The 115343-nt window shown below is 38.6% G+C and carries 111 protein-coding genes, 5 pseudogenes and 1 riboswitch (1 of these 117 running past the window's edge); of the genes and pseudogenes, 17 read left to right on the top strand and 99 right to left on the bottom strand.

Going from position 1 to position 115343, the window contains the following annotated elements; genetic code table 11:
* The first annotated feature begins 154 nt into the window (after nucleotides 1–154).
* Together queA and ANG_RS08035 are read left to right on the top strand one after the other, a co-directional pair.
* Nucleotides 155–1183 carry a tRNA preQ1(34) S-adenosylmethionine ribosyltransferase-isomerase QueA gene (queA, locus tag ANG_RS08030; RefSeq protein ID WP_003037509.1) on the top strand — a complete coding sequence of 343 codons (1029 nt, stop codon included), beginning with the start codon at nucleotides 155–157 and terminating at the stop codon, nucleotides 1181–1183.
* Between the two features lie 10 nt (nucleotides 1184–1193).
* Nucleotides 1194–1667 (top strand): arginine repressor, encoded by a 474-nt coding sequence (locus tag ANG_RS08035; RefSeq protein ID WP_003037450.1) that lies wholly within the window; start codon nucleotides 1194–1196, stop codon nucleotides 1665–1667.
* Between the two features lie 214 nt (nucleotides 1668–1881).
* On the opposite strand, the gene ANG_RS08040 is transcribed toward ANG_RS08035, so the two are convergent.
* Nucleotides 1882–3591, bottom strand: a complete 1710-nt coding sequence (locus ANG_RS08040; RefSeq protein ID WP_025271898.1) for a C69 family dipeptidase — start codon at nucleotides 3589–3591, stop codon at nucleotides 1882–1884.
* A 396-nt stretch (nucleotides 3592–3987) separates the two neighbouring features.
* Here ANG_RS08040 and ANG_RS11500 point away from each other — a divergent pair.
* Nucleotides 3988–4378 (top strand): annotated as a pseudogene (locus ANG_RS11500) (ISL3 family transposase); the annotation flags it as partial.
* Between the two features lie 149 nt (nucleotides 4379–4527).
* Here the strand turns inward: ANG_RS11500 and ANG_RS08045 are convergent.
* The 18 genes and pseudogenes from ANG_RS08045 to ANG_RS11505 all read right to left on the bottom strand — a co-directional run.
* Nucleotides 4528–5862, bottom strand: coding sequence for a dipeptidase (locus tag ANG_RS08045; protein ID WP_025271899.1), 1335 nt, complete (start codon nucleotides 5860–5862; stop codon nucleotides 4528–4530).
* A 24-nt stretch (nucleotides 5863–5886) separates the two neighbouring features.
* Complete coding sequence (locus ANG_RS08050; protein ID WP_003037354.1) at nucleotides 5887–7389, bottom strand: YfcC family protein; 1503 nt, start codon at nucleotides 7387–7389, stop codon at nucleotides 5887–5889.
* Between the two features lie 237 nt (nucleotides 7390–7626).
* Complete coding sequence (gene arcC, locus ANG_RS08055; RefSeq protein ID WP_003037454.1) at nucleotides 7627–8574, bottom strand: carbamate kinase; 948 nt, start codon at nucleotides 8572–8574, stop codon at nucleotides 7627–7629.
* Nucleotides 8575–8863: 289 nt separating this feature from the next.
* Entirely contained in the window at nucleotides 8864–9880 is a 1017-nt protein-coding gene (argF, locus tag ANG_RS08060) for an ornithine carbamoyltransferase (protein WP_025271900.1), read from the bottom strand.
* A gap of 23 nt (nucleotides 9881–9903) precedes the next feature.
* Nucleotides 9904–11133 (bottom strand): arginine deiminase, encoded by a 1230-nt coding sequence (arcA, locus tag ANG_RS08065; protein WP_025271901.1) that lies wholly within the window; start codon nucleotides 11131–11133, stop codon nucleotides 9904–9906.
* 319 nt (nucleotides 11134–11452) lie between these two features.
* Nucleotides 11453–12139 (bottom strand): Crp/Fnr family transcriptional regulator, encoded by a 687-nt coding sequence (locus ANG_RS08070; protein ID WP_025271902.1) that lies wholly within the window; start codon nucleotides 12137–12139, stop codon nucleotides 11453–11455.
* Between the two features lie 135 nt (nucleotides 12140–12274).
* A complete protein-coding gene (locus tag ANG_RS08075) occupies nucleotides 12275–13330 on the bottom strand; it encodes a serine hydrolase (protein WP_025271903.1) in 1056 nt (351 codons plus the stop codon).
* A 104-nt stretch (nucleotides 13331–13434) separates the two neighbouring features.
* A complete protein-coding gene (locus ANG_RS08080) occupies nucleotides 13435–14481 on the bottom strand; it encodes a thioredoxin domain-containing protein (protein ID WP_003037467.1) in 1047 nt (348 codons plus the stop codon).
* 452 nt (nucleotides 14482–14933) lie between these two features.
* Nucleotides 14934–15164 carry a bacteriocin class II family protein gene (locus ANG_RS08085; protein ID WP_003037481.1) on the bottom strand — a complete coding sequence of 77 codons (231 nt, stop codon included), beginning with the start codon at nucleotides 15162–15164 and terminating at the stop codon, nucleotides 14934–14936.
* A gap of 229 nt (nucleotides 15165–15393) precedes the next feature.
* Nucleotides 15394–15714, bottom strand: a complete 321-nt coding sequence (locus tag ANG_RS08090) for a hypothetical protein (RefSeq protein ID WP_025271904.1) — start codon at nucleotides 15712–15714, stop codon at nucleotides 15394–15396.
* Between the two features lie 151 nt (nucleotides 15715–15865).
* Nucleotides 15866–16156, bottom strand: a complete 291-nt coding sequence (locus ANG_RS08095) for a bacteriocin immunity protein (RefSeq protein ID WP_003025419.1) — start codon at nucleotides 16154–16156, stop codon at nucleotides 15866–15868.
* Between the two features lie 51 nt (nucleotides 16157–16207).
* The gene (locus ANG_RS08100; RefSeq protein ID WP_003025420.1) at nucleotides 16208–16441 is read right to left on the bottom strand and encodes a garvicin Q family class II bacteriocin; all 234 of its coding nucleotides are present in this window, start codon (nucleotides 16439–16441) and stop codon (nucleotides 16208–16210) included.
* Between the two features lie 7 nt (nucleotides 16442–16448).
* Nucleotides 16449–16769 (bottom strand): hypothetical protein, encoded by a 321-nt coding sequence (locus tag ANG_RS08105; protein WP_003037365.1) that lies wholly within the window; start codon nucleotides 16767–16769, stop codon nucleotides 16449–16451.
* 397 nt (nucleotides 16770–17166) lie between these two features.
* Entirely contained in the window at nucleotides 17167–17418 is a 252-nt protein-coding gene (locus ANG_RS08110; protein WP_020998893.1) for a hypothetical protein, read from the bottom strand.
* Nucleotides 17419–17732: 314 nt separating this feature from the next.
* Nucleotides 17733–17954, bottom strand: a complete 222-nt coding sequence (locus tag ANG_RS08115; protein ID WP_003025422.1) for a Blp family class II bacteriocin — start codon at nucleotides 17952–17954, stop codon at nucleotides 17733–17735.
* Nucleotides 17955–17961: 7 nt separating this feature from the next.
* Nucleotides 17962–18282 (bottom strand): hypothetical protein, encoded by a 321-nt coding sequence (locus ANG_RS08120; protein ID WP_003037422.1) that lies wholly within the window; start codon nucleotides 18280–18282, stop codon nucleotides 17962–17964.
* An 87-nt stretch (nucleotides 18283–18369) separates the two neighbouring features.
* Nucleotides 18370–18495: a hypothetical protein gene (locus ANG_RS11575; RefSeq protein ID WP_003037205.1), complete on the bottom strand. Its 126-nt coding sequence runs from the start codon at nucleotides 18493–18495 to the stop codon at nucleotides 18370–18372.
* Between the two features lie 29 nt (nucleotides 18496–18524).
* Nucleotides 18525–18593: pseudogene (locus ANG_RS11505) on the bottom strand (bacteriocin class II family protein); the annotation flags it as partial.
* Nucleotides 18594–18824: 231 nt separating this feature from the next.
* Between ANG_RS11505 and ANG_RS08130 the strand changes: the two are divergent.
* The 3 genes from ANG_RS08130 (at nucleotide 18825) to ANG_RS11510 (ending at nucleotide 21765) form a co-directional block, all read left to right on the top strand.
* On the top strand, nucleotides 18825–19538 hold the full coding sequence (locus tag ANG_RS08130; RefSeq protein ID WP_003037434.1) for a CPBP family intramembrane glutamic endopeptidase: 714 nt from the start codon (nucleotides 18825–18827) through the stop codon (nucleotides 19536–19538).
* A 168-nt stretch (nucleotides 19539–19706) separates the two neighbouring features.
* Nucleotides 19707–20453, top strand: coding sequence for a response regulator transcription factor (locus ANG_RS08135; RefSeq protein WP_025271905.1), 747 nt, complete (start codon nucleotides 19707–19709; stop codon nucleotides 20451–20453).
* Nucleotides 20454–20943: 490 nt separating this feature from the next.
* Nucleotides 20944–21765: a sensor histidine kinase gene (locus ANG_RS11510; RefSeq protein WP_231847271.1), complete on the top strand. Its 822-nt coding sequence runs from the start codon at nucleotides 20944–20946 to the stop codon at nucleotides 21763–21765.
* 44 nt (nucleotides 21766–21809) lie between these two features.
* Here the strand turns inward: ANG_RS11510 and ANG_RS08145 are convergent, their stop codons facing one another.
* The 3 genes from ANG_RS08145 to ANG_RS08155 all read right to left on the bottom strand — a co-directional run bounded on the left by ANG_RS08145 (nucleotide 21810) and on the right by ANG_RS08155 (nucleotide 25578).
* A complete protein-coding gene (locus ANG_RS08145) occupies nucleotides 21810–21959 on the bottom strand; it encodes a ComC/BlpC family leader-containing pheromone/bacteriocin (RefSeq protein ID WP_003037249.1) in 150 nt (49 codons plus the stop codon).
* A 96-nt stretch (nucleotides 21960–22055) separates the two neighbouring features.
* The gene (locus ANG_RS08150; protein ID WP_003037280.1) at nucleotides 22056–23417 is read right to left on the bottom strand and encodes a bacteriocin secretion accessory protein; all 1362 of its coding nucleotides are present in this window, start codon (nucleotides 23415–23417) and stop codon (nucleotides 22056–22058) included.
* 10 nt (nucleotides 23418–23427) lie between these two features.
* Nucleotides 23428–25578, bottom strand: coding sequence for a peptide cleavage/export ABC transporter (locus ANG_RS08155; RefSeq protein ID WP_025271907.1), 2151 nt, complete (start codon nucleotides 25576–25578; stop codon nucleotides 23428–23430).
* Between the two features lie 480 nt (nucleotides 25579–26058).
* Between ANG_RS08155 and ANG_RS08160 the strand changes: the two genes are divergently transcribed.
* The gene (locus ANG_RS08160) at nucleotides 26059–26433 is read left to right on the top strand and encodes a hypothetical protein (protein WP_003037526.1); all 375 of its coding nucleotides are present in this window, start codon (nucleotides 26059–26061) and stop codon (nucleotides 26431–26433) included.
* 70 nt (nucleotides 26434–26503) lie between these two features.
* Here the strand turns inward: ANG_RS08160 and ANG_RS11010 are convergent.
* The 11 genes from ANG_RS11010 to rplK all read right to left on the bottom strand — a co-directional run bounded on the left by ANG_RS11010 (nucleotide 26504) and on the right by rplK (nucleotide 38880).
* Nucleotides 26504–27855 (bottom strand): IS3 family transposase gene (locus ANG_RS11010; RefSeq protein ID WP_148290573.1). Its coding sequence is split into 2 segments (ribosomal slippage): nucleotides 26504–27393 and nucleotides 27393–27855, totalling 1353 coding nucleotides; the frame shifts between segments, so codons are not numbered across the junction.
* Between the two features lie 92 nt (nucleotides 27856–27947).
* Complete coding sequence (locus ANG_RS08175) at nucleotides 27948–28553, bottom strand: superoxide dismutase (RefSeq protein ID WP_003034324.1); 606 nt, start codon at nucleotides 28551–28553, stop codon at nucleotides 27948–27950.
* Between the two features lie 70 nt (nucleotides 28554–28623).
* Nucleotides 28624–29661: a DNA polymerase III subunit delta gene (gene holA, locus ANG_RS08180; RefSeq protein ID WP_003034316.1), complete on the bottom strand. Its 1038-nt coding sequence runs from the start codon at nucleotides 29659–29661 to the stop codon at nucleotides 28624–28626.
* An 81-nt stretch (nucleotides 29662–29742) separates the two neighbouring features.
* Nucleotides 29743–30597, bottom strand: coding sequence for an RNA-binding virulence regulatory protein CvfB (gene cvfB / locus ANG_RS08185; RefSeq protein ID WP_003034237.1), 855 nt, complete (start codon nucleotides 30595–30597; stop codon nucleotides 29743–29745).
* Between the two features lie 347 nt (nucleotides 30598–30944).
* Entirely contained in the window at nucleotides 30945–31502 is a 558-nt protein-coding gene (gene frr / locus ANG_RS08190; RefSeq protein WP_003034284.1) for a ribosome recycling factor, read from the bottom strand.
* A gap of 3 nt (nucleotides 31503–31505) precedes the next feature.
* On the bottom strand, nucleotides 31506–32246 hold the full coding sequence (gene pyrH, locus ANG_RS08195; RefSeq protein WP_003034339.1) for a UMP kinase: 741 nt from the start codon (nucleotides 32244–32246) through the stop codon (nucleotides 31506–31508).
* A 223-nt stretch (nucleotides 32247–32469) separates the two neighbouring features.
* On the bottom strand, nucleotides 32470–33657 hold the full coding sequence (gene icd, locus ANG_RS08200; protein WP_003034331.1) for an NADP-dependent isocitrate dehydrogenase: 1188 nt from the start codon (nucleotides 33655–33657) through the stop codon (nucleotides 32470–32472).
* A 1-nt stretch (nucleotide 33658) separates the two neighbouring features.
* A complete protein-coding gene (locus ANG_RS08205) occupies nucleotides 33659–34777 on the bottom strand; it encodes a citrate synthase (RefSeq protein WP_003034276.1) in 1119 nt (372 codons plus the stop codon).
* Nucleotides 34774–37443, bottom strand: a complete 2670-nt coding sequence (gene acnA / locus ANG_RS08210; protein ID WP_003034296.1) for an aconitate hydratase AcnA — start codon at nucleotides 37441–37443, stop codon at nucleotides 34774–34776. Before acnA ends, ANG_RS08205 begins: the two co-directional genes overlap by 4 nt.
* Nucleotides 37444–37675: 232 nt before the next feature.
* Entirely contained in the window at nucleotides 37676–38365 is a 690-nt protein-coding gene (rplA, locus tag ANG_RS08215) for a 50S ribosomal protein L1 (protein WP_003034269.1), read from the bottom strand.
* Between the two features lie 89 nt (nucleotides 38366–38454).
* Entirely contained in the window at nucleotides 38455–38880 is a 426-nt protein-coding gene (gene rplK, locus ANG_RS08220) for a 50S ribosomal protein L11 (protein ID WP_003025466.1), read from the bottom strand.
* Nucleotides 38881–39042: 162 nt separating this feature from the next.
* Here rplK and ANG_RS08225 point away from each other — a divergent pair, with 162 nt between their 5' ends.
* Entirely contained in the window at nucleotides 39043–39396 is a 354-nt protein-coding gene (locus ANG_RS08225; protein WP_003034264.1) for a DUF3397 family protein, read from the top strand.
* Between the two features lie 44 nt (nucleotides 39397–39440).
* Here the strand turns inward: ANG_RS08225 and ANG_RS08230 are convergent, their stop codons facing one another.
* From ANG_RS08230 to ANG_RS11630, 5 genes are all read right to left on the bottom strand, one after another.
* Nucleotides 39441–41792 (bottom strand): HAD-IC family P-type ATPase, encoded by a 2352-nt coding sequence (locus tag ANG_RS08230; RefSeq protein ID WP_003034301.1) that lies wholly within the window; start codon nucleotides 41790–41792, stop codon nucleotides 39441–39443.
* Between the two features lie 196 nt (nucleotides 41793–41988).
* The gene (locus tag ANG_RS08235) at nucleotides 41989–44286 is read right to left on the bottom strand and encodes a DNA translocase FtsK (protein ID WP_025271909.1); all 2298 of its coding nucleotides are present in this window, start codon (nucleotides 44284–44286) and stop codon (nucleotides 41989–41991) included.
* Between the two features lie 86 nt (nucleotides 44287–44372).
* The gene (locus tag ANG_RS08240; RefSeq protein WP_003034293.1) at nucleotides 44373–44582 is read right to left on the bottom strand and encodes a PspC domain-containing protein; all 210 of its coding nucleotides are present in this window, start codon (nucleotides 44580–44582) and stop codon (nucleotides 44373–44375) included.
* A 108-nt stretch (nucleotides 44583–44690) separates the two neighbouring features.
* Nucleotides 44691–44876: a DUF2798 domain-containing protein gene (locus ANG_RS11625; protein ID WP_038677320.1), complete on the bottom strand. Its 186-nt coding sequence runs from the start codon at nucleotides 44874–44876 to the stop codon at nucleotides 44691–44693.
* A 24-nt stretch (nucleotides 44877–44900) separates the two neighbouring features.
* Nucleotides 44901–45134, bottom strand: coding sequence for a hypothetical protein (locus ANG_RS11630; RefSeq protein WP_003034328.1), 234 nt, complete (start codon nucleotides 45132–45134; stop codon nucleotides 44901–44903).
* Between the two features lie 154 nt (nucleotides 45135–45288).
* Here ANG_RS11630 and ANG_RS08255 point away from each other — a divergent pair, with 154 nt between their 5' ends.
* Nucleotides 45289–46092, top strand: coding sequence for a peptidylprolyl isomerase (locus ANG_RS08255; protein WP_003034311.1), 804 nt, complete (start codon nucleotides 45289–45291; stop codon nucleotides 46090–46092).
* A 273-nt stretch (nucleotides 46093–46365) separates the two neighbouring features.
* Here ANG_RS08255 and ANG_RS08260 read toward each other — a convergent pair whose 3' ends face one another.
* From ANG_RS08260 to ANG_RS08305, 11 genes and pseudogenes are all read right to left on the bottom strand, one after another.
* Entirely contained in the window at nucleotides 46366–47907 is a 1542-nt protein-coding gene (locus ANG_RS08260; RefSeq protein ID WP_003034314.1) for an ABC-F family ATP-binding cassette domain-containing protein, read from the bottom strand.
* 112 nt (nucleotides 47908–48019) lie between these two features.
* Entirely contained in the window at nucleotides 48020–48328 is a 309-nt protein-coding gene (locus ANG_RS08265) for a DUF898 family protein (protein WP_003034295.1), read from the bottom strand.
* Between the two features lie 14 nt (nucleotides 48329–48342).
* A complete protein-coding gene (locus tag ANG_RS08270) occupies nucleotides 48343–49035 on the bottom strand; it encodes a 5'-methylthioadenosine/adenosylhomocysteine nucleosidase (RefSeq protein ID WP_003034289.1) in 693 nt (230 codons plus the stop codon).
* A gap of 51 nt (nucleotides 49036–49086) precedes the next feature.
* Nucleotides 49087–49395 (bottom strand): cell wall synthase accessory phosphoprotein MacP, encoded by a 309-nt coding sequence (gene macP / locus ANG_RS08275; protein WP_003034247.1) that lies wholly within the window; start codon nucleotides 49393–49395, stop codon nucleotides 49087–49089.
* A 10-nt stretch (nucleotides 49396–49405) separates the two neighbouring features.
* Nucleotides 49406–49957, bottom strand: a complete 552-nt coding sequence (locus ANG_RS08280; protein ID WP_003034235.1) for an NUDIX hydrolase — start codon at nucleotides 49955–49957, stop codon at nucleotides 49406–49408.
* An 8-nt stretch (nucleotides 49958–49965) separates the two neighbouring features.
* On the bottom strand, nucleotides 49966–51345 hold the full coding sequence (gene glmU / locus ANG_RS08285; RefSeq protein ID WP_003034249.1) for a bifunctional UDP-N-acetylglucosamine diphosphorylase/glucosamine-1-phosphate N-acetyltransferase GlmU: 1380 nt from the start codon (nucleotides 51343–51345) through the stop codon (nucleotides 49966–49968).
* 93 nt (nucleotides 51346–51438) lie between these two features.
* Nucleotides 51439–51879 carry an ASCH domain-containing protein gene (locus ANG_RS11515; RefSeq protein ID WP_025271910.1) on the bottom strand — a complete coding sequence of 147 codons (441 nt, stop codon included), beginning with the start codon at nucleotides 51877–51879 and terminating at the stop codon, nucleotides 51439–51441.
* A 39-nt stretch (nucleotides 51880–51918) separates the two neighbouring features.
* Nucleotides 51919–52641: pseudogene (locus tag ANG_RS11520) on the bottom strand (GNAT family N-acetyltransferase); the annotation flags it as partial.
* Between the two features lie 13 nt (nucleotides 52642–52654).
* Nucleotides 52655–53353: a 3-oxoacyl-ACP reductase gene (locus tag ANG_RS08295; RefSeq protein ID WP_003034306.1), complete on the bottom strand. Its 699-nt coding sequence runs from the start codon at nucleotides 53351–53353 to the stop codon at nucleotides 52655–52657.
* Nucleotides 53346–53582 (bottom strand): DUF2829 domain-containing protein, encoded by a 237-nt coding sequence (locus ANG_RS08300; RefSeq protein WP_003034272.1) that lies wholly within the window; start codon nucleotides 53580–53582, stop codon nucleotides 53346–53348. The genes ANG_RS08295 and ANG_RS08300 overlap by 8 nt, the downstream gene beginning before the upstream one ends.
* A gap of 65 nt (nucleotides 53583–53647) precedes the next feature.
* The gene (locus tag ANG_RS08305) at nucleotides 53648–54469 is read right to left on the bottom strand and encodes a hypothetical protein (RefSeq protein WP_020999506.1); all 822 of its coding nucleotides are present in this window, start codon (nucleotides 54467–54469) and stop codon (nucleotides 53648–53650) included.
* A gap of 271 nt (nucleotides 54470–54740) precedes the next feature.
* Here ANG_RS08305 and ANG_RS08310 point away from each other — a divergent pair, with 271 nt between their 5' ends.
* The gene (locus ANG_RS08310; protein WP_025271911.1) at nucleotides 54741–54944 is read left to right on the top strand and encodes a cold-shock protein; all 204 of its coding nucleotides are present in this window, start codon (nucleotides 54741–54743) and stop codon (nucleotides 54942–54944) included.
* Between the two features lie 350 nt (nucleotides 54945–55294).
* Here ANG_RS08310 and ANG_RS08315 read toward each other — a convergent pair whose 3' ends face one another.
* The 10 genes from ANG_RS08315 to ANG_RS08360 form a co-directional block, all read right to left on the bottom strand.
* Complete coding sequence (locus tag ANG_RS08315) at nucleotides 55295–55960, bottom strand: RpiB/LacA/LacB family sugar-phosphate isomerase (protein ID WP_025271912.1); 666 nt, start codon at nucleotides 55958–55960, stop codon at nucleotides 55295–55297.
* On the bottom strand, nucleotides 55957–56418 hold the full coding sequence (locus ANG_RS08320) for a GNAT family N-acetyltransferase (RefSeq protein ID WP_006267324.1): 462 nt from the start codon (nucleotides 56416–56418) through the stop codon (nucleotides 55957–55959). The genes ANG_RS08315 and ANG_RS08320 overlap by 4 nt, the downstream gene beginning before the upstream one ends.
* A 12-nt stretch (nucleotides 56419–56430) precedes the next feature.
* Nucleotides 56431–56859 (bottom strand): GNAT family N-acetyltransferase, encoded by a 429-nt coding sequence (locus tag ANG_RS08325; RefSeq protein WP_025271913.1) that lies wholly within the window; start codon nucleotides 56857–56859, stop codon nucleotides 56431–56433.
* Nucleotides 56860–56918: 59 nt separating this feature from the next.
* On the bottom strand, nucleotides 56919–57866 hold the full coding sequence (locus ANG_RS08330) for a S41 family peptidase (RefSeq protein ID WP_003034350.1): 948 nt from the start codon (nucleotides 57864–57866) through the stop codon (nucleotides 56919–56921).
* Between the two features lie 269 nt (nucleotides 57867–58135).
* The gene (locus ANG_RS08335; protein WP_003034240.1) at nucleotides 58136–59524 is read right to left on the bottom strand and encodes an APC family permease; all 1389 of its coding nucleotides are present in this window, start codon (nucleotides 59522–59524) and stop codon (nucleotides 58136–58138) included.
* Nucleotides 59525–59670: 146 nt separating this feature from the next.
* Nucleotides 59671–61659, bottom strand: a complete 1989-nt coding sequence (locus ANG_RS08340) for an ABC transporter permease (protein ID WP_003034352.1) — start codon at nucleotides 61657–61659, stop codon at nucleotides 59671–59673.
* Nucleotides 61652–62419, bottom strand: a complete 768-nt coding sequence (locus tag ANG_RS08345; RefSeq protein WP_003034280.1) for an ABC transporter ATP-binding protein — start codon at nucleotides 62417–62419, stop codon at nucleotides 61652–61654. Before ANG_RS08345 ends, ANG_RS08340 begins: the two co-directional genes overlap by 8 nt.
* Before the next feature lie 203 nt (nucleotides 62420–62622).
* Entirely contained in the window at nucleotides 62623–63381 is a 759-nt protein-coding gene (locus ANG_RS08350; protein ID WP_025271914.1) for a TraX family protein, read from the bottom strand.
* A gap of 122 nt (nucleotides 63382–63503) precedes the next feature.
* Nucleotides 63504–64484, bottom strand: coding sequence for a sensor histidine kinase (locus ANG_RS08355; protein ID WP_003034278.1), 981 nt, complete (start codon nucleotides 64482–64484; stop codon nucleotides 63504–63506).
* The gene (locus ANG_RS08360) at nucleotides 64468–65154 is read right to left on the bottom strand and encodes a response regulator transcription factor (RefSeq protein WP_003034274.1); all 687 of its coding nucleotides are present in this window, start codon (nucleotides 65152–65154) and stop codon (nucleotides 64468–64470) included. Before ANG_RS08360 ends, ANG_RS08355 begins: the two co-directional genes overlap by 17 nt.
* Nucleotides 65155–65245: 91 nt before the next feature.
* Here ANG_RS08360 and ANG_RS08365 point away from each other — a divergent pair, with 91 nt between their 5' ends.
* Complete coding sequence (locus tag ANG_RS08365) at nucleotides 65246–66427, top strand: DUF2974 domain-containing protein (protein WP_003034356.1); 1182 nt, start codon at nucleotides 65246–65248, stop codon at nucleotides 66425–66427.
* A gap of 519 nt (nucleotides 66428–66946) precedes the next feature.
* Here ANG_RS08365 and metG read toward each other — a convergent pair.
* Nucleotides 66947–68944: a methionine--tRNA ligase gene (gene metG, locus ANG_RS08370; protein ID WP_038677323.1), complete on the bottom strand. Its 1998-nt coding sequence runs from the start codon at nucleotides 68942–68944 to the stop codon at nucleotides 66947–66949.
* Nucleotides 68945–69189: 245 nt separating this feature from the next.
* Between metG and ANG_RS08375 the strand changes: the two genes are divergently transcribed.
* A complete protein-coding gene (locus ANG_RS08375) occupies nucleotides 69190–69450 on the top strand; it encodes a SemiSWEET family transporter (RefSeq protein ID WP_003034285.1) in 261 nt (86 codons plus the stop codon).
* 365 nt (nucleotides 69451–69815) lie between these two features.
* Here ANG_RS08375 and ANG_RS08380 read toward each other — a convergent pair whose 3' ends face one another.
* The 7 genes and pseudogenes from ANG_RS08380 to ANG_RS08410 all read right to left on the bottom strand — a co-directional run bounded on the left by ANG_RS08380 (nucleotide 69816) and on the right by ANG_RS08410 (nucleotide 75178).
* The gene (locus ANG_RS08380) at nucleotides 69816–70448 is read right to left on the bottom strand and encodes a DUF421 domain-containing protein (protein ID WP_003034245.1); all 633 of its coding nucleotides are present in this window, start codon (nucleotides 70446–70448) and stop codon (nucleotides 69816–69818) included.
* The gene (locus tag ANG_RS08385; RefSeq protein ID WP_003034322.1) at nucleotides 70445–70900 is read right to left on the bottom strand and encodes a DUF3290 family protein; all 456 of its coding nucleotides are present in this window, start codon (nucleotides 70898–70900) and stop codon (nucleotides 70445–70447) included. The genes ANG_RS08380 and ANG_RS08385 overlap by 4 nt, the downstream gene beginning before the upstream one ends.
* 189 nt (nucleotides 70901–71089) lie before the next feature.
* Nucleotides 71090–71725 (bottom strand): SdpI family protein, encoded by a 636-nt coding sequence (locus tag ANG_RS08390; protein WP_003034355.1) that lies wholly within the window; start codon nucleotides 71723–71725, stop codon nucleotides 71090–71092.
* The gene (locus ANG_RS08395; RefSeq protein WP_003031490.1) at nucleotides 71715–71993 is read right to left on the bottom strand and encodes an autorepressor SdpR family transcription factor; all 279 of its coding nucleotides are present in this window, start codon (nucleotides 71991–71993) and stop codon (nucleotides 71715–71717) included. Before ANG_RS08395 ends, ANG_RS08390 begins: the two co-directional genes overlap by 11 nt.
* On the bottom strand, nucleotides 71980–72879 hold the full coding sequence (locus tag ANG_RS08400) for a CPBP family intramembrane glutamic endopeptidase (RefSeq protein ID WP_020999502.1): 900 nt from the start codon (nucleotides 72877–72879) through the stop codon (nucleotides 71980–71982). The genes ANG_RS08395 and ANG_RS08400 overlap by 14 nt, the downstream gene beginning before the upstream one ends.
* 139 nt (nucleotides 72880–73018) lie before the next feature.
* Nucleotides 73019–74538, bottom strand: a pseudogene (locus ANG_RS08405) (IS1182 family transposase).
* A gap of 406 nt (nucleotides 74539–74944) precedes the next feature.
* Entirely contained in the window at nucleotides 74945–75178 is a 234-nt protein-coding gene (locus ANG_RS08410; protein WP_003031487.1) for a hypothetical protein, read from the bottom strand.
* 115 nt (nucleotides 75179–75293) lie between these two features.
* On the opposite strand from ANG_RS08410, the gene ANG_RS08415 reads away from it, so the two are divergent.
* Nucleotides 75294–76121: an exodeoxyribonuclease III gene (locus tag ANG_RS08415; protein WP_003034343.1), complete on the top strand. Its 828-nt coding sequence runs from the start codon at nucleotides 75294–75296 to the stop codon at nucleotides 76119–76121.
* A 25-nt stretch (nucleotides 76122–76146) separates the two neighbouring features.
* Here ANG_RS08415 and nth read toward each other — a convergent pair whose 3' ends face one another.
* The 7 genes from nth to tmk all read right to left on the bottom strand — a co-directional run bounded on the left by nth (nucleotide 76147) and on the right by tmk (nucleotide 80725).
* Nucleotides 76147–76770: an endonuclease III gene (gene nth, locus ANG_RS08420; protein ID WP_025271916.1), complete on the bottom strand. Its 624-nt coding sequence runs from the start codon at nucleotides 76768–76770 to the stop codon at nucleotides 76147–76149.
* 323 nt (nucleotides 76771–77093) lie between these two features.
* Nucleotides 77094–77447, bottom strand: coding sequence for an arsenate reductase family protein (locus ANG_RS08425; protein ID WP_025271917.1), 354 nt, complete (start codon nucleotides 77445–77447; stop codon nucleotides 77094–77096).
* A gap of 19 nt (nucleotides 77448–77466) precedes the next feature.
* On the bottom strand, nucleotides 77467–77973 hold the full coding sequence (locus ANG_RS08430; RefSeq protein ID WP_025271918.1) for a methylated-DNA--[protein]-cysteine S-methyltransferase: 507 nt from the start codon (nucleotides 77971–77973) through the stop codon (nucleotides 77467–77469).
* Between the two features lie 2 nt (nucleotides 77974–77975).
* A complete protein-coding gene (rsmI, locus tag ANG_RS08435; protein WP_025271919.1) occupies nucleotides 77976–78842 on the bottom strand; it encodes a 16S rRNA (cytidine(1402)-2'-O)-methyltransferase in 867 nt (288 codons plus the stop codon).
* A 2-nt stretch (nucleotides 78843–78844) separates the two neighbouring features.
* Nucleotides 78845–79162 (bottom strand): DNA replication initiation control protein YabA, encoded by a 318-nt coding sequence (yabA, locus tag ANG_RS08440; RefSeq protein WP_025271920.1) that lies wholly within the window; start codon nucleotides 79160–79162, stop codon nucleotides 78845–78847.
* Between the two features lie 34 nt (nucleotides 79163–79196).
* The gene (locus ANG_RS08445; RefSeq protein WP_003034303.1) at nucleotides 79197–80090 is read right to left on the bottom strand and encodes a DNA polymerase III subunit delta'; all 894 of its coding nucleotides are present in this window, start codon (nucleotides 80088–80090) and stop codon (nucleotides 79197–79199) included.
* The gene (gene tmk, locus ANG_RS08450; RefSeq protein WP_003034335.1) at nucleotides 80087–80725 is read right to left on the bottom strand and encodes a dTMP kinase; all 639 of its coding nucleotides are present in this window, start codon (nucleotides 80723–80725) and stop codon (nucleotides 80087–80089) included. Before tmk ends, ANG_RS08445 begins: the two co-directional genes overlap by 4 nt.
* A 152-nt stretch (nucleotides 80726–80877) precedes the next feature.
* On the opposite strand from tmk, the gene ANG_RS08455 reads away from it, so the two are divergent.
* Nucleotides 80878–81741 (top strand): YitT family protein, encoded by an 864-nt coding sequence (locus ANG_RS08455; RefSeq protein WP_003034252.1) that lies wholly within the window; start codon nucleotides 80878–80880, stop codon nucleotides 81739–81741.
* Nucleotides 81742–81810: 69 nt separating this feature from the next.
* On the opposite strand, the gene ANG_RS08460 is transcribed toward ANG_RS08455, so the two are convergent.
* The 6 genes from ANG_RS08460 to ANG_RS08485 form a co-directional block, all read right to left on the bottom strand.
* Nucleotides 81811–82467: a CBS domain-containing protein gene (locus ANG_RS08460; protein WP_003034318.1), complete on the bottom strand. Its 657-nt coding sequence runs from the start codon at nucleotides 82465–82467 to the stop codon at nucleotides 81811–81813.
* A 146-nt stretch (nucleotides 82468–82613) separates the two neighbouring features.
* Nucleotides 82614–83324, bottom strand: coding sequence for an ABC transporter ATP-binding protein (locus tag ANG_RS08465; RefSeq protein ID WP_003034327.1), 711 nt, complete (start codon nucleotides 83322–83324; stop codon nucleotides 82614–82616).
* Nucleotides 83324–84088 (bottom strand): ABC transporter ATP-binding protein, encoded by a 765-nt coding sequence (locus ANG_RS08470; protein ID WP_003034299.1) that lies wholly within the window; start codon nucleotides 84086–84088, stop codon nucleotides 83324–83326. Before ANG_RS08470 ends, ANG_RS08465 begins: the two co-directional genes overlap by 1 nt.
* Nucleotides 84088–85038 carry a branched-chain amino acid ABC transporter permease gene (locus tag ANG_RS08475; protein ID WP_025271921.1) on the bottom strand — a complete coding sequence of 317 codons (951 nt, stop codon included), beginning with the start codon at nucleotides 85036–85038 and terminating at the stop codon, nucleotides 84088–84090. Before ANG_RS08475 ends, ANG_RS08470 begins: the two co-directional genes overlap by 1 nt.
* Before the next feature lie 3 nt (nucleotides 85039–85041).
* Nucleotides 85042–85911 (bottom strand): branched-chain amino acid ABC transporter permease, encoded by an 870-nt coding sequence (locus ANG_RS08480; RefSeq protein WP_018543650.1) that lies wholly within the window; start codon nucleotides 85909–85911, stop codon nucleotides 85042–85044.
* 391 nt (nucleotides 85912–86302) lie between these two features.
* Nucleotides 86303–87466 (bottom strand): ABC transporter substrate-binding protein, encoded by a 1164-nt coding sequence (locus tag ANG_RS08485; RefSeq protein ID WP_003034337.1) that lies wholly within the window; start codon nucleotides 87464–87466, stop codon nucleotides 86303–86305.
* Between the two features lie 183 nt (nucleotides 87467–87649).
* Here ANG_RS08485 and ANG_RS08490 point away from each other — a divergent pair, with 183 nt between their 5' ends.
* The gene (locus ANG_RS08490; protein WP_020999450.1) at nucleotides 87650–88585 is read left to right on the top strand and encodes an IS30 family transposase; all 936 of its coding nucleotides are present in this window, start codon (nucleotides 87650–87652) and stop codon (nucleotides 88583–88585) included.
* A gap of 25 nt (nucleotides 88586–88610) precedes the next feature.
* Here ANG_RS08490 and ANG_RS08495 read toward each other — a convergent pair whose 3' ends face one another.
* The 7 genes from ANG_RS08495 to ANG_RS08525 all read right to left on the bottom strand — a co-directional run bounded on the left by ANG_RS08495 (nucleotide 88611) and on the right by ANG_RS08525 (nucleotide 97662).
* Complete coding sequence (locus tag ANG_RS08495) at nucleotides 88611–88880, bottom strand: YlbG family protein (RefSeq protein ID WP_003033867.1); 270 nt, start codon at nucleotides 88878–88880, stop codon at nucleotides 88611–88613.
* A 90-nt stretch (nucleotides 88881–88970) separates the two neighbouring features.
* Nucleotides 88971–89585, bottom strand: coding sequence for an ATP-dependent Clp protease proteolytic subunit (locus ANG_RS08500; RefSeq protein WP_223349572.1), 615 nt, complete (start codon nucleotides 89583–89585; stop codon nucleotides 88971–88973).
* A gap of 87 nt (nucleotides 89586–89672) precedes the next feature.
* On the bottom strand, nucleotides 89673–90302 hold the full coding sequence (gene upp / locus ANG_RS08505; RefSeq protein ID WP_020999498.1) for a uracil phosphoribosyltransferase: 630 nt from the start codon (nucleotides 90300–90302) through the stop codon (nucleotides 89673–89675).
* Between the two features lie 97 nt (nucleotides 90303–90399).
* Nucleotides 90400–93054 carry a magnesium-translocating P-type ATPase gene (mgtA, locus tag ANG_RS08510; protein ID WP_003033895.1) on the bottom strand — a complete coding sequence of 885 codons (2655 nt, stop codon included), beginning with the start codon at nucleotides 93052–93054 and terminating at the stop codon, nucleotides 90400–90402.
* A gap of 261 nt (nucleotides 93055–93315) precedes the next feature.
* Nucleotides 93316–93468, bottom strand: a riboswitch (M-box (ykoK) riboswitch).
* A gap of 69 nt (nucleotides 93469–93537) precedes the next feature.
* Nucleotides 93538–94704 (bottom strand): MalY/PatB family protein, encoded by a 1167-nt coding sequence (locus tag ANG_RS08515; RefSeq protein WP_020999497.1) that lies wholly within the window; start codon nucleotides 94702–94704, stop codon nucleotides 93538–93540.
* Between the two features lies 1 nt (nucleotide 94705).
* On the bottom strand, nucleotides 94706–95800 hold the full coding sequence (locus tag ANG_RS08520; protein WP_025271922.1) for a cystathionine gamma-synthase: 1095 nt from the start codon (nucleotides 95798–95800) through the stop codon (nucleotides 94706–94708).
* 233 nt (nucleotides 95801–96033) lie between these two features.
* Entirely contained in the window at nucleotides 96034–97662 is a 1629-nt protein-coding gene (locus ANG_RS08525) for a putative polysaccharide biosynthesis protein (RefSeq protein ID WP_025271923.1), read from the bottom strand.
* A gap of 85 nt (nucleotides 97663–97747) precedes the next feature.
* Between ANG_RS08525 and ANG_RS08530 the strand changes: the two genes are divergently transcribed.
* A complete protein-coding gene (locus ANG_RS08530) occupies nucleotides 97748–99193 on the top strand; it encodes a UDP-N-acetylmuramoyl-L-alanyl-D-glutamate--L-lysine ligase (RefSeq protein WP_025271924.1) in 1446 nt (481 codons plus the stop codon).
* Nucleotides 99194–99312: 119 nt separating this feature from the next.
* Here the strand turns inward: ANG_RS08530 and ANG_RS08535 are convergent, their stop codons facing one another.
* The 8 genes from ANG_RS08535 to treP form a co-directional block, all read right to left on the bottom strand.
* A complete protein-coding gene (locus ANG_RS08535) occupies nucleotides 99313–100071 on the bottom strand; it encodes a CPBP family intramembrane glutamic endopeptidase (RefSeq protein ID WP_025271925.1) in 759 nt (252 codons plus the stop codon).
* Between the two features lie 106 nt (nucleotides 100072–100177).
* A complete protein-coding gene (locus tag ANG_RS08540) occupies nucleotides 100178–100849 on the bottom strand; it encodes a DUF1803 domain-containing protein (protein ID WP_003033870.1) in 672 nt (223 codons plus the stop codon).
* Complete coding sequence (locus ANG_RS08545; protein WP_003033902.1) at nucleotides 100842–101354, bottom strand: YiiX/YebB-like N1pC/P60 family cysteine hydrolase; 513 nt, start codon at nucleotides 101352–101354, stop codon at nucleotides 100842–100844. The genes ANG_RS08540 and ANG_RS08545 overlap by 8 nt, the downstream gene beginning before the upstream one ends.
* A 49-nt stretch (nucleotides 101355–101403) precedes the next feature.
* Complete coding sequence (locus ANG_RS08550; RefSeq protein WP_025271926.1) at nucleotides 101404–102339, bottom strand: manganese-dependent inorganic pyrophosphatase; 936 nt, start codon at nucleotides 102337–102339, stop codon at nucleotides 101404–101406.
* Nucleotides 102340–102483: 144 nt separating this feature from the next.
* On the bottom strand, nucleotides 102484–103281 hold the full coding sequence (gene pflA / locus ANG_RS08555) for a pyruvate formate-lyase-activating protein (protein WP_003025666.1): 798 nt from the start codon (nucleotides 103279–103281) through the stop codon (nucleotides 102484–102486).
* A gap of 166 nt (nucleotides 103282–103447) precedes the next feature.
* On the bottom strand, nucleotides 103448–105658 hold the full coding sequence (locus ANG_RS08560; RefSeq protein ID WP_025271927.1) for an endonuclease/exonuclease/phosphatase family protein: 2211 nt from the start codon (nucleotides 105656–105658) through the stop codon (nucleotides 103448–103450).
* A gap of 159 nt (nucleotides 105659–105817) precedes the next feature.
* Nucleotides 105818–107449: an alpha,alpha-phosphotrehalase gene (gene treC / locus ANG_RS08565; protein WP_003033969.1), complete on the bottom strand. Its 1632-nt coding sequence runs from the start codon at nucleotides 107447–107449 to the stop codon at nucleotides 105818–105820.
* A 205-nt stretch (nucleotides 107450–107654) separates the two neighbouring features.
* On the bottom strand, nucleotides 107655–109667 hold the full coding sequence (gene treP, locus ANG_RS08570; RefSeq protein ID WP_003033943.1) for a PTS system trehalose-specific EIIBC component: 2013 nt from the start codon (nucleotides 109665–109667) through the stop codon (nucleotides 107655–107657).
* Between the two features lie 179 nt (nucleotides 109668–109846).
* Here treP and treR point away from each other — a divergent pair, with 179 nt between their 5' ends.
* Nucleotides 109847–110557, top strand: coding sequence for a trehalose operon repressor (gene treR, locus ANG_RS08575; protein WP_025271928.1), 711 nt, complete (start codon nucleotides 109847–109849; stop codon nucleotides 110555–110557).
* A 158-nt stretch (nucleotides 110558–110715) separates the two neighbouring features.
* Here the strand turns inward: treR and ANG_RS08580 are convergent, their stop codons facing one another.
* The 4 genes and pseudogenes from ANG_RS08580 to ANG_RS08595 all read right to left on the bottom strand — a co-directional run.
* Complete coding sequence (locus ANG_RS08580) at nucleotides 110716–112056, bottom strand: hemolysin family protein (protein ID WP_003033925.1); 1341 nt, start codon at nucleotides 112054–112056, stop codon at nucleotides 110716–110718.
* 116 nt (nucleotides 112057–112172) lie between these two features.
* Nucleotides 112173–113822 (bottom strand): phosphoenolpyruvate carboxykinase (ATP), encoded by a 1650-nt coding sequence (locus ANG_RS08585; RefSeq protein ID WP_025271929.1) that lies wholly within the window; start codon nucleotides 113820–113822, stop codon nucleotides 112173–112175.
* A 223-nt stretch (nucleotides 113823–114045) separates the two neighbouring features.
* Entirely contained in the window at nucleotides 114046–115170 is a 1125-nt protein-coding gene (locus ANG_RS08590) for an AI-2E family transporter (RefSeq protein ID WP_003033878.1), read from the bottom strand.
* 124 nt (nucleotides 115171–115294) lie between these two features.
* Nucleotides 115295–115343: pseudogene (locus tag ANG_RS08595) on the bottom strand (GNAT family N-acetyltransferase) (it continues 389 nt past the right edge of the window).

Raw genomic sequence — 115343 nt, forward strand, 5'->3', positions numbered from 1 at the left:
GTTAGGAGTTGCTTTTGTCATAACTGCACTTCTTCTCAAAACCAAGCGAATGTGGCATTATACCCTATTGATTTTAGGCATTTTACTCATGTGCCTGCCACTTGTTGCTTCTTGTTATTCATTATGGATTTTATTTACAGCCTAAGGAGAATATATGAATACTGCTGATTTTGACTTTCATTTACCAGAAGAGTTAATCGCGCAAACACCTTTAGAAAAGCGAGATGCTTCCCGCCTTTTAGTCGTCAATCACGAAACTGGTCAACTGGAAGATACTCACTTCGATGCGATTATTGATCAATTACATCCTGGAGATGCTTTGGTCATGAACGATACGCGCGTCTTACCTGCACGCCTTCACGGTGAAAAACCTGAAACAGGCGGGCATGTTGAATTGCTACTCTTAAAAAACATCGCAGGTGATAATTGGGAAGTACTGGCTAAGCCCGCCAAACGGTTAAAAGTCGGAGTGGCTATTTCTTTTGGCGACGGACGCTTGACAGCAACTGTCTTAGAAGAATTAGAACACGGTGGACGAATTGTACGTTTCCATTACCAAGGCATTTTCTTAGAAGTGCTTGAAAGTCTGGGCGAAATGCCCTTGCCGCCTTATATCCACGAAAAGCTAAAAGACCGTGAACGCTACCAGACTGTCTATGCCAAAGAAAATGGCTCAGCAGCTGCTCCTACTGCCGGGCTTCATTTTACCAAAGAGCTGCTGGCTCAGATTGAAGCCAAAGGTGTGAAATTAGTCTATCTGACGCTTCATGTTGGTCTAGGAACCTTCCGTCCTGTTTCTGTAGACAATGTAGACAAGCATGAGATGCATTCAGAATTCTATACATTGTCTGAAGAAGCAGCTAACACGCTTCGACAAGTCAAAGCCAGCGGAAAACGTGTTATAGCGGTCGGAACAACTTCTATCCGTACACTAGAGACAATCGGTTCAAAATTTAATGGGGAAATCAAAGCAGACTCCGGTTGGACCAACATCTTTATTAAACCTGGCTACGATTGGAAAATCGTAGATGCTTTTTCTACCAATTTCCACCTTCCAAAGTCCACTCTCGTCATGCTCGTTTCAGCCTTTGCAGGTCGAGAATTAGTGCTCTCTGCTTATCAGCATGCCATTGATGAAAAATACCGCTTTTTCAGCTTTGGAGATGCTATGTTTATAAAATAATAGGTGAAATATGAATAAAATTGAAAGCCGTCATCGACTCATTCGCTCACTTGTCCTAGAGAAAAAAATTCACACACAACAAGAATTACAAGATTTGCTTTCAGCAAATGGCGTTACAGTGACGCAATCCACACTTTCTCGAGACATTAAAGCTTTGAACTTGGTAAAAGTACACGAAGCAGATATTTCTTATTATATTATCAATAGCATGGCACCTTCACGCTGGGAAAAACGCCTGCGTCTCTATATGGAAGATGCCTTGATTATGTTGCGTCCTGTTCAACATCAAGTTGTCATGAAAACTCTTCCTGGATTGGCACAATCATTCGGTTCTATCTTAGATGCTCTAGAATTTTCCGAAATTGTCGCAACGGTCTGCGGGGATGATGTCTGCTTGATTATCTGCGAGGACAATCAAAAAGCGCAAGACTGTTTTAACAAATTAAAACAATTTGCACCCCCGTTCTTCTTTAGTAAAGATTAAAAGGCTAAGGCTGGAATTTTGTAGTTCTATAATTTCTGTAGTGGGTGAACTCTGCTTCAGAGATTATAGAGTTATTCTTTTGGCTTTCGGAGCTTTGACAACTTTAAGAAACGCATTCTCATCACCTTAAACATCAAAAAAGAGAAGACCAAGCTAGTCTTCTCTAGGTGTCAGGTTAGGTCAATCCACTACAGTTGACATTGTGCCCTGCTTTTTAATCTTCTTTTTTCTTATTAAATCGTCTGAAAGCGATAAATCCAGGAATAATCACAACTAATGCTATGATTAGCATGAAACCAAGTTGATTGGAATCCGTCTTCTTCGATTCTGATTTTGCTGTTCCAGCATCTTTTTTATTTTTTTCATATTTTGCCAGCAGGTTTGCTTTATTATAACCAGTGTAAACCAGATCAGCATCTTTGCCTTTTTTCTCTTTAATTTTTTCTTCCATTTCCTTTTCAACGGATTTGATTTCTTTAAAGATTTTTTCAGAGCGCTCAAGGGCTTCTTTTGTCACTTCAGGTCCAGCAGCTTTAGCTTGTTCAGCTGTATACGCCTCATATTTTGCATCCCTTTCAGCTTGATCTTTAACCCACTGATCTTCCATTGTTTTCCATTTTTCTTGGATGCTAGTGCCAAAGATTTCCGGATACTTCATCACCATTTGGTCAATATGCCAAACAGACCAATACCAAGATTTACCATCATATTTATCTGTTCGTGGCTTAAAGGCTTCATAGGTATCTTCAACATTACCATAGAATGGCACATACGGTGTATTACGGCTTTGGGCAAGACCTAACCAAACAATACCCCCAAATTCACTCGGAAGCTTAGATTTAATTTGATAAATATGGGCATCAATAACATTTTCGTTACCTAGGGCATATTTGTAAACGTTTTCATCTTTTTTCTTGCCAACTTCTACCAAATCATCTGCCTTAAATTGAGGTAGGTGTTCAAAACGATTCCGTTGTTCCCCAATAACATCCTGAACAGTGTATTTTTTACTTGGATTACTTGGAGTACGAAGTAAATCATAGGTTTCATCTTTATAAGTAACTGGAGAATCTGGATCCATCCATTTGATACCAGCAAAAGTCCGAGAACGGTTACGTTCTGCATATTCATCAGGTCCATAAGATTTAGCAATATGGAATTTACCGTCTTTATCCGTCTTATAATGATCTGCTTTTTTCGCTACTTCCTCCACTCCTTTAGAGGCAATGACGTTTTCCGTATCATTAAAATCAACATTGCCAAGATAGTAAGTATTTGCGAAAACAGCATATTTGTCTTCTGGGAATTTAATAGCAACATATTGATGACCAGATAGTATCTCCATATACCACAGCTCTTTTTGGTCAGCAACCATGATGATATTGCCTTCAGCAGAGCCTTTTTGTTCGATAGCCTTAGCGACAATTTCAATTCCTTCCCGAGCTGTTTTAGCACGAGGTAAAACTAAATCAATCATCGATGCTTCAGGCAGTCCGTCTTTCACAAGCGGGTCAGCCTTCAAGACCTTGTCATTTGGTGTCGCAGAAACAGTTCCTGTCATTGATACACCAACTTCATTAAAACCATGAGCTCCAAAATTACCGTTACTACCATCTCCACGCGCTGCATCATAGGTTGCTGTATATTTCATCTCATTGGCCAAATGTGGATAAGTAAATCCATTTGACTCATCTTCGATCTTATCGCCTTCTTTATAAGTTGCAGCTGGCACAACAACATAGTTCTGATTATGTTTACCTCCATCTGGCGGATAAGGATAATCTTCCGTACGACCATAGAGAGTAGAACCATCTGCGGTTAGTCCCTTACCTACAATGAAACCGGAGCAGGCCTGTGCTACCTGAATAGGTAATAAGGACAGCAACATAACACCGAACATCAGTTTTAGTAAAATTTTCTTCATAGTCTATCTCCTTTTTGACTATAAACAGAACTAAGAATATCTTAGCACAAGCAAATTGAACCGTAATACCAACATTTCGCCTTAAGTATATCCTTTCAACACAGAAATTGCAAGCGATTACACAACGTTTACAAAAAATCTTTTTTATGTAGAATATGTATGCTGAAAGACCAAAAGCATAAGAAATATCTATAGATTATATGAAAAAAAATAAAGTTCTATAATTTCTGTAGGGGTCACTCTACTTCAGAAATTATGGAGCTTTTTTAAACACAAAAAAATGTCCTATATGACCTATCATGAAAGAAACTAAACTGACAATAAAAAGCATCTTAGGTATAGTCCCTGCCTAAGTAGCCATTTCCTTGCGCTTTCATCATTCTGAATTGTTTCTAAATTATCCAGCAGGACAGTCGGAAATCTTAATCATAAACGGTGTTATCGCCTCGCTTTTCGAATGTATAAATCCTCAACAAATTACTCTGCTATTCTGATGAATTCAGACAGCTCTATGAGCTTTATTCAGCTCCTGCTCTTTCATTTCCAGAAGAAACAAGCCAAGCATTTCTTCGAGCTCGTTGAAGAGATTCTTTCAGACAGTTTTGAAAAATAGAATCAAGATTATCAACGCTCTTACCTTGTCCTACTCCAATTTCCAACAACCTCATCAAGGTTATGCAGCTAAACGCATTTAGTTTCAAGAATTTTGAAGGCTTCCCCTCTTCTCATCGCTTTCAACATCAAAAAAGAGAGAACGAAGACGTCCTCTCTTTTTGCTAGCAGAATCACCCCCCACTACAATGACATTGAACCACTTTTGTTCAATCGCAGCTTTTCGCTATCAAAACCACATTGACGCAATGATTGATTGCTAGTTAGGTGGAAAATAAACTCTTGTGCAATTTACAAGTTCTTCTCATTCCCACTTTCTTCTAACTATTTTCCAGCTAAGCGATAAATCGTTTCAGCATAGATGTCCATGGCTTTATACAGATCGTCAATCACAGTTCGTTCATTCGCTTGATGTTCTGTTTGCAAAGCACCAGGGAAAAGTGCACCAAAAGCTACACAATTTGGCATAGTACGAGCAAATGTAGCACCGCCAGAAGACACAGCAGGGCTATCATCATTGGTTTTTTCTTTATAGACAGCCATTAAGGTGCTGACCAATTCACTATCAAGTGGCACATATAACGGTGCAAGATAGTCAAATTCTTCATAACGTAATTGATATTTTTCAGCAAGTTGGCTTAATTCCTGTACTAATTTATCTTTGTCTGCAAGAACTGGAATCCGCATGTCAATCCGAATTTCAGACTTGTCCTGATCTAGGCTTAATCCAGAAACATTGAATGACAAAGTTCCTGAAGGCTCATCTGAAATTTCACCAAACAAGCGGCTGCCTGTAGCATCTTCCCTAACTGCTTCAGCGATAAATTGAATGGCAGAGTGTTGAATAAGCGGATTTAGTCCTGTTGCCAAACGTACAATAGCATTCACGCCCTCAGCTGCATCTTTTGAATGCTTAGGGACACCAATGACTGTTACTGTATCTGCAGTTCGTTCGTATTCAAAAACCTGTTTTTTCAATTCAACTTCTAATGAATCTGCTAAATTTCCCGTATAGCTTGCTTTTGCAGGTACAACATTAAAGGCTTCTCCTGCTTCAATAGCAAGTTCTTGCGAACCTGAACCATGTAACTTAATCTGCAGTAAACCTTTTTCAGCATAAGTCAGCGGGAAAGAAGAATCCGGTGCAAAACCAAGCGTCGCTGTTTCCTCCAGCTCATTGTAACGAGCCATACAGCGCCACAGAGTTTCTTCGTCTGTACCATAGATGAAACGAATCCGCTTGTTAAATGTCACACCTGCATCCATCAATGCTTTAACAGCATAAAGTGCAGCTAGGGACGGACCTTTATCATCTTGCACCCCACGTCCATGTATCCAACCATATTTTATAGTTGCTTCAAATGGAGGAGTTTCCCAATCGGACAAATCTCCCGCTGGAACAACGTCTAAATGGCAGAGAACGGCCAGGAGTTCTTCTCCCTGACCGATTTCTGCATATCCATAATAGCCTTTAGGATCAATGTAAGTTTTAAAACCTAAACTCCTAGTGATCTCTAGCATTTTTTCTAAGACGTTTTGAATAGATTGTCCGAAAGGTGTTCCATTTTCCCCTTCATTAAGAACTGACGGGTAGGAAACGATCGTTTTCAGCGATTCTAAATAATCAGACTTAATTTTTTCGGTTAAAAATTGTTTCATAGAGAACACCTCATTAATCTCTTATTATAAGAAAGTTCCTAAAATTAGAAGTAGAATACTTACTACAAATATTACAGCAACTAATTTTCCAACAAACTTCCACCAAGTACCTAAATCAATACGTCCAAGAGCAAGTGCCCCCATAACGATACCAGATGTTGGAGTAACAAGGTTCAAAAGCCCTGAAGCAGATTGGTAAGCAGTGATAATCAAGCTTGCTGGAACGTTGACGAATTTTCCAAGAGGTGCCATGATACCCATTGTTGCACTGGCAAGACCAGATGTTGATGGGATAAGGAATGACATTGGCAGATAGAAAATGTAAGTCAATACGATAAATACTTGAGATGATAGACCTTTCAGTCCTACTTCACCCCAGTGAAGGATTGTAGCTGTAATCATACCGTCGTTCATGATAACTTGAATACCACGAGCAACAGCTACGATAAGCGCAACACTTAGAAGATCAGCCGCACCATTGATAAAGACAGTGATAAAGCGGCTTTCTTTCATGCGGTAAACAAAACCAATGATGATACCCATTACCATAAAGAGCATTGCCCCTTCTGGGAAGTACCAGGTACCCAAAGCAGATGTTGAACTACCAACAATCTTACCAATGAACGGAAGTCCAACCAACCATTTATTGAAACTTTCAAAAATAGTTACCTTCAAGTCTGTCCATGGAATGAAACTCATAATCATGAGAACAAAGGTCAAGACAAAGAGTACCAACACTTGTTTTTGTTTCTTGCTAAGAGTGGATTCTACATTAGCAACTGCATCTACATTAAAGTGCTTCAAATCTTCTTCACGATGACTGTAAACCAAAGATTTTGTAGGATCTTTTTGAATCTTATCTGCATAACGATATACGAAATAAGTACCCAAAGCTGTCATCACAACAAAGAAGATTAACCGAAGAACGATACCGTCACCAGTACCTACACCTGCTGTCGCAGAAGCTATACCTGTAGCAAATGGATTCAGAGTAGAAGCCAAACATCCAATTTGAGAACCAAGAAGGATAATAGCCACCGCAATCAAACTATCAAATCCTACTGCCATCATAACTGGCACAAGAAGTGGATAGAAAGCCATGGTTTCTTCACCCATACCATAAGTTGATCCACCAAGAGCAAACAAAGGCATCAAGACTAAAATCAACATCTTTTCACGACCCTTGTACTTCTTGACGATAGAAGCAATCCCTACATCAAGGGCACCTGTTTCATTCACTACTCCAAGGAAACCACCAACCATCAAGATAAAGAAGGCGACATCAATCGCTGCTGAAGTTGGTTCTTTCCCAAGCATAGCACGAATCGGAGCCATTAAGACATCCCAAATCCCTTGCGGATTTTGAGCAACAGTCTTATAGGTTCCTGTAATTAGATTACCAGACTTATCAGCATCATATTGACCAGCTGGAATAATCCAGGTCAATACTGCCATAATGGCAATGATAATCATCAAAACGGTATAAGATGACGGCATCTTAAACCCTTTTTTTGCTTTTTCACTCATTTGTTTTCCTCCTAAATGTAACAAATTGTAAAAATTTAACCGAATCCCATTTTCAGAAAGCGCTTCCTTTGACTATATTTTAACATATTCAAATGAAGAATACTAGTCATTTTCAAAAAAATTATCATTTTACAACAGTAAAATAGACCTAAAGAAAGCAAATCTAAAAATAGGAAACACCGACATTGTTTTAAAAAGTTTTATTACAGTCTTAAACTTATAAATGATAACACTCTGTTATCCTTTTTCAATAATCGTTCCGCTTTCAGACTCAATTAAAGCACCTAAGTTTTCAAGAGAAGTAATGACAGCTTCGCCTTCTGGTCGATCATTTACAAAGGCAATAGCTGCTTGCACTTTAGGTAACATACTTCCTGGTGCAAACTGTTCTTGCTTGATGTATTCTTCAAGCTGAGCTACATTAACACGCTCTAACTTAGCTTGATCTGGTTTATTGTAGTTCACATAAACATAGTCAACACCTGTCAAGACAATGAAAAGATCTGCTTCGACCAATTCAGCCAGACATTGTGAAGCAAAGTCTTTGTCAATTACTGCTTCTACGCCGGCAAGATGACCATTGTCTTCCTTGATCACAGGAATGCCGCCACCACCAGCAGCCACAACGACATGTCCTGCATTGATGAGTGTACGAATAGTTTCAATTTCTTTGATTCCAACCGGTTTTGGTGAAGCAACTACTTTTCTCCAGCCACGTCCAGCATCTTCTTTGAAAGTAGCTCCGCTCTTTTCAGCTTCTGCTTTTGCTTCTTCTTCTGTGTAGAATGGTCCGATTGGTTTGCTCAAATTTGTGAAAGCTGGGTCGTTTTTGTCAACCACGACTTGTGTCACAACAGAAGCAACTTCTTTTTCAATTCCTTCTTCATGAAGTGCATTTTGTAGAGCATTTTGCAACCAATAGCCGATACTTCCTTCTGTCATTGCAACGAGCGAATCAAGCGGGAATGCTGGATTTTTTTCAGAATCTGCTGCTAAATGTTGCAATAAAAGATTTCCAACTTGCGGTCCATTTCCATGAGTGATAATCAAGTCATCACCATTTTTAATCAATTTTACAAGATGACTTGCTGTTTCTGCTAATGCTTCTTGTTGTGCTTTAGCTGATGGATCAGATGAAAGGATGGCATTTCCTCCCAAAGCCACAACGATTTTCCGATTTGCCATAAATAATTAGCCTCCTTAGAGTTTTCTCATTATAGTGTTTCAATTTCATTTTAGTAGTCCAAGATAGAATCCAGCTGCAACAAACGTAGGAACGAGGTTAGAATAATAATGTCTCAAACTACATTTCTTTAAGGGTGATTGCATCGGCAATCATAGTTGTTTGTCTTATCGCCTTTTTTCCCTATTTAAATCATACTAAAATTGAAACGAGCACTATCAAAAATGAGGACTGGACTAAAGCTATTAGTCGCAGCCCTCATAGCTGTTGGTAAACGGTTTTAGTTTTAAATTATACTTTTGGAATATAAAGGTTTCCAAGAGTTGCTGCCATAACTGCTTTAATAGTATGCATACGGTTTTCAGCTTGGTCAAATTGGCGAGCGTATTTGCTGCGGAATACTTCGTCAGTTACTTCCATTTCTTCAACGCCGAATTTTTCAGCAACATCTTTACCATAGACAGTATTTGTATCATGGAAAGCTGGTAAGCAGTGTAAGAAAATTAAATCTTCATTATCCGCTTTCTTGATCAAGTCCATATTTACTTGATAAGGTTTCAACAGTGCGACACGTTCTGCAAATTTGTCTTCTTCACCCATAGAGACCCAAACGTCTGTGTAAAGGACATCCGCACCTTTAACAGCTTCATCTGCATTGTCAGTAATTAAGACATGTGCGCCACTTTCTTTCGCATATCCTTCTGCCAATTTCACAATATCTTCAGCTGGGAAGAGTTCTTTTGGAGAGAAGATGTGCACATTCACACCGAGGATAGCACCTGTTACAAGAAGACTGTTAGCAACGTTATTACGTCCGTCACCACAGTAGACAAGAGTCAAGCCTTCCAAACGACCAAAGTTTTCTTGAACTGTCAAATAGTCAGCTAACATTTGAGTTGGATGCCATTCGTCTGTCAAACCATTCCATATAGGAACACCTGAGAATTCTGCTAATTCTTCTACCATGCGTTGGCTGAATCCGCGGAATTCAATCCCGTCAAACATACGTCCCAATACTTTAGCCGTATCTTCAGTAGATTCTTTCTTGCCAAGTTGGATGTCATTAGCTCCTAGGTATTCTGGATGAGCACCAAGGTCAATCGCTGCTGTTGTGAAAGCTGCACGAGTACGAGTTGAAGTTTTTTCAAACAAGAGAGCAATATTTTTACCTGCTAAGTAGTGATGTTCAATATTGCGTTTCTTCAAATCTTTCAAGTGAGCTGCTAAACCAATAAGGTATTCTAATTCTGCACGTGTAAAATCTTTTTCTGCCAAGAAGCTGCGTCCTTGGAACACTGAGTTTGTCATTCTATTATTTCCTCTTTCTAATCTTAAAGTTCTTCACGTTCAAATGGCATTGACATACAACGAGGTCCACCACGACCGCGAACCAATTCACTTCCGCGAATCTTAATCAAACGAAGTCCATATTCTTCAAGAATCTTATTTGTAACAACGTTACGGTCATATACCACTACCACGCCTGGTGCGATTGTAAGGGTGTTTGAACCGTCGTTCCATTGTTCACGAGCAGCTGCAACAGCATTTCCGCCACCGCAACGGATCAAATGAACTTTATCAATACCAAGATTCTTAGCAAGCAATTCTGCTAAATCACCTTTTTCTTCTGCAATATGAAGTTTTTCATTTTCATAAGTAACAGAGTAAACGCGAAGATCGCCTTCAATTTCTGGGTGAATCGTGAATTTGTCATAGTCAACCATTGTGAAGACTGTATCTAAGTGCATGAATTTACGATTATTAGCAAATTCAAATGCAATCACTTTCTTAAAGCCAACATTCTTCTTGAAGATATTAACCAAAAGTTTTTCAATAGATGCTGCGTCTGTCCGTTGTGAAATACCTACTGCAAGGACATCTTTAGAAAGAACGAGTTCATCTCCACCTTCGATACGAGTTGTTTCTTCACGGTTATAAACCAAGTCAACATTACCACCATATACTGGGTGATATTTGAAAATGTATTTACCATAAAGTGTCTCACGATTACGTGTATCTGAGTACATGTGGTTCAATGACACCGCATTACCAATTGTTGCAAATGGGTCACGAGTGAAGTAAAGGTTTGGCATTGGATCAATGGCAAATGGATAGTCAGATTCTACCAAATCCGTCAAACCTTTGGCGTCTGCTGGAATTTCTGGCAGTTCAGCTTTTTGGAAACCAGCCATTGTCTTTTCAACCAACTCAAGGTTGTCTTCTATACCATGAAGAATGTCGCGAATAGCAACTTTTGTTTGTGCTCCGCGGATATTTGCTTCGTCAAGATATTCTTCAATAAATTCGTTACGAATTTCTGGAGAAGTCAATGATTCAGCAGTCAATTTTTCGAGGTAAAGAACTTCAATACCTTCTTTACGTAGAGCGTCTGCGAATGCATCGTGTTCTTTTTGAGCATCTTCCAAGAATGGAATATCGTCAAAAAGTAGACGTTCCAAATGGTCTGGCATCAAGTTTTCCAACTCTTTACCAGGACGATGTAGCATAACTTTTTTCAGTTTTCCTATTTCTGAGAAAACATGAATAGGATGTGTAGACATCTTATGTCCTCCTCTTTTTTTCTTTGTGACTTAAGTTTCCTTAAGTTCTATTTACATGTCATATTGTAATATCTTTTGTTTGCGCTTTCACAATCAATTATACATTTAAAATGCCAAATCCTTTGCTTTCTTTAAAAGAAATTCTAATATTATTTCAAAATAAATCGCTTTCTATAAATATTTTATGCATTTTATTGGTTTTATGAATAATTATTTTTTAGAAACAAATGAAGTTTTTGAGTATATTTTAAATGTTTAGGTTTCTAAATTAAAAAAGGACCAAAAATTGCTTTTTTGACTGCAATTCTGTCCTTCTTTTCTACATATCTTCAAAATACTTTAAAAAGTATTCTTTATTCAAAAAGACAAGTTTCTTACGATGATATTGAATAATGTTTTCTTCTGTTAATTTTTTCAATACATGATTAACTGTTTCACGAGTTGTTGCACCTAGTTTAGCTAGCTCTTTCATACTAAGGGCAAAAGGAATATCATCTCTATCTTGACAAAAATCAATGCATAAAATTGAAATCGCTTGAATGACTCGCTCTGTCGCACTAGCTAAAGCAGAATTTCGCAAACGCAACTCATGAAAACGTAAAATATTTGACAACTTGTGTGTGATGAATAACATCTGCTCTATCGTTTGTTTGGAATAGTATTCATACAAGTCAACAGGAATCGAAAAATATTCCAAATCTGTCACAGATACGCCAGAATAGTGGTAAGTCTCATCTTCAAAAATTCCTCCATAAGGAAACATAGTATTTTCTTTCACATAGTCAATGTAATTAAACGAATCTGTCTGGTCATACTGTTCAATCCGAACATAGCCCTTATAAATCAAAAAAAGTCGCTCTCGTTTGTCTCCAGAAAAGAAAATAATTTGCTCTTTTGGTACTTTACGAAATTGAATCTCAACCGCTATTTTATCAAAATGTTCAACTGGTAAATTTTCAAAAGCAGGATGTTCCCTAATGTAACGATAATGCTCTTTGTTAATCATGATATCCTTGTGGTCCTTTTTTACATTCTGCTCTTATTATAACACAAAAGGGCTTCAATCTTAAAGAGAACCCTTACATTTTTCTGAAATTTGTTCTTTTTACAACGTGTCCTTCGCCACATAAATATATGTGTCTTAATTCATATTCACTCGGTGCCATTCATTGATGACGTAGGCCAATTGTCCAACTTGCGTAATACCAACACCGCTGATTTCATCACTCTCTGAAGTCGTTCCTCCCAGTCCTGCTGTATAAAGGGCAATCAAATAAGGTTTTTCCTCACACACAACTGCGTCTACATTTAATGCCTCTGCAACATAACCTGGCTTTTGGTAGATTGGAATGTCTCTTACATATCGTTTATAGTATTCATTTGGAAAAGATTCACCGATATAATACAAAATATCTTTATATTTTTCCTGATGTTTCCAAAGATAATCCAATACCTGAATATAATAATCTGTCGTTGTTTGATTCTGTTGGTTGATTGTCTTAATCTCGCCCTTTCCTTTTCCATAGCGCTGATACATCGTATAGGCTTTATCCAAGCCACCTAAGCGTTCCGCTAAAGCATAAGCAGGTGTATTTTCAGAATAGAGAAGAGAGTATTCCTGCATCTCAGGAATGTTCATTGTCCCATTAAATGCCGCTACGTAATTATTGTGTTCACCGATATATTCATAGCGAGTATGTGTAATATCAAACCGCTCGGTCAGTGATAAATTTCCCTTTTCTACCTCATCAACGACCAACATATTTAATGGCAATTTGTAAGTTGATCCTGCTGTCATTGGCTGTGTTTCATTCATAGCATAGGTTTGTCCACTCGTTAAATCCTTATAAGAAAATGCAACCTGCGAATGCTCTATTCCCATCTCATCTAGATAAGCCTTTACAACTTGAACCAAATTTAGATTAGCATAATCATAATACAAACCATAGGCTTCCATTACAGGCAAATCAGATTCCATGACTTTCTGCTTTTCTTCTATACTCTTTGACGAAACACGAGTGACTAATTTAGACTCTTTTGACGAATTTTTTGGCTTTTCTTGACTGGTAGGATAATTTGCAGCTACTTTCGTAGGATGTGCCTTTCTAGCTTGGCCAAAGTATACAGCACTTGATACTAATACACCACACATTATAAAGCAACCAATCAAACAAAGAATCATTGTCTTTCTACTCACGCACTCCTCCTAACTTATATACCTCATTATATAGGAAGAATGAACATTTGACAAGATGGAGTGCACAGAATCATCATCCGTTTTTAATTCTTACTAATGATGATTCAATAGCATTTTCTATCATTCAATCCTTTTCTCATCCCTAGATAAAATGATAATGTAAGAAGAGCCATTGCCAACCCAAATCGGAATAATCCTTTACTCTTTTTGATGCCAGTTTTGGGTAATTGCATGTTATTTTGAGTATATTTAATTTGCCTATTTGTTAATGGCGTTAAATTTTGATTCCTAGCATCTTCTTTATTTGACTCTGAACTGACACTAACGTCTTTTGGTAAGGATTCCTCATTGTTTTTTAAGTCAATAGAAGCTGGTGCTTGGCTTTGTTTAACTTTTTTATCATTTTTATTCTCTTGATGTTGAGGGTTATCTTCTTGCTTTTTGCCTGCCGGTGCTTTATGAAAATACAGATAATCATAGAGTTCTTGAGCAGTGATACCTCCACCGACCCAACCGGAAGTTAATGTACCATTTTTAAGATAGAGTATCGTTGGGGTACCAGGAATACCAACTGTATTAAATAAAAATTCTTTTGCATGTTCATCAAAATCTTCACCATCTGTATTATAGTATTCTAATTTTCTACCTGTTAATTGATTAAACTTTTTTAGTTCAGGAGAAAATTGTCGACAAAAATAACAAGTTTCTCGTCCTACATAAATCGTATGTTCTTTATTATCCGAAGTAAAAGCTGAATAAACATCTTTTATCGTAGCCTTAGGAAGTTCAGCTATATTCTCACGATAAGTAGCAACATCAACCTCTTTTGATTCTTGAGAATTTGGAACGCCATTTGCTGCAGAGGTTTTATCTGAAGTCGAAGCAGATTTATTCTTTGTCAAGTTTTCCTTTTCTACAACTGTATCTTCCTTTGACTCTGGCATGCTTACGGGTTTCGTATCTGTTACAATTGAATCTTGATTTGCGTCATTTTTAACAACAGCTGCTGTCGAAGCTTCAGACACTATTTCAGTTGTATCTGGGCGTTGCTCCTCCCTATGAACTCCATCAGCAAAAACCATGTCGTTTCTAAAAGCAAGCAATAGCACCGAACTAAATAAAAGTGATTTTAGCAATTGTTTTTTCATCATTTTAAACTCCTTTACGTTCTATTTACAGTATAAGAAAACTATCTCGGTTGCATTTTCAAAAATCCTAAAAGGTAGCTCTGATAGCCTGAATGGTAAAAAGTAAGAAACAGGAAAACAAACGAGCTGTCTTCCTGTCGATAATTTTCAATATCAAATGATAAATTTTCTTAAATATTTAAAATATGAACGAAAATATACCACAAATAGGATACTGATAGAAATGAAAGAATGATAATAAATTTCTTATGTGAAGTTACAAAATATATTATCAAGAGAACCAGTAAATATAATAAACTAATTAGTAAAAATTTTATCATCATCTTATTTTTTTGAGATTTTCTTACATTTATCCAGAAAGTAAATAATTGGTTTATCTAACCAAGTTAATATCATCATAGTGATAAAACCTAGTGCGAAACTTTTTATATCAAACATTTATTCCCCCATTTCACTTACCACCAACAAGTAGCTCCATAACCAACTCCACCAATAATAGCTCCCCCAACAGCTCCTGCAACTACTCCTTGCCATGTTCTGGTCTTGATTCCTAATCTCAATCCATTACCTGCACCACCAGCAATACCCGATTTTGCAAAATCACCCCAATTACAACCTCCCCCTTCAACACGTGCCAGCATTTCAGAGTTCAGTACTTCAAATTTTTCCAATGTTTTTGTTTTCATGATGAATACCTGTTTTTTATTTTAATAATTTCAACCTGTTGCAACTTAATAAACTTAGTATAGCACACGACATATTTTATAAATCTGCAAATCCTGAATGGTACTTCTGACGTCTTGAATAGTGATTGTTCCAAATTGGTCTGCTAAAAATCAAAGACTCTAAGTGAATTATAACTTAGAGCCTTTTTAGAAATGCTATAAAAGTGGTCAGAAAAATCAATTTATTTATCTACAAACTCTCTAGAATACGGTATTCTTTTTCAAATGTTTTTTGAGAAACTACCCGATGATTGCTTATATCCAAATAATCACCAATATAGCCAAACACATACATACCATAACCTGCAAATCCACCGCCTATTGTTCCAACTGTACCAATTTTTAAATTCTCCACAGTAGAAGGATTCAGACCAGCCATTAAAATCCGAAGATGATCATCCAACCAATACAAGTAATTTTTAGCAAACGCTTCTTTCACCCAATCAGGTTGTTCAGCTTCTCTGCTAATTTTCCAAACATCAGCTATTTTATTTTTATAAATCGCTTTCATTTACACCCTCCCAGATGTTATCGAAAATCTTTCTTGATATGCTACTATCCTATTTTCCACACAATTTTGTGTCCACTTTTATTATACCATGTCCAGTACCAATCTTTTCAGTGGTCTTATATAGAAGCTAATTATCAATCCACACAAATACCTAGATTATTCTAATATGAGACAAAGCCCTCAGCTCCTTTAACTGACTTGATTCAGTACTTGACAGTCGTATATTATTGTTTAAAAGTACTTTAGAAATATCAATATTCATACGATTCAATATATAAGGTGTAGATGTTCCATCAAACTTCAATTCTGTTCGATAAGAATCCAGCACTTGATATAGTGGATTCGCGTTTTTACTATCAAATTCAGAAAACATTTGGTTGATAAGAAAAATTGCTCGTTCTCTTCTTTCCTGCCCACCAGCAAACCATCTTAAAGTTCCCATAATATTACTCCTAAAACAATCTAATTTTTATATTCGCTTTTAAAAGACTTGTTAATGTCTTGGAATCCACGGACCATATTCTGCCCAGCCTTTAACAATAACATCTGTAGTTGCTTGAAATATTCCTTTAGTAACTTTATAATCCCATCGGCCATTACTATAGCGACATGCATAACCGTTTGCTCCTACCATAACAGGCTTACAATATCCTGAACCTCCACCACTAATTTCAGAAAGCTGAACATCTGATAGCTCATTTACAACTTCACCTTTTAGATTTAACATAAAATTCTCACTCTCTTTCATTTTTTAATATATTATTATTTAAATACAAAATATAACCAACAGTATAAAATACAACAATAATATGACAATAGAAAAAGGACAAAATATTAGGAATATCTGAGAAGAAAATTTTATAACCAACAAATGTAATTATAACAATAAACATCAGCAATGTTTTTTTAACAAACTTTTTGTATAAATCAAAAGTTTTTGATAAAGTAATTTCAGGTCTATTCTGTTTGTATGCAAAATAATGAATTAATATTTCTAATATCAAACTAGAGAAGCTAAGGTTTAGTATGTTAATCGCTTTAATTTTAAAATACATTCCTACTATAGTAATTAATATAATAGATATCAGCATTGTTATTATTGCTCTCTGTGTATTCTTCATATTTATCCCCTTTTAACCTCCTTAACAAATAAATTGTTTCCCTAATAACTAGCTCTACCAAATTTGCAAGAATTTCAGAATTCAACACTTCAAATTTTTCTAATATTTTTATATTCATCATAATACCTATTTTTTAGCTCACTTTGTTCTATTTCAATCTAATAAACTTGATATAACATTTTTATCTTTGTAGCCGTCCAAATCTTGAATGGTATAAATCTTAAAATAGTCTACCAAAAAACCAAAGGTTCTAAATAACGAATCACTTAGAACCTTTTTTCTGAAAAACCGTGCCTATTTTTTGATAAAATATTACATAAAATTCAATTTGTCACATGGTAAACCGAGGTAAAACATGTAGACAAGCAAGCATCACTATAGCTGACAAAGTAATAGCAGATATCAAAGTAACTTTATTATTAAGTTTTAATATTTTTATACAGATAAAAGTATAGACTGAACTCACTGCATAAGTTACAACAATCGCATAAAGCTGCTTCAAATCATGTGAGTAATAATCTAACAGCAAAGCTCCTATCAAGCCACACAAAATGCATAATTGTAATTTTTTTAAATAGGTCATTATGTCCATCCTTTAATACGTGCTAGTATTTTAGAGTTTAATACGTCAAATTTTTCGAGTGATTTTATATTTATTATGAATACCTCTTTTTATTATAAATATCATACTCTTCATACCAATAAAATTTATTTTTTAAATAGCAATTTAATATCTTAATACAAAATTTCCTACTTTTATTATAAGGTACAATCAATCTCTAATCTAACATGAATTTGTGTCAGTTTTTACCCTAATGATTATTGAGAAAAGGGAATATGGATAACAAAATCAAGTCCAAAGAAATCACCTTTTTAAAGTTATTCTCATTTGTAAAATTAATGAGGAAACACTATACCTGCTATAGCTCCAGCTCCTGCACACGCTACATAAACAGCAGGAGGTACAAAGACTCCAGCTTGGGCACAAAACATTACACCTTCTGCTGCTCCTGCAGCACCAGCTAAAAAGGTGTTTGCACCACTTTTTCCTCCACCACTAATTTCAGAAAGCTGAACATCTGATAGCTCATTTACAACTTCACCTTTTAGATTTAACATAAAATTCTCACTCTCTTTCATTTTTTAATATATTATTATTTAAACACAAAATATAACCAACGGTATAAAATACAACAATAATATGACAATAGAAAAAGGACAAAATATTAGGAATATCTGAGAAGAAAATTTTATAACCAACAAATGTAATTATAACAATAGACATCGGTAATGTTTTTTTAACAAACTTTTTGTATAAATCAAAAGTTTTTGATAAAGTAATTTGAGGTCTATTCTGTTTGTATGCAAAATAATGAATTAATATTTCTAATACCAAACTAGAAAGACTAAGCTTTAGTATGTTAATCGCTCTAATCTTAAAATACATTCCTACTATAGTAATTAATATAATAGATATCAGCATTGTTATTATTACTCTCTGTGTATTCTTCATATTTGTTCCTTTTTAACCTCCTTAATGAGCTCGAATAATTGCCCAAGCTCCTGTACAATACTGTGCCCCTAAAATAGCACCTACAGCAGTTCCAACTCCAGGAAAAACACTACCTATCGTTCCACCTGCTACTGTGCAAACAGCCAATGCCTGTGCTGCTTCCCCAGCTCCTATTTTCCCCCTTCAACACTTGCCAGCATTTCAGAGTTCAGTACTTCAAATTTTTCGAGTGATTTTGTATTCATGATGAATACCTCCTTTTTATTTTCATATTTTTGTCCTGTTGCAACCTGACGAATCTAGTATAGCATATAATATATTTTATAAATTTATAAATCCTGAATGGTACTTCTGACATCCTGAATCGTATTTTTAACCATTTAGGACACCAAAGCTATCATTTGGGATTTCAATGAAATCTTTTATAAAAATTTTGTAGAATAAGAATATAAGGTTACCTCAAAATAGGAGATACGATGAAGAAATTAGCATTTTCACTCATTTTTATAATACTTTTTACTATTTTACTGGCAGGTTTTCCAGAAACTTTAGCCCTTCATATTGCTATTTTGTTTCAGTGGAATTTGGCAGCAGTTGGTGTTATGGTGTTGATTCAAGAGATATTAATGCTGTTCTTCATTCTTTATCTCTTGAAACGAGCAAATTTACACTCTATTTTTAAAAGGAAGAAAATCCATAAACGCGACATTGTAGCTTTTCTTGCTTTACTGTTCATCTTTTTCTTATTGGCAGACATAAGGAAAGACTTGATGCAATATATGGCGCGAACGACTATGAATACCAAACTTTACAGTAAGGTTGGTATCTGGAGTGGAGGAAAAATTTTTGATATTTGTAGTATTCTCATAACGGTATTGATTAGTCCAATTATAGAAGAACTTTTTTATCGAGGATATGTCATGTCTCGGTTCTTTACCAATTCAAACTATTATTTAGACGTCTTGCTTTCTGCTAGTCTATTTACGTTAGGACACATGATCTTACTTCAGAGAGACTGGGGCAATCTCAGTTTTTACTTTTTAAGTGGATTGGCATTATCTCTATTTTACCGTTATAGTCAAAACATCCGACTTCAGATTCTCTTTCATGTATCGTGGAATTTATATACTTTCATAGCCTCTATCTGGTATATCATTTATAATTGGATTTATTTTCATTTCTTTTTTTAGTAAGCAAAAACAAACTGATAGCTATAAAGTGTTATCAGTTTGTTTATTTTTTGAATCTATAGAATATTTTTATATTTTGTTCTTGTTAACTTCCAATCCTTTTTATATAATAAATACTAGAATTACACATAATTCTTACATATTTTATCAATCGGGAACATTATGAAAATGAATATTTTTATTTTAGAAGATGATCTTACTCAACAATATTATATGGAGACTATTGTTGAAGAAATTATCGAAAAACATCATCTTCAATATCATCATTTTGAAGTTGTTGGAAAACCTAAACAATTACTAGAAGCCATATCTGAGAAAGGAAGCCATCAGATTTTCTTTTTAGACATTGAAATCAAAACCGAGGAAGAAAAGGGCTTAGACGTTGCTAAAAAGATACGCGAGATAGATCCTTATGCCATCATTGTCTTTGTAACCAGTCATTCTGAATTGATGCCGACAGCGTTTAAGCTACAAGTGGGTGCCCTTGATTATCTTGACAAATCGTTATCAAAAGAAGTCTTTAAAAAACGGATCGAAACTGCACTGCTACATACTGAAAGCCTAACAGGTAAAGGGCTGGCAGACGATGCTCTTCTCTTTGAAACACCTCATACACAAATACAAGTGCCATTTAAAGATATTCTTTATATTGAAACTTCCTCTCGTCCTCACCGCTTAGTTCTTTACACACATAGAGGACGTACGGAATTTACTGCTAATCTTTCAGATATTTTAAAAAAAGAAAAACGGTTCTACCAATGTCATCGCTCCTTTGTTGTTAATCCAGCTAATGTCCATCAAGTGGATAAAGTAAATCATATCCTTCACTTCCAGAATGGTGCTACTTGTCTTATTTCCAGAGCAAAAATAAAAGGGTTAACAGAAGCCATTGCAGCCCTGCACCGGAGGGAATGATATTATGGTGCAATTATCATTGATTATCATAGACATGTTTTTATTGTTGTTTCTTTTTTCCTACATTAGTAGACAAAAATTAACAACTAGAACATATCTGATAGCAATTCTAACCAATTTACTTTATAGTATAATTTTTTCTTTTATTCCAAATAGTTTATTTTCTTATCTGATAGGTCCAACTTATTTTTTAATTTTTTCTTGGATTGTTGGAAAATCTTACAACAAAACGTTAAAAATTTTTTACGGACTTTTTCCAATCACACTATGGAATTTAATTCAACGCTTGATTATTTTTTTCATATCTCCTTTATTTAGTTTTAGTGTAGAAAGCCTCAATAAAAGTTTTTTTGGTCCGATTGTCACCTCAATTATGGCGACGCTGATAGTATTACTTTTTTTGCGTTTAATTCAATATAATTTTAAGACATTAAAATCTCAAAAAATTAATCACAACGATAAGAAAATTATCATTTTTGTAAATATCAGCATGATTATTTATCATCTTATTGTTCAAGTTCTATCTTATTTAGAAAATGAGAATAACTTACAGACACTAAATTTTAGAGAAAGTTTAGTAGTTCTTTATCTTATCCTTTTTGTGAGTGTTGCCAATTATTTAGACCGTCATTTACGAGAGAGAATCCAAAATGATTTAATGCTTCAAAAAGATTTACAGTTAAAAAATATGGAAAACTACAGTCATCACATTGAGGAATTGTACACAGAAGTTCGGAGCTTTCGGCATGATTACGCTAATATTTTAACAACCTTGAAATTAGGAATTGAGCAAAATGATATAGGCATTGTAAAAAATGTCTATCATTCTGTTTTGAAAGATTCCAATAAGCGTTTTCGCAATCCCAAGTATGATATTGGACGGTTAGTCCATATCAAAAACGATGCCTTAAAAAGCCTGCTAGCTGCTAAATTTGCACAAGCTCAAGAGCATAATGTATCCGTTTCATTGGAGGTTCCAGAAGATATTTGTCCACAAGGAATGGAATTAGTTGACTTTATCACCATTGTCTCCATTTTGTGTGATAATGCGATTGAAGCTACCACTCCAACTATGACGATTGCTTATGTTTTGTCAGAAAACAAGCAGGTATTCTCCATTGAAAATGCTATAAAAGAAGAGCATATAGACATGTCTTATATTTTTGATGCGGGAGTTAGTTCTAAAGGATCTGGGCGAGGAATTGGATTATCAAATGTCTTAGCAATTCTGGATCGATATCCAAATGTTTCTCTTACTAGCGCTAGTCAAAATTATCGTTTCCAGCATGTCCTTGAGATTCATCTGAATTAAAGAAAACCATTGCTGTAATATCAAGTACAGTAATGGTTTTTATGTTATCCTAAATCAGGTTGTCCAAGTTTGCCTAATTTATACTTTTTTAAATAAGGGCTAAATAAGTCTTCCAACCAGCCGCCACCGACGACTTGTTCAAGTTCTTGACTTGTGAGTGTACGAAAATGATCCAATGTTTGTTTTTTGTCCATAATAGAACCTCCTTTTTGATACATTTATTATTATAACCAGACTTGTTAAATAATCAATTGTTAAATCTTAAATGGTAGTGATTTTGTCCTAAATGGTCATTCGATATTATTCAACAATTTATCTTTATAGTAATTAAAGAATGATTTTTTCGCAATGACAATGGTGACTCTTCCTTGCAGGCCATACTTGATAACTGGTCCATTGGACTTAGAAATTTTAGCTTTGGCAGTTACTTTAAAAAGGTTTCCTTGTTTTGTTTCAGTAGCGGAAGTATCAATTTTATTGATATTTCCGATAATGGTGATGGACTGCTTTCCAATTTTTTCTAAAGTTAGACGTGTAGTTTGTCCTTTTTTTAGATTGGTCATATAGGCTGAAGGTACATAATAAGTGATAAGAACTTCGTTTGTTTTGGTGATATCTGGATAGATTTGGGCAATTTCAGTTCCTTTAGGTAATAAGTTGTTCCCTCTTAACTTTTCACTAATATGCAGAACACCTGTTTCAGGAGCGACTAATCTATTGTTTTGAAGCTGTACATTTGCTTGATTCAATTGATTTTGTAAATCAGTGATTTGAGTTATGAGGGTTGCTAACTGTTGGTCAGCCGTTTGGATAAATTGTGTGCGGAGTACTTCGATTTTCGTAGAAAGACTATTGTCATAAGTCGCCGCAGTTCCAGTACCAGCTTTTTGAATCTTTAGATTAGCAATGGAAGATTTTAGGTCGGATATATTCGTATTAATCTGAGATAGGTATTGATTTGTAGTTGACGGATTAGGTTTGACGTTATATTCATTTTTATATAGATTAAAGGTTGCTTGATGCGGATTGCTTTTTGGCAAATTTGAAGCGTTGCTAGAAATGGCATGATATAGTTCATGATAGTCATTCATTTGTTTTGTTAATTCGTTCATTTGCTCATCAATAGCAGCAATCGTATGGTTGGTTAAAGAAGCTTGTTTACTAACTTCGGAATTATTTTTTGAAATGCCGATAGTTAAATCTTCTGATTGTTTGATAAAATTGTTAAATGTGTTGGTATAGCCAAACTCATCTTTATCTGTAAAAAGATTTGTTCCCTGCTGTAAACTGTTTTTTAATGTTTCTAATTCTGCTTTTTGCCGTTGATAGCTGGCAAGCTGCGTTTCAATGGCTGTTTGTTGGGAAGCTTCCATATTTTTTGTATATTGAACCAACAACTCTCCTTTGGTGACGGTCTTATTTTCAGCTAAATGATTGGTCAGAACCGTATTGTCACTGGTTGACTGAATCATGGCAATGACTTTCATCGGTGTGATTTCGCCAATGGATTTGACAGTCACCTCTTTTTGCCCGATAAAGGAAAAAAGAACAAGAAATAGAACGAAGAATACCAAAGGCAGAATGAGAACGGTCGCAAAGTTGTGGTATCTTCGATGATAAAATTCTGCACTTTTAAACAGATTGGGATTCATAATTTACTCCTTATTTATTAAATAGATGATAATAAAAACCTTTTCTTTCTATCAATTCAGTATGAGAACCCGTTTCAATCACTTTTCCTTGGTCAAGGACGATAATCTGATTTGTACGCTTTGAAATGCTGAGACGATGAGCAACAAAAATAATGGTTTTGTCGGGTAATTTCATGAGATTATCAATGACTTTTTTCTCTGTTAGAACATCTAATCCACTCGTTGCTTCATCTAAAATGAGAATGGGAGATTTCGTCAGGAGAGCGCGTGCAAGTGCGATTCGCTGTTTTTGCCCACCAGATAATCCAGCTCCGTCAGACAATTCTGTCTGGTATCCCATGGGCATTTGTTCGATATCTGAACGAATTTCTGCAATTTCACAGGCACGAAGAATATCTGATTGAGAAACTGTTTGATCGGCTCCTAATGTGAGGTTGTCTAGAATGGAACCACTAAATATGTAAGCTTGCTGAGGTAAGTAGTTGATATATTGCCGAAGAACTTTCTTATCAATTGTCTTGAGGTCATTTCCATTGAGGCGAATTTGTCCTTGATAAGGCTCATAAAAATGAACAATCATCTTAGCAAGTGTTGTTTTTCCCGAACCGCTAATACCGAAAAGACTGATTTTATCTCCCTTCTTGATAGTTAAACTAATATCTGATAAAGTATCTCGTCCAAAGCCATATTTATAGGAGACGTTATGAAAAGTAATATCACCAGCTAAGAAATTTTTCTCCGTAAGGACTTGTTTGGTTTTGAATTCAGATTCTACCAGATAAATTTCATTCAGTCGATGATTGGCAACTTTAGCTGATTGCAGTTTGGTTTGAAGATTGATGATACTTTCAAGCGGACTAGTAAAGTATGAAAGGAGAGCATTGAAAGTAATCAGTTGACCAATTGAAATCTTTTGAGACATGACTAAGGACGCTCCAACCCAGAGAATAACCACATTCAAAACAAATTGTGCTCCTTGTTTGAGAGCGGTCTGCACAATGGAATATTTACTTAATTTGAAAGTTTTATCCAGATAATCAACAAACTCGCTATCAATCTTTTGGTAACGACTTTCTTCGCTAGTTAAAGATTTAATGGTTTCAATTCCATTGATATCTTCGATAATAGCAGAATTCACCATAGCATTGCTTTGCATAACATCGTTGTTCATTTTTTCAAAAGGCTTCATAAAAGCAAAAATAATGAGAGCGTAGATAGGAATTGCAAGCAAAGTGAGTAGAAAGAGATTGGCATTTTGCAGTAAAAGAACACTGCCGACAATTATCAAAATGGACAAATCAAGAAGGAGGGATAGAATTGTTGACGCTAGAGCATCAATAATAGAGTTGGCATCTGTAAAACGAGAAATAATCTCTCCAGTGCGTCTCGTAGCAAAAAAAGACATCGGTAATTCAAAAATGTGTCGAATATATGATAAAATCACATCAATGGTCAGCCGCTGACTAAGTACAATCAATAAGTAATCTCTGGAAAAACTCATCATTTGCTGCAAGATGTAAGTAATGATAAGCCCAATTGAAACGATTCCAAGAGTTGATTTCATCTGATTTGGGATGTATTCGTCCAAAACGCTTTGCAGATAATAGGAGCCAACAATGTTGATGAGGGTCACGAGCAAACTAGCTAAGACAATATAAAAAATCAAAGAACGCTGTTTAAAGATGAGTGGTAAAAAGCTAGCAAGTCCATTTTTCTTATCCTTATGAGGTTTATAGCTAGGTTTTGGTGCGAGAAAGATAGCAACACCTGTCCATTCTTTAGTAAATTGTTCTTTGCTAATCTTAGTTATTTTTACACTTGGATCAGGATCTCCAACTAGCAGACCTTTTTTCGTATTTTTATAGATAACATAATAATGTGGGAGTTTACCTTTTTTCTGAACATGAACGATAAAAGGATAGGGAATAGCTTCCATATCAAACAAAGACATATCCCCTTGAATCGGTCGTGTCTCAAAACCTATTTCTTGCGCTGCTTGAACAATTCCAAGAGCCGTTGTCCCTTCTTTACTTGTCTTAGCAAGTTCTCTCAGATGTGCAAGAGAGTAGTCTGAACCATAGTATTTTGCAATGGAAGCAAGCGCAGCGACACCGCAATCTCTTGCATCTATTTGAGGAACAAATGTTTTCTTAACATTCACAACAATGATTTCCTTTCTAAAATAAACTCGGATTATTTTTTACGTAGGTAATAGTAGACGCGTAATTTGAGATAAACATCTATTAAAACATAACTTATCATCATACTAAAAGCAAAGCCGGTTAGTAGAATACTTAATATGGGAATAGAATGGATAAATAAATAGCTGAGTGATAAAAAAAGAATAAACAGTGCTGTGGCATTGCTATCTCCCCAATTTTGAATTTTTTCTAGTCTTAATAGCACTGTGGCTGACGGACTGAAAAATTTATCTAAAATAATCATCTGATAGAATAAGCCCTTTCATCGTTATAATATGATTATCCAAAAATATTTTTAAATAAATTACAAAAATCTTAAACGGTATCTATAATGGCCTGAATGGTTCAAAAATGCTGTTCAGGACATTATACATACCGTTCAGGATTTGCTCAGTTATCTTTCATTTGATATGGTAGGATATAAGCTAGGAGGAAAAATAATGATTCAAATTCAACCTTATTCTTTTATTAGCTCTATTTCTCTCTATTTTACGGCTCTCTATCTTCGAACAATCCATCAATTCTTTAAAATAAAGTTGCGATTGACGCATCCTGCGCAACGAACTTTTCGCCCGACTACTTATTTTGTAGTACAATCCAAATTTTTCTCATTTGAAGATGCCACCAAAAGAATTGAAACAATCCGGAAATATGATAAAAGAGGGAAAATTGTCCTTATTGGAGAACATATTGATTATGAACTGCTGTTTAGAAATCACTATCTTGTTTTCGGTGTCATTGATCGAACCAATGATCATTCTCTAAAATTTCTCAAGGAACAAATCTGGTTTTATTTGGCTGGAATTTATAAGTAATTCTTATGATATATGACAACAGAAAAAGACGGCAATTCTGAACTGCCCCCAAAAAGTTAGACAAAAAATATTAGTGAAAGGATTTAGTTCTGTACTGCACAGGACTAAGTCCTTTTAGTTTAGTTTTGCTCCGTTTATTGTTGTAATAAACAATATAAGTTGCAATAGCTTTCTCCAGCTCCTCAAGCGATTGATAACTCTTCTCATAACCGTAGAACATCTCCGATTTGAGGATGCCAAAGAAGGACTCCATCATCCCATTGTCTGGACTATTGCCCTTGCGAGACATAGATGGGACAATTCCTTTCGCTTCTAAGAATTGATGATAAGACTGGTGCTGATACTGCCAGCCTTGGTCACTGTGGAGAATGGTTCCCTTGTAGGTTTCAGCAGGAAAAGCCTTGGCTAACATTGTTCTGACCTGGTTCAAGTCAGGTGAACGTGACAAGGTAAAGGCAATGATTTCACTATTATACCCATCTAAAATAGGAGACAGGTAGAGCTTTCCATTGACGTTTGGTAAGGCAAATTCGGTTACATCTGTATAGCACTTCTCATAAGGCTTAGAAGCTTGAAATTGACGCTGAATGAGATTCTCAGCTTTCTTACCAATCTCCCCCTTGTAAGAAGAATACTTCCGTTGACGACGAATTCGAGCTTGTAGTCCCATCACTTGCATCAATCGCTGAACTTTCTTATGATTAACGTGAAAGCCACGATTTTTCAGTTCAAGATGAATCCGACGATAACCATAGTTTCCCTTGTGCTCATCATAAATCAATTGAATTTCAGCTTTTAACTCTTGATTCTTGTCTGGTTTGTCCAGCTGTTTTAGCTGGTAATAGTAAGTTGCACGAGAGAGTTTAGCTATGGCTAGTAGGAAACTTAATCGGAATCCTCCCTTGACCATCTCTCTAATTGTCTCTGCTTTTCGTGCTGTAAGGTTTTGTCCCTTAAGCGTAACTCCCTCAACTTTTTTAGATAGGCATTCTCCGTTCTAAGACGCTCGTTCTCTTCTTGAAGTCGCTCTAGTTCCGTCATTTCTTCCCAAGTTTTCTTTTTCTTACGTCCCATCTTTGGTGGTCTCCCTCTTTGTTTCTCAACAATAGTATAGCCGTTTTTCTTATATTGTGCCAGCCAATTTGGGAGAGTCCCCCTGTTAGGAAGGGCAAAATCGAGAGAGACTGACAATTGAGAACGCCCTTCAAGAAGAACTTGATGAAGGATTTTTTGCTTTAGTTCAGGAGAATAATAAGTCTTCTTACCTCTCTTGACAATGCCTACTCCATGCCTATCAATCAGCCGAATCAGATATTCGATCCCTGACTGATTGAAGTTAAACTGTTTTGATAATGACTTGAGAGTTGCGCCGCTTTTTCGCAAGTAATAGATTTGAACCTTGTCTTCATAACTTAATTTCATAAAAATAACACCCTAAAAGTTAGAGTTTTCTTGTCTAACTTTTGGGGTGCAGTTCAGAAAATGATTCGTCTTTTTCTATTTCGCTTTATATTTTATTTCACTGCTTTGTACAATTCATCGACCTTATTCCAGTTGATGACTGAGAAGAAGGCCTTGATATAATCTGGGCGAACATTACGGTATTTCACATAGTAGGCATGTTCCCAAACATCAATTCCCAAAATTGGTGTTTTTCCTTCAGAGATTGGTGTATCTTGGTTAGCAGTTGACATAACCTCCAATTTGCCGTCTGGATTGACCACTAGCCAAGCCCAACCTGAACCAAAGCGACTTGTCGCAGCTGTTGTAAATGATGCTTTGAAATCCTCAAATGAACCAAATGTTGCTTCAAGGTCTGCTGCTAATGCTGTTGATGGCTCTGTCTTTTCTGGTGTCATCAATTCCCAGAAAAGAGCATGATTGAGATGACCACCACCGTTATTGATAACAGCTTGCCGAATATCCGCTGGAATGATTTCTACATCTAACAAAAGTTGCTCCAAATCCTCACCGATTTCAGGGTGTTTTGCCAGAGCCGCATTTACATTATTGACATAAGTATTGTGGTGTTTGTCATGATGCAAGTGCATCGTTTCTTCATCAATATATGGCTCCAAAGCGTCGTAAGCATAAGGTAAATCAGGTAAAATAATTGCCATTGGTTTGTTCCCCTTTTTCATTTTATATGAAAATGATAACGTAGACCAACAAAATTTTCAACTTATTTGCTTATAAGTTGTGGGTAGCAATCTTTAATAAAGCCAAGTCAAAGAGGTAACCTTTCTCATAAACTCCAGACTTGATTTGGTAATCTGTTTCAATCAAGCAAGATAGAGACTTTTTCAAAAATTCTAAAGATAATGAGCGCATATCACGTAAGGCATATTTGATTTGAAAAGGATTCACCTTTCGTCCTAAATAACTGGACAAGTCTGCTACAATCTGACTTTCGTTACGTCCATTTTCAAAGAGGATTTTCACTTGCGTAAATATGCGGAACTGTCCCAGCATAATCGCAATCAACTTGATTTCGTCTTCACCTTGCAATGTCAAGTCTCGCACCAGGCTTCTTGCCGCATCTACCTTTTGATGCAAAATCATCTGGGTAAGATCAAAAATATTATCCTGTAAAGTTTTTGGAATTGCTTCAGCAATGTCATCGCTTGTAATGATGCCATCTTTTTTATAATCCTTTAAAAAAGCTAAGTTTTTACTAATTTCACTAAAATCAAAGCCGGATTTGACAAACAATTCCTCGAAAACTGGTGAACTAAATTCTAATCCTTGTTCCTGAGCCAACTTACTAAAGTATGCCCGCAGCTCCTGCTCTTTTGGCTCACTTGCTTCAAAAATTTTACCATCTCGCTTGAGAAGTTTCACAATTCGACGTTTGCTCTCAAGCTTTCCTTCTGCAAAAATGACTAATTTCGTTGTATCTGCAGGATTTTCCAAATATTGCTCAAAAGATTTTAATTCCTCATCTGTCAAATAGCGCTTTTTAGCCGTTGTTATGTCCAGAAGATGATCCAAAATAACGATTTTCTCTTCGGAAAAGAAGGGCAAACTCATTAAATCGATCTCCACATCTGGATAAACGTCTTCTTTCATATCAAAATAAGCCATATTTAAATCTGCCGCATTATATCGAATTTGGCGTAAAAATTGTGATTTCATTGCTTCAAATTGTCCTGTATCATCACCAGTTAAAATCGTCAGATTAGGTAAATTTGTCACATTTACTGTTTTGATCTCTTCAATCGCTAACACAATGACCTCCTTTTATGAGGTTTCTTTTCTAACATACTTTTTATTCTATCAAAAATCTTAAAAAGAAGATAGATTAGTATCTCAAATCAACTCCGTCCCAGTCGCGGTCTGTTTAATCTTACCAGCCTTCATGAGGCCACCCAAGGCTTTTTTAAACTGTCCCTTGGAAATGCCGAAAGTCGCCCTAATATCCTCTGGAGCTGACTTATCATTCAAGGTCATGAAGCCACCGTTAGTCTCCAGATAAGTCAGGATCATCTGAGCATCATTTTCCAGCATTTCAAAAGAGCGTGGTTTGAGCGAAAGGTTCAAAGTCCTATCCACCTCACGAAAACCAATGACACGCACATCCAATACCTGGCCCAGACGCGGCTCAGCATAGCGCTCGCTGGGATGGATAAAGCCCAGCATGTTATTTTCAGGCAGATAGACAAAGGTTCCAGATAACTTCAAACGATAAACAATAGCCGGCCAATTTTGATTTTGCATATTATTATAAGCTGGACGAGCTAATTTCTGGAAATCTTCTTGGTAGGCTAAAAGTCCCCAAATGCGGTCTTTTTTATCCACATCCAGACGGATATAGAGGCGATCGCCTTTTTTAGGCCAAAGTTCTTTTATTTCTGGCAAAATGTCGAGGGACACTACAATTTGCTTATCTGGAAGTCCTGTGTCAACAAAAACACCTAAGTCCTTGCGAACATCCGTCACTGTTCCCCAGCCAAAAATCGTCTGGGTCGCTGTTACATCAAGAGTCGTCAAGCGAAGTTTCTGTTTCATGTCGCTGTAGGCAAAGCCCTTGACCGATTCGCCCAGTTGATGCTCCCCCTCTTCTTTAGCTAAAGCATATGTCTGCCCATCTTTTTGAACAAAGTAAAAACGATTATTTTCATCAGTTACAAGACCTGTTATAAATGTTGCAAGATTTGTATTCATTTTTCATCTTTCTATCGTTCGAAGCGGATATGAAACTTTCTTCCTACTTCAAAAGAAGAAGCTGGAACAAAAGTGTTCAGCTTCCTTTGTTTATATAGTTATCATTCTAAGACGTAGTGATTTGGAGAAACTACGTTGACTTTAGTCAATTAGAGTTTCTCATACACAATTATTTGGCACTTTAGTGCCTAATCAATCACTGCTGAGTGGGCTCTAACTCGTTGATAAATCAACTTTTACAGCCCTACTCAACTTTGCGGAAGTGGGACGAAATCAAGTTTCTAGGAAACGACTGATTTCGTCCCACCCTCCTTGCTTTCTATTTTTTACTACATACAGAGAAAAGCTTACACTTCAATCAATTCTTTTTCCTTGCTGGCAGTCATATCATCAATATGCTTAACAGCCTCATCTGTCACTTTTTGAATATCTTTTTCAAGTGTCTTCAATTCATCTTCAGTAATTTCTTTTGCTTTTTCTTGCTTTTTAGCTTCATCCATAGCGTCACGGCGAATATTACGAATAGCAATTTTAGCATTTTCGCCGACTTTCTTCACTTCCTTAGCAAGATCACGGCGAGTTTCTTCTGTCAAAGCTGGAATGACCAAACGAATAACCGTACCATCGCTTGCAGGGGTAATACCAAGATCAGAAGCGTTGAGTGCGCGCTCAATATCTTTGATAGAAGATTTGTCAAACGGCGTCACCAAAAGGACACGCGCTTCAGGAATCGTGATAGACGCGATTTGATTGAGTGGAGTTTCTACTCCATAATACTCAACTGAAATCCGGTCCAAAAGGCTGGCATTGGCACGACCAGCACGAATGCTACCAAATTCACGCGCCAAACTTTGGTGTGATTGTGTCATTCTTTCTTTCGCTTTTTCTACAATTGCATTTGCCATAACTTATTCCTCTTCTTTTTCTACATTATTTGAAACGGTTGTTCCGATTTGCTCACCAAAGACAACACGTTTGATATTACCAGGCTCATTCATATTAAAGACAACAAGGTCAATGTCATTGTCCATTGAAAGAGTAGAAGCCGTTGAATCCATAATCCGCAATCCTTTGTTAATCACATCGCGGTGAGTCAATTCATCAAACTTCACAGCTGTCTTATCTTTCTTTGGATCTGCATTATAGACCCCATCAACACCGTTTTTCGCCATAAGAATCGCATCAGCTTCAATCTCAGCTGCACGAAGGGCAGCTGTTGTATCTGTTGAGAAGTAGGGAGAACCAACTCCAGCACCGAAAATAACGATACGTCCTTTTTCCAAGTGTCGCAGAGCGCGTCCACGAATATAAGGTTCTGCCACTTGCTGCATTGCAATCGCAGTTTGTACACGAGTATCCACACCTACTTGTTGCAATGAATCAGCCATCACCAATGCATTCATAACGGTCCCAAGCATTCCAGTATAGTCAGCCTGCACACGATCCATTCCTGCTTCTGCCGCAGGCTCTCCACGCCAGAGATTCCCACCACCGATAACAAGGGCGATTTCAATACCCAAATCATGCACTTCCTTGATTTCCTCTGCCATTTTTTGAACGGTTGAAATGTTAATTCCTATCCCTTTCTCACCAGCAAGAGCTTCACCTGATAACTTGATTAAAATACGTTTATATTTCGGGACTACCATTTTTACTCTCCTTACTTTACCTGTACTATTTTACCATATTTTGAGATTTTTATATAGTCAAATTCTTTAAAAAATAAAAATTTCGAGAAAAAGGAGAAGATAGTTTGCTATGCTATTTGAGCAACCAGCTATGGTGTCGTTCATTTATTATGCAATGAATATTGAAATCAGAAACTTTTGTCTCAGCTTCTTTGCCGTTTGTTTAATGTGTAAAAATCAGAATCTAAGCTAGAAAATCTAATAAAACCTGAGTGAAATCACTCGTTGAAAGCGCAGGAACACCTTCTATCTGACTAGCAAAATCATCTGTCATCTTTTGAAGTGCTAACGCTTTTTCAATCGCTTTTATAATAACTTGCGCAGCTTCGGACCATCCAATGTAATCAAACATCATGCAGGCAGACAATAAAAGTGAACAAGGATTTGCTTTATTTTGATCTGCGATATCAGGAGCCGTTCCATGCGTTGCTTCAAAAATAGCATGACCTGTTTCATAATTGATATTAGCTCCAGGAGCAATACCAATGCTGCCGACTTGAGCAGCCAGAGCATCACTAACATAATCCCCATTCAAATTTGTCAAAGCTACTACTTGAAATTTTTCAGGATTTAATAGAATTTGTTGTAAAAAATTATCTGCAATCACATCTGTCACAATCAATTGCCCAGCTGCTAATTCCTTTGCAAACTCCTTCTCGGCAAGCTCATAGCCCCATTTTCTGAAACCACCTTCTGTAAATTTTTGGATATTCCCTTTATGAACCAGAGTTACGTTTTTTTCATTGGCAGATAGAGCATAATGAATCGCTGCACGAATCAACCGTTCACTTCCTTGGCGTGAAATTGGTTTAATGCCAATAGCACTCGTCTTCGGAAAACGAATTTTATCAATTCCCATTTTCTCTTGCAAAAATTGTATCACTTGTTGAGCCTCATCAGACTCACTTTCCCATTCGATTCCTGCATAAATATCTTCGATATTTTCACGGAAAATGGTCATATCCGTCTTTTCAGGATGTCGTAGTGGGCTAGGAACGCCCGCAAAATACCGTACGGGACGTACACAAGCGTAGAGATCTAGTTCTTGACGCAAGGCAACATTTAAAGAACGAATGCCACCACCAACAGGAGTTGTAAGAGGACCTTTAATCGCAACTAAATGATGCTGAATTGTCGTTAAAGTCTCTTCTGGCAACCATTCTCCTGTCAAACGAAAGGCTTTTTCTCCCGCCAATATCTCTTTCCAAAAAATCTTTCTACTGCTTCCATAAGCTATCTCCACCGCTTTATCCAAGACAAGCTGTGCATTTTTCCAAATGTCATGCCCAATTCCATCACCTTCGATATAAGGGATAATGGGATTATCAGGAACGAGCAACTTCTTATTCACAAGACGAATTCTTTCTGCCATTTCATCTCCTCCCAATAGGAATATAATGTAAATTTTGAGCGCCAACATAATGAGAGCGAGGTCTAATCAACTTATTATTTTTGCGTTGCTCTTGAATGTGAGCAATCCAGCCAGATACCCGACTCATTGCAAAAATCAATGTATAGATACTACTGTCAATACCTAAAACATGATAAACCGTTGCTGAGTAAAAATCTACATTCGGTATTAAATGCTTGGTGTGCTTCATATAACGTTCGATTTCTTCTGAAATCTGGTACCAAATTTCTTTTTCTGTTCCCTTTGTCAATTCCTCTGCCATTTCTCGCAAATATTTTTCACGAGGATCCTGTGTTTTATAAACACGATGACCAAAGCCCATGATTTTTTCATGTGAGGCTAATTTTCGATCCAAATATGCATTCGTATCGCCCTCTGCTTTAATTTCCTTTAACATGTCAAAGACGCATTCATTGGCTCCTCCATGAAGTGCCCCTTTTAACGCGCCGATTGCCGCCGTCACACAAGAATAAATATCGGTTAAAGTGGAAGCACAGACCCGCGCTGCAAAAGTGGAAGCATTCAGCTCGTGATCTGCATGCAGAACCAAAGCACGATTGAAAGCTCGAATTTCTAATTCTGTTGGTTCCTGCCCATTTAACATATATAAAAAGTTCGCTGCAAATCCTAAATCTTTTCTCGGTTCAATCGGAGTTTGCCCCGATCTCAACCTTGTAAATGTTGCAATAATCGTTGGAATCTTAGCCATCAATTGAATACTTTGTTCATAAGTTGCTTCTGGAGACGTCTCTTCAGCATGGATATTATAGACTCCTAAAAGACTAACTGTAGAACGTAATACACTCATTGGATGCAGATGCTTGCGCGACTGGATGAGAATACATTGTTCCACCGCATCACTAATGACATAGTTGGCACGTAAATCGTTCACAAAATTTTTCAATTCAATCTGAGTTGGCAAATGCAAATTCCAAAGTAGGTAAATGACTTCTTCAAAACTTGCATTATTCTCCATCAATTCTGAAATATTATAGCCTGCATAAGAAAGAGTATCATCTATAATCTGACTGATACGAGTCTCACAGGCAATCGTATCTTTTAAACCATTGCTTTGTGTCATTGTTTTACCTCTTGCAATTTCTTTCTAACCACCATTGGTAAAATTCCCCCATTTTCATAATAACGAATATCCGCGTCTGCATCAAAACGAAGACGTGCTTTAAATCGTGTGATTCGATCGCCTTCTTTTGCAATAACCGTTATGACTTGTCCTACCTGTGGCTCTTTCGGCAATTGAATATCAAACGTTTCTTTTCCAGTTAATCCAAGATTTTGAGCATTTTCGCCGTCCAAATATTGAAGAGGAAGAATGCCCATCATGACTAAATTGGAGCGATGAATTCTTTCAAAACTTTCAGCTAAAACCACTTTAACACCCAAAAGATTTGCTCCTTTAGCTGCCCAATCACGACTAGAACCCATACCATAATCGCGACCTGCCAAAATAATCGTATCCACTTTTTCTTTCTTATAACACATAGCAGCTTCATAAATCGGCATCAGTTCACCCTTATACTTTGTATAACCACCAAGTTTTCCAGCTGCTAGTTCATTTTTTATCCGAATATTGGCAAAGGTGCCTCTCATCATCACTTCATGATTCCCGCGACGACTACCATAAGAATTAAAGTCTTGATAGCTTACACCATGTTCCTCTAGATATGATGCTGCTGGACTATTTCTAGCAATATTTCCTGCTGGAGAAATATGGTCTGTCGTAATCGTATCTCCAAACTTTGCTAAAACAGCTAGACTTTTCAACGGTTGAATGCTTGTATCATCTTCCAAGTCATCAAAATAAGGAGGATTTTGTATATAAGTAGAAGCTTGATTCCAGTGATAGATTTTCGACTTTGTTGTTGGAATTTGATTCCATTTTTCACTATCAGTAAAAACATGCTCATACTCTTTTTTAAACAAACTACTGGTAACGTATTTTTGTACATAGTCTGCTACCAAATCATGATTTGGCATAAGATCCATGAAGTAAACAGGTAGTCCATTCCTATCATATCCAAGCGGTTCACTTGTTAAATCAATATTTGTATTCCCAGCTAAAGCATAAGCGACCACCAGTGGCGGACTAGCTAAAAAATTTGCTTTAACCAAAGGATTGATTCGTCCTTCAAAATTCCGATTACCTGATAGGACAGCGCTAGCAAGTAAATCCGTATCCGTAATTGCTTTTGCCACTTCTGGTAACAAATTTCCAGAATTGCCAATGCAAGTGGTACAGCCATATCCAACAACATTAAAACCTAATTTGTCCAGATAGACTTGGAGACCACTCTCCTTCAAATAAGCCGTAACAACCTTACTGCCTGGTGCAAGTGACGTTTTGACTGTTTTTGAAACACGCAATCCTTTTTCCACAGCACGTTTAGCTACTAAGCCTGCCGCCATTAAGACATATGGGTTGGAGGTATTAGTACAACTAGTAATTGCTGCAATAGCGACATGACCCGTTTTAATCTCTTCTTCATAATCATCAAACAATACCGTCGCTGTTTTCCTCAATTCCTCTCTTGGCAAACCAAAACCTCGAACACCCGCTTCTCGGATAAGACTCGCTTGAAATTCTTGCTTAGCATTTGTCAATTCAATTAAATCCTGTGGCCGTTTGGGACCAGAAATACTTGGAACAATGGTGGACAAATCAATCTCAACAATTTTTGAATAAATTGGCTCCACTTTTTCATCATAAAATAGATGATTCTTTTGAGCATAGAGCCTCGTTAACGCAATATGTTCTTCTTTCCGATTTGTTAATCGCATATAACGAAGGGTCTCTTCATCAATAGGAAAGTAACCGCAAGTTGCTCCATATTCTGGCGCCATATTTGAAACTGTTGCGCGGTCTGCCAAACTAAGTGTTGCTAGTCCTTCCCCAAAGTATTCTACAAATTTTCCAACTACATTTTCTTGTCGTAATCGTTGCGTTACTTTTAAAGCTAAGTCAGTTGCCGTTGTAATCTTGGGCAATTCCCCAACTAAGCGTACACCAATCACTTCTGGAACTGGAAAATAAGAAGCTTCTCCCAACATAGCAGCCTCTGCTTCAATTCCTCCAACTCCCCAGCCAAGAACCCCTATTCCATTGATCATTGTTGTATGACTGTCTGTTCCAAACATTGAATCTGGATAAAGCATGCCGTCTTTTTCAATAACAACATCACTAAGGAATTCAATATTAACTTGGTGAATAATCCCAGTTGCTGGTGGAACTGCACGATAATTATCAAAAGATTGTTCAGCCCATTTCAAAAATTCATATCGCTCATTATTACGTGAAAATTCTTTTGTTATATTTTCTTCCAAAGCAGTCTCACAGCCATAACAATCAACTTGCACACTATGGTCAATGACTAAATCCACAGGAATTTCAGGATTGATAAGCTCTGGGTCTCCTCCATTTGTTACAACTGCATCGCGCATACTTGCCAAGTCAACAACAACTGGTACTCCCGTAAAGTCCTGTAAAATAACACGACTTGGTTTAAAGGGCACTTCACCTTTCGGTTTAACAGCTTGATAGTGCATTAGATTTTCTATGTGATGTTTTCTTACAGCATTACCATCTTCTTTTCGCAACAGACTTTCTAATAACATGCGAATAGAATAAGGAAGACTGTCTAAGTTTCCACCCATATCTAATGCCGCTTTTTCGAGATCAATATAGCTATATTCTTGATTTCCTTGATATAATATAGATTTGTATCTTACCATGAGAAACCTCCCGCTAGGAATAATTATTTTATATTATACAATTTTACGAAAATTCATGCAATAGTTTTTATAAAAATATGTAATAAAATATAACATCGAAAGATTTTGCTTTAAATATGTATCCCCCTGCAAATTTTATTCCAAATATAAAAAGCGATGAATTCATCAATCCAACGCTTTTGATTTTAGTAAAAGAAAAACTCCATCCGAAGATAGAGTTTTATATTCTAAATTAAAGTGAGTTAACATCAACCTTAATACCCACACCTTGAGTAGTGGTGATAGTAAGATTTGTCATGTAAGTTCCTTTTACTGTAGCCGGTTTAGCTTTTGCAATCACATCGTGGAATGCTTTGAAGTTTTCAACCAACTTATCAGCATCAAATGAAACTTTACCAATGATAGCTTGTACGTTCCCTGCACGATCAGCACGGTAAGTAATTTTACCACCTTTAGACTCTTCAACTGCTTTTGCAACATCCATTGTTACAGTACCAGTTTTAGGGTTTGGCATCAAGTTACGTGGTCCAAGGATACGTCCAAGACGTCCAACAAGTGCCATCATATCAGGTGTAGCAATTACGACATCAAAGTCAAGCCAGCCACCGTTGATTTTTGCAACGAGGTCATCTTCACCAACAAAGTCTGCACCAGCAGCTTTTGCTTCTTCTGCTTTTGCACCACGTGCGAAAGCAAGCACACGTTGAGTTTTACCAGTTCCGTTTGGAAGAACCATTGCACCACGGATTTGTTGATCCGCTTTTTTCACATCAATGTTCAAGTTATAAGCAACTTCTACAGTTGCGTCAAATTTTGCAAAGTTTGTTTCTTTTGCAAGTGCTACAGCTTCTTCTACACTGTATGCTTTTGTGCTGTCGATTTTTTCAAGAGCAGCACGAAGTTGTTTGCTTTTTTTAGCCATTTTCTATTCTCCTTGTAAGTGGTTCAATCGATTTTCATCTCCCACGTCCTTCTCGTCTGATGAAGTCTTGCGGGTTTGGGTGTTATTGATTAGTCAACAACAGTGAATCCCATAGAACGAGCAGTACCTTCGATCATACGCATTGCAGACTCAAGGTTTGCAGCGTTCAAATCTGGCATCTTAGTTTCAGCAATTTCTTGTACTTGTGCACGAGTAACTGTTGCAACTTTTGTTTTGTTTGGTGTACCTGATCCTTTTTCAACACCTGCAGCTTTTTTCAAAAGAACAGCAGCTGGTGGTGTCTTTGTTACGAAAGTAAATGATTTGTCTTCATATACTGAGATAACAACTGGGATAATCATACCAGCTTGATCAGCCGTACGAGCGTTGAACTCTTTCGTGAATCCCATGATGTTGATACCGGCTTGACCAAGCGCAGGACCAACTGGTGGAGCTGGAGTAGCTTTACCAGCAGGGATTTGCAATTTTACAAGTTTTTCGACTTTTTTAGCCATTTTTAAATCCTCCTTTGTGGTTTTGGCGGTAATATAAGATTCTTACCTCCCACAAGTATGCTTCTTGCATACCTTTCTATTATACACTAAAATGACTAAATTGCAAGAAAAAATACTAAAAAAGTTCTCTATCTTTCTCGATTTTTGTGGTAAAATATGTGTATGACATTATTAAAAATCGCATCTATTTTATTTATCTTTTTAACCATTATTTTAACCATTATTATCACTAAATTATTTCGCCTGAAACGGTTTGGCTTGAATTTTGCGGATCTGGCTTTTCCACTTTTTGTGTTGGAATTCTATATCATCTCTGATAGAGCTTTCTATCACAGTCTCTTGCCAGAATTAGCATTAGCCCTTTCTGCCTTAGCAATTGCCATTACTGTCTACTTTCTTCGAGTTAAACGCAGTTTTTACTATCCTAAGTTCTTTAAATTTTTCTGGCGAGCTGGTTTTATTTTGACCTTCTTTCTCTACCTCGCCATGGTGATTGGCTTATTTTTAACAAAATAATAAAAAATATCGGACAGACTCATCTGCTTCCGATATTTTTATATTTAATATTTTGTTGAGAACTTATCAAATAGAGCAAATAACTTATTTGTTATGAATTGGAACAATCTCATAAGTGATTCTAACATCAAGGAGAGAATGACTGTGAGGATAATGGTAATCGGTGAGATTTTAGATAACAAAAAGATAGAGTGAAATAACAAGCCCGAAATCACTAAGCCGATGATGTTAAAGAGTACGACAATGGTTTTCATTCGATTGATCGGTTGAATAAGTTTGATGATGATAATGAAACCAACTACTGCTAATAAGATAACAGACGATGTCGCAACTTCTTGCGTGGATAATCGAAAAATCCGACCACAAGCCATGACAATCAAAACGGCTAGTAAATCAACAAAAGCTGCTGGTATGGCATTCTGTAAAACCGTTCTGATAAAACGCCCTCGAATGCGCTGCTTATTAGGCTCCAAAGCTAACATAAATCCGGGTATACCAATAGTGAACGCACTAATCAAGGAAACTTGTGATGCCTGCAAAGGATAGGTAAAAGCAAACAAACTAGATAAGATAGCAAGGGAAATAGAAAAAATATTTTTCACAAGAAATAAACTAGCGGAACGCTGAATGTTATTGACAACCCTACGTCCTTCTGTCACAATATGCGGCATATGCGAAAAGTCAGAATCCAGCAAAACAACTTGTGCAATCTGCTTGGTAGCATTGTTGCCAGACTCCATAGCAATGCTGCAATCTGCAGTCTTCATTGCTAAAATATCATTTACACCATCCCCTGTCATGGCGACTTTGTGCTGATTAGCTTGAAGTGCTTGGACTAATTTTTGTTTCTGTTGAGGGGTCACTCGACCAAAGACCGTATATTTTTCAACTGCTTGAGTGATTTTTTCATCAGTATCCAAGTTTTGCGCGTCTACATAATTTTCTGCATGAGGAATCTCTGCTTTGGCAGCCACTGCAGCAACTGTGACAGGATTATCTCCTGAGATAACTTTGACTTCCACACCTTGAACATCAAAATAGGAAAAGGTTTCAGCTGCATTTTCTCGAATTGGATTTTCTAATAAGATGAAAAGTAAGGGCTCTACCGTTTGAATCAAAGTGCCTGTAATTAACGGCTCTTTTGATTCAGCAAAAACAAGAACGCGTGAGCCGCTTTCTGCATATTGTTGAAAATAGCTGCGATATTCTTCCAACTTGTCTTTTAATACAAACTCTGGAGCACCTAAAATAAAATTGCCCTCTTTGAAAGAAATAGCACCAAACTTGCTCTTTGAGCTAAACGGAAAGGTCTTCACTACAGTCCAAGCCTTTTCTACTACTTCTGAAGCAAAAAAATCTCGAATCGCTGCAATCGTTTCATTTTCATCTGGACTTGCTGCCAAATATTGTTTAAGAGCTTCCTGCGAGGCATTCTTGTCTTGCTGAACAGAGAGTACTTGTACAACTTTCATCGTATTTTCCGTAATAGTTCCTGTCTTATCTACACACAAAACATCTACACGAGAAAGAGACTCAATCCCCTTCATACTGTTTAATAAAACCTGCTGTCTTGCTAGACTAGCTGCTCCCAAAGCCAGCGCTAGAGTCATCAAAAGATAAAGCCCTTCTGGAATCATCCCAATAATAGCTCCTACCGTAGAGACAATACTAACTTGAAAACTTTCGTGATTGGTCACATAACTTTGGAAAAATAGAAGAAGCCCTAAAGGAATAATCAAAAATCCAATCACTTTAACCAGATTATTGACCGAACATACCATTTCAGATTCTTCTTTTCCAGAGACTTCTTTTGCTTTCAATGTCAGTTGATTGATGTAGGATTCATCGCCTACTTTTTCCAAGCGAGCATAGGCTTTGCCAGATACAACAAAACTGCCTGACATGACAGTATCATCTATTTGCTTTGCGATTTCATCCGCTTCTCCTGTTAACTGTGATTCATTGACTTTCAATTCACCTGATACAATCTTAGCGTCTGCATAGATTTGGTCTCCTGTCGAGAAAAGAACGATATCATCTTGTACTAAATCTTTTGTCTCTAGTTGGATTTCTTTACCATCTCGCACTGCAATCGCTGTGTAGTGATGAAGCAACTGCATGTTGCTCAATATTTTGCGCGCTCTAAGCTCTTGAACAATTCCAATCAAAGAATTGATAATAACAATAGGCAAAAAGAGTAGATTGTTCCACGATTGTACAATTATCAACAATAGAGCAAGAACAAAAAAGATGAAATTAAAGTAAGTAAAAACATTGGATTGAATGATTTGCCAAGTTGTCTTTTCCGTGCTAACCGTTACTTTATTGACTAAGCCTTTTTGAATTCGTTCTTCAACCTCTTGTTGGCTAAGCCCTGTGTATATCTGTTCTGACATATAGCCTCCATTCACAAATCATATTAGTATTCTATCAAAAAGTCCGGTTTAAGTCATAGAAAAGTCATAAAACTGGAAAACATGAGATTTTTCATACCTTTTCTACAAAACTTTAAAATAGAACAGCTACAAAAAAATCCCAACAGAAATTTGTTGGGAAAGGATGTTATATTTTTTAAACCACACCTATTTAGTTTTAGTTATTCAATAAAACTTTTCTTGGCTTGGTGCCTTCTGCTGGACCGATGACACCCGCAGCTTCTAGCTCTTCCATGAGCCGAGTCGCACGATTAAACCCGACAGACAATCGACGTTGGAGCATTGAAGCACTCGCTTTTTGCGTCTCGATGACTAAAGCCTTGGCTTCCTCAAAGAGTGGATCTCCTTGTTCACTCTCACTACCTGAATCCATGTCATTCTCAGATACTTCGCCTGGGTCAAAATTATCATCATAATCTGCTTCGGCTTGATTCTTAACAAAAGTGACAATGCGCTCTACATCTTCATCGGAAATAAATGATCCTTGCAGACGGACAGGATGATTTTCATCAATCGGCTTAAAGAGCATATCCCCACGTCCCAAGAGTTTCTCGGCACCATTTTCATCTAGAATCGTTCGGCTATCAGTTCCGCTAGAGACAGCAAAAGCAATCCGCGAAGGAACATTTGCCTTGATGAGCCCAGATATAACATCAACAGACGGTCGCTGAGTGGCCAAAATCATGTGAATACCAGCCGCTCGAGCTTTTTGTCCCAAGCGAATAATAGCGTCTTCCACTTCTTTGCTGGCTACCATCATAAGGTCTGCCAACTCATCCACAATGACCACAATCAAGGAAAGAGAAATTTGTTTATATTCTGGTTGACTGGCATTGTACTCGGCTACTTTGGCATTGTAACCTGCAATATTGCGAGCACCGACCTTAGAAAATAGCTCATAGCGATTTTCCATTTCATCTACCACTTTTTGCAAAGCTCGGCTCGCCTTGCGCGGATTAGTCACAACAGGGATCAGCAAGTGAGGAATATCATTATAGACAGACAATTCAACCATTTTTGGATCAACCATCATGAACTTGACTTCATCTGGTCGTGCTTTCATGAGAATACTAGCAATAATGCCGTTGACTGCAACGGATTTTCCAGAACCAGTCGATCCTGCTACTAGCAAGTGAGGCATTTTTGCCAGATCAAACGTCCGAACAGATCCATTGACGGCTTTTCCTAGAGGAATTTCGAGTAATTTCTTATCATCTGTCTTAGACTGCTCCCAGAGCTCACGGAAAGTAACCGTCGCAATCTCGGAATTCGGAACTTCAATTCCGACTAAAGATTTGCCCGGAATAGGTGCCTCAATTCGCACATCTTTGGCAGCCAAAGCCAGAGCTAAATCGTCAGCCAGATTGGAAATGCGATTGACCCGCACTCCGACAGCTGGCTTGACCTCGTACTTAGTCACAGACGGTCCGATTTCAGCACGTTCAACGCTAGCACGAATGCCAAAGCTAGCAAATGTTTCTTCCAAAATCTTGATATTTTCGCGGACAATTTTCTTTTCTTTGGATTGATTTTTAGGCTTGTCTGGCGCAAACAAATTGATTGTTGGAAGTTTGTAATCTAAACTTTCTTTGGGGGTAAAATTAACTTCAACATATTCATCTGTGTCATCTTGCTGCTCTTCTTTATGTTGTTTCTCAGACAAACTCTCATCATAATCATAGATTCCTGGATCTGCCTCTTCAAACTGAATCGGAGTGTACGCCAAAACATCATCATCTAAAATTTCTCCCGTTTCAGAATCAATTTGTGGCTCGTCTTGCTCTACCTGAATAGCATTCATCGCTGCTTGCGCAGCTTTTTCTTCTTTTTCGATAAAACGTTGCTGACGCTTTGCTTCTCGCTTCTCACTCCAAGCATGATAGGTTTCACTTAATTTTTCAAAAATATCATAAATCGAATATGGACTGATGAGTAGCGCCCCTAGCAATATTAAGAGGAGTCCGATAAAGTAGGTGCCAATATTTGAAAATAAAAAGGCTATAGGAGTATAGAGTGTCGCTCCTAATAAACCGCCACCAGCAAAAGCACTGACTTTAACAGCTGTCAAATCCGTTAAAATCCGTGACAAGGTTGTACTTAGAACCTGTCCTTTTAAATTTAAAACATTTACAAAATAAGCTTGAAATATGAGTAGCAAGCCAATAAAAATACTGAAAAAGCCTGATTTATAGCCTTCATGCTTATTGACCCACTTAAAAAAGAAAAGATAAATGAGACTGGCTACAATAGCCATATAGGCTAAACTTCCTACTAACAATCGAATAAGGTTATATAGAGTGATTCCAACGGCACCCCATTTTAATGCTGCAAAAAGAAGCAAAAAAGCGATACCGAAAGTTGCGAGCATCCTCCGAATGGCTTTCCGCCGCTCTATTTCTGCTTTTGTAGGTCGTCTCGTTGTCCGACCTTTTTTACTATTTTTCTTACTTGCCATAAATTTTATTATACCACAAATTGAACACTAATCCAATGCAAGAAAAAAGCAGAAGCTCCATACTTCCACTTTTGAAACAACATTGTTTACTTCCAAATCACATCATCGTCTCCGTCATCTTCTGGCAAGACAAACCACAAAATCAAGTAAGGGATCAGACCGATTCCATATACAAAAAATGCTACTCCCCAAATTAGTCGTACAATGGTAGGATCAATGTCAAAATAATTTGCTATACCTGCACAGACACCCGCAATTTTCTTATTTCGCACATCTCTTGTCAATCGTTTAGCCATTCTCTGTCCCTCCTTTATAAATCTATTATAACATAAATTTTTTAACATTAAATAAATATCATAAAGAATTTCCATGAACCAATTGTCAAACGTTCATCGTCAGCAAGATTAAAAAAGTTGCTGTTGCAGTTGACCTAAAATAAAGCGAGAAATTGGTCCAACAATCAGAAAATTCAAGGGAAAAGCTACAATAAAATTGGTCAACCAAGCTCCAAGGTAATTGGTTACTGAAAGCGGCACGCCGTTAAAAAGCATATCATAAAGAGACATCAATGAAACCATAATCAGAACCATACCACCTGAAACAACGAGGATCTTCTACCAAGGTTTATGGCGTTCTGTTAAAAATTTAAAAGCAATTCCCTTCACAACTGGTCCTGCCACAAGAAGGTCTAAGAGAAAAGCGGTAATCAATCCAGGAACATATCCCATTGCTAGATGAGCCCATGAAAAATATCCTACAACGGACAGGTTCCAAATGCTCATTCCAAATACCATCATGATACACATAAGGGCTGTAAAAAATAATAATTCCTTAAAATTCTTCGGCATAAAAACTCCATTTCTTTGTTGATAAACGCTGTTTTAGTACAAAAAAAGAGCCCGATAGTGCCTTTTAGTTAGTATAGATAACCTCTCAAAAGATTTGAAAAAGGCTTTTACTTATAGTAAAATGTGAATAGTTCAACATTCAGAAAGGAAATCTATGAAAAAATTACTTATCTTAGGACTGGCTGCTGGTTTATTTTTGACAGGTTGTACCAATTTACAAAGAGCTATCAGAGGAAATGACTATGTAGATTCAAGTCTTACTTCCGAATCCAGCTCAAAAGCAGCTGAAAAACAAAAAGAAGAGCAAAAAGCTGCTTTGACCGATAAAAATGCTCATTTCCCACAGTTGTCTGACAAGGTCGCTGACGATGAAGCGGAAGTGAAAATAACCACAACTGAAGGTATTATCTCGTTGAAGCTCTTTCCAAAATATGCTCCACTTGCAGTTGAAAATTTCTTAACGCACTCTAAAGAAGGGTATTATAACGGCGTGACTTTCCATCGTGTCATTAAGGATTTTATGATTCAAACAGGAGACCCTAAGGGAGACGGTACTGGTGGTGAATCCATTTGGAAAGGAAAGAATGAAAAGATTGATTCTGGAAGCGGATTTAAAACAGAGATTTCGTCTTATCTCTACAATATCCGTGGTGCATTAGCCATGGCTCGTTCTTCCAATCCAAATTCCAACGGTAGTCAATTTTTCATCAACCAAAACACCAAGGACAGTTCGAGTCAACTCTCTAACACAACTTATCCTGAAAAAATTATTGAAGCCTATAAAAAAGGTGGAAATCCAAGTTTAGACGGGAATTATACTGTCTTTGGGCAAGTCGTTTCTGGCATGGATGTCGTGGATAAAATCGCTGCGATTGAGACAGGCGAAAACGACAAACCCAAAAAAGAAATCAAAATCGAGAAAATTGAAGTCATTAAGGACTATACATTTAAGAAATAATCACAAAACGAAGAGGCTGGGACAAAAGTCCGACATCAAATATAAAAAGCGAACAAAACTAGTTTTCTGGTAATCAGAATTCTGCTTTGTTCGCTTTTCGCATTTAATTATAGATTTGAAGGGCTTAATAATTAAGATTTTTAAAAATTGAAATCTTTTTGTCCCAAACTCTCGTTTACTTTCTAGAATAAAACTCAATACGCAGTAGTTGAGCGCTCTATAATGCACTGATGCTATCAGCTTTTACAGACTTACTCCTCATTTTCTTTATTCTCACATTAATTGATTAAAATCCCAAATCTGATCTACCCATCCTTCATAGAAATCAGGCTCATGGCAGACCATGAGGATGCTGCCCTTGTATTCTTTCAGAGCCCGTTTTAGTTCTTCCTTAGCATCGACATCTAGGTGATTGGTCGGCTCATCCAGCACCAGAACATTATTTTCTCGGTTCATGAGGAGACAAAGGCGGACCTTGACCTGCTCCCCACCTGAAAGAACCTGGATCTGGCTCTCGATATGCTTGGAAGTCAGACCACATCTAGCTAGAGCTGCCCGAACTTCTGCTTGGTTAAGGGCCGGAAATGCATTCCAAACTGCTTCAAGCGGTGTCTGACGATTGCCACCTTCGACTTCCTGTTCGAAATAACCCAGCTCCAGATACTCCCCACGCTCGACTTGACCCGCAATAGGCGAGATAATACCCAGCAGGCTCTTGAGCAGGGTCGTTTTCCCAATTCCATTTGCTCCGATAATCGCTACCTTTTGATTGCGTTCAAAAGTCAGGTTAAGGGGCTGGGTCAGCGGACGGTCGTAACCAATCTGCAAATCCTTGGTTTGAAAGATAAAGCGGCTAGGTGTACGAGCAGACTTGAAATCAAAGGATGGCTTGGGCTTCTCACTCTGCAGCTCAATAATGTCCATCTTATCCAACTTTTTCTGGCGAGACATAGCCATATTACGGGTCGCCACACGGGCTTTATTGCGAGCTACAAAGTCCTTGAGGTCTGCAATTTCCTTCTGCTGACGCTCATAAGCTGCTTCCAGCTGAGATTTTTTCATCTCGTAGACTTCTAAGAATTGATAATAATCCCCAGAATAGCGGGTCAACTGCTGATTTTCCACATGGTAGACGATATTGATCACATCATTCAAGAAAGGAATATCGTGCGAGATCAGAACAAAGGCATTTTCATAGTTTTGTAGGTAGCGTTTAAGCCAGTCAATGTGCTCAGCATCCAGATAGTTGGTTGGCTCGTCCAAGAGCAGGATATCTGGTTTTTCCAGAAGAAGCTTGGCTAAGAGAACCTTGGTGCGCTGCCCACCAGATAGCTCTGTCACATCACTCTCCATGCCGTAGTCCATAACACCCAAAGCCCGTGCGACTTCATCAATCTTGGCATCCAGAGTATAGAAATCCCGACTCTCTAAGCGATCCTGCAGCTCGCCCACTTCTTCCATAAGGACATCAACATCTGCCCCTTCCTCAGCCATACTCATATAAATTTCATTGATACGGGCCTCAGTTTTGAAAAGCTCGTCAAAAGCTGTGCGCAAGACATCGCGGACAGACTGGCCTTGCTCCAACACAACATGCTGATCCAGATAGCCAGCAGTCACATATTTAGACCACTCAACCTTACCCTCGTCCGGTAGCATTTTCCCTGTCACAATGCTCATAAAGGTTGACTTCCCCTCACCATTAGCACCAACCAAGCCGATATGCTCACCCTTGAGTAGACGGAAGGATACATCCTCAAAAATAGCCCTGTCACCAAAACCGTGGCTGAGATTTTTTACTTCTAAAATACTCATCTTTTCTCCTCTATCATTGATTGCAGTTCCTTGATTATACCATCAAAAGAGATTTTTTGGCAAGACAGAAGAAAAGGAAAAGCGAGACTGCTTCATTCTCGCTTGCTTTCATCTAATTCAAATGATGGGTGTGTTTGGTAATCCACTGGGTTAGCTTGATATTAAGCCAAAAACCATAAATGCCAAAAGTAATGATCGTCAAGAGCCACCACTTCACCCAATTTCCAAAAAGCTGCATCGCAGTACCATCAAAATAGAGACGGTGTCCATCAATGACTGTGTGCTTAATCTTCCAATTATACAGGATACACATGCCCCAAGGAGCACAGATACCTAGCGTCAAAACTGTAATCAAGATAGTTAAAATAGCATGACCAATGTAAGAAAAGAGGCCGCCGTCGAAATAAGATTCTTTATACACTATATTCTCCTTGTCTAAACTAATTCTTTCAGAAATTGAATCAGAGTGTCTGCTGAGCGCTTGCCAGCTTCAAGAATGAACTCATCAAAAGTGACATTGGCATCATGGCTAGCTGTGTCGCTCATAGCCCGAATAACCATAAAAGGTAGCCCAATCGAATGCGTAGCCTGAGCGACGGCTGCGCCCTCCATCTCAACCGCTAGAACATCTGGAACGTGTCCTTTGATACGGTCAATCTTGTCCTGACTGGCAATAAAGCTATCCCCTGTTGCAATCAAGCCAACGCGACTTGTCTGATGTGTCTTTTCTAAAATCTTTTTCATCTCAGAAACCAAATAACGGCTCGCTTCAAAATAAAGTGGCTGGCGTGCCATTTGTCCGTATTCATAGCCAAAAGCTGTTACATCTACATCATGGTACACTAGCCGGTCAGCCACTACAATATCGCCGATTTGCAAGCCCTCAGCTACCGCACCAGCAGAACCTGTATTGATGACAGCCGTCACTTTAAACTCATTGACCAAAACAGCCACGCTCATAGCAGACATGACCTTTCCAATCCCGCTTTCTACCAGCACAACTTCATGACGACCGATACTTCCCGTATGATAAACATGCCCCAAACGTAAGTGCTTTTCGGCATTTTCCAAGTTTTCCACTAAGATTTTTAGTTCCTCAGGCATGGCCGCAATAATTCCGATTTTCATTATTTCCTCTCATTCTATCACAAAAAAAGCGAAAGTCGAGCTTATCGCTTTTTATAGCCAAATAATAGCAGCAATCAAAGCCATCAAAAGCAGGACAATCCAAAATAGAATTTTGTTTAATTTTGCTTGAAATACTCCACGTTTTGCATTTTCAATGCGTCGGCTTTTGGTTACCGTTGGTTCCACATCAATTTGCAGCGTATCTTGATTGAAGCCACTATTTTGAGAGGAATAACCAAACTGGCTTCTAGTCGTTTTTAAAATTTTGGTTTCTTCCTCATCATGCAAAGGTGGACCTGAAATATCTTCACCACGATTTGCCCGTTCAATCATTTCATCTGTTAATAAAGGTCTTCCCATGAGCGTCCCCCTATCTTCGATTCATTTTCATTTCCCAATATTGAAGTGCAATAATGGTTTTTGCATCACAAATATCACCACTAGCAAGGAGAGCTTTCGCTTCTTCCAAGGTCACTTCATGGAGTTCTAAGGTCTCGTCCTCATCTTGTGGACGAGGATTTTCAACTTTTATCAAATGGCTAGCGCTATAAAGTTTGATTCGCTCATTGCAAAAGCCAATCGCTGAATAGAAATCATAGAGCAGTTCCAATTCACCTGTATAGCCGGTCTCTTCTTCCAATTCACGCAAAGCAGCAGCTTTAGGATCCGCATTTTCACCGACTTCTAACTTGCCTGCCGGAATTTCATAAGAGGTTGCTTCAATAGCTTTGCGGTACTGCCTGACCAAAATCATTTTGTCTTCTGGGGTTAACGCAATAACTGCTACAGCACCATTATGGAAAATCAAATCACGATAAGCAGTCCCTTTCCCAGCTGGTAGCTGAACTTTATCCTTGACAAGGTTAAAAATAGGACCTTGATAAATTTCTGTTCGTTTTAGCGTTTTTTCTTCAAAATCCATAGCCGTTCCTACTTATTATCTGGATGATGTGGCAAGCGTTTTGCGTATTCATCTTTGTTAATCTGACGTCCACGTCCGATGGCAATAGCGTCTGCTGGTACATCCTTAGTAATGGTTGAGCCTGCACCCACAAGAGAATTGTCCCCAAGTTCTACCGGCGCAATAATGGTCGAATTAGAACCTACAAAGACATTGTTCCCAATGACGGTCTTAAACTTGTGCTGTCCGTCATAATTAACTGTAATTGTTCCAGCGCCAAAATTGACATTCGCACCCACTTCAGAATTACCAATGTAAGTCAGATGCCCAGCTTTGGTATTTTCACCGATAGAAGAACCTTTCACTTCAACGAAATTACCAACATGTACATTTTTAGCAAGGCTTGAATCTGGGCGAACATGAGCGTAAGGTCCCACCGTTACACCGTCTGCAACCGTAGACTCTTCAATCATCGAATTGGTAATAACCGTTTGTTCACCGATAGCAGAGTCAACAATATACGTACCATTTGTCAGAATACTGCCTGCGCCAATTTTCGTTTGCCCTTTCAAGCTAACATTAGCTTCAATTTGTACTTCTGGTTCAATCTGTACATCTACATCGATATAAGTCGCTTCTGGATTTACAAAGCTAACCCCATTCACCATATGAGCTTGATTGATTCGGCGACGCATAATACTTTCTGCCGTTGCCAATGCCACGCGGTCATTGACACCAAGACTTTCATCAAAATCTTTCAAAGTATAAGCGCCGACTTTTTCGCCATTCTCACGGAAAATGCCGATTACATCTGTGATGTAGTATTCTCCTTGCGCATTATTGGTATTGATATTTTTCAAGGCTTCAAAAAGACGGGCGTTATCAAAAACATACGTTCCTGTATTGATTTCTTTGATTTGCTTTTCAAAATCCGAAGCATCTTTTTGCTCCACAATTTTGATCACTTCTTCCTGCTGATTACGGACAATCCGCCCATAACCAAATGGATTTTCCGCTTCAGCTGTCAAAATCGTTGCAACATTTTTGTGGTTGACATGAAAGTTAATCAAATTTTTCAGGCTTTCTCCTGTGATTAAAGGAGTGTCTCCTGCAATGACTAATGTTTGCCCTGCCAAACCTTCCAGCACAGGCTCTGCCATCATCACAGCATGACCAGTTCCTAATTGCTCCGTTTGACGAACAAACTCTGTCTGCCCCGCCAATACTTGCTCCACCAACTCTGCCTTGTGTCCGACCACTGTCACAGTCTTTTCAGGCGCAATAGCTCCAACACTTCTAAATACATGTTCTAACATTGAAATTCCAGCAACTTTGTGAAGCACTTTTGGTAAATCTGACTTCATGCGAGTGCCTTTTCCAGCTGCTAAAATAATTGCATAGTTTATCATAATAGTTCCTTTTATCAAAATAAATTTATTTTATTATAGCATTTTTTATATCATTTGTTAAGATTCTCTCTGTAATGCTTTAATCCGCATCTTTTATAGCGGATAAACCTTGTGAAATTCTTCTAAGACAACACCGCTTTCTTGCGAAAATTCCAAACCGACTTCTGCCAACCACTCTGTAAAAAGTTCCTGATGGACTTGCTGCCAATAAGTCAATGATTTGTCTCCCTCTCCTTCTTTAAAAGCGTGCTCTGCAGACACTTGATTGAAAGGGACAACCGTTACTTTGGTCACTTTAATAATACAGACAGCTTGACCCTGACCGTCTAAAATCACATCAAAGGTTCCTGCTTGAGGAATCGGCTCACCATCTATCTGATACAAATCGTAGGCAGAAGCTGTCGCAGTCTTTTCTCCTTTCAAAACTAAATCCGCCAGCTGATCTGGTTCTGCACCAAATGCCCAGGCGTCTATTTTGTCGCCGATTGCGGGGTTGATTGTTTTGTATTCATTCCATAATTGTTCTGGGGTCATGGTTTCTCCTATCTGTAATTTTAACTCATAAGCTGGGTAAGCTCCTAAGCATTGATAACCTAGCTTCTCAGCTATTTTCTTTGAGGCTTCATTGTGGGCGTCCCAGAGCGGAAAAACGCTACGCTGCAGGGATTCCAAAATCATCTTCGCCCCAAGTACAGCAGCTAAGCCCTGCTGTTGATAAGCCGGTTTCGTTGCAATCTCGATTTCAATGGCTTTTTGGTAAACAAGTGCTGTCGAGACCCCAGCAACGATTTCCTGACCCTTTCGGATCACAAAGCCAAAAGCTCCGCCTTCTTGAAAATCTTTAAAAGTTGCAAAATTCCCCTGCAAATCCTGAGACCATTCTTCCTGAGCCAGTTTTTGATAGGTTTTTGGGTCGATTACCTCAATAACGAGCTGCTCCGATAACTGCTCCACGATGTTTTTCAAAACCTTGTCATCAAAATCTGCCTCATCTTTAAAAGCATAACGGGTAAAAGGAGATAAGGTTGGACAAGAGGATAAGCAGCCTTGCCAAGAAGCCTCTTCAGATATGAGAATGCGGTAGTCTGGCTTACAAAAGTCCCTATAATCCGCCAGTAATGCCATATCTGCCTGCCCAGCCAAAAAGAGAAAATCTCCTTGTTCATACAAAACGGCAGTCTCGTCTTCATTTGTATAAAACTGCCCCAGCTCAGCTTTCAAACCATATCTCACCATGTTCTTTTGCCAATGCTGGAAAGATTTCTGCAGTCTTGGCTCAATGGTCATTGCTTTCATTCTACTTGTTACCTCACTTCAAACTCCAGCCACCGTCAATCTTGACAATCTCGCCCTGCATGGATTTGGCTTTTCCTGAGGCTAGAAAGAGAGTCAGCTCGGCGACTTCTTCTGGTTCTATCCAGCGCTTAATAGGAGTTTCGCCTGCTACCCACTGGGCTAAGCCTCCCGGCTCAAAATCCGCAGCAGTCATACTTGTTTTAACTGCACCCGGTGCAATCCCAAAAACCTGCACTCCCTGCTCCGCATAGTCTAGTGCCAACTGCTTGGTAAATCCTGCTAGAGCATGCTTGGAAGAAGTGTAAGCATGACCGCCACCGCCAGCTAAGCTAGATGCAATTGAGCACATATTGATGATGATGCCTGATTGTTTCTTCAACATCTGCGTCAGATAATAACGAGTTAGCTCTACTGGTGTTACATAGTTAATCTCGAAAATTTCTTGGATCTCCTGAGCGGATTGCTCAAGAAGTGGCTTGTAATCATCCAGCACTCCAGCTGTATTGCAAAGGACATCTACCTGTGGACACCAAGCAAAAACTGGTTGAAGTCCTAACGTCAAATCTTGTTGAAGAAAATAAAAATCCCCTGTCAAACTTGGCTTTTCAGACCGGTCTACACCGTATACGCGCCAGCCATTTTCCAAAAAAAGCTGCGCCTGAGCCAGACCAATCCCTGAGCTAACACCTGTCACCAAAACCGTCCTAGTCATGGACTTCCACCCAGTCATCTGCTAATACGTCACAAGGCGTCGGACTCCACATGGAAAAGCCTTCTCCCTCGCCTGATACATTGATGAGAAAATATGGCGTCACTTCAAGCGCCACTCCGTTCTGCTCAATGCTGTCAAAAAGCTGGATATAATTCTCAGCACCGCCCCAGCCTATGCGGACATATTTCTTCTTGGCTTTGAGACCTGGTAAAATTTCTTCGAATGTCATTTTCGTTTTCTCCTTTTAGCTATAAATATCGTGATTCGTTTTTTAGTTAGATTTTAAGTTGATGTTTATTTCAGCTCAATCAGTTTTTGATAGATTTTTTCAGTGAGTTCTTTCTGTTGAGTCCCAGTTAAATAGCGAGAAGTTCGAATTACAAGTGTACCGTATACATAGTGAGAACCAGGATTTAAAAATCCATTCCCATCAAAAGCCGATAGGTAGATATTTCTCTTTTCCGCATCCTCTTTCGTAGGATAAACTTCGATATCGCCACCTGCATCTGTCCCTTTTTCTGCAATATCTGTACCATCAACAGCTTCGGTGACTTGGCTATCGCTAAAATAAATCGAAGCAGTATAGCCACCCTGTTTATTCAATTGTCCATTAGGGTCGTGAGTTTCTGTTACCGATTGCACTCCAGTGATTGTCTCAATCTCTCTCAATCGCTCCTCAACAAAAGCATTGGTCGGATTTGTAATTTGTTTCAGCTGTGTGACACTCTGTTGATACTGATTCATTTTTTCAGAGAGATTTTTCTGACTGGCTGCATAATCTACTGGCTCAGTAAGTTCTTTAACTTGCTTTTCAATATCTTCTGTCTTACTTTCCATTTTAGGAGCTTTCCGAATCTCCTTATCAGTGTCAGATATGGCTGTTTTTAAATCCTCTAATGTAGCTGGTTCTAGTGGTTCAGCATTTGTTTTAACAAGTTTTTCAGCATCTGAGACTAGACTCTCAATGTCTTTATTACTATCTTTCAAGGCTATGACAGCTTTTTCATAACTAGCTACCGCCCTTTGATGAGGGGCGTAAATGAAGAAATAATACCCTGTCACAAGTAATAGCAAAACTACTACAACACTCATAATCCCTACATTTTTCTTTTTCATATCTCTTTACCCTTTTTCTATCATCAAGTAATCCTAGTTGAACATATACAACTAGAGTTTCTGAACTTGCTTTTGAAAGATGATTTTACGCCTTTCTTCATTTTATACTAGTATAGCATAAAATGAAGTGGCAATCGCTGTTTTTTCTTGCTTTTTACTGCTACTTCTGTTAGACTAGCAAGAGTAAATGAATTTTGAGTGAGTATTTTTGTTTTTCATCTTTACTTTTTCTATTTTTTACGCAACATTTTAGAGAAAGGAAGTAAGATGTATGGCACAAGGTACAGTAAAATGGTTCAATGCTGAAAAAGGCTTCGGCTTTATTTCACAAGAAAACGGATCAGACGTATTTGCTCACTTTTCAGCGATTCAATCCGACGGATTCAAATTACTGAATGAAGGCGAAAAAGTAACTTTTGACATTGAAGAAGGTCAACGTGGTCTTCAAGCAGTCAATATTACAAAATTAGCATAAGACAAGAAAAGGCTGGGCAAAAAGTGTCCCAGCTTCTATCATATTTATTAATAAACGAATAACGTAGCTTCAACATTCAGTGAATTGTTGAAGGCGGGAAATCAGCCTTGCACAGCAAACTACCGTGATTGGACTCTTCATTCGCTTTTCAAGCTCGGAAGAGCACCTTTGACGAAAACTTCGTTTTCTTCATCTGCAACCTTAAACAGCTTGATAACTGTTTAAGCACCCTTGCAGGGGTGGGACTACGAACTAAAAATTTTTTATTTTTAGTTCTGTCCCACTCCCTTTTTTTCTCAAATAACGATAACTGCAACAGAAGTCAATCTCATACTTTCCCTATTTGATTGTCAAACTTTATTCCACTTTCTATCTGCGTCCATTTTATCTGCTTTCGCTTTCAGCAAACGGATGAGCTCTCTATTGCTTCCCTTATTTATAATAGCATTCATGACTATCTTTCTTTGTAATAACTTGTCGAGACTATCTTTTGGAATTTGGTCTAATAATTCTTCCCAATTGCGTTTCGTTAAACGGTTCAAATTCTTTAAGGCACTTGCTTCCGCTCTTTTTCTTGCGGCTTCATGTTTAGGATAGCCAATACCAAACTCACCATCAAATAATTTATCCAATGTATATTGCAGGTTCAATTGACCTTGCCAACCAAAATTTAAGCCTAATGGCAGGGAAGCGACATTTCCTCCATTGATGCGTCCAAAGAGGAATGCGTCTTGAGGATTTTCTATATAGCCACACAAAAGACCTGGCAAACTATTACAGGCCAGCGTCATCCCTTGACCTGAGGAGCATCCTGTTACAACAAAATCGACTGCTTCACTTTCTATTAAGAGACTAATCAACATTGCTATTTCGACATAAGAATACTGCTCATCCTCGTCTTCAAAAATTCCAAAATTCAGCACTTCATCAGACGATTGGACTGCTTTTTTTACAGATTCAAATAGCAGAGCATTCATATTTTTCCGACTAGTTCCTTGGATAACTGCAACTCTCATTTCAACTCCTTTTCCATTTTGACAAAAAGGTAAATATCTCCGTTACTTTCCTGTGGCTGCCGTCCAATCACGTTGAAACCACAATTGAGATAAAGCCTTTGAGCTCTTTGATTAAAATCAGCAACTGAGAGAGTCAGGATTTTTGCTGAAAGATTTTCCTCGATAAAAAGCAAAATGATTTGTAAAAACTCTTTGCCTTGACCTTTGCCACAATACTCTGGCTTCATGCCTAAACCTAGCTCCTGCTTGTCCTTGTCAACTGGAAAAAGGCAAAAAAAGCCATATAATTCATCATTTTTGAGAACCTGATAATAGTGATCACCACGCGCTTCAGGAGATAAAATTTCTTCATAATCCTCAGGATCTGCTTGCATATCATAAAAGCTATAAATTCCTTCATAATGCCAATTATTAGCAATTTCTTCTGCATTACTTTGCCTTAATGGTTCAATCTTCATAGATGTCCTTTCTCAAAATTCCCAATAAAAACGTTTCTGATCAGCTTTTTCCTCACAACCCAATTTTCGATAAAACTCATGAGCCTTCATTCGTGAAATACCAGAGTTTATTCGAATACCTGTGTAACCAGCTGCCACGCCCTCTTCACGAATGGCCTGCATCAAAGCTTTGCCATATCCCTGACCTTGAAAATCTTTGTCAACTGCTAGTGCCAACAGGTTGAGCAAAGATGAAAAGTAAAGGCAGTCATAACGACAAGCGTGGGCATAACCGACAAGTTGACCTGCTGCATTTTCTGCCACCAAGATAAAATGATCTGACCTATCCAACAGCTCTGATAGTTTCTGACGAGTTTCTATCAAGCCAAAATCATAGCCGAGAGCAGTTGCATTGATTTCCTGAATAGCTGCTGCGTCTGAAAGTTCTGCTGGTCGTATCATATTCGCACCTCTTTTTCTTTCTATTATAACAAAAAACAGCGGTAATCGCTGTTTAGAGATTATTTCGATATTTGCTCTAGTAACCAAGTTCTAGCATCATTCAATGGTGTGGTTGCAGCAATATCTGGCTCGATTGGAGTATTTTCATAACGATTACCCTTTCGGTCAATAACCCGAGAGACCGTCAGCTGAATTGTTGCCCCGTCATAAAGAGAATAAACCATATTTCCTGTTGTATAGCCAGCTGTTGGCTTGCCAAAAGTTTTAACGTTTGGTAAGCTTTTGAAAGCTAATGTCGTCATTTCACCAGAGCTAGCTGTATTACCATTAACTAGAATTGCTATAGGAATTGTTTTGGAACTGCTATTTGAATTTTCTTCTGTCTGCTTGCTTGCCAATATTTGTGATAAAGTAGTACCTATTTTTTGACCATTTGCATATTCAAATTGAAAGAGAGTATCATTAGGCAAAATAGCAGCTAATCCACCAATCATAGGATACATATTGCCGCCGCTATTATTCTCCAAATCCACAATTACTCCCTTGTAAGTTTCCTTAGTTAGTGCTCGATTTAGGATCGTTTGATAAGCCTTAGCTTCTTTCTCGTTTCCCATAAAAGGAGGTAATTTCAAGTAAAGAATGCCATTCTCATTTTTTACAACAGGAAGCTGACTTTCTTCCTTTTGTGAAGTTTTAAATTCCTTCGGTGTATAAAAATAAGAATGTTTTCCTCCCGATAGTTTTGTCATTTTCTTTAGAACTGGATAGGTATCTGCATAAGTTTTGGCAGATTTGACTTCTTTTAATGCTTTTTCCTTTTCTTGTGACCAATTTTCATCAATATAAAGAGCAGAATTCATCTTATTTAGAGCAGATTTTGCGTATTGCTCAGGACTAGGTGGTAAAAGATAGATATCATCATTAGGACCGAAATATAACACTGCTCCCAATACCGCTAAAAGCAATACTCCTAGCACACCTAGACAACCAATACATCCTTTTTTCATTTTTTCCTCCATCACTTACTTTATTATCACTATTATATGGAAAAATGAGAGTGGGACAGAAATCAATAATCCGAAGAATTTGATTTCGTCGTCCCACCTCCGCACAATTGGTTAGGATAGCCGATATTACCGGTATAACAAGAGATAAGGATATCCAACCAACCACTGCGTCTTACAACCCAAACTATAAAATGCATGAAGCTGGGACTTTCCCCTAACCTCATCTTACAATTTACAATTATTTCTTACATTTTTGTAAGGTAAACTCATCAATTAATTTCCGAATGTTGGTAGCCATAGATAAAATAGATAATTGTTCCGACTAGTAAGGCAAGCCCGAATGCCAGCCATGTGTCAAAGCCATATTGGGTCATGAAAGACAGACAGATAATAATGGATAAGATTGGCGTCATAGGCACCAGAGGAGTTTTAAATTCCCCTGCTTGAGGAAGTCCTTTATCCTTGCGCAACTTCAAAATAGCTACTGCTAACAAAATCAGATAAGCCAAGGTGCAGATATTTAGAAAGGATGCGATACTTGCTAGCGGAAAAATACCAGCACAAATAGCCGCTACAATTCCTACCAAAACCGTAGCATTTTTCGGTACCCGACTAGTGGCAGTTAATTTTCTAAAAGATTTTGGTAACAAACCGTCACGTGCAATGCTGTAAATCATGCGCGACAGAGCATAAGTCATGGAAATGCAAACGGTAATCAAAGTCAAAATCGCCACCACTGACACATAATTAGCCACCCAGCTAAGTCCAGCACTGCGAAGCGCAAACGCGACAGCATCTGCCACATCTAGCTTGCTGTAGTGAACAATCCCTGTCAGAACCAGTGTCACCAATATATAAAGTACCGTTACAATGGACAAAGATAGCACAATCCCTCGTGGAACATTCTTTTGTGGCTCCTTAATCTCGTCCACCGCCATAGAAATAGACTCGAAACCTAGAAAAGCAAAGAACATCAGAGAAGCACCAGCCATAATTCCAACATTGCCACCATATAATTTTCCAAAGCCAAATGGGGCAAAATGAGACCAATTTTCAGGTTTAATAAAGAAAATACCTACAAAGATAAAAAGGGCAAGCGCCGAAAACTTCAAGACAACCAAAGCAGAATTAAATCGCAGAGCTGCTTTAGAATTTAATAAAACCACACCTGTTACAAATACCAAAACAAGAATCGGCAGTAAGTCTACATAGGTTCCCGCTTGCGGATTAAAGGTTCCATTGAGCGCTCTTGGCATACTCAAACCAAATCCATTCAGCAAGCCTTTCAAATAGGAAGCCCAACCAGAGGCAACACTAGATACCGCCGTCATAAATTCCATAATGGTCAGCCAACCTGCTATCCAAGCTGGAAATTCTCCAAAAACAGCATAGAGATAGCTATAAGCACCTCCATTTGCAGGAATTCTTGACGCAAATTCTGCATAAAAGAAAGCAGAAATACTCACGCAAAGAGCAGAAATAATAATCGAAACCACCAAAGCTGGACCAGCTAGAGTTGCAGCCGCCGTTCCGGTAATCGTGAAAATACCCGTTCCCACCATAGCGCCAATCCCTAACAAAATCAAATCAAGCAATCGTAAATGACGACGCATGCCAGTCCGATCTCGACTGACATCTTTTTTACGAAAAATATTCATCCTAAACTCCAATTTATTAGATTGAATTATTCTACCATAAAAGCAATCAAAAAGGAATCAAACGTCCCTCTTTTTTGTTAAATAAATTGAAAAAGGAGCAAGAATAGCCCTACTCCTTTTCACTATTATCCGTACCTATCGCTAACTCACATCGACACAATTCTACGATAACTGCGTGATGTGATGAGAAAGACAAGTACATAGATGATAAAGAAAACAGCACAAACGCCAAGCGTAACTTCCAACATCAATGCAGCATTTAAGACCCCCAGAACTTTTAACATGAGACTCAGCATATGATAAGCAAATGCCAGATGCACAAAAGCGAAAGCAAGCGGTAAGAAGAACACAGTCAAAATTTGTTTGCGAATGGTGCGCTTGGTTTGCTTTTCATCTAATCCTACCTTTTGTAAAATTACAAAGCGGTCTCGGTCTTCATACCCTTCTGAAATCTGTTTGTAGTAGATTACCAAAACCGTTCCCAGCATAAAGACAATTGAAAGGAAAATACCAATAAAGAAAACGCCACCTAACATACTCATAATTTCCTGCACACCTTGGATTCTTGTATAACCATACACACCGGCATTATCGGGGAGCGTCGTATTGAACTGTTTCAGCTTCTTCTGGTAAGCTGTATCCAAATCGCCCTTTTTCTTATTAGAAGCCCTGATATTCAAGCCGCCATATAACTCTGTATTAATCGTGTAATGTTGCTTTTGGGAATCCACCAATTTTTGTGGGTCATTAACCACCATAAAAAGTGACTGAGGGATAATGATATTATACTGATCTGTAATGTTTCCAAGAACAAAGTCCTCTTTTAAAAGTTCTTTAACTATCAATTCTTGCCCGTTCAGCTTAAGAGGCTGAGTTTGCCTGATAGAGATTCCTTTTGCAAAGATTACTGTCTCATTATCTTTTAAATTCAATGTTTTGCCCGTCATTTTCCGATAATCATCAGCTGAAAACAGCAGAATATAGGCCTGTGGAGAAACTCGTGTTTCACCTTTTGGATAAATATCAAGCTGAATGCCCTTTTGATTTTTAATTCCCATCGAATAATATTGATAAGCATTTTTCTTAGTGACTGTTAAATGATTCTCTTTTGCAAATTCTGTCAATGCCTGATCCAATTGAACAGCTGACACTGCCTTCCCCTTTATCGTATAATCTTGGGGGTACATCACTGTTTTCAGATAATCAGCACCAGCGTAGATGTTAATACCACCAGCTAAGGTGACTAAGACCATGGTTGACAAAATCGAAATCGTTGCTAAGCCAACCGCATTTTTCTTCATCCGAAAAATCAAATTGGACACAGAAATCATATTGTTTGGTTGATAGTAATATCGTTTATTTTTCTGGAGCAACTGCAAAAATACCGTAACTCCTGCATTGAACAGCAGATAAGTCCCTAAAATAACAAAGAGAACAGCTATAAAAAATATACCAATTGCTGTCAATGGATTTTTGACACTCAGAGCTAGGTAATAAGCATAGCCTAAAGAAATCGATCCAATAATCGTTTGAATCAGAAGAAATCGTCCTTTTCTTTCACCGCTATTCTTTTCCTTGGCCAATTGCAAAGCATTAAAACGTAGAATCCTCAAACCGTTGACAAGCACCAAGCCCGCAAAAATAACGCCATAGATGACAACAACTGAAATAAGAACTAACCATTGAAACGTGGATACTAGAACAACTTTTAACCCCATCAATTTCAGTAAAAAGGCATAAATCAATTTATCAAATACAATACCAAATCCAAGACCAATCGTGACAGTCGTCGCTCCTAAAATCAATAACTCAATAAACACCATGGTAAAGAGATGACGTTTATTAAGTCCTAGCATTCCATACAGCCCCAGTTCTTTCGAGCGATTTTTCATGACGAAGCTATTAGCATAAAAAACGATAATCGCTGCAGCAATCGTCACAATAATCACTCCAAGAGCCAAGACAAATGAAATAGAACTTGCCCCCTGCATTTTTTGTAAATGAGGATTAAACGTTAAAGAATTAAAAATATATGAAATAGCGACGACTAAACAAGTTGCCAACGTAAATGGATAGTATAATCTACGATTTTTCACTAGGTTAGAAACCGCTAATTTTCCCGCTAATCTAAGCACCTTGATTCACCTCGCTTGCCATAACCGTTAAGGTATCAGAAATCTCTTGGAACATCTGGCGCTCGGTCTTATCTCCTCGGAAGATTTGATTGTACAAAATTCCGTCCTTTATGAACAGTACGCGCTTAGCACGGCTTGCCGCAGAAGTCGAGTGCGTTACCATAAGAATCGTCTGTCCGCGGTCATTGATGTCATCAAACACATCTAAAAGCGCCGCAGAAGACTTAGAATCGAGCGCCCCTGTTGGTTCATCCGCCAGCAGAATTTCCGGATTGGTGATAATAGCACGCGCCACCGCCACCCGTTGTTTTTGACCACCGGAAATTTCATAGGGGAATTTTTCCTGCAATTGGTTAATCCCCAGTTCATTACAAGTAGTAACCAACTTTTGCATCATTTCTGTAATCGGACGGCGTGACAAAACGAGCGGCAAAAGAATATTGTCCTTGACCGAGAGCGTGTCTAACAGGTTGAAATCTTGAAAAACGAAACCTAATTTTTCCCGACGGAAGCTCGAAGCTTGACTGTTTTTAATCGTCGCTGTATCCGTGCCATTGAGAAAGACGCGTCCTTCGGTTGGCTTGTCTAGCATGGCAAGAATGTTGAGCAGAGTGGATTTCCCAGAACCCGACTCGCCCATGATAGCGACATAATCACCTTCATCTACTGTAAAATGAATGTCTTTCAATGCTTCTACTTGGTTGCCTTGAAAGCGAGTTTTGTAAATTTTCTTCACATGTTGTACGTCTAATAGTGTCATCATTTTCTCCTTTTTTAAAATCTAAAATATAACTGTTGCGCTGATTGACTCACTTCATAGCCAAATTGCGCTTTTTCAATATCTTTTACGTTTGGCTGAAGCAATTGCCTGTCTTGTTTCAATAAAATTTTACCATATTCAGCTTGTTCTCCTTTTTTGATACTACTTTGCAGCGAATTGCTCGCCGCAAGACTATAATTTACTCATTTTTGAACGAGGTAAGCAATGCAAGTAATCAACCATAAGTGAGCTGGATAAAAGATATAAAAGAAATACTTGCTCCACTTGGTCACAGGACCGCGCTCGCCATTATAGAGTGAAATAAAAGGCAGTACTGTGATAAAAAGCCAATCGGAATTATAAAACATCATTAACAGTGTGTCGCTCCATGTCGGGTAAATCTGAATACTCATACAAAATAGTACAACTGCTAAAATACCATATAGAAGATTGCGGAGGTTTTTCTTTCCCCTGCAAGTATAGGTAATCAACATAAATGGAATAATGACCATGCCACCCTCTGTCACAAAACCAGCCAGCAAGCAAACAACAATGCCTAAGATAAAGCGAATGGGCTGGCGTTTAATATCAACTGGCTTGCTCGTTTGGTTTATGCCAAAAAAGATATTGAGGACAAGTACACCGCAAGCCAAAGTTAAGAAAATATTATTATATATCTGAACTCCTTTAGACTGAAACAGCAAATTGAGAATCGTATTTCCAGCAAACATGATAGCTGACCAAAAAAAGAGACGCATGTTGTAAAGCAGACGACTTCGAGTATATAAGAAGCCTTCTACCGCTGCAAATGCAAACCAAACTGCTACACAGCGTGTTAAAGCATGAAAAATGCTCGCCCATTCACCTGACAGTAAGCCTGGTATTTTTTCAAGATGATCAAAGACCATTAAAACAGCCATTAAGAGCTTGAGCTGAAAAGCGTTCAATCCTTTTGTTTTCATAACTGCCTCCTCTATTAAACATCATTCATTTTCTAACCTTATGATACAAAAAAAGAAAGGCTGCTACCATAACATAACCTTTCATTTTTAGAGGCGAACCTTACAATTTTGTAAGATTGCATTTATTCAAACAATAATTTCTTTTCTTTAAAAGTAATCATAACGGTTGTGCCTTCTCCGACCACCGACTGCAAATGCAATTCATGCCCCAGTTCATCCGCAATTTTCTTAGATAAATAGAGCCCCAATCCTGATGACTGATGCGTTAGGCGCCCGTTGTAGCCAGAAAAGCCTCGCTCAAACACGCGCAGAAGATCGGCATCTTGAATCCCCAAACCAGTATCCTTCATATACAAGGTATCTTCCTTAAAGAAAATCTCAATGCCTCCTTGCTTCGTATATTTAAGACTATTAGAAAGCACTTGCTCTAAAATAACAAGAAACCACTTTTTATCTGTGATAATGGTGTGATTCAAATCATGCAAATTTAGACTCAATCCTTGCTGAATAAAGAAAATGGCATACTTTTTGACAACATCTTTGACCAAGTCTTCTATATTTTCTTTTTTCACGACTAAATCATCATGAAAACTTTCCAACCGCAGATATTGCAGGACTAAGTTGGTATAAGAGTCGATCTTAAACAACTCCTGCTCCAATTGATTTTTGAGCGTCTGCTCTTGTAAATCCTCCACTAAGAGCTTGCTAGCAGCAATCGGCGTCTTGATCTGGTGCACCCAGAGCGTGTAGTAATCCAGCAAATCATTTTGCTTTATTTGCTCTTGCAATTTTAACTCTTTTTTATCATTTTTTAACGTTTCAATTTTGGAAAATAGCAGAGCTTCTATCGGTGTCTGTGCCTGACCTTCCCCATAAAAGACAAGATGACGAAAATTTTGGTACTGCTTTACGATATCCAACAGGAAACCCGCCAGACTAATCAGCAATAAAATCAATAAGACATACTGTAAGACTGCTCGTTCATCTTCAAAAAGATAACAAAAGGAAAATAATAGTGTATAAAAAATAAGTAATAGTAAAAATAAAAACTGGCGCGAGCGAAAATAATAGCTAAGAAACAAACGCTTATTCTGATAATCCATTGGTCAATCCGTAGCCTATACCTTTCTTTGTTTCAATGAAATTCTTGAGCCCTGCTTCTTCTAATTTCTTACGCAGTCGTGCCACATTGACTGACAAGGTATTGTCATCAATAAAGAAATCACTATTCCAGAGCTCTTTCATCAGATCATCGCGGGCGACAATGCTGCCTGAATGCTCAAACAACACGCGCAAAATCTGAAATTCATTTTTTGTCAGTGTAATCACTTTTCCCTCATACATCATATCCATAGATTTTAGATTGAGAATCACGCCATGGTATTCCAGCAGACTTTGATCCGTACCAAACTCGTAAGACCGCCGCAACAGCCCTTGCACTTTAGCGAGAAGAACATTGTTATCAAACGGTTTCGTGACAAAATCATCTCCGCCCATATTGATTGCCATAACGATATCCATTGCTTGGTCTTTTGATGACAAAAACATAATGGGCACTTTAGAAATCTTGCGAATTTCTTGGCACCAATGATAACCATTAAAAAGTGGGAGACCAATATCCATTAGCACTAGATGTGGTTCTTCCTTGGCAAAAATCGTCAAAACCTGCATGAAATCCTCTACTGCAACCACTTCAAATCCCCATTGCTCCAGCATTTTTTTGACTTGTTGGCGAATGACGGCATTGTCTTCTACTAATAATATCTTGTGCATTCTATCCCTCATTTCCGCTTTCTTTCTCTATTATAACAAAGACTTGGGAAAATATGCTATACTAACAGTAGATTTACGAAAGAGAATGACTATGGGAAATATTTTTAACTACTTAGAAGATGTACAATACGATAGTATCTACGACCAGCCCTTTACAGCGCTGGATATGCTACTCTTGACTGAAATGACCTATCTGAACTTTGATGACATTGTTACAGATAGTTTGACCTTACAACAAGCCCATCGCTTAGTTGATATACCACAATACATGACCCAAGAAATTTCCATGATGAATACCAAACACCGCTTGGCACTCTTGCAGCAGGCAGCAAGTGTCAAACGCTATAAGAACATCAAACTCTTGGGTTATGTGAATGATATTGATTTAGATGTGCAAAAACAATTTGCTGCTATGACTTATAAGATTGATTTGGATACCTTTGTCATCACTTTTCGCGGAACAGATGATTCTATTATTGGCTGGAAAGAAGATTTTCACATGACTTATATGGAGCATGTCCCTGCGCAGCAAACTGCTATACGCTACGTTCAAAAGGTCATGCAGGCTTTTCCAACAGCGACCTTTATTTTGACAGGACATTCCAAAGGTGGCAATCTAGCGACTTACGCTGGCAGCCAAGTGAAGCCTGCCTTGCAAGCAAGAATTTCTCAAATCTATAGTTTTGACGCTCCGGGACTGAATCATACAGTGATTGAAACAGACGGCTATCAGGAAATGGATCCAAAAATCAAACGTTACATTCCGCAAGGCTCTATTGTCGGGATGATGCTGGAAACACCTAAGCAAGCGCACATTGTAAAGAGTGTGGCTATTGGTGGTATTGCCCAGCACGATACCTTCTCTTGGCAAATCGAAAATGAGCACTTTGTCTTACTTGACACGCTCAACCCAGACAGCATTCAGACAGACAAAACTCTCAAAGAATGGGTGGAGACGGTTCCCGATGACGAACTTAAAGATTTCTTTGATGTCTTTTTCAGCCTCATTTTAGACGCTCAAATTACGTCCATTGATGAATTTTTCCAACCCAACAGTATCAAGAAATTGCTGACTATCGTCCAAAATGCCCAAGCCCTTACCGAGCAAGAAAAAGAAATGCTGAACCGCTTAACACGACTTCTCATTTCTATCCGTTACCAAGCTTGGATTGACGATTTCAAAACACCTAGTCCAATGACCTTTATGACCGATGTACGAGAAAGCTGGACTAGTCTGGCGGAGAGGTTTTCGTTTTTAAATAAAGATGAATAGTGCATCATCATGTTTTATACTACAAAAGGGAGTCCTGTCTCACTCCCTTTTTTTAACTACTACTCAAATAGGTCGTCCGAGCCTCGGACAGAGTGAACCATTTTTCAGGTAGGTCGTCCGACCCTCGGATGAAGTAAATCTATTTTCGTGAAGGTCGTCCGAGCCTCAGACGGAGCAAACTTCTTTTCAGGCAGGCTATCCGAGCCTCAGACGAAGTAAACCACTTTTCAGGCAGACTATCCGACTCTCGGACGAAGTGAACTACTTTTTAGGCAGGCTATCTGACCCTCGGACGGAGCGAATTACTTTTTAGGAAGACTATCCGACCCTCGAACGAAGTGAACTACTTTTTAGGAAAATTATCCGACCCTCAGACGTGGGGAAACAATTCTTAGATAAGCCGTCGATGTAAGTAATAGACTACCAATTTCTTTTATTCCATTGACCGGAACGATAAACAAAGCGAGGCTGAGACATTATTGTCTCAGCCTCATTTTTAATTCTAATCTTCCTGTGGGCTCACCCAATCAAGCTACCATTTGGTACATTTTGATCTACTGTGAGCAGAGTTAGTTGATTACCATATTCTGCTGAGAGGATCATGCCTTGGCTGATACGTCCCATCATCTTGCGTGGTTTGAGGTTCGCTACGATTTGGACTTTCTTGCCAACCAATTCTTGCTCGTTTGGATAGTATTTAGCAATCCCAGACAGAATTTGACGATCTTCGCCGTCTCCCGCATCCAAGCGGAATTGGAGCAATTTATCAGAACCTTCGACTTTAGCAACTTCTTTAACTTCTGCGACACGGATTTCTACCTTGTCAAAATCGTCAAATTTGATTTCCTTACGGTTGAGTGTGAGCTCGACTTCTTCTGGTTTCCATTCCTTCTCAACAACTGGTTTGCCTACTTCCATTTGGTCCTTGATGTAGGCAATCTCTACGTCCATATCTAGGCGTGGGAAGATTGGTGTTCCTTTTTTAACCACAGTCAAGCCTGCTGGCAATTCTGCCAAGTCAAGATTTTCCAGAGAAGTTGCTTCTGGCAAACCAAGCTGGAGCAAAATGGCATCACTGGTTGTCATCATGAATGGCTTGATCAAATGTGCCACCACACGCAGACTGGCTGCCAAGTGGCTCATAACTGCACCCAGTTCAGCTTTCTTAGTTTCATCTTTAGCCAGTACCCAAGGAGCTGTCTCATCAATGTACTTATTGGTTCTGGAAATGATGTTCCAGACAGCCTCTAGCGCCCGCGGGTAATCCACGGCATCCATCTGTTTGTGGTAGATTGCGATATTTTCTGCTACCACTGCTGCCAAGTCCGCATCAAATTCTGTCACATTCTCTTTATAAATCGGCACTTGACCGTCAAAGTACTTGTTAATCATCGCAACCGTACGGTTGAGGAGATTTCCAAGGTCATTTGCCAGCTCGTAGTTGATACGTCCTACGTAGTCTTCTGGCGTGAAAGTGCCGTCAGAACCAACTGGAAGACTACGCATGAGGTAATAACGAAGCGGATCCAGCCCATAACGCTCTACCAGCATTTCTGGATAGACGACATTGCCCTTAGACTTAGACATCTTGCCGTCCTTCATGACAAACCAACCGTGAGCAATCAAGCGATCTGGCAATTTCATATCCAGCATCATGAGCATGATTGGCCAGTAGATAGAGTGGAAACGCAAGATATCCTTTCCAACCATGTGGAAGACTGTTCCATTATTCCAGAATTTTTCAAAGTTGGCATCTGCATCTTGACCATAGCCCAGAGCTGTCGCATAATTGAGCAGAGCATCAATCCAGACATACACCACGTGTTTTGGATTGGACGGTACAGGCACTCCCCAAGTGAAAGAAGTCCGTGATACTGCCAAATCTTCCAAGCCTGGCTCGATAAAGTTTTTGATGATTTCATTCATCCGACCATCCGGCTGGATAAAGTTAGGATGGGCTTTGAAGAAGGCTACCAAGCGATCGGCATATTTGTTGAGACGGAGGAAATAAGACTCCTCAGAGACCCACTCCACCTCGTGACCTGACGGAGCGATTCCTCCTGTTACTGTGCCGTTTTCATCACGGAAGACCTCTTCTAATTGGCTTTCTGTAAAGAATTCCTCATCCGAAACAGAATACCAACCAGAATACTCACCCAAGTAAATATCATCCTGAGCCAAGAGACGTTCAAAAACATCTGCTACTACTTTTTCATGGTAATCATCCGTCGTACGGATAAATTTATCGTAAGAAATATCAAGGAGTTCCCAAAGTTCCTTAACACCAACTGCCATGCTGTCAACATAGGCTTGCGGTGTAATACCTGCTTCTTCCGCTTTCTGCTGAATCTTTTGACCGTGCTCATCAAGCCCTGTCAAATAAAAAACATCATAACCCATGAGACGTTTGTAACGAGCAAGGACATCGCAAGCAATGGTCGTATAAGCACTCCCAATATGGAGCTTACCGCTTGGATAGTAGATTGGTGTTGTAATATAAAAATTCTTTTCAGTCATAGTTTTTCCTTTCAAGGCAAATGAAACCTTTTTTAGTAACACTTTATTATAACATATTACACAGCTTTTTAAATGAAAAATAGAGTTGACTTACGTTGTACTCATAATCATTAGTATATTATTCTTGCTTAAATCTTATGCTTAGTATAAAATAATAATATTGAATGAGGCTTGTTTTATATGAACTTAGTATGTTATAAATGAGTTTTCGTTCTCTACACCACGTTTTATGAGGAGTTATGGAAATGAACGAAAAACGAATGAAAATAATAGGTTGGGTAGCGACATTCATGTCTATTATGATGTATGTATCTTATATCCCACAAATTATGGACAATTTAGCTGGACATAAGGGAAACTTTATCCAACCTCTGGTAGCTGCAATTAACTGTAGCCTTTGGGTTTATTATGGTTTATTTAAAAAAGAGCGTGATTTGCCACTCGCTGCCGCAAACGCTCCAGGTATTGTCTTTGGGCTTATTACTGTGCTAACAGCAATATTCTAATCCTGATTTAATTGTCTTACTTTCCTATCTGACAGTAAGGATTTTTGTTGACAGTTCTTACAATAATAGAATTACAAACAAAAACTCTGATTTACTCAAAAACAAAAGCTCTATCTGAATGGACTAGTCAGATAGAGCTCTATTTTTTATATTTGTGCCGTTTTAGAAAATGATTTTTTAATATTCCTTTACTATTTTTAATACTATCTGTTTTTAAACTATAATGTCAACAGCAGCTTCATTTTTCATCTTTTTATCTCAAATAAGCTTCGCAGCATCTTTATCCTGATTTCATTTTTCTGCGGAACTCCTAGCAAGCTCTTCTTCTCTCTTTTGCTTTTATCTATTCAAAAAGGAAAATAGTCTTAATACGTCACAACGCTCAAGTTACCACTTTCATATTCTGCGATGAAGATATTAGAAATATCAGTATAGCCTTCCTTAGCAAGCCTCTCGATTAACCATTCTTCTGTTTTGTCAATAGAATCTAAAATATCAATCTGGACAACACCGTCTGTGATAATGGGGTATTTCGGATTTTCCTCACCTGCCTGTACGACAATAAGCTGACCGTTTTGTTCCATGACTGCTCGCTTAACCTGCTTTAGTTGAAAAATTCCTTGGCTACGCAACTTCAGAGCCACATCAGCCGCTGAAAGGCCAACGGAACGGCAGGCTTCAGGGCTCAACTTCCCGTGCTGAATCAGGGTAGTCGGTTTACCATCAATCAAATGCTTGACTGTCCGAATATTGTTATTGAGCCATTTTAGAGTCAAGACCAAGATCGTCCACATAATGAGGATGATCGCATACTGGAGAATGTTAATAGAACTATTGTAAATCACCCCACCAATAATACCACCTAGAACATAATTTTGAATCTGGTCGATTGCGGAATTAGGTGCCAGATTTCCTTTTCCTGTCACATTGATAACAAACACGAGTGAAAACAGTCCCAACGCTAGTTTAATCAGGATTTCAAGAAAATTCAATGTCATTTTTTAAGCTCCACTAATTTGATATCCGTTGTCTTATGTAATTTAATTTTTTCCAGTAAATACTTATCTGGCTCACTGCCACTCATAGCTCGATAAAAATCTTTTCCAACTTTTAAAATCGCTCCATCCGTCGCAGCTGAAGTGTTGACATAAACCTCTGACTTATCTACTCCCAAATCTTTTGAAATAACTTCAATAAAATGAAGAGAAGTTTGGAACTGGTTATTAGAGGCTTGATTGGTCTGAAAAGTACTAATCCCAATCAGAACGATAGCAATCAAAGACAAAATGGAGATAATCGCCAATTCACGAAATTTCGAATCGCGCTTATTTCGATAGGCTTTAAAAGCAAGAAAACCTGTCACAAGTAACAACAAAATAGAAAGTCCAATCGTCACCCAGTTTTGCTGGCTGATTTGACTCAAAACATAATCATAAGAATAAAATTTCATTTTTTCTCCCTCTATTTTCTCGGCCTATTATAGAAAATTTTTCAATATTTTTCAATATTTCTAGAAATCGTATTTTAACAAGATAATAGGAGCGAAACAAAAATCAGTAACTCAAAGAGTTCAATTTTGTCGTCCCGCTCCCACAACGATAATTAGACTAAAAAAGTTTCAAGCTAAACAGCAAATAAATCAATGTATCCTTTTAGATAACCAGTAAGAATAAATCATTGGCACTACAATCATAATGATTAGAGTAAAAACAAGCACAAACGTAACTGCAATCTGAACGAAACCATTAAAGAAAATGATAATACCACCAATCACCCAAATTTTACCAGCCAGACGATGTGTCTTTATCCAATTATCATCATTATCCAAAGTCCATGGGAAACGTATACCAACCGTATAATTGCGACGAGTTTTTGGCATGTAATTCCCAATAGCAATAAATAGAACTCCTAAAAACATACCATTCATCAGAGCATGATTAACTGCATAACCCAAGGCTTGCGCGTAAATAGTTGTCATGACTAAACAAGATGTCAAAGGAATAATCCAATAAACCAGATGCCACATTTTCAAGCTAATATTCTTAGATTTAGGATCCTTGCTAGTCACAAATAAACAAAACCAATGTAGAAGCAGCAGAAAACTAGGAATACCAAAAACTGTAAACCCTCGACTACTGAATCCATTTACTTGATTCGAAAAATCAAAATGCGTTGCGACTGTTTGGGGCAACTGTTGCCAGAAAAAGCAGCCTATCAACATAGGCACCAAAATACTAGCACTTGTTAGTATCAATAGTTTTTTATCAATCTTCATTAGCCTTATCTCCTTTCAATTCAGCTAACCAAACTACAATGTCTTCCAAGACTGAAGTATTGAGTTCATAATAGATATAATTTTTCTGGCGCGTCTCCAAAATCAAATCTGCTTTTTTTAAAATATTAAGATGGTGCGAAATGGTAGCTCCCGTCAGCTCAAAATGTTCCGCTATTTCCCCAGCAGACAGACTGCCCATTTTTAACAAATCTAAAATCGCTCTTCTCACAGGATGAGATAAGGCCTTAAAGGTATTAGCGAAACTCATGAGTTTCCCTCTTTTCTTTTTGTAAAATGGCTAGCGCTAAACACAAGAAAGGTAAAACTGCCAGAAGTCCTGTGGGTGTCGGACCTAGAATACGCAAGGCTAATGCTTTTTCTGTTGGCAATTGAAATAAAAGACCCACGCCAACAATGGCATTAACAGCACCGTGCAAGAGTGCTGGAGCCCAGATAGAATTCGTCTTTTCCATCACCCAACTTAATAAAACGCCTAAACTAAAACAAAAAACAAACATTGCAAGCACTCCCAGCCAAGGATATGCAAAATAAGTTAGTCCATAATTATATCCCTGCAAATTAATCGGCAGATGCCAAATACTCCAGATAAGTCCAACTAATAAGTGCGCTTGAACTATTGAAAAACGCTTGCGTAGTGCTGGATAAAGATAACCACGCCACCCAATTTCCTCACCAATAGCAAACAGACTATTAAGAAAAGGCGCATACGTCAAAGCTGAAAATAGTTGTGCAAAAATAACGATCTGTATGGGAAGATTTATTTGAGGACTACCTGTTCTTCCCAGCATTTCTCGCAACGTCTCAAAACCAAGACTAAACTGTTTGCTAAAGACGATGTAATATAGTCCTGCTCCTAAAAAACTCAATACCGCAGGCAACCAAAGCGCTAATAAATAATAGCGCCAACATCCTTTGAGATTTGTTGAAAATTGAGCCTGTAATTTCATGTTTGCTGATCTCCTTTTCTTTAAGATAAAAAAAGCAAAAGCTGGCATCCACATGGCAAGAATAGTTCCAGCCTGAGCGATAGGCTCGCCAAGCTTGACATCAGCTAACCATAGCCCAATCCAAATCAACCAAGCTAAGCTATAAGATAAAAAAATAAAAGTAAGCATATCCGTTTTCTTCGACATTTAAGTTACACTTTCTATTTAGATAATCTTCTAAATAGAATTATACTCTTTCTTTTAAAAAACACAAGACGAGTTTGAGACAATAGTGTTTTAACTCACTCTAACAATCAGAGTTCCGTTCGCTAATAGTCTCTGCTTTTTAGTTTTGAGTGCTTCGTTTGTTATATTTCAGTAGGTTATTGGCCATGAGAACCAAGCCCATGTCAATTTTAACCTGACGTCTGCCTCTGAGATTACATCGTTTGTACCCCAAACAAGCCTTTATCTGACCAAAGACAGGTTCCACATCAACTTTACTTGGGCAAAGATGTGACTGCCTTCGTCAGATAAAAGCGCTTGGCTTTCTTTTCGTTTTAAGACTTGATATCGCTCATTGACGTAAAGTCCCTTTTGCGGAGCCAAGTCAGGTTGTTCTGCCTTATAAACCCTAATTTCCTGCTTGAAACCTGTCGTGGTATGGCTGTGTTTGAGGTGGTCAAATTGGTATACCCAACCCTCTGGATGGGTGTAGGAATCAGCTGTTCCATCATAAGTCTAGTTATCCAAATTCCTATTAGATTCTTTGTGTTTTTTCTTCTGTTCCTTGTCAAAAAGACCATATTTAATCAAGTGGTCAACGCTCATCCTATCCAAGGTGAGAAGATTCTCTTCGCTGCCATAGCCCGCATCGGCGACAACCCTTTTTAACTCATGTGGATAAGTTTCAAGTAATGGCAGGAGAGTCTTGGTATCTGTCGGATTTGAAAAGACATCATAGTGAAGAACAAATTGGTTTTCAGTAGCGATTTGAAGATTATAACCAGCTTTGAGCTGACCATTCTTCATGTGGTCTTCTTTCATCCGCATAAAAGTGGCATCTGTATCTGTTTTAGAAAAGCTGTTACGCCCGTCAAATGTCTCTTGATAGCTCTCATATTTTTCAGCGCGTACTGAAAAATCATCCTTGACTTTACGCAGGACTTTCTTGAGTTTACGACGTTGAGTTTTACGTTCATCCTTTCCTTTAACGGGTGTCTCCTCAATGTCTTGGCTCAGTTTTGCCAATTCTTCTTCAAGGACTTGAGCAAACTCGGTCAACTGTTCTGAGGTAATCGGTTCTTTTTCATCCAGCGCAATTGCTTGATGGATAAGGGGTGTGATTTCTTCTTGGAAATAGACCTGCATCTGTTCTTGAAGTTTAGCGGAGAATTTCTCTGTCGCTTTCTTCCAAACGAAGCTGTACTTATTGACGTTGGCCTCAATCTTAGTGCCATCAATGTAGAGACCATCAAGTGTTACCAACTTTTCCATTTTCAACTGAAGATTGAGCTCGATAAAGAGTTCTCGCAGCAGATTTTCCATCCCGGTAGCTACACGGAAACGGTTGATGGTCCGGTAGTTGACAACCAACTGCCCTGTCAAGTATTGCATGGCTAGATTTTCTGCTATCATCTTTTCAATCTTACAACCAGAGAAACTTCCTTGGGAATAAGCAAAGAGGAGGGCGGCTAAAAGCATTTTAGGGTGATAAGACGGGCGACCAAAGGCATGATAGAAGGCGTGGAAGTGATGATCCTCCAAGGCATTCACCACTTTTTCAATAGTAAAGACGAGATGGTCTTGAGGTAAAATGCAAGCAAGTTCTAGTGGTAAAGTCGTTTGATTTGTGTTATAGTGAATATGCATGAGATAGCCTTTCTAAATGGTTTATTAAGCAATTCTATTTTACCAAGACTATCGCAACCATGAAAAAAGCAACGGCAAAACCGTTGCTTTTTTGATAGAATCGAGACACTATTGTCCCAGGCTTTTTTAAAAAATAAAGAGGGTAGGACAAAATCAATAACTTAAAGAGTTGGATTTTATCATTCCGCTCCGCAGCAGCAATGATTAGCTCCAGTAGTCTGAGGAGCTGTTGAAGGTTACAAATACAGCTAACGAGATCAGCGTCAATAAACTTGATTAAAACTTTGTTATTGCTTTCTACGAAAGATCTATTTATCGCCTGCTATATTTTTTTGAGCAAACCACACTAAACTGCGTTTTACAAACAATATTATTATAAAAACATTTTCACAAATCTCTTTTACAAAATCAAAGATACTATCAAAACAAGAAGAACAGTAAGAATAGAAAGTGTCACAGCCAGACTTACCCAAAAACCAGCTGTGTTCCTTGGATTTATCCCAATTCCCACACCGATTTCTTTAGGTATCCAAAATGGTTCAGTAGAAGATTGCTTCCCCTTCAAACGAAGTAACCTAATCAGATACCAAATAAAGAATATGAATAAAACAATATATAACAATTGTCCTCCCATTATATCTCCTTTCACTAGTATTATACACTTTACTCTCCTTTTTACAACCTCAAATTCGCCGAGTCAGTTATTTTTTGATACAATAGAAAAAAATGAATCTAGAAAAGGTATCTATATGAAACTCATTTCTTGGAATATTGACTCTCTCAACGCAGCTTTGACCAGCGACTCTGCACGCGCGCAATTGTCACAAGCTGTTTTACAGACTTTAGTAGGATTAGACGCTGATGTTATCGCCATTCAGGAAACTAAATTATCTGCTAACGGACCAACTAAAAAACATCTAAAAGTTTTAGATGAATTATTCCCACATTATGAAACTACATGGCGCTCTTCTATAGAACCTGCACGTAAAGGTTATGCCGGAACTATGTTTTTATACAAAGAGAATCTATCTCCAAAAATAACCTTCCCAGAAATCGGTGCACCTTCTACTATGGATGCCGAAGGGCGTATTATTACCCTTGAGTTTGAAAAATTCTTTGTCACACAAGTCTACACTCCCAATGCAGGTGATGGTTTAAAACGTTTAGAAGAACGACAAATCTGGGACAAAAAATATGCTGACTATCTAACAGCTTTAGACATAGAAAAACCTGTCCTTGCGACAGGGGACTACAATGTAGCCCACAATGAGATTGACCTCGCTCATCCTTCTAGCAACCGTCGATCACCTGGATTTACAGATGAAGAACGATCCGGATTTACCAATCTGTTAAATCGTGGTTTTACTGATACTTTCCGTTACATTCACGGCGATATTCCAAATGTTTATAGCTGGTGGGCACAACGCAGCAAGACCAGCAAAATCAATAACAGTGGCTGGAGAATTGATTACTGGCTGACCAGCAATCGAATTGCAGATAAAGTAAGCAAGTCAGAAATGATTGACTCAGGTACAAGGCAAGACCACACACCAATTGTATTGGAAATTGAGTTATAAAAAAAGAGGTTTCTCCTCTTTTTTTTCAATCAAAATGATACAGTTGTGGATACTGGTCACATTCAGGATTTCTTGGGTGGCAGATTTCACGACCAAAGCAAATCATAGCTTGATGAGCTGGAAGCCATTCATTTTGGGGCAGAACTTCCATCACGCGTTGTTCAACTTCAAGCGGTGTAGCTGACTTTTTGACAATATCATGGTGTTTGCAGATTCGCTCCACATGGGTATCCACTGCAAAAGCTGGAATACCAAAACCGACACTCATAACTACATTTGCTGTTTTGCGCCCTACACCAGCCAAACTTTCTAATTCTTCACGTGCATGAGGTACCTGACCGTCAAAGTTATCCAGCAATTGCTGCGCACATTTTTTCAAAAACTTAGCCTTATTGCGATAAAGCCCCAGACGAGCAATATACTTGGCAATCTCGCTTTCTGAAGCCGCCGCCATTTCCCGTGGAGTTGGATAGGCTTTAAAAAGGGCTGGTGTGACTGTGTTGACTGCTGCATCGGTCGTTTGAGCCGACAGCATGACCGCTACCAGCAATTCAAAATGATTGGTAAAATTCAAGCTAGGTTTTGCATCTGGAAATAGGGCGATGATTTCCTCAATCACCTTTCGCGCACGTTTTTTTGATAAAACCATTTTTTCTCTTTTCGTTCTTTACTAATATTCAATGAAAATCAAACAGTCTCACAGACTGTTTAGCAACCTTGCAAGGTGAGACTATACAAAATATCTGACGGAATATGTTGTATCGGATGATTAAATCAAAAGAGCGACGATTAACATTTTCAAATTTTAGTTCTATCTCACTCCCAAGCTAACAAGGTTTGAAGAAATTTTCTCAGTGTATAAAAACATTATAACACGAACAGCAATTATACCAAAATAGAGAGCTTAAAAAGAAGTGAGGCAGCAATTGCGATTTTAAAGAAATCCATTTTGTCGTCTCACTTCTTTTTTATTTACAAATCTAATATTGCATATTCTGTGCGGTAGCCTATTTGCAGGATTTTTCCATCTTTTTCTAAGATTGGTCGTTTGATGAGCATACCATCGGTTGCTAAAAGCTCTGTGGCTTCTTCGGTGGACAATCCTGATAGTTTATCTTTCAAACCTAGCTCACGATATTTGAGCCCGCTAGTGTTGAAGAAAGATTTGATGTTTAAATCAGAATTTTCCATCCAAGTTAAAATTTCCTCTTTACTCGGTGTTTCCTTGACAATATCCACCGCTTCAAAGTCCAAACTCAACTGGTTTAATTCAGCCTTGGCTTTGCGACAGGTCGAACATTTTGGATATTCAATAAATCGTAACATATCATTTTCTCCATTTGTATCATTTATCCAAAGCTTTCTCGCTAAGTTCTACGCCTTCATGCTCTAAAAGCCATATTTTCTTGTCTAATCCCCCAGCATAGCCGGTTAATTGTCCTTGACTTCCCAGCACCCGATGACAGGGAACGATGATAGAAAAGGGATTTCTACCCACAGCGCCACCAACAGCCTGCGCCGAGTGAATATCTAACTCCTTTGCTATCTGACCATACGTGACCGTTCTCCCATAAGGAATAGTTTGCAGATAAGTCCAGACCCGTTGTTGAAAATCCGTCCCAACAGGAGCCAAAACAAGACTCGAAAAGTCTGGACAATCTCCGTTAAAATAGCAATCTAGCAGATTCTTCGTCTCTTTTAAAACCTCATTTTCTGCTAAGAGTAAATTCCCCTCTAAACCGCGCTCAAAATATTTCTGCTTGAGAAACCAGACTCCAACCAGCCCTATTTCATTAGCAACAAGTGACATTTCTCCCAAAGGAGAGAGATAAATTTGTTTATAAAAAGTCATTTTTACTCACTGACTTTCTCATGATAGCAAGCATATAATTCACTCTTATTCCAACCATATTTTTTCGCCACATCCTTGATAGCTTGATTTTTCTTTGTTCCTGCCGCTACTAGCTGTTCAATCTCTGCTAACAAATCCGCTTCTGACAAATCAAGCGCTTCTTCACTCGCACCTTCTACGATTAACAAGCATTCTCCTTTGAGTGGATTTTCCGAAATAGACTCTAGCACTTCGGAAATCAATCCACGCTGGTATTCCTCATAAATCTTAGTCAATTCCCGTACTAGTACTACAGAACGATCCCCATAGATACTGAGCATATTTTCTAAAGTGGCTTTGACCCGATGAGGAGATTCGTAAAAAATCTGTGTCTCTGGATAGGCTTTTTTATTAGAAAAAAACTCTTTTTGCTGACCAGCCTTGCGTGGCAAAAATCCATAAAAAATATGAGGTTGTGGAGCTAAGCCACTAGCTATCAAAGCTGAAATGCCTGCGCTGGGACCAGGCACAGTCACTACTGCGATTTCCTCAGCAATAGCAGCTTTAACTAAATCATGCCCCGGATCCGAAATACTAGGCAAGCCGGCATCCGAAACCTGAGCAATATTCTGCCCGCTTTTCAGCAAACGAATCAAATCAGGGATTTTTTCTTTGGCATTATGCTCGTGAAAGCTGATCTGCTTCGTAGTAATACCAAAATGCTTGAGCAACAAACCAGTATTTCTGGTATCTTCTGCTGCAATGAAATCGACTTCTTTCAGAGTATTCACCATACGGATGCTCATATCGTCCATATTCCCAATCGGAGTAGCCACCAGATAGAGCTTCCCATAAGGAGACTGACCTTTAAAACTTTTTTGAACCTGCATACTTACTCCCTAAAAAGTAATTCATCACAAAACATACATTCTGCATCATTTTCACGACGCTGACCATAAAAATCTGTGCACACATGAAAACCATCTTCATAGAGTTTGCGCAAATTATCCCGGTTTCTTTTTGTTTTTGGTGTTGCTGCGTGCTCTACCTGTCCTAATCGCTCTCTTAATTTATCATTTTCCAAGCACAGCGCTACATTTTCTTCCACCACGCTTTTCAGATTTTTCTTAATCGCTTCTACTTCTGCTAGAGTAACAAGCAGATTTTGAGAAAATTCATCAAGAGCATCAAATAATTCTTTTTTATTCATCCTCACTACCATTTTCCTGTGCCAACGTAGCACATCATTCTCTTTCTTGTAACACCATATATTCTAGTGCATTTTGAAAACTAACATTGGCTCGCCACATTTTTATTGCTGTAAATATACCTTCTAAATAGAAGCGTCCACATGTTGTTTGCATTTCTTTTGCAAAGAGAAGCTCCAAGAGTTTCAAAGCCTGTTCTTGCTTTTCCTTATCATCTGCCAGACTAGCCAACTTCGCAACCTGCAAATAAGCAGTCTCTTTTCGATTTAAGCAAAGCGATGCAAAACGATCACATTCTGCTGCCAAGTCAAAAAAAGCTGGACTAGCTGCCAAACGCATGGCTTCTTCTTCTGTTTGACTATAAGCAGTTAACAATTCTGCTTGTGTCTTTATCAGCCCAGTCTGCTCCAATTTTTCAAGCAAATAGGCTTGATTTTTTGGAAAATGAAATAGCTGCGCTCGGCTTTTAATCGTGGGCAAAATAAGATTTTCATCCGCTGTCAACAAGAAAATATGCACTTCACTTTGCGGCTCTTCAATGACCTTTAACAGCGAATTAGCTGCATTGACATGCATCTTGTCCGCATCACAAATGATAAACACTTGCTTGTTGCTCTCAAATCCAGACTGCGAAAAATTGCGTACCAATTCTCTGACTCGCTCTGTCTTTATAATATTATTGATTGGTCGAACAACCGTCACATCTGAAAAATCCTCTGCCTCAATCAAGCAGCAATTTCGACATTCACCACAGGGTAAGACACCATTTTTATTGGTACAAAATAAACTCTGTGCTAAACATTGAGCCATCTCAAAACTACCGAAAGCTCCTGTAAACAGATAAGCATGATTTAGACGATCCTGTCTTAAAATTTCTTCAAAACGCTCAAACAAAAGCGGCTGTATTTGAGTTAAGTCTTCTATTTTCATCTTAAACTCTCAATCTGCTCCGCCAATACTGCTAGGGTATCTGTAATCACCTTTTCTAATGGTTGGCTGGCATCAATCTTTCTCACTCGATTTGGTTCTCTTTCAAGAATAGACAAATACCCTTCACGGACTCGTTTATGCCATTCCACACTTTCTTGATCTAAACGATCTGCTCCCCTATCCTTACTCTTAGCAATACGGGCTAAGCCTTCTTCTGCTTCAATATCAAAATAAAGAGTCAAATCTGGCTTCAAACCGTCTGTCGCAAAATTATTTAGCCAGTCAATGTCTGCTACCTTGAGCCCGCGACCAAATCCTTGATAAGCAACAGAACTATCAATAAAACGATCTACTAACACAAGCTCACCGCGGTTCAAGGCTGGTACGATGCGCTCTACCAAATGCTGCCTGCGGCTAGCAATATAAAGTAGCAATTCTGTTTTTTCATCGATTTCTGTATGCTTAGGATCTAAAATAATATCACGGATTTTTTCAGCAACCGCTACTCCACCAGGTTCTCGCGTTGTGATAAACGCCTGCCCTTTTGTTTCTAAAATAGGAATCAAAGCTTCTAAAACACTTGATTTCCCTGCACCATCTGGTCCCTCTAAAGAGATGAACATTCCTTTTGACATAGTAACTCATTTCTAATTTTTCTATTCTCTATTTTATCAAAAAAAGAAAGAAAAATCACCGACAAAAAAACTTTAAAAATTAGTTTCAAAATTGTACATAAGCTTTCAAGATTTGATACAATAGAGTGTGCAGAAACTATTAGGAGGTTATCATGTCTAAGTTTAAAAACTATCTGACGATTATTCTAGGAGCTGGAATTTTTGCTTTCGCCATCAATTATCTGATTATTCCAAATCATTTGTATGAAGGGGGCGCGACTGGGGTGACTCTCATCACATACTATCTATTTAAAATTCCCGTTTCACTGATGAATCTCATCATCAACATTCCTCTTTTCATCATTGCCTGGAAAGTCTTTGGCTCACGGCTATTATACTCTAGCATCTTAGGAACCTTTGCAGTCTCTGGTTGGCTGACTATCTTTGAGAAAATTCCTTTCGTGATTAACCTTGAAGGCGATCTCGTAATTGTAGCGCTCCTAACAGGGGTTATTGCTGGCGTTGGACTGGGAATTGTTTTCAATGCTGGTGGCACCACTGGTGGTACGGACATCATTGCTAGAATCGCTAACAAGTATACGAACATCTCCATGGGAAAATTGATGTTTACTGTAGACTTCTGCGTCCTTATTTTCACTGTACTTGTTTTTAAAGATGTTCGCCTAGTGACTTATACCTTGATTTTTGTCTTTATCGCTTCACGAGTGATTGACTTGATTGGTGAAGGCGGTTATGCCGGCAAAGGTTTCATGGTTATCACCAGCCGTCCAGAAGAATTGGCAAAGAAAATTGACGAAGATCTCGGTCGCGGAGTTACTTTCATCAATGGGCAAGGCTACTACAGCGAGAATGATTTGAAACTCGTTTACTGCGTCGTTGGACGAAACGAAATGCAATCCATGAAAAAAGTTATTCATAGTGTTGATCCGCATGCCTTTATTACCATTACAGATGCCCATGAAATCCTTGGTGAAGGCTTTACCTTAGATGTCAATAAGCAACCGATTCAGAAATAATCTTGCTCCCATTATAAAAAAACGCATGAACACAGTTAAATGAACTGCTCTCATGCGTTTTTTGTTGTCTTATAATGCTTTTGCTGAAGTACGGGTAATGTCTTCTACCTGAATGCCTTTGTCTTCAAATTTCGCTTTTAAAGCCGGCAAATCCACATTACCATCAATTTGAACTTCAATGATAACTTTGCCATCTTTGCGTGGAATATTAACAACGTTAGAGATATTGAGATTTTCTTCGACAATCAAATGCACAATCTTCTCCAACACGCCGACTTCATCTTCTGTAATGAAACGCACGCGAATGCCTTCTTCACCATAGCCAGCAATTTCAAGAAAGGCTCTGAAAACATCACGATCTGTAATGACACCGTACACTTGCTGATTGTCCACCACTGGCAAAATGCCAATTTTATTTTTCAACATCAAGTAAGTAGCATCTTCCAAACTAGCAAATTGTGATACCGTCACCACATCACGAATCATGACGTCTTTAATCTTTGTCTTGTTTAGCAAATAATTCATCTCGTAAATGGACAAACTCGTTGCTTTTGAAGGACTTGCTTCGGCAATCGTTCCTTCAGTCACCAAACCAACCAATTGGTCATTTTCAATAACAGGAAGCCGGTGCAATCCCTGCTCACGCATAATATCCGCCGCATGCGCTACCGTCGTGTCTGGACTAATATACACTACTTTTCGTGTCATAAAATCTTTAACTGCCATGGGAATCTCCTTTATCTTTGATCTTTCAGTTCTATTATACTGTATTTTCTAGTTTATTTCAAACGCTTTCAATCTACTTACCTATGTTTTCAAGAATATTATTAGTGAATAAAAAAGAAGTAGAAAACCACTTCTTTCTCCTTTTTTCACCCACCGAGATAAGCCTTGCGGACTTCATCGGAAGCGAGCAATTCTTTTCCTGTGCCAGACAAGACAATATTTCCTGTTTCTAAAACATAGCCACGGTCGGCAATTGAGAGGGCTTTGTTAGCATTTTGCTCAATCAATAGAACAGTTGTGCCTTGTTTTTGAATATCTTGAATAATATCAAAAATTTCTTGAATGAAGAGAGGAGCCAGTCCCATTGAAGGCTCATCTAAAAGCAGGAGTTTGGGCGTAGACATGAGAGCTCGCCCCATAGCAAGCATCTGCTGCTCACCTCCCGAAAGAGTTGCAGCATCTTGATTTTTACGTTCTTCTAAACGCGGAAAGCGTGAGAAGACTTTTTTTAGATTCGCTTGATTTTCATCACGATTTGTTTTTAAGAAAGCACCCATTTCTAGGTTTTCCAAAACAGTCAGGCCTGAGAAAACATGGCGTCCTTCGGGGACCTGAGAAAGCCCTGCTGCTACAATTTTCTGAGCAGGAACTTTTTGAATTTCATTTCCTAAAAACTCAATTTTTCCTGAACTTGGACGAACCAATCCTGAAATTGTCCGAAGAATAGTCGTTTTTCCGGCACCATTGGCACCGATGAGAGAAACAACTTCGCCCTCGTTGACTTCAAAGCTGACATCTCGGACAGCCTGAATCATGCCATAATGGACGGAAAGATTTTCAACTTTTAGCATAGACATTAGGCTTCACCTCCCAGATAGGCTTCAATAACACGCTTATCATTTTTAATCTCGTCAGGAGTTCCGTGTGCGATCAAACGACCATACTCCAATACATAAATTCGTTCCGTCACTTCCATAACTAGGCTCATGTCATGCTCAATCAGCATGATTGTGATTTGAAATTCATTTTTTATGCGACGAATTAACTCTGTCAATTCTGCTGTTTCCTGCGGATTCATTCCCGCAGCAGGCTCATCAAGAAAAAGAATTTTAGGCTCTGTTGCTAGAGCACGCACGATTTCCAAACGGCGTTGTTGACCGTAAGCTAAATTCTTAGCAAGTGTTTCTGCTTCACCGTCTAGGTCAAAGATTTTTAGCAATTTCAATGCTTTCTCACGCAGTTCTGCTTCATTTTTATAGAAAGCTGGCAAACGAAAGAAGCTAGCAAAAACATGTGCTTTGTGGTGATTTCCAAAAGCAATCAAGACATTCTCTAGGACTGTCAAATCTTTAAACAAGCGAATATTTTGGAATGTCCGACTGAGTCCTAAGGAAGCAATCTTATAAGGAGCCTTGCCATTGAGCAAATGACCATCCAAGGTTACGCTTCCTTCACTTGGCTCATAAACACCCGTCAGTAAGTTAAACAAAGTTGTTTTCCCTGCACCGTTTGGACCAATGAGACCGACTAATTCGCCCTCATTCAGCTCCAAGGTCACATCGCCAACAGCAGTCAGCCCGCCGAAATTTTTTGTTAAGTTTTTTACATCAAGAAGCGCCATTAGTTGACCTCCTTATCTTTTTTAAAGAAGCGTGATAAGCTCAATTCCCATGTGCCAAGAAGTCCTCCCGGACGGAAAATCATCACCAAAATTAAAGCAAGAGAGTAGATAATCATCCGAATGCTTGCTACATTTTGAAGCACCATGTTTAAAATTCCCAAAACAATCGCTGCAACAATGGTACCAGTTATAGAACCCAGACCACCAAAGACCACGATAATCAAGACATTGATGCTATTGATAAAAGTATAATCTTTCGGCACAACAGAGCCGATAAATCCTGCTTGGAGTGAGCCTGCGATACTAGCTGTCATCGCCCCAAAAACAAAAGCAATGACTTTGATTTTAGTGGTATTAACCCCTACAGATTCTGCTGCAATTTCATCTTCACGAACTGACAAGGTTGCTCGTCCAATCGGGCTGCGCAAGAAATTGATGGTTAAAATGGTTGTGATAACTACAAAGAAATACACCATTTGCCAATTGGTAAAGGCAGGAATACCCAATATACCCGCAGCTCCATTGGTCAAATCACCACCGTTAATGATTAAAATGCGAATGATTTCAGAGACTCCAAGCGTAGCAATTGCGAGGTAATCACCTTTCAGACGAAGAGTAGGAATCCCGACAACCAAAGCCACTGCTCCTGCAATCAATGCTCCTAACACCATAGCCGCAAAAAAGGCAGGATAAGTAGCTGTTCTCGAACCAATAATTGCAGCTGCATAAGCACCAATTGCCATAAAACCAGCATGTCCCAGAGAAAATTGACCTGAGAAACCGACAATCAAATTCAAACCTACTGCTAAAATAATGTTAATGCCGATTTGCTGTAAGATTTGTAGATAAAAATCATTCAAAACTCCAGCGCTGACAAGGAGAGTCAGCAAACCGTAACCTGCAAGAAGGAGCACAAACCATAAAATATTTACTTTTACATTCTTTTTCATAGCCTATACCTTCTCTTTCACATTCTTACCAAGAATACCTGCAGGACGAACAAGCAAGATTAAGATTAAAATGCCATACACAATCGCATCACGGAAATCTGACATACCAAAAGCTGTCGCAAAGGTTTCTAATAGACCAATGACAAAGCCTCCCAATGCTGCTCCGGGGATAATACCAATCCCACCAAGTACCGCAGCGACAAATGATTTCAACCCTGGTGTCATTCCCATCAAAGGCTCTAAAGAATTGTAATAAAGCGCGATGAGTACACCTGCTGCGCCTGCCAAAGCAGAACCTAAAGCAAAAGTGAAACTAATCGTACGATTGACATTAATTCCCATTAGCTGCGCTGCATCACTATCAACAGAAACTGCCCGCATGGCTTTTCCCATTTTGGTTTTTTGAACGATAACCTGCAGCAATACCATTAAAATCAAGGAAATAACCAAAATCATCAATTGGATATTGGTGAGACTAATAGGACCAAAATTATAACGAACCGTTTCAATCACTTGTGGGAACGAACGAGTATTGGCCCCCACAAAATAGACCATCACATATTCCAAGAAAAATGAAACACCAATCGCAGTAATCAAAGCTGCAATCCGAGTCGAATTTCTCAGTGGACGATACGCCAGAAACTCGACCAGCACACCTAAAGCTGCCGTCCCAATCATTGCCAAAATCAAGGCAAGGAAAAAGTTAAGATGAAGAGAATTTATCAAGAAATACCCCATAAAAGCACCCATCATGTAAATATCTCCATGAGCGAAGTTGATAAGCTTGATAATCCCATAAACCATGGTATAGCCGAGAGCGAGCAAAGCATAGACACTCCCCAGAATCAGACCATTAACAAGTTGTTGGAGCATGGCCACCACACTTTCTAATTATAGTATAGAAGAAAGAACTATGTGATTTTTCACATTTTCTTATCTATCGTGAAAAAAGAGCGAGTCAAGTCATTATTTCAAAAAAATTGATTTTTCTCACTCATCTATTCTAAGTTTGAGCAAATGAGACCTTTAAACCTTTTTAAGTCTCATTTCACGGTTGATTACTTTTCAACAGCTTAAAACATATCTAACAATCAATCACTAGGTATTACAAACCATAATGAAAAATATTCTTAAGACTAAGACTTTTGTCCCGCCTCTTTTCTTTTAGCCCGTATAAAGAGAAGTAACTATCTACGATGCTTACCATAAATAGTTACTCTTTTATACACTATAAAATATATTTTAAGCAGTTCTTTATGAAAGATTATGGCTTAACTGTTTCAGCTGCTGTGACTTTCCCATTATTCATGGTCATCATAAACGCTGTTTTAACAGTGTTATGATTCTTGTCAAAGCTGGTATCACCTGTTACACCTTCAAAATTCTTTGTCTTGGCAAGATTGTCTTTGATGTCAACAGATGTTTTAGCACCCTTAGCAGCATTGGCAACAAGATAAACAGAGTCGTATGCTAGCGCTGCAAATGTTGAAGGTTCTTCATTGTTGTATTTCGCTTTGTAAGCTTCAAGGAATTTCTTTGCTTTCGCTGAGACATCAACTGTTGAAGAGAAGCCTGAGATATAGTAGATATTTGAGGCTTTGGCTGGTGTTGCTTGTTGAACAAATTCTTCGCCATTAAAGCCGTCACCACCAACGATTGGCTTATCAATGCCCATACCACGCGCTTGGTTTACAATTTTACCAGCTTCAGTATAGTAACCAGGGATGACAATTGCATCAAAATCTTTCCCTTTCATCTTGGTCAAAGCTGCTTGGAAGTCCGTATCACCAGCGACAAATTTTTCATCTGCAACAATCTTGCCTTTATACGCATTGCGGAAAGCTTTTGCGACACCTTTAGCATAATCACTTGAATTATCCGTATAAAGCACAACTTTTTTCGCTTTTAACGTTTCTGTGACATACTTAGAAATAATCTTCCCTTGGAAACTGTCTTGAAAAGTCCCAATGAATAAATACTCTTGATTTTTTGTCAAGCCATCTTGAGTAGCACTAGGTGAAATCAACGGTACACCTGCTTTTGTCGCATTAGAAACAGCTGCTGCCGTTGCACCAGAAGTCGCAGGTCCTACAACTGCATTGACTTTCGATTGGGTTACTAAGTTGGTCGTTACAGAAGCTGCTTCTGCTGTTTCAGATTTATTATCTTTGTCCACTACTTCTAGTTTTTTTCCGTCAATACCACCTGCTTTATTGATTTCTTCAACTGCAAGCTGAGCGCCTTTTTGCTCGGCTGTACCATAAGCAGCTGTTGCGCCTGTCTCTTCAAAGTTAAATCCAATTTTAATCGTCTTATCAGCAACTTTTGTACCAGTTGCATTGGAGCCACCTGACTTTACTTCCCCACAAGCAGCAAGAAGGGCAACGCTTGCAAGGGCAACAAATGATAGAGCAAATTTTTTCTTCATATTCTTATCTCCTCGTTCCGAAATGATATGTTTAGAATATATCGAATTATCTGACAATTGTCAAGTGGTAAATGAGATTTTTTTATATGATAAATTGTAAAATATAGTGCAACAAAAAAACTCATAGCGTTTCATTGGTGTAAACTGTAAGTAACCACACAAACAGAATCCCGAGGAAAAACTATGAGCTACTTCCATCTTACCATAACCGACCGAATAAAGATAGAAACCTACTTGGAATTAGGTTTGAAACCTTGCCAAATTGCAAGTAAACTTGGCGTCCATAAGTCTACCATTTCAAGAGAGTTAAGACGATGCCAAAATGGTTACTCCGCAGCCCTAGCACAGGAACAGTATGACCACAGGGCTAAGCAAAAAGGTCGGAAGTCTCGTTTGACACCAACGTTGAAAAAGGAAATTGAGGACGGTTTAAAATCCTCCTGGTCGCCTGAACAGATTTGTGGCCGCTATCAGCTTGAACAAAGGCCGATGGTAGCTTTTAAAACAATCTATAACTGGCTCTATGCTGGTTTGATTGCTCTGGATTTGAGTGTCCTTCGTCGTAAAGGAAAAACTCGACAACCTAAAGAAACACGTGGAAGATTTAGGATTGGCACATCGATTGCCAAACGTCCTAAAGAGGTCAGGAATCGTGAGACCTTTGGTCACTGGGAGCTCGATACTGTGGTGTCTTCCAGAGGCAAAAGCAAGGGCTGTTTAGCGACCTTTCTGGAGCGAAAAACGCGCTTTTACTTAGCTTTCAAGATACCAGACAGAACAGCCAAATCCATGTTTTCAGCCATCGAACAACTTTATAAGCTATTTCCAAAAGAGGCTCTTAAAACCTTCACTTCAGATAGGGGAAAAGAGTTTGCCTGCTATCCTCTGGTAGAGAATTTAGGAATTTCCTTTTTCTTTGCGGACGCCTATTCATCCTGGCAGAGAGGAAGCAATGAAAACGCCAATGGCTTACTAAGAGAATATTTTCCAAAGAAAACAGATTTAGCCGCTATCTCTGATGAGGCTTTGAACAAGGCCTTATATGATATCAATCACCGACCACGAAAATGTTTAGCTTACAGAACTGCTTGTGAAGCTCTAGTGGATGAGTACGAGTAAATGTTGCACTTATTCTTGCAATTTATCATATGTTTACGTTTTCTTTATCTCTAAACAAGCTTCCAACAAAGTCTGTGTCCAATTCTTGAATGTGACAGATCCGTACTTGTTTGACATATTTTTCTTTAGATAACCTTTGCATCGTCTCTTCTACCTGCTCTGTCGGAACATACAACTGGAGGTAACGATGCTTTTTAGAATGGTAGACAATATCGCCAATAGTTTCTATTTTTTTCACATCTCGATTGTAATACAAATACACAATCAAACCTGTTCGTTCTTCTTTTTTAAACATGAATTTTCTTTCTAATTTATTTTTATCATTTATAAGTATATCAAAAAAATGCCCATCAGAGGACATTTTTCGTACAGTAATAAACAATGATTAGTTTAAATTATTATTTGCCATGATTTCATCAATGAAGCCATAATCCAAGGTTTCTTGAGCGCTCATCCAATAATCGCGTTCTGCGTCTTTATGTACTTGCTTAATGGTTTTCCCTGAATTATCCGCAAGGATCTTCTCCAAGTTATTCCGTGTTTTCAGCAAATGCTCAGCTGCAATCGCCATATCGGTTTGCTGCGTACCGCTACCAGTTCCGCCCATTGGCTGATGAATCAGGTATTCTGCATTCGGCAACATGAAGCGCTTGCCTTTAGCACCACTTGAAGCAATAATGGTTCCCATGGAAGCAGCCATCCCCATGACAATTGTTTGGACATCTGACTTGATGAAGTTCATGGTATCCACAATCGCTAGACCAGCCGATACAGAACCACCTGGCGTATTGATGTAAAGATAAATATCTTTAGTATTATCTTGTGCATCAAGGAAAAGCAATTGCGCAATAATAGAATTAGCCATATTGTCCTCAACAGGACCTGTCAGCATAATAATGCGATCTTTTAATAAGCGTGAGTAAATATCGTAGGAACGTTCCCCACGACTTGTTTGTTCAATAACTACAGGAATCATTGTATTCTCCTTTTCATCTGATATTTAATCTGACTAACAATTTTTAGTGAGATTTTTCAAATATGAGACTATTATAGTCTTTTGGTCAAAAAAGGTCAAACATAAAACTCATTATTTTGTACCGAAAAGACGATCTCCTGCATCTCCCAATCCTGGAACGATATAGCCGTTTTCATTCAAGTGATCATCAAGGGCCGCTGTAAAAATTTCCACGTCTGGGTGAGCTTCCTGTAAAGCTGCCACACCTTCTGGCGCTGAAACAAGGCAGACAAATTTAATATTGTGCGCTCCGCGCTTTTTCAATGAATCAATGGCTAAAATGGCAGATCCACCTGTCGCCAGCATTGGATCCACCACAAAGATTTGACGTTGGCTAATGTCTTCTGGTAACTTCACGAGGTACTCAACTGGTTTTAGGGTTTCTTCGTCGCGATACATACCAATATGTCCAACTTTAGCAGCTGGCACAAGGCTCAAAAGACCATCCACCATACCGATACCTGCACGTAAGATTGGAACAATGGCTAATTTTTTACCAGCCAATTGTTTTTGAACCGTCTTTGTAATCGGCGTTTCAATTTCCACATCTTCTAATGGTAAGTCACGTAAAACTTCATAGCCCATCAGCATAGCAATTTCATTTACTAACTCACGAAAAGCCTTAGTAGAGGTATCCGTACGACGTAAGATAGACAATTTATGCTGAATGAGCGGATGTGCGATCACTTGAAATTTTTCCATGATTGGTTTTCCTTCTTTCAATTTATTCTTCTTATTATATCAAAAAAACATAAAAAAGGCTCGTAACAAACAAGCCTGTTCAAAGATTGTCAATTGCTTACAACCATTCATGGTATTTCTTAATATAAAGATGCTTCACAAACGTAATACTTGCCATATATAAAATCATGACAAGGATTAAGAATAAGAAATAAGTACCGTTTAATGGAGCCACTTTTAAAAGTGCTGCAAAAGGACCGTAGGGCAATAAGGTTACAAAGAACACGGCTGCTAGCGTTGTCATAACTACAGACAAAGCCGGTCTGCTTTGAATAAATGGCAGTTTAGGTGAGCGTAGCATGTAGATAACCATGGTTTGCGTCCACATGGACTCAATAAACCAGCCTGTTTGGAAAATAGTAATGAACTCGCTAGACATACCATGATGGTAAACAGAACCTGTCATCATCGGTGCGATGATAAAGAACAAAATCAAAAAGGTCAAACAGTCAAAAATAGAACTAATCGGACCAATCCACGCCATGAAGCGCGTAATGGATTTGGCACTCCAAATACGAGGCTTTTGCAAAAATTCACGATCTACATTGTCAAATGGTAAAGCGATACAAGAAATATCATAGACCAAATTCAACACAATCAAATGAATCGGTGCCATAGGCAAAAATGGTAGAAAAATACTTGAAATCAACAAGGAAAAGATATTCCCGAAGTTGGAACTGACTGTCATCTTGATATATTTGGTCATATTAGCATAAACTTTGCGACCTTCCACCAAGCCTTTTTCAAGCACCAACAAGTCCTTATCTAACAGGATAACATCAGCTGTTTCTTTAGCAATATCGACAGCTGTATCAACTGAAATCCCTACATCAGCTACTTTCATAGAAGGTGCATCATTGATGCCGTCTCCCATATAGCCAACCTTATGCCCATTTGCTTTCAGCTGCAAAATGATACGCGCTTTTTGGTCAGGAGATAATTTTGCAAAAACAGTTGTGGTTTCAACCACCTTGCTCAGTTCGTCATCCGACATCGTTTCAATCACATAGCCAAGTAGGATATGTTCTGCATCTAACCCAACTTTCTCACAGACCGCTTCTGTGACTTTTTCATTGTCACCTGTCAAAATTTTGGTGGCAACACCATATTCTGCTAAAGCCTTGATAGCAGGCGCTGCAGAAGGTTTTGGCGGGTCAAGAAAGGCAAGATACCCCGTCAAAATCATATCAGATTCATCTTCTACTGTGTATTCATAGTCAGCATCTAAGTCTGAGCGATAGCTGACGCCCAGCACACGCAGTCCTTGTTCATTTAACTGTGCAACTTCTGCTAAAATTTCTTGACGAATTTCTTCCGTCAAAGGAAGGATTTTCCCTTTATCTTCGACATAATTTGAAATGGATAGCATTTCCTCCAAAGCACCTTTTGTTACCATGCTAACGACATTTTCATCATCTCGAACTAGCACACTCATGCGGCGGCGTTCAAAATCAAAAGGCAATTCATCAATTTTCTTAAAAGTTTGGTCCAAGTTCCGAACGATTTCATGCTTTTCAGCTTCTTTTTCTGTCCGATTGATAATAGCACGATCCATTAGGTTTTTTAGCCCTGTTTGATAATACGAATTGAGATACGCCCTGCGAAGAACGGCTAAATCAAGGTCTCCATGAATATCAAGCGGGTATTCCAAGACAATCTCATCTTGTGTCAGCGTTCCTGTCTTGTCGGTACAAAGAATATCAATCGCTCCCAAATCTTGAATGGCATTGAGTTTCTTGATGACAACTTTTTCTTTTGCCATAAGAATGGAACCCTTAGCCAAACTCGCAGTGATGACCATAGGCAGCATTTCTGGTGTCAAACCGACACCGACACTAAGTGCAAATACACCAGCCTCTAGCCAATCACCGTCTGTCAGACCATTGATGAAAAAGACAACGGGCACAAGTACCAGCATGAGACGAATGAGCAGCCATGAAATGCTGTTCATTTCCCGCTCAAATGAAGTTGGTTCATCATAAGTATTGAGCGTTTGCTCAATAGCACCCATCTTGGTATCGTCTCCAACGACCAGAACAAGAGCAATGGCACGACCAGATATTACATTGGTTCCCATAAAGGCAAGTGCTTCAGACTCAAGCAAGCTATCTGTTTCTTTTGTCTCACATTTATCCAGCGCCATTTTTTCAACAGCATCACTTTCACCTGTCAAACCTGACTGTTGCACAAAGAAGTCGCGTGAATCCAAGATTAGCACATCTGCTGGCAGCATATCTCCTGCACTCAAGCGAATAATGTCTCCCACCACTAATTCTGTAATTGGAATTTCTTGTTCTTTTCCCTCGCGAACGACTGTCACTGTATTGACAATCATACGTGAAAGATTGCTGGCCGCTTTGTCGCTCCGCAATTCTTGCACAAAGCGAATACTACCAGACAACAAGACAAGGACAACGATGATGATAAATGTCGTTGGATCTTCTTGCCCTGGCTTTGCCAGCCAAACATTGGTCACCAAAGACACCAATGCAATGAGTAAGAGAATAACGGTAAAGGGATTGATAATGGACTCATAAATCTTTTTAAAAATTGAATCTTCTTGCCCTTTTGTCAATTCATTTTCGCCATATAAGTCGCGATTTTCTTCAACTTGCTCTTCTGTCAGTCCTGCTCTGGAAGTGTTGAAAAAGGTCATCGTGTCCCCTACAGACATACGAAGAGCATCTGTTAATCTTTCTTTTGCTGTTTTCACTGATTTTCTCCTCTATCTAAGACGCATCCAAGCAACAAAATAACTGCACACAGCTTTTTGCTCAGATATCGTTCATTTGCTAGAGTCGATTCCAAAGAGAGCATGAGGAATGCTCAGATATGGCAATCGACTGGTTTTCTGTTGACTCGGGTGATCATCATTTGGCATATTCCTCACTCCTTTCCCCTGCAGTTTCCTTTTAAAAAATCAGCTAAAAAACAATAAAATCCTACCATGAAAAACATGGCAGGACTGTATGTCTTGTGTTACCGTTCAAGCTTTAACTCCGTAGGGCGGTGAAATGACATTAGTCGAAACCTTAGCGATCTCAACTGCTAACCAACGCGTAGTGTCTCCACTACTTTGCGGTAGTCATCCGTATCCCTATGGTAGCCTCACCTACCGATTTTTCATACTAACTATACTCCACTTGAGAATGATTGTCAACCCAAAATGGCTGTTTCTGAAAATTTCTTTTCATTCTTATTGCGGCAAACAACGTACAATTCTCTTGCAAATCTCTTCTACTAAAGACTTAGGCGCTGCAATATTCAGCCTTGCATGAAGTTCACCCTCACTTCCATAATCGCTTCCTCGATTGAGAATGACTTTTGCTTGGTCATGCAACAAAGCAAAAAGTTCATCATCTGTCAAACCATAGGCACTGAAATCAAGCCATATCAGATAGGTCCCTTGTGGTTTCATTACTTTTAAACGCGGAGCCTCTTTGGCAAAATAATCCACCGCAAATTGAATATTTTCTTCTAAAACAGCTTTTAATGCCACCAACCAAGGTTTGCCATAGCGATAGGCCGTTTCTGTCGCAATATAACCTAAACTTGACACTTCATGGTGGTTATTGGCAAGCTGCTGACGTTTAAATTGCGCACGTAATGAAGGATTTTCAATAACAGCATAGGAATTTTTAGTCCCTGCAATATTAAAGGTCTTGGTAGCACTAGACAGTATAATGGCAAATTCTTTAAAATCAGGTGAAATGGTATTAAAGGAAACATGCTCATGACCAAACAAGGTCAAATCTTGATGAATCTCATCTGATACCAAAATAACCTGGTGTTTTTGACAAAGATGACCGATTTTTTCCAAAACCTCCCTTTCCCAGACACGTCCTCCGGGATTGTGCGGATTGCAAAGAAGATACAATTTCACATTATTTTCGACAATCTCTTTTTCCAACTGCTCAAAGTCAATTTGAAACAAACCATTTTCTTCTTTGAGAGAATTAGATACCAATTTCCGATTGTTTAAGCGAACGCTACGAGCAAAAGGCGGATAAACAGGAGAATTGATTAAAACAGCGTCTCCCTCTTTGGTAAAGGCTTGAATCGCAAGGGAAATAGCTGGCACAACACCTTCTACAAAAACAATATCTTCCTTATCAAACGAATACTGATGTTCGCTCTTTTCCCAATCCAGCACCACTTGGAGCAGCTCATCACTCGCATAAGTATAGCCATAAACCAACTGCTCTGCATAGTCATGAATCGCTTGTTTTACTTCCGGTATAACTTCAAAGTCCATATCTGCAATCCATGCTGGTAATAATTGAGGATCAGCCTCTGTCTCTTTCCACTTATAAGTGTGGTGAGATAAGCGATTCGGCGCTGTTTGAAAATTGTATTTGCTCATATTATACCTCCAAAGCAAATTTTAAATCTGTGATTAAGTCTTGGCTGTCTTCGATTCCAATGGACAATCGCAATAAGTCATCTGTTAAACCGTAGGATTTCCGCATGTCAGCTGGAATATCTGCATGTGTTTGTGTCGCAGGATAGGTAATCAAACTTTCTACTCCCCCCAAGCTTTCTGCAAAGGTAAAGACTTTTAGCGTATTTAGCAAATGTGGAATAACTGCTTCTTCCTTGACTTTAAAGGAAATCATGCTGCCTTTTCCCGGATAGAGAACCTCTTTTACTGCTGGCGAATCTTTCAAGAAAGCTGCTACAGCTTGTGCGTTTTTTGTTGAACGTTCCATACGTAGAGACAAAGTTTTCAAACCTCGAAGCAAGAGATAACTATCAAATGGAGATAAGACAGCTCCTATCGTATTGAGATTGTAGAATAGATTCTTATAAAGCTCTTTGTCACTCGTCATAAGGGCACCAGCCAGAACGTCATTATGTCCTCCTAAGTACTTGGTCGCCGAATGTAGCACAAGATCCGCTCCATTTTCCAAAGGACGTTGATAGATTGGAGTATAAAACGTATTATCTACAATAACCTTTGTACCTTTTGCATGAGCTTTTTCTACAATAGCCGCAATATCAAACTCAAGCATTAACGGATTGGTCGGGGTTTCCAGATACACTACATCTATATCCTCTGTTAACGCCGCAAGCAATTCTTCTTCCGTATTTGCATATGTAAAGTGAAAGCGCCCTTCTTGCTCCACTTGATGAAACCAGCGAAAAGAACCACCATAGAGGTCACGAACCGCCAGACCCTTGCTTCCAACCGGAAAAATACTAAAAGCTAGAACAATAGCACTCATTCCTGAACTAGTGGCTAATGCATAATCCGCACTTTCAATAGCAGCTAAGGTTTTTTCCAAGCTACTTCGCGTTGGGTTTTTCGTACGCGTATAGTCATATCCAGTGGATTTTCCAAATTCTGGATGCTGATAGGTCGTTGAAAAATGCAAAGGAGTTGTCAATGCACCTGTTGCTTCATCTGTTTTAATACCAGCATGAGCTAAAATCGTGTCTAATTGTAACTTTTTATCCATAATAAATGACCTCCATAAGATAAGAGCGGAATCAAGCAATTCTTATATTTTCTAAGTGATTCTATTGTATCATCTTACGAAAGCACTGTGTTTTGTTCTTTTCAAGACCTAAATATAGTTTTAAACTATACTGACTATTCAAAAGATTATAGAACTTGATTGCAAGAATAGCTATTTTCATTATAGCTTAATTTTTATAAATTTTCTACAACATTAAAAAGCCTTGCAGCCTTTTAATGAATATGAAATTTTTGACGTAAGGTTTGAGCTTTCTCACCAATAAAACGGTCTAACAAGCGGACTCGCAAAGCTATTGCTCCATAAATAGCGATGCCCAAGCCACCGATGATAACCAAATAAAGCATACTAGAAATGCGTCCGCTTGGATGAAAAACAAAGCCAAGTACGACTTCCACAATGGCAATCAAAAGAGCCATAACTGCTGTTAAAATCCCAATCAACAAACTCCGTTTGAAGAGAATGGTTTGATTGAGTCCAGTTACTTGACGAATGTGTTGGTACATCAGAATGATTGGAACGATGAGTCCAATTGTCGTTGCCAGAAGCGATCCATAGGCTCTAAACAGATAAATAAATGGAATTTGCAAAATGAGCTTAACAAGAACTCCATAACCAAAATAGATAATCGCTTTACGATTTTGGAACAGCGCTTGAATCATTGGCGATAAGACAGTATAGATGCCAAGAATAATCGTCTGTAACATAGCAAAAATGAAGAGCCCCAAGGCCAAACTATCTGGTCGTCCGTAGAAAATCGTGTACAATGGCCGCGCTACTAAGGCAGAACCAATCGTTGCTGGTAAAAGAAACAGCAGTAACATACTCAAATTATCTTGAACCAAGCGCGCAGCCGCCTTTAAATCACCTTTGACATAGTTTTCTGTCAGCAAAGGAATCCCCACACCGCCGATCGAAGTTGCTACTGCAATCAAAATCATGGTAATCTTATTTGGATTGGCAGAGAAATAACTGAACATAACCACCAGCTGAGAATTGCTATAATTGGTGAACCATTTCATCGTATTGATAAATGTCATCTGGTCAATGATTTGGAAAAGCTGAATAGCAGAACCCGTGATGATAAAAGGAATGGCTTCACGAATCGTATCCACCAGCAAAGCACGGCTGTTGATTTCAGCACTATTAGCTGGTTTGTGTAAGATAGATGTCAAGAGATTGGTTTTCCAAAGAAAATAAACCAAAACCGCCATACTGGCAAACATGCCGACAAAGGCTGCAAAAGTGGATTGGGTCACTGCAGCAACATAATCTTTAGATCCCAATTTCATAATGAAGAATGTTGCAAGCAACATCCAAATCACACGAATCACCTGCTCAGCAATCTGGCTCATAGCATACGGTTTCAAATTGTTAAAACCTTGGAAAAATCCACGAATAACACTCATGGCTGGAAATACTAGCACAGCCCACGACAGACTCTGCATAACTGGAATCAGCTCTTTCCCAACTCCTGATACACGCGCAAAGAACGGTGATAAGAGATACATGATCACTGCAAAAATGACTCCCAACAAGAGCATGAATTTCAAAAATTCACGAATGAGAGTAAAACTATGATCTTTTTGATCAATCGTATTGTACTTGGCGACTTGCTTTGCGACTGCAACAGGTACACCTGCTGTGGAAATCAGAAGAAACCAAGCATAAATATTGTAGCCCATGGTAAACAAGCCATTGGCTTCTGCACCGTGTTTCCCCATCCAGATATACCAAGGAATGATATAAATTGCCCCTAAAAAACGGCTGATAAAGTTACTAGCTGTCAGCCAAGCTGTCCCTAGAAGCATTTGCTTTTGTTGATTTGTTGTTTGTTGGTCCATACATAACCTCTGAAAATAGTCTCATCTTATTATAAACTTTTCCTTTCCGCTTGTAAAACCTCGCCATTAAGTTTACAATAGAAATATGATAACAATTGAAAACGCATTAAATATTTTAAAAAAGGATCACAATTTCCGCGAGATCATTGACCAAGGACATTTCCTTTATAGAGCTACTGATTTCACATTTGATAATATCAGCTACGACAGCCGTGAAGTGGATGCTTCCACTCTTTTCTTTGTCAAAGGTGACAATTTTAAAAAAGAATTTTTGGAAAAAGCTGTTGAATTAGGCTTACAGTTCTATGTCAGTGAGACGGATTTTGAAGTAACTATTCCGGTGATTCTAGTCAACGACGTAAAGCAAGCCATGAGCCTTCTTGCCATGGAATTTTATGGAAATCCACAAGATAAACTCAAACTGCTCGCATTTACAGGAACTAAAGGAAAGACAACGTCTGCTTATTTTGCCTATCATATCCTCCAACAAAGTCATAAGCCAGCTCTCTTGTCTACCATGAACACGACGCTCGACGGAGAACATTTCTTCAAATCTGTTTTGACAACACCGGAAAGCTTGGATTTGTTCAAAATGATGGCGACAGCTGTTGAAAATGGTCGAACTCATCTCATCATGGAAGTTTCCAGTCAGGCTTACCTGAAAAAGCGGGTTTACGGTTTAACCTTTGACGTTGGCGTTTTCCTCAATATCAGTCCTGATCACATCGGACCAATTGAGCACCCGACATTTGAAGACTACTTCTATCACAAGCGACTCCTCATGGAAAATAGCCGAGCTGTAGTGGTCAATAGCGAAATGGACCATTTTGAAGTTTTGGCTGAGCAAGTTGCTGTCATGGAACATGATTTTTACGGACAGTATTCAGACAATCAAATTCATCACTCGCAAGCCTTCTCTTTTGAAACAAGCGGAAAGTTAGCAGAGACATTTGACATTCAGCTGATTGGTCGTTTCAACCAAGAAAATGCGCTTGCTGCTAGCCTTGCCTGTCTCCGCTTGGGTGCTTCCATTGCGGACATCAAGAAGGGAATTGCAAACACACGCGTACCTGGACGTATGGAAGTGCTGACTCAAAAAAATGGTGCCAAAGTGTTTGTGGACTACGCACACAATGGTATCAGCCTCGCCAATCTCCTATCTGTCGTCCAAGAACATCAAAAAGGTAGGATTGTTTTGGTACTCGGTGCAACTGGAAATAAAGGAGAAAGCCGTCGCAAAGATTTTGGTCTACTAATCAATCAACATCCAGAATTGACCGTTATCCTGACAGCAGATGATCCAAATTACGAAGATCCAATTGCTATTGCCAAAGAAATTGCTTCTTACATATCCTTTGATGTTGATATGATTGCTGACCGCGAAGAAGCTATTAAAACAGCCCTTAGCTTAACTAGCAAAGAAGGCGATGCCGTCATTCTAGCTGGTAAGGGCGCAGATTGCTACCAAATTATAAATGGTAAAAAAACTGACTATCTAGGTGATTATGCCATCGCTGAAAAATATTTATAGAAAATAATAAAGGTCGAGACAAACGTTTTCGACCTTTAATTATTGAAGAAAAATTACAAATTTATACTAACGAAGAGAGATGCACAATTCTTTAGAAATCAAAATCTTGCTTTATGACTTTACTTTCTCCAACTAATCAAAACATACATCAGACTTGACCCAAACATATCTGCAAGAGCATGTACGAGGAAGAAAGGCAAGAGATTTTTAACCTTATATTTGTAAAGAAAATAATAGAGAAGTCCAAAACCAACACCGATTGTCAGTGCCCAGAGCATTCCTTGATAGGTATGGAAAGAAACGCGAATGATTGTCGAATAAAGAAGAACCCACCACTTATATTTATCTCTAACTGAGGTCAATAAACCTAAGAAGAAAAATTCTTCATAGAAGCCATTGAGCAAAGCATAGAGAATAGCCATAGGTGTCAAATCAATAAATTTGCGGAAAATTTCCGTCAGATCAATATATTTCCACAATTGCGGATCAAAATAATTGTATTCTCCGCTAAGGGTGGTCACTGTATCCGCGAGAATCCCCATAACCGCAAAGATAAAGGGAACCCAAAAGAGCACAGACCACGATAGATGAATTAGCAACTGCTTAAAGTCAAAACGGCGAAGTATTAAATAGGCTATCGTCAAAGCTAACATGAGAATCTGCAATTCTAAATTACTGGAATAAGCTACTCCGTCACTTGCTGTTTTACTAGCTGTATCTGTTACTGCTGCCGTAGTGGACGGTGACAAGCTCGCAAGATAAAGTTCCGTTGAGCGATAGATAAATTGTCCAAATAGCAGGGCTGTCACAATGACAATATCAAACCATTTCAAATACTTCAACGGCTGAGACGGACGAATTTTTGCTAAAAGATTCACGATACATTCCTTTCATGAAACGAAATGATTTAGTGACTACCAAATCTTGCTAAACTTAAACCTTATACTTATAAATCTATCAAATAAACCTTAAAATTTTATTATTCTAAGGTTTATCTAATGCTTTCTTTACACGAAAGGTCAATGTTTCCTTATCAAAATCCAATTTTAATTCATATTTCCCTGCTTCGTTAGGCGCAATATAACCTAAAATCACTAGAGCATCTACAAAAATATCGCGTCGTTTTTGCATCAGCTCAGTTTTTCGACCATATTTTAAGAGGAAGGTCGTCATATATTTTAAAGCATACTCAGGATTTACATCTCCTACCAAGTCATAGAGTTTTTGTTGCTGATTGATCAATGGATATTGTTGTTTCAGCCTGTAAAAATAATTGGAAAGCGTCAACTGCTCTCTGAGAAAATCCGTTTTTTCTACTAAAATAGCTTGGTTTGTTTGATTGGTTAAATGCGTCTCAAAACGCATATTCAGCAATTCTTGATAAAGAGGACTATCATCTCGCACAAAGACTTCCTGATCCAAAGACAAAGCCGTCACATTTTCCAACAGAGGAACGCTTTGATGATAGCGTTTATTTTCCCGAAGCACATAGCCTGCCTTGATATAATCCTCTATAGAGCGATCAATATTGGGAAAATTTGCAAACTCACGCTTTATCTCTCGCAAAGTAACATCGTCATGTTGATTTAAGTAATTTATCAATTCATGAAAAAAGGGCTGACGTGTCAAACGACTGGGATTGATTACTTTAATCATCTAATCTTCCTTTGTAAACTAATTTTTCGGATTGAGCCAATTGGCTAGGATTGGTTCCCGGCTGATGAAGAGGAACAGCTAGCCCCAATTCCTTGTAATACTGCTGCCAAAAAGGAGCAACTTCCTCATCTTCATCACCGAACTGCATAGCAATAGTTTCAAAAATGGGGAGGACTTCCGCAATATATTCAGAACAGTAAAAACCTGTCGTATTTGGATAAAAGCTATTATTATAAGGCTTGTAAAGATGCTGCTCCGCTCTTTCCCAGACAGCTTTCGCATCTATGTCAGGAAAAGCATAAACGGCATAGCATTCATCAACCTGTAAAAACTCTTCTATCGGCTGCTTTATGACCCCTTGCTCACTTGTCGCATGGTACATCCAGCCGTCAAAAAAGATTGCCACATGGTTATACCGCCCAGTTGATTGCTGAATAGCTTCTGCCATATCAGATTGACTAGACACAAAAAGCAAATCCCCGTTTTGTAAATCTTGAGTTTTCATAGAACTATTGTATCAAAAAAGGAGCCGAAACTCCCTTTTTGTTCTATTCTTAAGCATTAAAACTTTCTGTTAATTGCGGAACGACTTGTTTCTTACGAGAAACAGCTCCAGCAAGGAAAGCGTGGTTGTTTTCAAGAACAAAGTTGAAAGCTGCTTCTACCTTGTCCATATTGCAACCGATTGCCAGAATTTCCGAGTTTGAATTAACAATGTCAGTAATCATTAAAACAAAGTCAGAATAACCATTGGCTGCGTTTGTTTTTTCAATAGCTGCTTCCAGTTCAGCTTGACGTTCTAAGACTTCTGCAATATCAACTGTGTTGACTTGTGCTACACGAACTTGGTTTCCGTTTAATTCAAATGTTTTAGCATCAATATCAATCAATTCCTCGGCTGTTTTGCTTGCTAAGTTCGTTCCAGCTTTAAGCATAGCCAAACCGTATTTTTCCAAATTCACACCAGCCAATTCAGCTAATTCTGGAGCAATGACCTTATCACTTGGATGTGTAGTAGGTGATTTCAAAAGAAGAGTGTCTGAAATCAAACCTGAGAGCATTAGACCTGCGAGTTCTTTTGGTACAGCTACACCAGATTCTTTAAACATGCGATAAACGATAGAAGAAGCTGAACCAACAGGCTCCAAACGCATATAAAGTGGGCTGGCTGTTTCAAAATTCGCTACACGGTGATGATCCACAACGCCATACACTTCTACTTCTGCAATGTCAGAAATAGATTGTTGAAATTCATTGTGGTCTGTTAAAATAACTTGCTCAACTCCCTCTGCCTTTGCAGATGTCACCACACGCGGTGCTTTTACACCAAAAGTATCCAAGACAAACGCTGTTTCTTCATTTGGTTCTCCCAAAGCAACTGCTTCTGTGTCCAAGCCATAAGCTTCACGCGCAAGATAAGCAAAGGCCACAGCTGAGCCAATCGCATCTGAATCTGGATTTTGATGACCGAAAACTAAAATTTTAGACATGATCGTACCTCGTAAACTTTTTATATATTTTATTTTAGCACAATTTTAAGATTTTCACAAATAGAGGAATAGAAAAGCACTTAATCGTCAGTTTTTCTATCTAACTTCTTAGGTGCTGGTCAACATTTCACTTTCTACTTTTGATCAACTATTATGTATGCGATTCATATACTCTGTATAGGATTCGGTTTTCATGAGTTCTTTGGCATTTTTTACTCGGTCAGCAGTTGGTGGTTTAATACCTTCTAATGGATAAGGAATTCCTAATTCACGCCATTTAAATTCTCCCATTGTATGATAAGGTAGCACTTCAAATTTATCAACTGTTTTTAACGTTTTGACAAACTCACCTAATTCTTTTAAGTCGTCATCACGGTCTGTTAACGTTGGAACCAAAACATGGCGAATCCACATTGGAACACCTTTATCAGATAAATATTTTGCACATTCCAAAATATTTTTATTGGTGTGCCCTGTCACAAATTTATGCTGGGCATCATTGATTTCTTTAATATCCAGCAACACTAAATCTGTCACTTCAAGCAGGCGATCAAAAACTTTGAGATACTCTGGTGTATTGCGGAACGGCATCGCACAAGTATCTAAAGTGCAATGAATTCCCAATTCTTTAGCTTTGGTAAAAAGTGCAGTCACAAAATTAATCTGCAAAAGAGCTTCACCACCACTTACTGTAATCCCACCTTTTTTACCCCAAAAGCCACGATAACGAAGCGCTTCTTGCAAAACGTCTTCAACCGTTCGCTCTCTTGAATTATTGGTTTCCATTGCCCATGTATCTGGATTGTGGCAATATTGGCAACGCATTTTACAACCCTGTAAAAAGACAATGAAACGGATACCAGGCCCATCAACAGCTCCAAAACTTTCAGTCGAATGGACCATACCTGTTACTTTTCCATAATCAATGACTTCTTTTTCCATCGTCTTATCCTCTTGAAAACGTTTTATAATACTATTATAACACTTCTTTTCTAGATAGAGGGACAATTTGTCTATTTTTTAGAAAATAATCTGTTTTTCAGTTTCATTTTCAATGTTTTTCAAAAAAACGAGAGAATCTTAAAACTCTCTCGTTCATCTATTCCTTTTAATCCGTCACTTTCTTTCGCCAAAGGAGGGTTGCACTTAGGATGACAAGTCCTACAACAACGACTTCAGCGCCTGTTGTTCCTGTAGATGGTAAAATCCTCTTTTTAGTTAGTTTATCATCTTTATTTGGTGGCATTGTGGTGTCACCAGAAGGTTTTGGTTCAGTTGATTGTGTCGGTGTCGTATTACCTTTCTTCTGACTAAAATCAAGCTGTGCAATAACGGGATCGTGATCTGACGCCCGACCGTGTTCTTCCATAAAGGAAGCATTGATATGAACTGGTGAGAATACTGTTTTATCTGCAATATTTTTTGAAACAAAGATATTGTCTAAACTTTGATTGCTACCACGGTAAAAATAAGAATAGCGGTCTGCTGCGTCGTGATTCAGCATCATATTGACTAATTCATTACCAGCCACTGCTTTGGCAGTTTCTGAAAATTCAAAGTCATTAAAGTCACCAGTTAAGACAAACTTCAAATTAGGATTTTGCTTTAAACCTTCTTTGACAAAAGCGTTCAACAGCTTCCCTTGCTCAATCCGCTGTGCTAATGTATTTTGCACTGCTGGTTGTTTAGAACCATATACTGCATCATCACCGAGTTTGGATTTTAAATGATTGGCAATCACGACAATATGCTCGCCCTTAAATTCAAACTCTGCTGCTAAAGATTTTCGAACTTTCGTAAAGGCTGGATTGGTTGGATCGATCCTTGCAGGATTTTTCACCAAATGCCCATCTTTGAAGGCAGCTGCTTCTGTGCTACTTCCTGCTTCACGCTCAACTAACTTCACTCGTTGAGGATTATACAAGTAAGCCACACGAATATTGGAACCGGGTTTTCCTCCGTCTGCACCATCAACAGGAGCTACTTCGACATACTTATACTCTTTGCCGCCTAATTGTTTAATCTTAGCGGCTAACTTTTCCCCGCTTTTAACACCACTTACTGTGCCGTCATTGACACTTCCATTATTGTCTTGAACTTCTATAAGGGTAATAATATCTGGACTGTGAATTTCGTTGATAAAAGATTTAGCAATTTTGTCTACTTTTGCATCAGGCGTCTCACCTGCTGCATTGTTTGCTGAGAAGTTTTCAATATTATAAGAAGCAATAGTCAATTTATCTTCACTTGGATAAATCTTAGAAACCTCTCTTTGTAGACCGCCATCTTGCAGATCTGGCAACTTCGTTGGCTCCAACTTATAAACCTTGCTGCGATAAGTTACAACACCAGAAACATCTTCATTAAAGTAATCTTTAGCTTTTGCAATATATTTATTCCCAACATAAACGGGGATAGTTGCTGTATTTTGGACATTAGGACGAAGGTTGACACCACCGATATTATTGAGCGGCAGCGCTTGATAACCAGCCGGCAAAAGATAAACATCTCCTCGATATTGTGGGCCAAGTACACGAGGTTTTTTTACTGTTGTCAACATACCCTCCAGACTTTCCCAATAATCCAATGCATCATGTTCTGGATCATAAGTAGTCGGAGTATTATCCACGATATCTTTTGGCATACGATCTGAAATATTGACTGGAGCTGGTAATGCCGCTGTTCCGTCTTTTGTTACCTTTGAAGCTATCAATTGCGTGACAGTTAAGCTATCAGCTGGTTTTTTAAATTGTTGCCCCGGACGGACGCTGAGTGACTCCATGTAACCTTCTTTAACTTCACCTTCAATCGTCAATCGGTCTCCAACGGCTACTTTTTCCTTTGAAACTACATAGATAGCATCTGAAGTCTTTGTGTTCCCGTCGGCTTTGATGTCTTGTGTATAAAAGCCATATTGATCCGTTTTAGTGACGACTACACTTGACACGCGCACCTTTTTCCCATTATAAGGCGATTCATGCGCTTCGCCTTGAATTTGACCAATATTGGCTACCTCGGTAAATTCAGAAGTAGTAGCTCCTGCTTCACTGCTTGAAGCTTCTGTCTTAGGTGCTTCTTCGCTTGTGCTACTCGGCTCATTCGTACTACTCGTACTGCTTGCTGAACTTTCAGAAGTTGTTTCTGATGATTGCGACTGAGTTGTCGAAGCAACAGAACTAGACTTTGAAGTCGTTGTTACAGAAGTTTCTGAACTTGAAGAGCTCGCCTCATTTGCCTGAACAATAGGACTTAGAACGCTACTAGCTAACAAAATAGCTGTCGCAAACAATACAGGCAATTGTTTTGAAGTTTTTTTCATATATTCTCCTTTACATCATAATTTGGAAATCAAATTTCCTTGAGATGTATTTCTACCGTAATTATTATAAATAAAACAAAAGGATAATGCAAGCGCTTTCTCTTGGGTTTTAAAAAATCGGCTGAATGATTCAGTCGATTTTAGGATTTATTGCTGCATTTAGTGTTTATTTACAATAATTGCCAAACTTTCATAAGGTCTTAAGGTTACAACTTCTGCTGTTTGAGTTTCTTCATAATTAGAAAGGAGCACTTCGCCATTTTGATACTCTGGTAAAATATCTATCGTAATCGGATTTGGATAGAAGTTATTGAGTACCAAAAGTTTTTCGTCACCTAATTGACGCTCAAAAGCATAAATCTGTGAGCTGTCTTCATAAGCTGGTTGATAGCTGCCTTCGGCAATAATAGGAAGTTCCTTGCGAAGGGCAATCAGTTTTTGATAGAAAGTGAAAATCGGTCCTTGCATCTCATTTTCAACATTGATTTCAGGATAAGATTTCCCTGCTTTGAGCCAAGGAGTGCCTGTCGTAAAGCCAGCATTTGCTGAATCACCCCACTGAATGGGAGTGCGAGAATTATCGCGAGATTTGGCCTGAATAATTGCAAAAGCTTCTTCTGGTGTTTTGCCTTGCTCCAGCAGCATCTGATAGGCATTGATAGATTCCACATCCACATAATCTGCCATAGAGTCATAGTCTGGATCCACCATGCCGATTTCTTCTCCCATATAAATATATGGCGTTCCGCGAGACAGATGAATGCTGGCCGCAAGCATGGTTGCTCCTTCATTGCGGAAATGCTGAACATCAACAAAACGATTTAAGGCACGTGGCTGATCATGATTGTTCCAAAATAGAGCACTCCAGCCATCATGGTCACTCATTTCCTTGCCCCACGTATGAAAAAGACGGTTGAGCTCCTCGAAATCAAATTTTTTCAAGCTCCATTTTTGACCATTTTCATAATCCACCTTCAAATGATGGAAATTAAAGGCCATAGACAATTCGTGACGTGCCGGATCTGTATAGAGAATGCAGTTTTCAATAGTAGTCGCACTCATTTCTCCGACAGTTATAAATGAGTCAGCCTGTCCGAAAGTCGCTTCATTCAGCATGTGCAGGTAGTCATGTACAATGGGCTTGTCCGTATAGGCAGGCTTACCATCATTTTCCGGACAGTTTTCCAACACCTCATCTTTTCCAATCAGATTGATGACATCAAAGCGAAAACCCTTGACACCCTTGTTCCGCCAAAAATTGACAACTTTGAAAAGTTCTTCGCGGACATGAGGATTGCGCCAGTTGAGATCAGCCTGCGTCACATCAAAGAGATGCAGGTAGTACTTGCCAGTGTCGCCAAAAGGTGCCCAGGCGCTGCCGCCAAACTTAGACAACCAGTCTGTCGGCTCATCACGCAGAAAGAAAAAATCTTGGTAGTACGGATCGCCAGCTAAAGCTTTTTGAAACCATTCATGCTCGGTCGAGCAATGATTTAAGACCATATCCAGCATAAAGTCAATGCCGTATTCTTTCCCAACTTGAACCATCTCTTCAAAGTCAGACATCGTCCCAAAAAGAGGGTTGACAGCCGTATAATCTGAAATATCATAACCATTATCACGCTGCGGGCTGGGATAGAAAGGATTGAGCCAGACCATATCCACTCCTAATTCTTTGAGGTAAGGAATTTTCTCAATAATGCCTTGAAAATCTCCTATCCCATTTCCGGTCGTGTCTTTAAATGATTTTGGATAAATTTGATAGACGACTTTTGTCTTATCTAATGCCATTTGTCTTCCTTTTCTATTTCTAAAAGAAAGAGGCGGGGCTTACGCTCCTCCCCTTTATCGTTACTGTTATTCTTCGCTACGAGCCTTTGTATCTCTCGTTAAGAGGATGCTACTTGGATTTCTAGCAGTGAGGCAAATGGATTACTGAGATAAATTTGTCTATTCGTTAGAAAAATCCTGCTCATCATAGCTCGTATCAAACATTTTACCCGATTCGAGTAGCTGTCATCAGCTTATCTCCACGTCCAATAGTCCGCGGCAATGTTCCCTGTTCATCAGCCTGAAATTGCTCTTGATTTGTAATAATCACAGGTGTTTCAGTCACTAAGCCAGCTTCCTGAATAGCTGCTATATCAAAACTAACCAGTTTCTGACCTACGCTCACTCTGTCTCCTTGAGCCACATGAGCTTCAAAACCTTTGCCATCGAGATTAACTGTGTCCATACCGATATGCATGAGTAATTCGACACCTTCATCTGACACGATTCCAACAGCATGATTGGTTGGGAAAAGCACTGATACCGTCCCGTTCACAGGGGCCACCAGTTCTCCCTCACTTGGAAGAATGACAACTCCTTGTCCCATCACGCCTTGAGCAAAGACAGGGTCGGTTGCTTGGCTTAATTCTTTGACTTCTCCAGCCAGTGGGCTAGCAATTTCTGCAAAATCTACTTTTGGAGCGGCTTCTTTTGCTTCGTCAATGGCTTCAATTTGCGGTGATTTGACACTTTCATCTTCTGTCTTTGTAAACATGCCTGTCTTGCGGAAGAAGAAAGTCAAAATCATCGGTACTGCAATAGCTACTAACATAATAAGGAAGAATGGAAGCATGTATTTAGCTTGGATAGATAAGATACCTGGAATTCCACCGATTCCGATAGCATTGGCTGTTACGTTAAAGGTTACGGATAAGAGACCTGCGATAGAAGAACCAATCATCCCTGCCACAAATGGGTAGACGTACTTCACGTTGACCCCGAAAAGGGCTGGTTCTGTAACACCTAGATAAGCAGAAATCGTTGCTGGCAGAGAAATCTGTGCTTCACGTTCATTATGACGGTTCATCAGATAGTAAGTAAATACAGCTGAACCTTGAGCGATATTGGACAAGGCAATCATTGGCCATAGCGCCGTACCGCCTGTATCTGCAACCAGCTGTGTATCAATGGCATTGGTCATGTGGTGCAGACCAGTGATAACAAACGGAGCATAGAGGGCACCAAATATCGCACCAAAGAGCCATTTAACAGGACCAGTCAGACCAGCAAGCACCGCTGTTGACAGCCATTGTCCAAGTGTCCAACCAATTGGACCAAGGACTGTATGCGCTAGAATAAGTGCCGGAATCAAGGATAAGAATGGCACAAAAATCATGGACACAACTTCTGGAATGCGTTTGCGCCAGAAGATTTCAAGATAAGATAGCGACAATCCTGCAAGCAGAGCTGGAATAACTTGTGCTTGGTATCCAATTTTTCTAACTGTGAAGAAACCAAAATCCCATACCCAGTTTTTAGCAATTTCTGAAGCCGGTGTGCTGGCTACTGAGTACGCATTGAGCAATTGTGGTGACACCAAACAAATCCCAAGAACAATTCCCAAAATCTGGCTGGTTCCCATTTTACGAGAAACAGACCAAACAATACCAACAGGTAAGAAGTGGAAAATCGCTTCACCCGGCAGCCACAAGAAGGAATTTACACCACTCCAAAACTGTGATACATCTACAATCGTATTGTAAATCGGAGTACCGTCTTTAGCAAACTGAGCAACACCGTCAACCATTTTTTGACCGAGTGCCTGAATCTGTACACCTTCCAGAATATTGCGGAAACCGAGAATCAGCCCCCCAACGATAATGGCTGGAATAATTGGAGTGAAAATTTCCGCCAGCATTGTCATGACACGTTGTACTGGATTCTGATTGCTTTTGGCAGCGGCTTTAGCTGCTTCTTTTGATACACCTTCAATCCCTGAAACAGCTGTAAAATCATTGTAGAAAATCGGCACATCATTTCCGATAATGACTTGAAACTGCCCTGCATTTGTAAAAGTTCCCTTTACAGCTGGAATGGCTTCAATTGCTTTTACGTCTGCCTTCTTTTCATCTGCCAATACAAAGCGTATCCGAGTTGCACAATGGCTGACTGCTGAGACATTCTCCTTGCCACCGATAGCATCTAATAGCGTCTTGGCGTCTTTCTCAAATTTTCCCATTTTCTGTTTGGCTAGGCTTAACCTAACACTCTCCTTCTTTTTTTCATCATTGTACAATTGATTGATACATTTATTGTAAACGATACCAAAGATATCTGCAAGATGTTTGTAGTAAAAAAGGCTCTTTTTTGGTAAAATTTATTTAGTTGTATGCTAAAAAGAAAACAAGTGAGGATATCATGAAAAAATATGAACAAATTTTTAAACTCTTAGAACAAGATATTCTAAACGAGAAATATCAGATGAATGATTATCTTCCTAGCGAACACGAACTTGTCCAGGCCTACAAGGTCAGCCGTGACACGATTCGTAAATCGCTTGATTTGCTTCAAAAAGCTGGTCTCATTCAAAAAATGAGAGGTCAAGGCTCTAAAGTCATCCAACAAGAACAGATTGACTTTCCCGTTTCCAACCTAACTAGTTACCAAGAACTTGTCCGGCAACATGGAATGAATTCTAAAACCAATGTCATACAGTTAGAAAAAATTACAGTTGATAAAAAATTATCCAGTCTTACTGGTTTTCCTGAATACCGTCTGGTGTGGCGGATTATTCGCCAAAGGGTCGTTGACGGGATTGCCTCCGTCTTGGATATTGATTACCTTGATAAGAGTTTTGTCCCTTCTATTAGCCGTGAAATTGCAGAGCATTCAATTTATGCTTATTTAGAAGATGAACTGGGACTACACATTTCTTACGCCCAAAAAGAAATCACAATTGATCCAGCCACTAATCGCGATAAAATATTGATGAACATTGGAAATGACCACCATGTCGTCTCTGTCAAATCAAAAGTCTATCTTGCAGACGGACAGCAATTTCAGTTTACAGATAGTCGTCATAAACTCGAAAAATTCCGTTTCGTTGACTTCTCCAAACGGCAAAAATGATCATGACCCTTCACAAAATTCACTCTTCAATATTAAAAATAGCCAAAAAGGAAGAATGTCGTTGTCATCGATCTGCTTCCTTTATTTTTAATGTCATTCACATATTTATAAAAAGTAAAGTAAACTTATCAATTTTTGAAAAACGAAAGAAGCTGAGATCATTTCTCAACTTCTTCCTCTTCTTCTACTATTTCAGAAACTTCTACTTTGAGCTTTGTCACACGTCCATTTTTTACCTTATCATTGGTTAAAATGAGCCTTTTGTCCTGACTTTCCACTTCATAACTCAAACGCTCTTTCACGTCGGGTATCGAGCCTACGCCCGTCAAATAATAGCCCGCAATAGTGTCAACGTCATCACTCTCCAGTTCAACTTCAAAATACTCGTTAAAGTCATTTAAACTCATGGTTCCAAGGACAAAGTAAGTATGGTCAGAAACCTGATACACCTCTACTTCAGCCTTGTCTGTTTCATCATCTATCTCACCGACAATTTCTTCCAGTAAGTCTTCCAGCGTTACCAGACCAGACATACCACCATATTCATCTAACAATATCGCCATTTGATTTTGCGTATTCCGCAGCTCTGTCAGCAAATCATCCACGAAAATTGTTTCTGGCACAAAGAGCGGTTCCTGCAAAATTTTTCGTAGTACAATATTATCAAAACCATTAGTAAACGCCTCATTTAACAGACGTTTGGTGTGAATAAGTCCAATAACATTATCCTTGTCATCATCATAGACCGGAATCCGTGAAAAATTCTGCTTCAAGATGCTTTCGATAATTTCCTTGGTATCATCATTGATGTCCACCATAAACGCATCGGTACGCGGCACCATTACCTCACGCGCCATCATCTCATCTAGTGAAAAAATCCCTTGCAGCATTTCAATTTCATCTGCATCCAGTGTTTCTTCACTATTGGTCAGCATATACTCAATCTCATCACGTGTCATTTTCTCATCTGCATCATCAAAAGTCATGGGAGTGATTCGACTGAGCAGATTGGTAGAGGCTGATAAAAGCCAAACAAAGGGACTGACAATTTTTCCCAAAAAGATGATAACTGGCGCTGTACGAACCGCTAGGGAATCCTTGAGGTTCAGAGCGATTCTCTTTGGATACAATTCACCAAAAACAATCGAAATATAAGTCAAGATAGCAACAGATAAAAAGCTTGCAATGGCTCTTGCAGTCTCGGAATTTCCCATCCAAGAAGCAATTTCCTGACCGAGTGTATTAGCCAAACTAGCTCCTGATAAAATGGTAATCAATGTAATCCCAACTTGAATAGTGGATAAAAAGTGATTAGGATTTTCCAAGACTTTTAACAAGCGAATGTACTTCGCATCGCCTTCTTCAGCCTTTTGCTCTACACGAGCGCGGTTTAAAGACACCATAGCCATTTCGGCTGCTGAAAAAAAGGCGTTCAATAGCGTTAAAATCAGTAATAATAAAGCTTGCAGTAACAAGGTCTGACTGCTAGGGTCTTCCATGAATGTTCTCTCCTCATATATAAGTAATCTTAATTATAGCATACTTTTTGACTTCTTGCACATGGAGTGTTAAAAAGAAAGTTTGAAGGAAGATTGCAAAGAAGAAAATCGATTGTTTAGGCTTCTAAATTTTGCAGAACTGTTTCCAAGCGTGAAATTGCATCAACAGGAAGTGCCGTTTTAGGGTATTTTTGATTAAAGGCAAGCAAGAAGTTCAGCCGTACTTGCATTCTTTCTCTAAGTAATTGTTTGTAGCGAGCATCAAAATTCGGAATCGGATACCCTTCACATTCCATGTATTCAAAACCCTCCAATGGCCCAAATGGTTTAAATTCTGCTTCTTCATCAACAATTTTTTCAATAATATTCAAGCTAACTTCTTTTGAAATTCCTTTTCCCATATAAAATCCAGTATTGATGATATAGCAGTCAACACCAGATTCAAAGAGACTACGGAATTTCCGATAATCTTCCACCAAGGGATACACTCTAAATGGATTGGCATAAGGTTCAATGACTAAATCATCGTGCTTGCCAGCGACATTTTCAGCATTGGAACGCTTGGTCATCAAAGTACAGCCCATCGTAGAAGCCATCAGCGGATCGTTGATTTTGACTAACGGTGGGAGAGAATCATCTTTCATAATCCAGAAAATGGCTTGGATAGGCTCATCAATTCGATCAACCCGATCTGGTGTTGCAAAGCGAGACTTGACTGTCCGACCATTTCCATTTCGAATGTCCTCTGTCACCAATTTTTTTAGACCATTGTCATCCAGTGTCACACCACAATTCTGAACTGTTACAAAAAAATCCTGCTCCCTATGTCCAATGGAATAGTCATTCGTTTTATCAAAATAGGACGGTTCCAGAGCAATGGAAGAGCCATCTTTGACAGAAATAATAAAGGCATCATCATGCAAAACCTTAATATAATATTTTCCATTATGTTTGGCATGTGTCAGTGTGGATTTCCCTGAGCCGGATAAACCAAAGAAGGAGGCTACATAGTCTTTCTTTTCAGCCTCTTCTTGTTTAAAGATTTTCAAGCCACCGTGACAAGCTACATATCCATTTCTAGCAGCGGTTGCCCAAGCTAAGGTTAAAGTCGCTTTTTTCAACTCACCAAAGTAATTTAAACCCAAAATAATGACACAATTGTGCTGAGTATCAAAATATACCAATCCTTCAGGATAATCTGGATGCTTCCATTTGGGATCGAAAAAAATAAATATGTCATTTTCATCGTACTTTTTAGAAACTCTCAAACGATTTTTAAACTCTTCATCCAAAATTTGAAAGTTTAAAAGCCAAGAATACAGGTTGTTAATTTCATCTTCAGGAACCATGAGATGAGCACAAGCCATAAAGGCTTCATCTAGCCCTACAACTGCATCTGCCTTATAAAATTTTCGATGATGAGCTTGATAAATTGCACTGCGTACTATTGAAAGCAGCTTCTCATCTTCCTCACTGTCTCTACCAAAAATCCGTCGAGCTTTAGCCGTTCGACCAACAACTGCGCCAGAATTCGTTAATAAAACGCGAGCATAAGAAGGCAAGCCCAATTCCTTTGTATGAATGACAGGCATATCTAAGACAACTGTCCCAGCAGCTGCGGAAGCCAATTGATAAGCTTCTTCCACTGTTTTTATTGCAACAACCTGATTTTCATAAAAAGCTGTTTCAATGATTGCCTTCAAAGGAGAGAAATAAGAAGAATTTTTTCTTATTTCCTGCGGAGAATATTTACGACGTGTTACCATAAGTGTACCTCCTCTATCTTATTAGTTCTATTTTAGCATAAAAATACACTTATGGTTTTAATAAAACGTATTAGAAAGAAAAAGGAGTGGAATTCCAAACTAAATTTTTGTTGCATTTAGTTTGCTTCCACTTCCCTATATTCATCATTCTAAAACATTAAGACACAGTCCTTCTGAATGTCTATTCATCTTTCAGATTTTGAATTTATTCATCATCCCATTCTTATTTATTAATAATTCCGTACTCCTCATTTTTCTTTTGCTCCTGTGCAGCTCGATGATTATCATATAAATTCGCTAGGAATTTTGCAATTTCTTTCAAAATAGAATAAATTGGAATCGCTACAATCATCCCAACAATCCCATAAATATTACTTGACAAAAGCAAGAGAACCATAATGGTAATTGGATGCACCTTCATCACGCCACCTACAATCCGTGGATAGAGAATATTTCCGTCAATTTGCTGCACAATTAACATATATATAACTGCGATCACCATTTTTTTTGGATCGGCAATCAGATAAGTGATAATCATCGGAATCAACCCAATGCTTGGACCCACATAAGGAATAAGATTAGCAATCATAGAAAAAATAGCAAATATCAAAGCATATTTCAGACCAATAACACTATAGCCAATGAAAGCCAACGTTCCAATAATAAACGCATCAATCGAAATCCCACTAATATACCGAGCAATCGTTGCATTAAGATTGGTCAATAATTTCGTGATGTTGAGCTTATCCCGCTTCAAAACAGTTCTTTCCAACATGGGCAGTAATTTATCCCCGTCAATTAAGAAATAGACCAAAAAGATCGGCGTCATGATGAGAATCAAAAATGTATTCACTACTGCTGAAACGACACTCCCCAGACTATTGGTGACACTATTTAAAATATTTTGCAAAATATCCACATAAGACAAATTTAACTGCTTAATAATAGACTGGATATTCAGATTTTTAAAGAGAGAGTGCTGCGATAGCTGGTTAATCCAATTTTGCAATTCTCCATAAACATTTTGACTAGAAGAAATCAAACTTGTCAACTGCGTAATCAAAATAGGTAGCAGATAAATAATGCCCAGAGCAATAATCCCAAACAAGAGAACCAAGGTAATCAAAATTCCAAAAATCCTCTTAATTTTCAGCTCTTTCTCCAGGAATTTCACTAAAGGATTCGTCACATAGTACAAAAATCCCGCAATTAGAAAAGGAATTAAAACCGTATTTAAAACGCTCACAAAAGGGGAAATCAAGCCGTCCATTTGCCGCCAGATAAAAAAGATAATGGTTAGTAGTAAGACTTCTGTTGTCCAAAAAAATAACTTATTTTTATGAAACATACTGTTCCTCCTATCAGCTATTCTATCATATTTTCCACTAAAATAGAGTGCTTTTCTTAAAATGGCTTAAATTATTTTAGGAACAGACTCTTTCGTTTCCCACTATCAAAATTTATTTTTCCATTTATTTTCGTTTGTAAACCATTTTCACATGTACTCGTGATTCTAGGATA

It is taken from the genome of Streptococcus anginosus subsp. whileyi MAS624 (assembly GCF_000478925.1).
Lineage (GTDB): Bacteria > Bacillota > Bacilli > Lactobacillales > Streptococcaceae > Streptococcus > Streptococcus whileyi.

What these genes read in the sequence shown, in the direction of transcription:
- queA (WP_003037509.1), top strand. Translation starts at nt 155, where the DNA reads ATGAATACTGCTGATTTTGACTTTCATTTACCAGAAGAGTTAATCGCG.
- ANG_RS08035 (WP_003037450.1), top strand. Translation starts at nt 1,194, where the DNA reads ATGAATAAAATTGAAAGCCGTCATCGACTCATTCGCTCACTTGTCCTA.
- ANG_RS08040 (WP_025271898.1), bottom strand. Translation starts at nt 3,591, where the DNA reads ATGAAGAAAATTTTACTAAAACTGATGTTCGGTGTTATGTTGCTGTCC.
- ANG_RS08045 (WP_025271899.1), bottom strand. Translation starts at nt 5,862, where the DNA reads ATGAAACAATTTTTAACCGAAAAAATTAAGTCTGATTATTTAGAATCG.
- ANG_RS08050 (WP_003037354.1), bottom strand. Translation starts at nt 7,389, where the DNA reads ATGAGTGAAAAAGCAAAAAAAGGGTTTAAGATGCCGTCATCTTATACC.
- arcC (WP_003037454.1), bottom strand. Translation starts at nt 8,574, where the DNA reads ATGGCAAATCGGAAAATCGTTGTGGCTTTGGGAGGAAATGCCATCCTT.
- argF (WP_025271900.1), bottom strand. Translation starts at nt 9,880, where the DNA reads ATGACAAACTCAGTGTTCCAAGGACGCAGCTTCTTGGCAGAAAAAGAT.
- arcA (WP_025271901.1), bottom strand. Translation starts at nt 11,133, where the DNA reads ATGTCTACACATCCTATTCATGTTTTCTCAGAAATAGGAAAACTGAAA.
- ANG_RS08070 (WP_025271902.1), bottom strand. Translation starts at nt 12,139, where the DNA reads ATGATTAACAAAGAGCATTATCGTTACATTAGGGAACATCCTGCTTTT.
- ANG_RS08080 (WP_003037467.1), bottom strand. Translation starts at nt 14,481, where the DNA reads ATGATGAAAAAACAATTGCTAAAATCACTTTTATTTAGTTCGGTGCTA.
- ANG_RS08085 (WP_003037481.1), bottom strand. Translation starts at nt 15,164, where the DNA reads ATGAAAACAAAAACATTGGAAAAATTTGAAGTACTGAACTCTGAAATG.
- ANG_RS08090 (WP_025271904.1), bottom strand. Translation starts at nt 15,714, where the DNA reads ATGAAAGCGATTTATAAAAATAAAATAGCTGATGTTTGGAAAATTAGC.
- ANG_RS08095 (WP_003025419.1), bottom strand. Translation starts at nt 16,156, where the DNA reads ATGGGAACTTTAAGATGGTTTGCTGGTGGGCAGGAAAGAAGAGAACGA.
- ANG_RS08100 (WP_003025420.1), bottom strand. Translation starts at nt 16,441, where the DNA reads ATGTTAAATCTAAAAGGTGAAGTTGTAAATGAGCTATCAGATGTTCAG.
- ANG_RS08105 (WP_003037365.1), bottom strand. Translation starts at nt 16,769, where the DNA reads ATGTATTTTAAAATTAAAGCGATTAACATACTAAACCTTAGCTTCTCT.
- ANG_RS08110 (WP_020998893.1), bottom strand. Translation starts at nt 17,418, where the DNA reads ATGACCTATTTAAAAAAATTACAATTATGCATTTTGTGTGGCTTGATA.
- ANG_RS08115 (WP_003025422.1), bottom strand. Translation starts at nt 17,954, where the DNA reads ATGTTAAATCTAAAAGGTGAAGTTGTAAATGAGCTATCAGATGTTCAG.
- ANG_RS08120 (WP_003037422.1), bottom strand. Translation starts at nt 18,282, where the DNA reads ATGTATTTTAAGATTAGAGCGATTAACATACTAAAGCTTAGTCTTTCT.
- ANG_RS08130 (WP_003037434.1), top strand. Translation starts at nt 18,825, where the DNA reads ATGAAGAAATTAGCATTTTCACTCATTTTTATAATACTTTTTACTATT.
- ANG_RS08135 (WP_025271905.1), top strand. Translation starts at nt 19,707, where the DNA reads ATGAATATTTTTATTTTAGAAGATGATCTTACTCAACAATATTATATG.
- ANG_RS11510 (WP_231847271.1), top strand. Translation starts at nt 20,944, where the DNA reads ATGATTATTTATCATCTTATTGTTCAAGTTCTATCTTATTTAGAAAAT.
- ANG_RS08145 (WP_003037249.1), bottom strand. Translation starts at nt 21,959, where the DNA reads ATGGACAAAAAACAAACATTGGATCATTTTCGTACACTCACAAGTCAA.
- ANG_RS08150 (WP_003037280.1), bottom strand. Translation starts at nt 23,417, where the DNA reads ATGAATCCCAATCTGTTTAAAAGTGCAGAATTTTATCATCGAAGATAC.
- ANG_RS08160 (WP_003037526.1), top strand. Translation starts at nt 26,059, where the DNA reads ATGATTCAAATTCAACCTTATTCTTTTATTAGCTCTATTTCTCTCTAT.
- ANG_RS08175 (WP_003034324.1), bottom strand. Translation starts at nt 28,553, where the DNA reads ATGGCAATTATTTTACCTGATTTACCTTATGCTTACGACGCTTTGGAG.
- cvfB (WP_003034237.1), bottom strand. Translation starts at nt 30,597, where the DNA reads ATGAATACAAATCTTGCAACATTTATAACAGGTCTTGTAACTGATGAA.
- frr (WP_003034284.1), bottom strand. Translation starts at nt 31,502, where the DNA reads ATGGCAAATGCAATTGTAGAAAAAGCGAAAGAAAGAATGACACAATCA.
- pyrH (WP_003034339.1), bottom strand. Translation starts at nt 32,246, where the DNA reads ATGGTAGTCCCGAAATATAAACGTATTTTAATCAAGTTATCAGGTGAA.
- icd (WP_003034331.1), bottom strand. Translation starts at nt 33,657, where the DNA reads ATGGCAGAAAGAATTCGTCTTGTGAATAAGAAGTTGCTCGTTCCTGAT.
- ANG_RS08205 (WP_003034276.1), bottom strand. Translation starts at nt 34,777, where the DNA reads ATGACACAAAGCAATGGTTTAAAAGATACGATTGCCTGTGAGACTCGT.
- acnA (WP_003034296.1), bottom strand. Translation starts at nt 37,443, where the DNA reads ATGGTAAGATACAAATCTATATTATATCAAGGAAATCAAGAATATAGC.
- rplA (WP_003034269.1), bottom strand. Translation starts at nt 38,365, where the DNA reads ATGGCTAAAAAAAGCAAACAACTTCGTGCTGCTCTTGAAAAAATCGAC.
- rplK (WP_003025466.1), bottom strand. Translation starts at nt 38,880, where the DNA reads ATGGCTAAAAAAGTCGAAAAACTTGTAAAATTGCAAATCCCTGCTGGT.
- ANG_RS08225 (WP_003034264.1), top strand. Translation starts at nt 39,043, where the DNA reads ATGACATTATTAAAAATCGCATCTATTTTATTTATCTTTTTAACCATT.
- ANG_RS08230 (WP_003034301.1), bottom strand. Translation starts at nt 41,792, where the DNA reads ATGTCAGAACAGATATACACAGGGCTTAGCCAACAAGAGGTTGAAGAA.
- ANG_RS08235 (WP_025271909.1), bottom strand. Translation starts at nt 44,286, where the DNA reads ATGGCAAGTAAGAAAAATAGTAAAAAAGGTCGGACAACGAGACGACCT.
- ANG_RS08240 (WP_003034293.1), bottom strand. Translation starts at nt 44,582, where the DNA reads ATGGCTAAACGATTGACAAGAGATGTGCGAAATAAGAAAATTGCGGGT.
- ANG_RS11625 (WP_038677320.1), bottom strand. Translation starts at nt 44,876, where the DNA reads ATGGTTCTGATTATGGTTTCATTGATGTCTCTTTATGATATGCTTTTT.
- ANG_RS11630 (WP_003034328.1), bottom strand. Translation starts at nt 45,134, where the DNA reads ATGCCGAAGAATTTTAAGGAATTATTATTTTTTACAGCCCTTATGTGT.
- ANG_RS08255 (WP_003034311.1), top strand. Translation starts at nt 45,289, where the DNA reads ATGAAAAAATTACTTATCTTAGGACTGGCTGCTGGTTTATTTTTGACA.
- ANG_RS08260 (WP_003034314.1), bottom strand. Translation starts at nt 47,907, where the DNA reads ATGAGTATTTTAGAAGTAAAAAATCTCAGCCACGGTTTTGGTGACAGG.
- ANG_RS08270 (WP_003034289.1), bottom strand. Translation starts at nt 49,035, where the DNA reads ATGAAAATCGGAATTATTGCGGCCATGCCTGAGGAACTAAAAATCTTA.
- macP (WP_003034247.1), bottom strand. Translation starts at nt 49,395, where the DNA reads ATGGGAAGACCTTTATTAACAGATGAAATGATTGAACGGGCAAATCGT.
- ANG_RS08280 (WP_003034235.1), bottom strand. Translation starts at nt 49,957, where the DNA reads ATGGATTTTGAAGAAAAAACGCTAAAACGAACAGAAATTTATCAAGGT.
- glmU (WP_003034249.1), bottom strand. Translation starts at nt 51,345, where the DNA reads ATGATAAACTATGCAATTATTTTAGCAGCTGGAAAAGGCACTCGCATG.
- ANG_RS11515 (WP_025271910.1), bottom strand. Translation starts at nt 51,879, where the DNA reads ATGACCCCAGAACAATTATGGAATGAATACAAAACAATCAACCCCGCA.
- ANG_RS08295 (WP_003034306.1), bottom strand. Translation starts at nt 53,353, where the DNA reads ATGACTAGGACGGTTTTGGTGACAGGTGTTAGCTCAGGGATTGGTCTG.
- ANG_RS08300 (WP_003034272.1), bottom strand. Translation starts at nt 53,582, where the DNA reads ATGACATTCGAAGAAATTTTACCAGGTCTCAAAGCCAAGAAGAAATAT.
- ANG_RS08305 (WP_020999506.1), bottom strand. Translation starts at nt 54,469, where the DNA reads ATGAAAAAGAAAAATGTAGGGATTATGAGTGTTGTAGTAGTTTTGCTA.
- ANG_RS08310 (WP_025271911.1), top strand. Translation starts at nt 54,741, where the DNA reads ATGGCACAAGGTACAGTAAAATGGTTCAATGCTGAAAAAGGCTTCGGC.
- ANG_RS08315 (WP_025271912.1), bottom strand. Translation starts at nt 55,960, where the DNA reads ATGAGAGTTGCAGTTATCCAAGGAACTAGTCGGAAAAATATGAATGCT.
- ANG_RS08320 (WP_006267324.1), bottom strand. Translation starts at nt 56,418, where the DNA reads ATGAAGATTGAACCATTAAGGCAAAGTAATGCAGAAGAAATTGCTAAT.
- ANG_RS08325 (WP_025271913.1), bottom strand. Translation starts at nt 56,859, where the DNA reads ATGATACGACCAGCAGAACTTTCAGACGCAGCAGCTATTCAGGAAATC.
- ANG_RS08330 (WP_003034350.1), bottom strand. Translation starts at nt 57,866, where the DNA reads ATGAAAAAAGGATGTATTGGTTGTCTAGGTGTGCTAGGAGTATTGCTT.
- ANG_RS08335 (WP_003034240.1), bottom strand. Translation starts at nt 59,524, where the DNA reads ATGAATATTTTTCGTAAAAAAGATGTCAGTCGAGATCGGACTGGCATG.
- ANG_RS08345 (WP_003034280.1), bottom strand. Translation starts at nt 62,419, where the DNA reads ATGACACTATTAGACGTACAACATGTGAAGAAAATTTACAAAACTCGC.
- ANG_RS08350 (WP_025271914.1), bottom strand. Translation starts at nt 63,381, where the DNA reads ATGAAAACAAAAGGATTGAACGCTTTTCAGCTCAAGCTCTTAATGGCT.
- ANG_RS08355 (WP_003034278.1), bottom strand. Translation starts at nt 64,484, where the DNA reads ATGGATTATCAGAATAAGCGTTTGTTTCTTAGCTATTATTTTCGCTCG.
- ANG_RS08360 (WP_003034274.1), bottom strand. Translation starts at nt 65,154, where the DNA reads ATGCACAAGATATTATTAGTAGAAGACAATGCCGTCATTCGCCAACAA.
- ANG_RS08365 (WP_003034356.1), top strand. Translation starts at nt 65,246, where the DNA reads ATGGGAAATATTTTTAACTACTTAGAAGATGTACAATACGATAGTATC.
- metG (WP_038677323.1), bottom strand. Translation starts at nt 68,944, where the DNA reads ATGACTGAAAAGAATTTTTATATTACAACACCAATCTACTATCCAAGC.
- ANG_RS08375 (WP_003034285.1), top strand. Translation starts at nt 69,190, where the DNA reads ATGAACGAAAAACGAATGAAAATAATAGGTTGGGTAGCGACATTCATG.
- ANG_RS08380 (WP_003034245.1), bottom strand. Translation starts at nt 70,448, where the DNA reads ATGACATTGAATTTTCTTGAAATCCTGATTAAACTAGCGTTGGGACTG.
- ANG_RS08385 (WP_003034322.1), bottom strand. Translation starts at nt 70,900, where the DNA reads ATGAAATTTTATTCTTATGATTATGTTTTGAGTCAAATCAGCCAGCAA.
- ANG_RS08390 (WP_003034355.1), bottom strand. Translation starts at nt 71,725, where the DNA reads ATGAAGATTGATAAAAAACTATTGATACTAACAAGTGCTAGTATTTTG.
- ANG_RS08395 (WP_003031490.1), bottom strand. Translation starts at nt 71,993, where the DNA reads ATGAGTTTCGCTAATACCTTTAAGGCCTTATCTCATCCTGTGAGAAGA.
- ANG_RS08400 (WP_020999502.1), bottom strand. Translation starts at nt 72,879, where the DNA reads ATGTCGAAGAAAACGGATATGCTTACTTTTATTTTTTTATCTTATAGC.
- ANG_RS08410 (WP_003031487.1), bottom strand. Translation starts at nt 75,178, where the DNA reads ATGGGAGGACAATTGTTATATATTGTTTTATTCATATTCTTTATTTGG.
- ANG_RS08415 (WP_003034343.1), top strand. Translation starts at nt 75,294, where the DNA reads ATGAAACTCATTTCTTGGAATATTGACTCTCTCAACGCAGCTTTGACC.
- nth (WP_025271916.1), bottom strand. Translation starts at nt 76,770, where the DNA reads ATGGTTTTATCAAAAAAACGTGCGCGAAAGGTGATTGAGGAAATCATC.
- ANG_RS08425 (WP_025271917.1), bottom strand. Translation starts at nt 77,447, where the DNA reads ATGTTACGATTTATTGAATATCCAAAATGTTCGACCTGTCGCAAAGCC.
- ANG_RS08430 (WP_025271918.1), bottom strand. Translation starts at nt 77,973, where the DNA reads ATGACTTTTTATAAACAAATTTATCTCTCTCCTTTGGGAGAAATGTCA.
- rsmI (WP_025271919.1), bottom strand. Translation starts at nt 78,842, where the DNA reads ATGCAGGTTCAAAAAAGTTTTAAAGGTCAGTCTCCTTATGGGAAGCTC.
- yabA (WP_025271920.1), bottom strand. Translation starts at nt 79,162, where the DNA reads ATGAATAAAAAAGAATTATTTGATGCTCTTGATGAATTTTCTCAAAAT.
- ANG_RS08445 (WP_003034303.1), bottom strand. Translation starts at nt 80,090, where the DNA reads ATGAAAATAGAAGACTTAACTCAAATACAGCCGCTTTTGTTTGAGCGT.
- tmk (WP_003034335.1), bottom strand. Translation starts at nt 80,725, where the DNA reads ATGTCAAAAGGAATGTTCATCTCTTTAGAGGGACCAGATGGTGCAGGG.
- ANG_RS08455 (WP_003034252.1), top strand. Translation starts at nt 80,878, where the DNA reads ATGTCTAAGTTTAAAAACTATCTGACGATTATTCTAGGAGCTGGAATT.
- ANG_RS08460 (WP_003034318.1), bottom strand. Translation starts at nt 82,467, where the DNA reads ATGGCAGTTAAAGATTTTATGACACGAAAAGTAGTGTATATTAGTCCA.
- ANG_RS08465 (WP_003034327.1), bottom strand. Translation starts at nt 83,324, where the DNA reads ATGTCTATGCTAAAAGTTGAAAATCTTTCCGTCCATTATGGCATGATT.
- ANG_RS08470 (WP_003034299.1), bottom strand. Translation starts at nt 84,088, where the DNA reads ATGGCGCTTCTTGATGTAAAAAACTTAACAAAAAATTTCGGCGGGCTG.
- ANG_RS08475 (WP_025271921.1), bottom strand. Translation starts at nt 85,038, where the DNA reads ATGAAAAAGAATGTAAAAGTAAATATTTTATGGTTTGTGCTCCTTCTT.
- ANG_RS08480 (WP_018543650.1), bottom strand. Translation starts at nt 85,911, where the DNA reads ATGCTCCAACAACTTGTTAATGGTCTGATTCTGGGGAGTGTCTATGCT.
- ANG_RS08485 (WP_003034337.1), bottom strand. Translation starts at nt 87,466, where the DNA reads ATGAAGAAAAAATTTGCTCTATCATTTGTTGCCCTTGCAAGCGTTGCC.
- ANG_RS08490 (WP_020999450.1), top strand. Translation starts at nt 87,650, where the DNA reads ATGAGCTACTTCCATCTTACCATAACCGACCGAATAAAGATAGAAACC.
- ANG_RS08495 (WP_003033867.1), bottom strand. Translation starts at nt 88,880, where the DNA reads ATGTTTAAAAAAGAAGAACGAACAGGTTTGATTGTGTATTTGTATTAC.
- upp (WP_020999498.1), bottom strand. Translation starts at nt 90,302, where the DNA reads ATGGAAAAATTTCAAGTGATCGCACATCCGCTCATTCAGCATAAATTG.
- ANG_RS08515 (WP_020999497.1), bottom strand. Translation starts at nt 94,704, where the DNA reads ATGAGCAAATACAATTTTCAAACAGCGCCGAATCGCTTATCTCACCAC.
- ANG_RS08520 (WP_025271922.1), bottom strand. Translation starts at nt 95,800, where the DNA reads ATGGATAAAAAGTTACAATTAGACACGATTTTAGCTCATGCTGGTATT.
- ANG_RS08525 (WP_025271923.1), bottom strand. Translation starts at nt 97,662, where the DNA reads ATGGACCAACAAACAACAAATCAACAAAAGCAAATGCTTCTAGGGACA.
- ANG_RS08530 (WP_025271924.1), top strand. Translation starts at nt 97,748, where the DNA reads ATGATAACAATTGAAAACGCATTAAATATTTTAAAAAAGGATCACAAT.
- ANG_RS08540 (WP_003033870.1), bottom strand. Translation starts at nt 100,849, where the DNA reads ATGATTAAAGTAATCAATCCCAGTCGTTTGACACGTCAGCCCTTTTTT.
- ANG_RS08545 (WP_003033902.1), bottom strand. Translation starts at nt 101,354, where the DNA reads ATGAAAACTCAAGATTTACAAAACGGGGATTTGCTTTTTGTGTCTAGT.
- ANG_RS08550 (WP_025271926.1), bottom strand. Translation starts at nt 102,339, where the DNA reads ATGTCTAAAATTTTAGTTTTCGGTCATCAAAATCCAGATTCAGATGCG.
- pflA (WP_003025666.1), bottom strand. Translation starts at nt 103,281, where the DNA reads ATGGAAAAAGAAGTCATTGATTATGGAAAAGTAACAGGTATGGTCCAT.
- ANG_RS08560 (WP_025271927.1), bottom strand. Translation starts at nt 105,658, where the DNA reads ATGAAAAAAACTTCAAAACAATTGCCTGTATTGTTTGCGACAGCTATT.
- treC (WP_003033969.1), bottom strand. Translation starts at nt 107,449, where the DNA reads ATGGCATTAGATAAGACAAAAGTCGTCTATCAAATTTATCCAAAATCA.
- treP (WP_003033943.1), bottom strand. Translation starts at nt 109,667, where the DNA reads ATGGGAAAATTTGAGAAAGACGCCAAGACGCTATTAGATGCTATCGGT.
- treR (WP_025271928.1), top strand. Translation starts at nt 109,847, where the DNA reads ATGAAAAAATATGAACAAATTTTTAAACTCTTAGAACAAGATATTCTA.
- ANG_RS08580 (WP_003033925.1), bottom strand. Translation starts at nt 112,056, where the DNA reads ATGGAAGACCCTAGCAGTCAGACCTTGTTACTGCAAGCTTTATTATTA.
- ANG_RS08585 (WP_025271929.1), bottom strand. Translation starts at nt 113,822, where the DNA reads ATGGTAACACGTCGTAAATATTCTCCGCAGGAAATAAGAAAAAATTCT.
- ANG_RS08590 (WP_003033878.1), bottom strand. Translation starts at nt 115,170, where the DNA reads ATGTTTCATAAAAATAAGTTATTTTTTTGGACAACAGAAGTCTTACTA.